The following is a 95,095-nucleotide window of genomic DNA, read 5'->3' as shown; positions in this document are numbered from 1 at the left end:
GGAGCGGTCTCAGTCGGGGCGGTCTCAGTCGAGGCGGTCTCAGTCGGGGCGGTGGGTCTGTTCGCGGGTCGGCTGGGAAGGGATGCCCGTGGTGAGGGGCGCCATGAGGCGGGGCGTGGTTCGGGAGGCGCCTTCGTAGCGGCTGGGGAAGGGGTACTTGCGGTCCAGGAACGCGTGGATCGCGGCCCGGGCCGCCGGTCTGCTCTCCGGAGGCGTGTCGACGTCGTTGAGGCAGAAGAAGTCGACGTCCTCCCCCGCCGCGAGGCGGGCCAGGCGGCGGCGCATGTCCGGGGTGCCCAGCTGGACGTAGCGGAACCGGTAGTCCGCGGGAACGGCCCGGCCGGTCGCCAGCGCCCAGTGGTGGTGCAGCGTGGAGGCGGGGGCCACGTCGGAGGTGGCGCGGAAGCGCGAGTAGGCGGTGCGTTCCAGTTCCTCGATGCCGCTGCTCTCCATCTCCCGCATGACCGACAGCAGTTGGGGGTGCGGGGTGTGCAGCGACTTGTGCGTGGCGTACCGGCCGTGGAAGCGCCGGATCACCTCGCGGGCGTTCTTGCCCGCGGAGTTGGGGGCCGGCTCCAGCGGGTGCGGGGCGCCGACGCCGAGCTTCAGCGGGGAGAGCGGGATGCGGGCGATGCCGTTGCCGTGGAAGAAGTGCTCGGGCCCCACCGGGCGGTTGATGAAGACGTCGTCGTTGAAGTAGAGGTAGTGCTCCGACAGGCCCGGGATGTGGTGCAGGCGGCTCTCTATGGCGTGCGAGTTGAAGACGGGCAGCGCGGCCGCCGGGAGGATGTCCCGGTGGTCGACCACCGTCAGGCCCTCGGCGTGCGGGTCCAGCCAGGACGGGAGCTGGGAGTCGGTCACCAGGTAGACGTGCCGGACGAAGCCCGCGTACATCTCCAGGGAGCGCAGGGCGTACTTCAGTTCGTCGTGGCTGGTGTAGCGGGAGGCACCGGTCTCGCGGGCGGCTATGCGGTTCCCGGAGCAGTGCCGCTGGTGCGCACGGCGCTTCGCGGCCATCGCCGGGTCGTCCCCGTCCACCCAGGTGTACACGGCGTCGACGGGGAAGAGGACCTCGTCGATGCCCGGCTCGGCGAACGGTGCGAACGTCGGGAAGGTGCGGTGCCGTCCCGTCACCGCGGCCGGTTGCCGCGCCGCCGCCGGGAGCACCTCCGTCACGGGGTTGGGGCGCGGGGCGACGAGCGCCGGTCCGAAGACGTCCGCGAGACGGCTGCCGGGCACGGTGAGCCAGGCGGGATCGCAGCCCCCGGCCACCGTGCCGTCGGCCGCGACCCGCACGGCCGCCGGGTCAGGCGCCGGACCCTGCCGCGGCGCCGAGGCCGCGCCCAGGTCACGGCCGGGCCGCCAGAACTCGATGTCGCAGCCCGTTTCGAGGCCGCTGAGCACCTGTCCCCGGGGGCCGAGCCGCACCACGCCGGTGCGGAGTACCGGGGCCCGCCGCAGCGCCCGCGGCAGCCTGCCGTCGGCCCACAGCACCGTGTTCGTCACGGCACCGTCCGGGGCGACGGCGCCCACGTACCCGGCGGTGCCGGCGAAGCGCCGGGCGGCCCGGGCGAGCACCGCGTCACGGTGCGCCTCCTCGACGCCGACCACCTGGCGCGGGACGCCGTGCCCGTGCTCGACGGGGACCAGGAAATACGGGACGCGAAGCCCTTCCAGCAGGGTGCAGACCCGTTCCAGGTCGGCTTCGGCGGCGTCCGCGGCGGTGTAGGCGGTGACCGTACGGCCGTACAGCCGTGCCGGGCCGAAGGCGATGCGCCGGGTGCCCGGTACGACGGCACGCAGCCGGTGCCGGGGCCGGGCCGCGCGCAGCGCCCAGAGGCCGGCCGACAGCCGGAGCCACAGACGCCGCAGCAGGTTCCGGGCGGCACGCAGACCCGACGGTGCCGTGAGACGGTGACGGATGTCCATGCCCCCCGGCCCCGTCACTTCAGCTTCTCGCCGGACGCCTCGCCGGACACCTCACTGAACCCCTCGCCGGACTTCTCGCCGGACTTCTCGAAGGGGCTCGGGAAGGGGAAGTAGTCCTCCAGGAACTCGTGCATCCGGGCGCCCACCCGCTCCCGCTCCTCGGGCGGCACGTCGACGTCGTTGAGGCAGAAGAAGTCGAAGCGGCGGTTGCGGCGCAGGTCGGCCAGGCGCGCCTCGGCGTCGGGCCGGCTGATGTTGACGTACCGGAAGCCGAACCGGCCCGGCACGCCGTGGCCGGTCATCAGCGCGTACTGGTAGAGCAGCGGGGCCGTCACGGCGATGTCCTGCGGCGAGCGGAACCGGGACGCCGTGGTGCGGGCGATGTCCTCCGGGAAGAGTTCCTCCAGCGTGCGCAGGGTCTCGCGCCGCTGGGGCAGCGGGGTGTGCATGAAGTTGTTCGTAGTCATGCGCCCGAACTTCGCCAGCAACAGCTCGCGGACGTTCTTGCTCGCGGAGTTGGTGGCGGTCTCCTCGGCGTGCGGCTTGCCGACGCCGATCTTGAGCGGGGAGACCGGGATCTTCATCAGGCCGCTGCCGTGGAAGAAGTGCTCCGGGGTGACCCGGCGGCCGACGAACACGTCGTCGTTGAAGTAGAGGTAGTGCTCGGACAGGCCCGGGATGTGGTGCAGCCGGGTCTCGATGGCGTGCGAGTTGAAGACCGGGAGGACGCCCTCCGGGAAGATGTCACGGTGGTCGACGACGGTGATCCCGGGCACCGAGTCGTCCAGCCAGTGCGGCTTCTGGCCGTCGGTCACCAGGTAGACGTGGCGGACGAAACCGGCGTACATGGCGAGCGAGCGCAGCGAGTACTTCAGTTCGTCGTGGCTGGTGTAGCGGGAGGCGTTGGTCTCCTTGTCCAGGATCTCGGCGGTGCCGCGCTCCTGGTACCGGGCGCGCTTGGCGCGCATCGCCGGCTCCTCGCCGTCCACCCAGGTGTACACGACGTCGACGGGAAAGGTGACGTCGTCGACCCTCGGCAGGGTGAGCGCGGCGAAGCTCGGCAGTTCGCGGTCGCCGACGCGCACCACGGCCGGCTTCTGCTCGGACGCCGGCAGCACGTCCGTGACGCCGTTGTTCCGCGGGGCGACGAGGGATTCGGTGAAGACGTCCTCGGAGGCCTGCGGCTGTACGGAGGCCAGTCGCCGGGGGCCGCTGTCGGAGGCGAGCAGCGCCGCCCCGTCCTCCCAGAACTCGATGTCGCAGGCCAGTTCGGGACCGGCGAGCAGCTGGCCCGTGGGACCCAGGTGGTTCTCGCCGATCCGCAGGACCGGGGCCGTACGCAGCGCGGCCGGCAGCACGCCGTCCATGAACAGCGCGGGGTGCTTGAGCTTGCCGCCGGGCAGCGGCCGGCCGATGAACACGGCCTTCCCCGCGTTCAGCGTCTCCAGGGCGGTGAGCAGGCGCTCCCGGTCGACGGCGTTCACCCCGACCGTGTGGCGGATCCGGGAGGCCGGCACCAGGAAGTAGGGGATGCCCTCCTGTTCCAGCGCGGCGACGGCCAGGCCGAGGTTGGCGGCGGCCGCGTCGGCGGCGCTGAACCGGGTGACCACCCGTCCGTAGAGCTGCTGGCCGCGCACCGCCACCGGGCGGAGCACCGGGTCCGTGACCGCCGCACGGCGGCGCCGCCGCTGGGTGCGCAGCTGCCAGACGGTCTCGGCCGCCTTCCGCTCGACTCGCGGCCGCATACGCCGGGCAAAGGAACGGACCGTCACGTTCTCGGCTCCTCTACGTCAACCCTCACACTTCCTTGTGTTAACCAGACGGACATCTGCGGCGGATGGTTGTAGAAACTTTCGCCGAGAATTGAGGAAAAGGGAGCCGTTCACACAACTCCCTCATACGTACATGTGCTAGGCCGCGATCCTGATCTTCTTCGTCACCGTCACCTGGTCCAGGTCGGAGACCCGTACCGTCACGTTCATCGTCCACTCGCCCGCGATGGGGATGCTGACGGCGTTGGTCGCCCAGTAGCCGCCGCGGTCGGCCAGACCGGCGGGCAGCGGGCCGATCTTCTGGGAACCGAGGGTGAAGGAGAGGCGCAGCTCGGGGACGGAGGAGATACCGCCGTCCGGTCCGAAGACGACCGCCTCCACGGAGTTCTTGCCGACCCGGCCCGGGTCCAGGGTGATCTGCACCTTGCCGTGGCCGTTCGGGGTGCCGACGTCGAAGGGGACCAGGGCCACGGCGGCCGCGGGGATGCCGGTCGTGGCCGACGCCGCGCCCGACTCGGCCGCCTCGGCGGCCGCGCGGCCGGGCAGGGTGCCGGTGAGGATCGTGGTGAGGACCAGGACCACCACCCCGACGCCGACCTCGGCGAGGACCGAGCGGCGCAGCGCACGACGGGCGTCGTGCCCGGACGGAAGACCGCGCACTCCGGACGCCTCAGGCGCATCGGACACCTCAGGCGCATCGGACGCCTCAGGCGCATCGGATGCCTCAGCCGCATCAGAAGACGCATCTGGCATCCCCGATATCTCCGACCTCCCCGATATCCCGGATATCCCCGACGTCTCCGACGCCTCTGATGCCCCTGATGCCCCTGATGCCCCTGATGCCCCTGATGCCCCTGATGCCTCCAGGGGTACCGGTACCGGGGCGCCGACCGTCTCCCGGACGCGCGCCGTGACGACCGGGGCCGCCGCGAGCCTCGCCGTCCAGCGGCGGGACCGGGAGGCCGCCGCCAGCAGCAGGGTCACCGCGGCGAGCTTGAGCAGCAGCAGCCTGCCGTACGACGTGTCGGTGAGCGCCTGCCAGGATCCGAGGCCCCGCCAGGACTGGTAGACGCCGGTGACGACGAGGACCGCCACGGAGACGGCGGCCACCCGTGAGAAGCGGGCGACGACGACGGCCGGCAGCGGTGCGGTGCCGCGCTGGAGGGTGATGAGGAGGGCCGTGAGACCGCCCAGCCAGAGCGCCATCGCCAGCAGGTGCAGGACCGTCGACGTCATCGCCACGGGGACCTGGATACCGGCCGAGGCGTGCTCCGCCGCCGCCCAGGTCAGCGACAGGGCGACGGCGAGGGCGGTGGCCGCGGCCAGCAGGGGGCGGGACGGACGGAACGGGCGGGACCGGTCCGCGCTCCGGCGGACGAGCACCAGGTGCAGGACCGCGACGACCGCCAGGAGGGCGACCCTGGCCAGCAGGGCCAGACCCGGGCGGCCGGTCGCGGACCTGGTGAGGGCGGAGAGGTCGAGGGCGGTCACCGGGGAGGTGCCCTCCTCGTACGAGGAGCGCAGGACGAGGAGGAAGAGGGTGGCCGCCAGCAGCGCCCACCAGGCGGCCCGGACCGGCTTGCGCAGCGGGGCGGGGTCCGGGGGCCGGCACAGGGCGACGAAGGCCGCCGCGCCGATCAGCAGCGCAACGGCGAGGTAGGCGGTGTAGCGGCCGATGTTGTAGAGGCCCTCGGTGACCGGGTTCTCGACCGGGCCGGTGGGGACGGCGGCCACGGTCGCCGACGGTTTGCCCACGGAGAAGGTGAGGGCACCGGAGACGGGGTGGCTGTCCGCCGACACGATCCGCCACGCCACGGTGTACGTGCCGGTGCCGAGCCGCTTCGGGAAGGTGATCCGGGCGGTGTCCGAACCGGCGGGGCCGTGTTCGGCGTCGCCGGTGGTCACACGGTGGTTGGTGGGGTCGTACACCCGGAACGAGTCGTCGAGCAGGCCGACGGACTCGGTGAACGTCAGGGTGACCGAGCCGGGGGCCGACTTGAGCACCGCGCCGTCGGCGGGGTCGCTGCCGCGCAGGGCCGCGTGCGCGGAGGCGGGGGCGGCGGAGCCGAGGAGCAGGGCGGCCAGGAGGGTCCCCAGCAGGGCGGCGGCGCGCAGGGCGGCCCGGTAGGGGGCCGCGGTGCGCCGCCGGTCGTGTCCTTCGCTCACGTCACCGTCCTGAGTTCGGAAACACGTTCATGGGTCATACGGACGCGGGGCGCGACGTGCTCATTCTGTCCGCGGGCGGGTGGGGGCCGATCACCCGGCCCCCGGGTCGGGGAAGGCGGCCGGCCGGGCGAGGAAGGCCAGTTGGGCGTGTTTCTCGGGCAGGTACACCTCCGGCAGGTCGATCTCCGGGAGGACGACGACGGGGCCCAGCTCGAAACCCTGGCTGCGGAAGCGGGCGATCGCCTTCGTGTTGCGGACGTCCGGGTCCACGACGACGCGACGGCGGCCGAGGGCGCGGAAGACGTACGCCGTGAACGCGGAGAGCAGGGCCGCCGTCCAGCCGGGGCGGCGGCCCTCGGGGCCGGCCGGGGCGAGCAGGACGTGCACGCCGATGTCACCGGGGCGGGCCTCGTAGCACTCGCTCACCCGGTCCGCCGCCGGCTCGTACGTCTGGAGGAGGGCGACGGGGACGCCGTCCTTCTCCGCGAGGTGGGCGTGGTGGGTGTCGAGGCCGGCCATGTGGGCGTAGATCTCGGCGACCTGGGCGCGGGTCAGGCCGGTCATGCCCCAGAAGGCGGCGCGTTCGGCGTCGACCCAGGAGTGCACGGTGTCCGCGTCGCGCTCCGGGTCGAGCGGGCGCAGGCGCACGGTGCCGAAGCCGGGCACGGTGTGGTCGAACTCGAAGGCGGGGCGCTGCTCAGACATCGGTGTCGGTCTCCTCCACGAGTTCCAGGCGCTCCCAGTCGGTGTCGACCGGGATCAGTTCTCCCTTGGTCCACAAGGGCAGTTGGTCGGTGTGATGGGCCGCGCCGGGTACGCCGTCCGCGCCGAGCGGGACCACCCAGAGGCTGTCCTCGCGGCGGGCCAGGTCCCAGACGTAGCGGGCGGCCGGGCCGCGGGCGGAGAGGTCGGTGAGACCGGGGACCGCTGTGGTGCACAGCACGCAGTCGTGGTCGCCGGAGAGGGCGGGCCCGTCGTACGGCCGTTCGGGCAGTGCCTGCCAGGGGGCGAGCCGGTGGGTGTCGCCCCAGGTGCCGGCCGGCCCGTCCGCGGCGGTCTCCTCGAGCGCGGCGCGTACCAGGGCGGGGCGGTCGACGCCGTACAACTCCTCGGCGCGGAGCAGGTGTTCGAGGGCGAAGGCGATCCGGGGGATGAGGGCCAGCCAGGGGAGCAGGGGCTCCGGACAGGCGGGGAGCTCGGCGGACGACCCGACGGGAGACTTGGTGGGGGTTTCGGTGGGGGCTTCGGTTGACGTTTCGGTGGCGGTTTCAGTTGGGGCTTCGGTGGGGGTTTCAGCTGCGGTTGCGGTTTCGGTTGGGGCTTCGGTTGACGTTTCGGTGAGGGGGGCGAAGGCGGGGTGGGCGGCGAGGTGCCGTACGACCGCGGAGCGTACGGCCGCGTAGTCGGCGGCGGCCGTGCTGTCGGCGTCCATCCGGCGGTCCCAGACGAGCAGGCGGTCGCGGAGGGCGGCGGCCTCGGGGGTGAGGCCGTCCAGGGCGGCGAGGCGGTCCAGGAGGGGGGCCGCGGAGGCGAGGTGGGTGTCCATGTGGATCGCGGACAGATCGGCGGCGGACCAGGTGCGGCGCTCGTCGAGGAGGGCGCGGATGCGGTCGGCGCGGTGGGGCGGGGCGAACTCGACGCCGAGGGGCGCGGCGAGGCCACGCTGGTTGGCCATCACGGCCGCGCCGTCGGTGAGTTCGCCGTACGGCGTCTCGTGCCAGCCCTGCCATTCGTGGCCGGGGAGCCAGGCGGGGGCGAGACGGGTGCGGTTGACCTGGGAGCGGAGCGGGACACGGCCGGCGACGCGGTGCAGGGTGCCGCCGGCCGTGTCGGCCGCGTGCACGACGTTGACGGGCTCGGCCCAGGAGTCGAGGGCCCGGTCGACGTCGGCGACCCGGCGGGCCCGGAGCAGCGGAAGGAGGGCCGTGAAGCCGAGGTCGTGGGTGACCCGGGGCGGATAGCGCAGGGCCAGCGCCTCGGCCTCGCCTTCGGTGCCCGCCTCGGGCACTTCGGTGATCACCGGTCCCCGCGGGGTTTCCAGGATGTCGATCCGCAGGGGCGGCTGCCCGGCCGTCTCCACCGTCTCCGTGTGGCGTTCGGCCTCGGTCCACACGCCGTCCGGGCCGAGCGCCAGCACCGCGCCGGTCTCCGTGCGGCGCAGGCGTTCCCGGTAGAGGTCCTGGTAGTCGGCCATCGCGTTGGTGATGGACCAGGCGACCGTGCCCGCGTGGGCGAAGTGGGCGATACCGGGGACGCCGGGGACCGCGAGGCCCACGACGTCGAACTCCGGGCAGGCCAGCCGGATCTGCTGGTAGACGCCGGGGGCCTCGAGGTAACGGTGGGGGTCGCCGGCGAGCAGGGCGTGGCCGGTGGTGGTGCGGGAGCCCGCCAGCAGCCAGCCGTTGCTGCCCGCGGTGGCAGGCCCGTCCGCGGCGAAGAGCGGGACCGACGCCGGACCCAGGTGCCGTGTCGCCCGCTCGCGCCAGAGCTTGGCGGGAAAGCCGGCGAACAGGATGTGGGTGGTGAGCCATACCGCGAGCGGGTGCCAGGGCTCCCAGGTGCCGGGGGCCAGGCCGGCGCGGGCGAACTCCGGGGTGCGGGCGGCACCGGCCGGCAGTCCCTCGTTCACACCGGCGGTGTACGACCGTACCCACTGGGCCGTCTCCGGGTCCCGTCTCTCCAGCGCCTCGAAGCAGCGTCTCGCGGTGTCCGCGAGCCGGGCCCGGCGGGCGAGGACGTCCCAGGCGACGGCGGAGGCGCCGAGGAAGGACGCGGACGTGCCCTGGGCCCGGTGCCGTTCCACCTCCAGCTGCCAGGCCCGGTCGTGGGCGGTGACCCGGCCCTGGGCGCGGGCGAGCTCACGGGCGCTCCCCGCGCGCAGATGCGGGATGCCCCAGGCGTCGCGGTACGTCTCGATGGTCACCCTGTGACACCCCTTGCCTGAGGTTAGCCTTGCCTAAGTTGAATCGTGGGGAATCGTACGGGAGGGGTGAGGGGGTCGCGGAGAGCGGGGCTTCACGGGCGCGCGGGGCGGGGCCGCGGGATCATCTAGCCATGGACGCCGACACCAATGACTCCGCCGGGCTGCGCCTCGCGCAGGACCCCGAGGCCGACGAACTCCTCAGCCGCAGCAAGCTGGCCGCGCTCACCGGGATGCTGCTAGACCAGCAGGTGCCGATGGAGTGGGCGTTCAAGGGGCCGGCGACGATCGCGCGCCGCATGGGCACGGACGACCTGGACGCGCACGAGATCGCCGCGCAGGACCCGGAGGCGTTCGCCGCGCTGCTCTCCGAGAAGCCCGCGGTGCATCGCTACCCCGGATCCATGGCGAAGCGGATCCAGCAGTTGTGCCAGTACCTCGTCGAGCACTACGACGGGGACGCCGAGGGCATCTGGCGTGACGTCGACAGCGGGACGGAGCTGCTGAGGCGGCTACAGGAACTGCCCGGGTTCGGGAAGCAGAAGGCGCAGATCTTCCTCGCGCTGCTGGGCAAGCAGCTGGGGGTGCGGCCGACGGGGTGGCGGGCGGCGGCGGGGGCGTACGGGGAGGCGGCGGCGTTCCGGTCGGTGGCCGACATCACCGGGCCGGAGTCGTTGGCGAAGGTCCGGGCGCACAAGCAGGAGATGAAGGCGGCGGCGAAGGCGGCGAAGGCTGCGCGGGCCGACGGCGGGTGACGTGCATCGGCGCGTCTTTGGCTGGGGGTGCCGGCGGTGGGTGACGCGGGTCGGTGCGTCTTTGGCTGGGGGTGCCGACGGTGGGTGACGTGGGTCGGCGCGTCTTTGGCTGGGGGTGCCGGCGGCGGGTGACTTGGGTCGGTGCGTCTTTGGCCGCGGGTGGTTCGTGGCTGGGCACGCAGTTCCCCGCGCCCCTTTGGTAGGGACGGTCGCCGGAGTTGTGTCGCGCCCCGATCCGGGGGGACGGGCGCCGGAGTTGTGGCGCGCCCCGATCCGGGGGGACGGGCGTCGGAGTTGTGGCGCGCCCGGGGGGAAAGACGAGTCACCCGGTTGGGTGGTCATCGTTGGCGTCGGCGGGTGTCTCGGGCTCCTCTGGAGACATGACCGAACCTCCCAGCACCGGCCCCGCCGACGACGACCGGAAGGCTCATGCCGCCGGTGCCGGGCGGCATGAGGCCGAACCGCCGTTCGAAGGACCGCTGCACTCACTCGCCAAGGCCGCCTGGCAGACCGTCCTGCTCACCGGGATCGCCTCACTGATCCTCGGCATCCTGGTCCTGGTCTGGCCCGGCGCCTCGCTGCTCGCCGCCGGTGTGCTCTTCGGCATCTACCTGCTGATCAGCGGCATCTTCCAGCTGGTCGCCGCCTTCGGCACGCACAAGACGACCTCGCTGCGCGTGCTGGCCTTCATCAGCGGCGCGCTGTCGATCCTGCTGGGCCTGTTCTGCTTCCGCGGCCCGCTGGAGTCGATCCTGCTGCTCGCCCTGTGGATCGGGATCGGCTGGCTGATCCGCGGCATCACCCAGACCATCGCCGCCGTGCACGACCCGGCGATGCCCGCCCGCGGCTGGATGATCTTCCTCGGGATCGTCACCTTCATCGCCGGCATCGTGCTGATCGTCTCGCCGTTCCAGTCCGTCGCCGTACTGACCCTGGTCGCCGGCATCTGGCTGGTCGTGGTCGGCATCGTCGAGATCGTCTCCTCGTTCGGCCTCCGCGGTCGCGCCCAGCACATTCCGCGGACCGTGTGAAAAGCGTCAACCTCGCGCCCCGCAGGTACGCCGAGCGAGCGGTTCTGCCGCCCAGCACGATGAACACCCCCCACCACGCGGGGAGATGACCGCCATGAGCAGCGGACCCGCGTACGGCCGCCCGCGGCCCGGCTCCGTCCGGCTGCGGGCCCTCGTGCCGCTGCTGCTCGCCCTGCTGCTGACCGGCGCCCCCACGGCGGCCCTCGCGGCCGCCGCCCCGACCGCCGCCTCCTCGGCCGGGACCGCCGAGCACGACGTCCTCGACACCCCGCTGCGGCCGGCCGGCCGCGCCGTCCACCGCGCCGACGTCCCCCAGCGCCCCGCGCCGCTCCCGGCCACGGGGCCCACCGACCCGGCGGACCGCGACCGGCGGCCCTCCTGCCCTGCCGCCGCGCACCCGCCGTACGCCACACCACTGCCGCGCACCGTGGTCCTGCGCTGCTGACCGGTCCGACGCCCCGCACCCCCAGTCAGGCAGTCAGCTCTACGCAAGGAACACACCGTCATGTCCTCAGACCCGTACGCGGTCCTGCGCGCCCTGCTGCGCGCCGAGGCCGTTCGCAGTACCCCCAAGCCGGCGGAGAAGGCGGCCGAGCCGCCGCGGACCGGACTCCAGGAGCCCAAGCGCGGTTGAGCCCACCGGGGCTGAGCCGGGCGGCCCGCACGGGGCGCCCGGCTCAGCGGCGCCCGGCTCAGCGGCGCCCGGCTCAGCGGCGCCCGGGGCTCAGTGGCGCCCGCGGGTCACCGGCGTCTGCGGGCCGTGCCGAACAGGGAGCGGGTGATCTCCCGGCCGAGCTGGGTGCCCACGGAACGGGCGAGGGACTTGAACATCCCGCTGCTCACGACCTGTTCGACGAGCGAGGGCTCCTCCTCATGGGCCGCGCGTTCCGACCCCGCGGCAGGTCTCGGTGCCGGAGCGGGAGCCGGAGTCGGCGCCGGAGCCGGGGCCGGGGCCGCCCGCAGTTTCTCGTACGCCGACTCGCGGTCCACAGCCTGTGCATAACGCCCGTGGAGGGCGGACGCCCGGACCGCCGCGTCCAGCTCCGCCGGGTCGACCGGGCCCATCAGGGACCCCGGGGCCCGCAGCCGGGTCGCCGCGACCGGCGTCGGGGCGCCGCTCTCACTGAGCACGGTGACCACGGCCTCGCCGGTGCCGAGCCCGGTGAGCAGCTCCGCGAGGTCGTACGGCGACTTCGGGAAGGTCCGCACGGTCGCCTTCAGCGCCTTCTCGTCCTCGGGTGTGAACGCCCTGAGCGCGTGCTGGACACGGCTGCCGAGCTGCGCGAGGACGTCGGACGGTACGTCCTTCGGGGTCTGCGTGACGAAGAAGACGCCGACCCCTTTCGAGCGAATCAGGCGCACGGTCTGGGTGATCGAGTCGAGGAACGCCTTCGAGGCGTCGTCGAAGAGCAGGTGCGCCTCGTCGAAGAAGAAGACCAGTTTCGGCTTGTCGGCGTCGCCGATCTCCGGGAGGTCGTGGAAGAGGTCGGCCAGCAGCCACATCAGGAAGGTGGAGAAGAGCAGGGGCTTCTCCTGGACGGCGGGGAGTTCCAGGACCGAGACGACACCGCGGCCGTCCGGTGCCGTACGCAGGAGGTCGGCCGTGTCGAACTCCGGTTCGCCGAAGAAGTCCGCCATGCCCTGCGCCTCGAAGGCGGTCAGGGAGCGGAGGATCACACCCGCCGTGGCCGTCGACAGGCCGCCGATGTCGCGCAGTTCGGACCTGCCCTGGTCAGAGGTGAGGAAGGCGACCACCGCGCGCAGGTCCTTGAGGTCGACCAGTTCCAGGCCCTTGGTGTCGGCGTAGTGGAAGATCAGGCCGAGGGACTGCTCCTGGGTCTGGTTGAGCCGGAGCACCTTGGCGAGGAGCACCGGCCCGAAGCTGGTGACCGTGGCGCGGACGGGGACTCCGTGGCCGAGGCCGCCGAGCGCGAGGAACTCCGCCGGGGAACCGGCCGCCGTCCATCGCTGGCCCACCTGCTCCGCCCTGGCCAGGACCTGCCCACCGCCCGGTGCGGGGCGGGCGATGCCGGACAGGTCCCCCTTGACGTCCGCCAGGAACACCGGGACGCCCTGGGCCGACAGCTGCTCGGCGAGCAGCTGGAGCGTCTTGGTCTTGCCGGTACCGGTGGCGCCGGCGACCAGGCCGTGCCGGTTGAGCACGGACAGGGGGACGCGGACCGGGACGTCGGGGCGGCACCGGCCGTCCCAGAGGAGGGCGCCGAGGTCCAGCGCCGGGCCGGTGAAGGCGTACCCCGAAGCGATCGCGGCGACCGGGGGCGGCACCGGGGCGCCGGCCCCCTCCGCTCCGGCGGCCTCGCCGGCACTCGTCATCGGACCACCCGTTTCCCGGTTTGTGTTTTTGATGGCCTTTACGGCGTCTTTTCCAGCGTCGCACTCGGTCGCCATGGCTGCGCCCGGAACGTCAGGACCGGTAGGCTTTCCGTGTGATCTTCAAGCGCATCGGAAACGGCCGGCCGTACCCCGACCACGGCCGGGAGAGCACCCGGCAGTGGGCGGACGTCGCACCGCGCCCGGTCCGCCTCGATCAGCTCGTGACGACCAAGGGGCAGCTCGACCTGGAGACCCTCCTCGCCGAGGACTCGACGTTCTACGGCGACCTCTTCGCGCACGTCGTGAAGTGGCAGGGCGACCTCTACCTGGAGGACGGGCTGCACCGCGCGGTCCGCGCCGCCCTCCAGCAGCGCCAGGTGCTGCACGCGCGCGTGCTCGAACTCGACTGACGCCGGTCGGACACCCGCTCGTCACCCGCCGGTTGCCCCTTTCGGGTTGGACCGCACACCGTCGGATGATCATCTATTAGTCAACGCACCCGCGGCGCACTACGCTGCGCTCATGAGCATGCTGACTCCCCCCGGCATGGGTGGCCAGTACCGGATCACAGGGGACAAATACCCTCGCATGCGCCCGCGCCGGCGGCGTGCCCGGCTGACCCTCTCCGTGGTCGCCACCGTCACCGCGCTCGGCCTGGTCGGCTGGGGCACGCTACAGCTCATCGACGTCTTCACGGGCGGCGGCGGGACGGCCTCGGCGGCCGGTTCCGCGGGTGACTGTGTCAAGGAGGCGGCCGCGAGCCCGAGTCCGGCGGCGGGGGCGTCCGCCGCGGCGCTGCCGAAGCCCGCGCAGATCACGGTCAACGTGTACAACGCGACCACCCGTACGGGCCTGGCCAAGGACACCGCGGACGCGCTCAAGAAGCGCGGCTTCAAGATCGGCGACGTCGGGAACGCACCGGCGAGGTTCGACTCGAAGGTCAAGGGCACGGCGGTGCTGCTCGGGCCGGCGTCCGCCCTGAAGACCTCCCTGCCGGTCCTGGCCACCCAGCTGACGGCGGCCGACCAGCGCACGGAGGCGGGCCGCAAGGGCACCGCGGTGGACCTGATCATCGGCGACGCCTTCAAGGCCCTCACCCCCCAGACGACAGCCGCCAAGGCGATCACGGCCCTGTCCCACCCCGAGCCGAAGGCAGCATCGAAGAAGTCCTGCTGAGCGCCCCGCGAGGGGCGCGGGGTACTGCGCGAGCGGCCACGACAGCGGCCACGACGTACCCGCGGCCGCCGACGCGCGCCCATGCCCTCCACGGCGCTACGGCGCTACGGCGCGAAGGCACCGACACGCCGACACGCCGACACGCCAGGTGGCCTACTCGGCCGCGCCGTAGAGGCGGTCCCCCGCGTCGCCCAGCCCCGGCACGATGTACCCGTGTTCGTTGAGGTGGTCGTCGACCGCCGCCGTCACCACCGTGACCGGGGTGCCCGCCAGCTCGCGCTCCATGACCTCGACGCCCTCGGGGGCGGCCAGCAGGACCACCGCCGTGACGTCGTCGGCGCCACGCCTGATGAGCTCACGGATCGCCGCCACCAGCGTGCCGCCCGTCGCCAGCATCGGGTCCAGGACGTACACCTGGCGCCCGGAGAGGTCCTCCGGCATCCGCGAGGCGTACGTGGACGCCTGGAGCGTCTCCTCGTTGCGGATCATGCCCAGGAAGCCCACCTCGGCGGTCGGCAGCAGCCGGACCATGCCGTCCAGCATGCCGAGCCCGGCCCGCAGGATCGGCACCACCAGCGGGCGCGGCCGGGCGAGCTTGACGCCGGTCGTGGCGGCCACCGGGGTCCGGATGTCGACGGCCTCGGTCCGCACGTCCCGCGTCGCCTCGTAGGCGAGCAGGGTGACCAGTTCGTCGGCGAGCCGCCGGAACGTCGCGGAGTCGGTGCGCTGGTCGCGCAGCGTGGTGAGTTTGTGAGCGACCAGGGGGTGGTCGACGACGTGGAGACGCATGCCGACAACAGTAACCGCGCCCGACCGCCGGCCGACCGCCGCCCGCGCAGGTCCGGGCTGTCCCACCCTGGCATCAAACCGTCCGTCCGGGGGAAAGCGGGAGTGTCGGAGTGGGGTGATCTGACTGTGTCCGAACTTCCTGAACCGCTTGAACCACCCGACCGCGCCTACGGCGCCCCCGAGGGCGAGACCGAGGCGGAGCGGCGCCGTCGCCGGGCCCGCTTCCTGCGCGATCTCGCCGAGGCGCGGGCGCTGCGCGACCGGGTCCAGCCGCGCCGGGCGAAGGTGGCCCGGCTGCGACACGCGATGCGCATGCGGACGTTCCGCTGGTAACGCCGACCGGAGTCGCGAGAGTCGTGAAGGCGATCCCTCGGCAGAGATCCACTACAGGTGGCGCGTTGCGGTCCGGCACGGGGAAGGCCGTGCGTGGGCCGCGGGAAAACCCGCGTACGATCCGCAGGTGGCGGCAACGAGTGCGCTGGTGACTGCGGTCACGGACGTATGGATGCCTCTTTGCATACGTGCGATCAAAACTGCCAGACACAGGGAGCCGAAGACGTCCCCTGAGCGCCATGTTTCTGCCACGATTCCGAGTGGGCGGGGCTCGGAGCACAGCTCTCTCCGCCCAGAACCTCCGCCGGGGGGACCCCCAACCGGCACGCCTAAGACCAGTGGGAGAGTCACGGTGTACTTCGCCGCACTGCTCGCGCGCACCGAAGACGGGTGGGAAGCGAGCGACACAGAGCTCGACGATGTGGAGACCCTGTCGGACCTGGCCGACCTGGCCCGGGAATCGGCGCCGGACGCCGACGACACGGTGCTCGTCTTCATCGAGCAGGAGGACGCGTGGTTCGGTGTCGTGCGCGTCGACGGTGAGGAGGACCCCCGGGTCTTCGTCTCCAACGCCGCCGCAGCCGCCCGCAGCTCGTACGGCGAGCTCCTGCTCACCGACGAAATGCTCGGAAGGGAGCCCAAGGACGACGCCGACGACCTGGACGCCCTCGACCTCGACGGCACCGAGGACGGTGAGCCGGAAACGGAGGACGACGACGACACGGACGGTTCCGCCGTGCCCTCGGGCCCGGTCGGCGACGCCGGGATCCTGGACGACCTGGGCGTGAGCGCCAAGGAGCTGCTGACGCTCGAGGAGGACGCGCTCGGCGACATCGCCGAGGCCCTGGGCGCCTCCGACGTCCTGGAGACCGTCCGCTGACGCTCCACCACGAGGCGTCCGGGCCCCCGGACCCGGTACGCGACCGCTGGCGGGCCGCGATGCGGCTCGCCCTGGACGAGGCCGGGCAGGCCGTCCGGGGCGGGGACGTCCCCGTCGGCGCCGTCGTGCTGTCCCCGGACGGTACGACGGTCCTCGCGGCCGGTCACAACGAACGCGAGGCCACCGGCGACCCCACCGCGCACGCCGAGGTCCTGGCACTGCGCCGGGCGGCCGCGAGCCTCGGGGAGTGGCGGCTCACCGGCTGCACCCTGGTCGTCACGCTGGAGCCCTGCACGATGTGCGCCGGCGCCCTGGTGCAGGCCCGGGTGGACCGGGTCGTCTACGGCGCCCGCGACGAGAAGGCGGGCGCCGCGGGGTCGCTGTGGGACGTCGTACGGGACCGGCGGCTGAACCACCGTCCCGAGGTCGTCGAGGGCGTCCTCGCCGTGGAATCCGCCCGGCTGCTCACGGAGTTCTTCCGCGCCCGCTGAGCCGCCGGTCCGGGAGCCCGCCCGGGGCCCCTGATACCGATTTCAGAGCACGGCCCCCGGTGCTGTAGGGTCTCCCTCGGTAGCGTGTCCGAGCGGCCGAAGGAGCTCGCCTCGAAAGCGAGTGTGGCGCAAGTCACCGAGGGTTCAAATCCCTCCGCTACCGCTCTGAGAAGGGCTCGGTCCGGCGGACCGGGCCCTTCGGCATGTCACCCGGCCGACTCGGGGCGCTTGCCCGCGTAGTTCCAGACGAGGGCGCCGAACACCGGGGTGTGCAGCATGAACAGCAGCCAGAGCCACCTCGGGACGTACCGGACCCGTTCCGCCGGGGTGCGGGCGCAGTCGAGCAGCGCCGCCACCACGAACACGATCAGCAGGGTGACGAGTCCGTAGGCCATCGCCGTCATCATCATCAGCGCTCTCCCTCTCCCGCTTCCTCTTCCGCTTCCGCTTCGTCACCCCCTCATCGGACCGGCCACCGCGATCGGTTCACGCTTCGGAGCAGAAAAAAATCCGGCGTCCACCGTGCCGTTGGTCATACAAAACGATCGGAGCGTTACACTCGCGCCCGGCAACAGGGGGCAATCAGGGGAGAGGCCAGGTGGCGGTGAACGCCAAGAAGATCGCCGTCTACGCACTCGTGGTCTTCGCGCTGTACGTGATCATCACCGACCCGCCCAGGGCGGCGGACTGGGTCCAGATAGTCTTCCAGGGCATATCGGACGCCGCGAAGGCCGTCGGCGACTTCTTCACCTGGCTGGCCAACGGGGCGAAGTAGACCCACCGGGAGTAGCCCATGATCCGCCATCTGGTCCTCTTCAAGCTCGACGAGGGCGTCGAGCGGGACGATCCGCGTGCCGTCGCGGGCGCCGCGGCGTTCTCCGCGCTCGGTGGCGTGATCGAGGACCTGCGCTTCTGGGAGTGCGGCTGGAACATCACCGACCGGCCCATCGCCTACGACTTCGCGATCAACTCCGCCGTCGAGGACGCGGACGCGCTGAAGCGGTACCTGGAGCACCCGGACCACCAGGCGGCCGCCGCGCGATGGCGGGAGTTCGCCACGTGGGTGATCGCCGACTACGAGTTCTGAACGCCCCGCCCTTTTCGGATCATGGCCCTCCGCCGGGACAGGCGGGGGGCTTTCGTGCGCTCCATGCCCCAACTTGCCATCACTTGAACTCAACACGGCGTAATGGGGTGCTTGCACACAGTGCACATGTCTTGTGATGCTATGACCGCTTTTGACGGATGATTGACCGATGAAGAGGTGGCGTTGACCGTGTCGGCCAGTTCTGCGCCGCCCCAGGAAGAGGCGCCCGCCCCCGCCCAGCCCGCCGACCAGAACCCGGCCCAACCGCCCGCCCAACCTCCCGCCCAGGCGCCCGCCCCGGCCCCGGAGAAGCGCCGCGGCGCCGACACCCGGGCCCTGACCCAGGTGCTCTTCGGTCAGCTCAAGGACCTCAAGCCGGGCACGCCGGAGCACAACCGGGTGCGCGCGGCGCTCATCGAGGCCAATCTCCCTCTCGTACGCTACGCGGCCGCCCGTTTCCGCTCCCGCAACGAGCCCATGGAGGACGTGGTCCAGGTCGGCACCATCGGCCTGATCAACGCCATCGACCGCTTCGACCCGGACCGGGGCGTGCAGTTCCCGACGTTCGCGATGCCGACCGTCGTCGGCGAGATCAAGCGCTACTTCCGCGACAACGTCCGCACCGTGCACGTCCCGCGGCGCCTGCACGAGCTGTGGGTCCAGGTCAACAGCGCGACCGAGGACCTGACCACCGCCTTCGGCCGCTCCCCCTCCACCGCCGAGATCGCCGAGCGGCTGCGGATCAGCGAGGACGAGGTGCTCTCCTGCATCGAGGCCGGCCGGTCGTACCACGCGACCTCCCTGGAGGCCGCCCAGGAGGGCGACGGACTGCCGGGCCTGCTGGACCGCATCGGGTACGAGGACCCGGCCCTGGACGGCGTGGAACACCGCGACCTGGTCCGCCACCTCCTGGTCCAACTCCCCGAGCGGGAACAGCGGATCCTGCTGCTGCGCTACTACAGCAACCTCACCCAGTCCCAGATCAGCGCGGAGCTGGGCGTCTCCCAGATGCACGTCTCCCGCCTCCTCGCCCGCAGCTTCCAGCGCCTGCGCTCGGCGAACCGCATCGAGGCCTGACCCGCGCCCGACGGGTCCGTTACCGGGCCGAGACCCGCCCCGGACGGCCCGGTGAGGCCGTAACCGCAAACAGGATCGAGCCATCACCGCCGCGAGCGAATCGCTCACCAGCGCACTTCCCGACAATTGAGGGACGAAAAACCGTCAGACCCCTTGTATCCAGGGCTGATTCACATTTCACATGTCGACATGTCACTACAGCGTGTTGCCGACATGTGACATTCTGCGGGAAGCGCGTTTGCCGGGGCTCCGGCTCCGGTATTCAGGTGAAGGCATCGTTCCTCGCGAGGGAACACCGCCGCGACCGTCCCGCGACCCAAAGGGGGTGGCATGTCCGCAGAACAGGGCAGCTCGAAGGTGCTCACGCCCACGAAGAGCGAGGCAGCGCCCAAGGAGCTCGACGCCATCGACGTGCTCGACAGCATCGATGGCGCCATCGAAGGCGCTCCGGCGCTGGAGGCCCCGCCGGCCCAGGAGCTTCCGGCCGTCTCAGAGAGCCTCGACACCCGCACCCTGTCCCGCTCCCTGTTCCTGCGCCTCGCCGCACTCGAAGAGGACAGCCCCGAGCGTGCCTACGTCCGGGACACCCTGATCGAACTCAACCTCCCGCTCGTGCGCTACGCGGCGGCCCGCTTCCGCAGCCGCAACGAGCCGATGGAGGACATCGTCCAGGTCGGCACCATCGGCCTGATCAAGGCGATCGACCGCTTCGACTGCGAACGCGGCGTCGAGTTCCCGACGTTCGCGATGCCGACCGTGGTCGGCGAGATCAAGCGGTTCTTCCGGGACACCTCGTGGTCGGTCCGCGTCCCGCGCCGCCTCCAGGAGCTGCGGCTGGCCCTCACCAAGGCCAGCGACGAGCTCTCCCAGAAGCTGGACCGTTCCCCCACGGTGACGGAACTGGCGGCGGTCCTGGGCGTCTCCGAGGAGGACGTGGTCGACGGCCTCGCGGTCGGCAACGCGTACACCGCCTCCTCCCTCGACTCCCCGGCCCCCGAGGACGACGGCGGCGAGGGCTCCCTGGCGGACCGCCTCGGCTACGAGGACACGGCTCTGGAGGGCGTCGAGTACCGCGAGTCCCTCAAGCCGCTGCTCGCCAAGCTGCCGCCCCGCGAGCGCCGGATCATCATGCTCCGCTTCTTCGCGAACATGACCCAGTCCCAGATCGGCGAGGAGGTCGGCATCTCCCAGATGCACGTCTCCCGCCTGCTGACCCGGACGCTGGCACAGCTGCGCGAGGGCCTGATCTCGGACTGAGGGTTCCGAACTGACGAGGCGTCAGCCACACTGGCGCGATGCCTCCTCGCCGGACACCCAGAACCCGGAGCGGCCGACACTCCGCCAGGAGGAAGGCGCCGCCGGCCCTCCCAGCGAGGCCGGCGGCCCCGCCGACGGTCGCGGCCCCGGTCACGGCCGTCCCGATGACGACCGTGGCCCCGGTCACAGCCGTGGCACCGGTGATGGCCGTGGCCGTGGCACCGGTGACGCCCGTGGCAGCGGCCTCGGCCGCCGGGGCCGCGCGCCCGTGCAGGGCGCCGCGGAGACGGTGGGTCGCGGTGGGGTCGCTGGTCGGGCTGTGCCTGGCCGGCTCCCTCACGGCCTGCGGGGGCGGCAGCGGCGGCGGCTACACGGCGGTGGGTGCGGCCGGCGGCCCGCAGGAGACCTCGGCGAGACCCACGGGGTCGGTGACGCTGGTCCCGCTGGACGGGCCGAAAGGCACGGCGGGCGGACCGACAGCCTCCACGCACGGACCGGCGGGTACGACGACGGGCGGGGCGGCTTCCGCGGCGGACGGTACCGGCGACTCCGCGAACAGCACGGACGGCACAGGCGGCTCGGCGGACGGTACGGGCAACTCGGCTTCCGGCACGGCGCCTTCGGCTCCGTCGCGCTCCGGCACCGGCACCGGCCGACCCCAGCCGTCCGGCCCCGCGGCGTCGAACTCGGCCCGGCCCAGCGCCCCTTCGGCCGCCGCCCTCACCTGGAGCGCCCCCACCCGTGAGGCCACGGACCGGCGCTGGTGCGAGAAGGTGACGGTGTCCTTCCGCAACTCCGGTGGCACGGCGGTGCGTTCCGGGACGGTCACGCTCGGCACGCACATCATCGACCTGCTCGGCATCGACTGGTCGACGATCACCGCCACCCGGCCGCTCCCCACCCCGATCGGCCCCGACTCCCGTACGGACAAGACCTGGACGGTCTGTGTCGACGACTGGCGGGTGCCGCTCGGCATGCACATCGAGACCCGGGTCGAGACGGTCGACTGGAGCTGAGGAAGCGCGGCCGCCCCGAACACGAGCCGCCCGGGGCACGGTCAAAGCCCGAGGCACGGCCAAGGGCCGAGGCACGGCCAAAGCCCGAGGCACGGCCAAGGGCCGGGGCACAACGAAAGCCCGGGGTGCGGAACCCCGGGTTCTTCGTTTCCGCGCCGCTGCCGCGACCGCCGTACCGGCGACCCCGGCCCCGGCCTCGGCCTCGGCGTCGGCGTCGGCGTCGGCGTCGGCCTCGGCCCGTCTTACATGAGCGCGAGCCAGGCGACCGCCGCCACCACGACCACCACGGCGACGACGCCGAGGATCAGGCCGAGGCGGGGGCCGGAGGAGGAGTAGGTGGTCGCCGTCTGCTGGGAGGTCTGGGGGGCCTCGTCGACGAACGCACGGAACATCTGGGTGCTGCCGGCGGGGTCGTGGTTGCCCTGGGGGCCCTGGGTGTTAGCCATGGCCCGAGACACTAGCGAATCCGGGGGAGTCGCCCAAGTGGGGGGCTCTCAGGGGTCGTTTCTGCCCCCACCTGCGTGTTTACGTTCGCAATACTTGCCTTTGCCAAGTTTTTAGCCCGAGCCCCGCCGTTTTATTTGCCTGTGGCAACCAAGCAGTTCTATGGTTGCCCCAAGCAACGAATACGGGAGGTGTGATGGCGGAGCAGGCGCAGTTCGAGGAGCTGGCGCGTCAGCTCAGCGCCGTCGGGGCCGTGAAACGGGACCTCGCGCGGATCCTGCCGCACGAGTGCCCGGCCGGTTCCGCCGCGGTGCTGACGCTGCTCGGCCGCCACGGTTCCATGCGCATGAGCAAGCTCGCCGAGCTGCTCGCCGTGGACATGTCCGTGACCAGCCGGCACGTGGCGCACGTCGCCGAGCGCGGCTGGATCGAGCGGTCCCCCGACCCGGCGGACAAGCGTTCCCGCATCCTGCACCTCACCCCCACGGGCGAGGCGACCCTCCAGGACCTGTCCCGGCGCAGCACCGAACTGCTCACCGAGCGGCTGAGCGACTGGAGCGACGAGGAGGTCGAGCAGCTGATCCGGCTGATGACCCGGCTCCGCGCCAGCTTCGGCGACTGCCGGGCCACGGCCCCGCATCCCCGGTCCGCCGCCGGCACGGCGCCGGACCGGGGAAGCCCGAAGGCCACGACCGGGCCCACGCTCACCTCCGCCGCCCGCGCCCCCACCCCCGTACTCGACGCTCTCGAACCGACCACCCGTACACCCGCATAAGACGTAAGAAAAGGAAGCCCATGGCAACGACCACACCAGCCGGTGTGCGGGCTCACGCAAAGCCGCACGGGGGAGGCTCCGCCGAGCAGACCCCGATGACGCACCGGCAGATCATGGAGGCCATCTCCGGCCTCCTGCTCGGCATGTTCGTGGCGATCCTGTCGTCCACGATCGTCACCAACGCCCTGCCGCACATCATCACCGACCTGGGCGGCGGCCAGTCCGCGTACACCTGGGTCGTCACCGCCTCGCTGCTGGCCATGACCGCGACCACCCCGCTGTGGGGCAAGCTCGCCGACCTGTACAGCAAGAAGGCGCTCGTCCAGATAGCCCTGGTCATCTACGTCCTGGGGTCGGCCGCCGCCGGTCTGTCGCAGAACGCGGGCATGCTGATCGCCTGCCGTGTCATCCAGGGCGTCGGCGTCGGCGGTCTGTCGGCGCTCGCCCAGATCGTCATGGCCGCGATGATCTCGCCGCGGGAGCGCGGCCGTTACTCCGGCTACCTCGGCGCGACCTTCGCCGTCGCCACCGTCGGCGGCCCGCTGCTCGGCGGTGTCATCACCGACACCTCGTGGCTGGGCTGGCGCTGGTGCTTCTACGTCGGCGTGCCCTTCGCCGTCATCGCGCTGATCGTGCTCCAGAAGACCCTGCACCTGCCGGTCCTGAAGCGGGACGTCAAGGTCGACTGGGCCGGCGCGTTCTTCGTCGCCGCCGCCGTCTCGCTGCTGCTGGTCTGGGTCACCTTCGCCGGTGACAAGTACGACTGGATCTCCTGGCAGACGTACACGATGATCGGCGGTTCGATCGTCCTCGGCCTGATCTTCGTGCTCGTCGAGTCGAAGGCCAGGGAACCGATCATCCCGCTGCGGCTGTTCAAGAACCGCACCATCACCCTGGCCTCGCTGGCCTCCCTGTTCGTCGGTGTCGCCATGTTCACCGGCACGGTGTTCTTCAGCCAGTACTTCCAGCTGGCCCGTGACAAGTCCCCGACGATGTCCGGTGTGATGACGATCCCGATGATCGGCGGTCTGTTCGTCTCCTCCACCGTCTCCGGCCAGTTCATCACCCGCACGGGACGCTGGAAGGCCTGGCTGGTCAGCGGTGGCGTCCTGGTGACGGCGGGCCTCGGCCTGCTCGGGACCATCCGCTACGACACGGCGTACTGGAAGATGTCGATCTTCATGGCGCTGCTGGGTCTCGGCATCGGCATGATGATGCAGAACCTGGTCCTCTGCACGCAGAACCAGGTCGCCCCCGCCGACCTCGGCTCGGCCAGCTCCACGGTCACCTTCTTCCGGTCCCTCGGCGGTGCGGTCGGCGTCTCGGCGCTCGGCGCGGTGATGGCCCACCGGATCACGCACTACGTGACCGAGGGCGCCGCCGCCCTCTCCCCCAAGTACCAGGCCGCCCTGGCCGGTTCCAGCTCCTCCAGCGACAGCCTGCCGGACCTGGGCAAGCTGCCCGCGCCGCTGCGCACCCTCATGGAGAGCGCCTACGGCCACGCCATCGCCGACGTCTTCCTGATCGCCGCCGGCCTCGCCGCCCTCGCGTTCGTGATCAGCCTGTTCATCAAGGAGGTCCCGCTGCGGACCAAGGGCGGGCTCGCCCAGGCCGCCGAGCAGGAGCAGTCGGCCGAGGCGCCCGCGGAGACGGCCGTCGCCGCGGCCCCTGTCGCGGCCCCCGTCGCGGCCCCCGTCGCGAACCAGCAGGTCCCCAGCTGGGCCGCCCCGGTCGTGAACGGCGGCACCGAGAACGCCGTCGAGGCCACCCGGCAGTTCGCCGCCGTGGCCACCCTCGACGCCCCCGGGCAGCCCACGGGCTCCGGCGGCACCCCGGTGCACGGATTCGTGCGGGGCGCCGAGACCGCCCCGGTCCCCCAGGCCGCGGTCACCCTCATCTCGCTCGCCGGCCGCCAGCTCGGCCGCGCGGTCGCCGGCCACGACGGCTCCTACCGGCTGGACGCGCCCGGCGCGGGCTCGTACGTGCTGATCGCCTCCGCCGACGGCTACCAGCCGCAGGCCTCCACCGTGGTGGTGGGCGAGGACGCGCTGTCGTACGACATCCTGCTCAGCGGCACCAGCGGGCTGAGCGGTGTGGTGCGGGGCGCGGGCAGCGCGCTGCCGGTCAAGGACGCCATGGTCATCGTCACCGACGTGCGCGGCGACCTGCTGGCCACCGCGGCCACCGGTGAGCAGGGCGACTTCCGCTTCGGCGACCTGGTGCCGGGTGTCGTCACGATCGCGGTGAACGCGGCCGGGTACCGCCCGCGCGCCCTGCCGGTCGAGATCGGCACCACCGGGGTCACCCGGATCGAGGTCGACCTGGACGCCGGCGCCCAGCTCCAGGGTGTCGTAAGGGCCCCGCACGGGCCGCTGGCCGACGCCCGCGTCACCCTCGTGGACGCGGCGGGCAACGTGGTCGGCACCGCCACCACCGGCGTGGACGGCGCGTACGCCTTCGCCGACCTGGACGGCGGCGACTACACCGTGATCGCGACGGGCTACCCGCCGGTCGCGACGGCCCTGAACGTCACCGGCGCCGGTGTCGACGGCCACGACATCGAACTCTCCCACCCGGGCGAGTAGTTCCCACTCCGGCCCGTGGCGGGTGCGCCCACAAGGAGGCGCCCGCCGCGGGCCGGTTCCATAAGGCCGATTTGTACTGAGTTTTCTGAGTATTCGCAGGGAGAAACGGGATGGGACTGACCGCGAGGATCCGCACCCGGGACGGATGGGCCGTGTCGCACGCGGTCGTCACGGTGACCGACATGACCGGCAGCCAGGTGCTGCGCGCCGAGGCCGACATCGAGGGCGCGGTACGCGACCCGAACCCGCTGGTGCCCGGGGCGTACACCGTCATCGTCACCGCCGTGGGCTACGCGCCCGCCGCCGCCAGCGCCATCGTCACCGCGAGCGGCCGCGCCGAGATCGGCACGGTCACGCTGGCCCGGCAGGGCGGCACCGAGCTGCCGCCGCCCGGTCCGTGGACGGTGGACCCGGCGCACTCCACGGTCGGCGCGGTCGCCCAGCACCTGGGCATCTCCAGCGTGCGCGGCCGTTTCACGGACTTCTCCGCGTCGATCGAGATCGCACCGGACGACGTCACCAAGTCCCGCGTCCAGGCGGTCATCCGGGCCGCCTCCATCGACACCGGCAACGGCATGCGCGACACCCACCTGCGCTCCGCCGACTTCCTGGACGTCGAACGCCACCCGGAGATCACCTACGTCTCCACGGGCGTGACGGCCGCGGGCTCGGACCGCTGGACGGTGCACGGCGAGCTGTCCCTGCACGGTGTGGTGCGCCCCGTCGATCTCGACCTCGCCTACCTGGGCACCGGCGCCGACCCCTGGGGCGGCACCCGCGCCGCGTTCCGCGCGACGACCGAGCTGCACCGCGAGGACTTCGCCATGAACTACAACCAGGTCGTCCAGGCGGGCATCGCCGCGATCGGCACGACCCTGAAGGTGGAGCTGGAGATCCAGGCGGTACAGGGGGAGTCACTGCCGCAGGCGTGAGGGTGGTGACGCCAGGGACAGGCTGAGCGGGCGCCCCGGCCCTAGGCTGGCCGCATGGCACCGAACATCGCGACGAACACGTCCGTCTCCCTCGACGACCTGCTGGACTTCGTACGACCCCGCCACCGCGCGATCCTGCTCACCCGGCGCGCCGACGGGAGCCCGCAGGGGTCGCCGCTGACCTGCGGGGTCGACGACTCCGGGCGGATCGTGGCCTCCACCTACCCCGAGCGGGCGAAGACGCGGAACGCGAAACGGGACCAGCGGGTGAGCGTGATCGTCCTGAGCGACGACTGGAACGGGCCGTGGGTCCAGGTGGACGGGCGGGCCGAGGTGATCGACTCGCCGGAGTCGGTGGAGCCGCTGGTGGAGTACTTCCGCAACATCTCCGGGGAGCACCCGGACTGGGACGAGTACCGGGCGGCCATGGTGCGGCAGGGGAAGTCGATCATCCGGGTGACCCCGGAGCGGTGGGGGCCGGTGGCCACCGGGGGGTTCCCGGCACGGCTGGCTCAGCCGGACGCCTGAGAGCCCGTGGGTGCGTCCTCGTCGCCGGGTGCGGGTGCGCTGTGGTCTCGCCGCCGGGTGCGGGTGTGCTGTGGCCGGCCGCGCAGTTCCTTCCCCAGCCTTCGGCCGGGGTTGCCCCCGGCGCCCCTAGGCAGGACGACTCACCTTCGCCTCGATTCCCGCGATGAGGAGGTCCAGGGCGAAGGTGAAGTCCCGGTCCAGCATCTCGGCGACGGTGTCGCCGCCGCGCGCCGCCATGAGGTCCCTCGACTCCTCGATGATCCTCGCCGTGTCCGGTGCCTCGGTCACGGCGTCCATCGTGGAGTCGAAGTACTCGTCGGCCGTCATGCCGGCCGCGGCCACCCGTGCGGCGAAGTGGCTCTCGATGGTGCCGTAGCCGTAGACGAACTGGAAGACGGCCGAGATCGCCCCCGTCACCCCGTGCGCGGGCAGGCCGGCGCGGCGGACGACCCGCTGGACCGCCCGGGAGAAGGCGAGCGAGTGCGGGCCGATGTTGAGGTAGCGGCCGGCCAGCGGGGAGAGCCAGGGGTGGCGGACCAGCAGCGCGCGGTACTCCGTGGCCAGCGCCCGCAGCTGCGTGCGCCAGTCGCCGTCGTCGGCGTCCGGCAGGCGCAGCTCGCCGAAGGCCTCGTCGAGGGCGAGTTCGAGCAGGTCGTCCTTGGTGTCGACGTACCAGTACACGGACATGGCGGTCACGTTGAGCTCGGCCGCCAGCCGCCGCATGGAGAACTTGTCGAGCCCGTCGGCGTCGAGGAGCCGGACCGTGGCGGACGTGATGCGGTCCCGGTCAAGACCGGAGGGCTGCCCGGTACGCCCGCCCTTGCGGGCCTTCCCCTCCAGCCACACACTGGCCCGCGCCATCGAGACCCCTCCTCACCCAACGATCACTTCTGACGATGCTAAGACCGAAGCGCCCTTCGGGGGCGCGGGGAACTGCGCGACCAGCCACATTCCACCCGCACCCGCCGAGGAACATGTACCCCCTCCCCACTAGGCGACATTCTTCTCCGCCCTCCTGAGCAGTCCCGCCGCCACGAACCCCCCGGCCACCACGGCGGCGGCCCCCACCAGCTGTCCCGCCCCCAGCCCCGCCGACACGGACTTCCCCGAGGCCACCCAGGAACTGAGCACCGCGCCCAGCACGGCCACCCCCAGCCCGTTCCCGAACTCGGCCAGCGTGCCGTTGATCCCGGCCCCCACCCCGGCCTTCTCCGCGGGAATCGCGCTCATGATGGCGTGCGCCATGGCCGGGTTGGCGACCGCGCAGCCCGCGCCGATCAGCAACAGCCCGAGCAGCGTGCCGCCGTAACCACCCGCGTCCAGTACGGCGATGGAGACCAGCCCCAGCGCCATCAGCAGCATGCCCAGGGCGATCGACACCGGCGTCCCCAGTCGCGTCGCCCACTTCGCCGACAGGCCCGAGAAGTTGAGGGCGACGACGGTCAGTGCCAGCGGCGCGGTCCGTAGGCCCGCTTCCAACGGGCCGTATCCGAGGACGAGTTGCAGGTGCTGGGTGAGGAGGAACAGCGCTCCGCCCATGCCGAAGGTGATCAGGACGGCACCGGCGACGGCACCCGTGAAGCGGCGGTCCCGGAAGAAGTGCGGGTCGAGCATGGGGTAGGGGACGCGGAGCTCCCAGTACCCGAACAGGGCCAGGGCCACGACCGCGACGACCGCCGTGGGCAGCACCCGCGCCGACGTCCAGCCGTGCCCGGGGCCGGAGATGATCGCGAAGACCAGGGCGGCCATGCCGATCGTGGAGAGCAGGGCGCCGAGCAGGTCGGGCCGGTCGCCCCGGGGGTTCTTCGACTCGGGCACCAGGGCGACGACCGCCACCAGGGCCAGCGCCGCCACCGGGAGGTTGAGCAGGAAGATCGCGCCCCACCAGAAGTGGTTGAGCATGAACCCGCCGATCAGCGGTCCGGCGGCGAAGCCCAGCGCGTTGACGGCGCTCCAGATCCCGATCGCCCTGGGGTGCTCGTCGGGGGTGAAGATCTGCATCGCCACGGCCAGGGTGGTGGTGAGCAGGAGCGCGCCGCCCACCCCCATGCCGGCCCGTGCCGCGATCAGCTGACCGGTGGATCCGGCCAGGCCCGCGGCCAGCGAACCCGCGCCGAACAGGGCCAGCCCCGCGATCAGCATCTTCTTGCGGCCGTAGCGGTCGGCCGCGCTGCCCGCGGTCAGGAGCAGGCCGGACTGGACCAGTGAGTAGGCGTTGATCATCCACTGGATGTCGGCGGTGGCCGCGTGCAGCTCCCGGGTGAGGGAGGGGATGGCCACGTTGAGAACGGTGTTGTCGAGCAGCACGGTGAGCTGCGCGAGGCAGATGACACCGAGGATCAGCCAGCGCTGGGGATGGCCCTGAGAAGTCATGCCATACACCGTAGAATGACTCCCGTACGGTGTACAACGCGATTTCGGCGCGCGGTCGGCGCGCGGTCGGCGTACGGCGAAGGGCGGTGGCCGAAGCCACCGCCCTCGCGCCGGTCAGGGGACCGTCAGCTGCCGCTCGCCTTCTGCGTCAGGTCGTAGAAGGTGGCCGAACCCACCGTCACCTTCTTGAAGTTCTTCTCGACCCACGAGGTGATCTGCGAGGACGTGCCGCTGCTGCTGCCGCCCATGCCACCGCCCGTGCCGGACGAGATGAAGTAGTGGATCCTGCCGTCCGCCACGTACTTCTTGAACTGGGCCAGCGTCGGGGACGGGTCGGTGCCGTTGAAGCCGCCGATCGCCATCACCGCGTCGCCGGTGGAGAGCTGGTAGCTCGCCGCGTTCTGGGCTCCGATGGCGGCCGCCGCCCAGGTGTACTTGGACGCGTCCTTCTCCAGCAGCTGCTTCGCCCGGGAGCTGACGGTCGCGCCGTTCAGCAGGCCGCCGACGCCACCGCCGCCGCCCATGCCACCACCGTCGCCCATCCCGCCGCCGGGGAAGCCGTTGCCGTTCTGGGTGGTGCCGTTGCCCTGCTGGTTCTGGGTGCCGCCGGTGCCGTTCTGGCCCGGCATGCCGCCGCCGAAGCCACCGGTACCGCCGGTGCCGTTGCCGCCGGTGCCGCCGCCGGGGAAGCCCTGCCCGCCGTTCTGGGTGCCACCGTTGCCGTTCTGCTGGCCCTGCTGGTTCTGCTGGCCCTGCTGGTTCTGGCCGAAGCCACCACCGCCGCCCATGCCGCCGCCGCGCATACCGCCGCCGCCACCCGGGCCGCCGCCCATCATGCTCGCGCCCGCCGGACCCGCCGTGACGATGGAACCGGTGTGACCCGTCTGGAGGGTGCTCAGGGTGTACGCGGTCGGGCCCGCCAGCGCGGCCACCAGGCCCACCGCCGCCGCCCCGAGGGCCAGCTGACGGCTGATCCGGCCCGCGAAGACCAGGCCGAGCGCGGCGGCCAGACCGCCGACCAGGACCAGGAACTTGAGCCAGGGCAGGTAGTCGGAGGTGCGGTTGAGCAGGACGTATCCCCAGACCGCGGCCGCGACCACGGAGCCGGCGAGGGTGATCGACGCCCACATCTCGGCGCGCCGCTTCCACAGCACATCGGCGCCCATACCGATCACGGCGGCCAGGTAGGGGGCCAGGGCGACCGTGTAGTACTGGTGGAAGATGCCCGCCATGTAGCTGAAGACGACCATGGTGATCAGCAGCGAGCCGCCCCAGACCAGGAACGCGGCACGGGTGACCGAGGTCCGCCGCAGCTTCCGGGTGGCCACCAGACCGGCGACCAGGAGGATCAGCGCGGCGGGCAGCAGCCAGGAGATCTGGCCGCCGATCTCGGAGTTGAACATCCGGTCCCAGCCGGTCTCGCCCCACTGGCCGGTGCTGCCGTTGCCGCCGCCACCGCCGCCGACACTGCCGGTCTCGTCACCGCTGAGGCGGCCGAAGCCGTTGTAGCCGAAGGTGAGTTCGAGGAAGCTGTTGTTCTGCGAGCCGCCGATGTACGGGCGCGAGGAGGCCGGCCACAGCTCGACGATCGCGACCCACCAGCCGCCGGAGACGATCAGGGCGCCGGTGGCGACCGCCAGCTGACCGAACCGCTTCTTCACCGACACCGGCGCGCAGACCGCGTAGACGATCGCGAGCGGCGGCAGGATCAGGAAGGCCTGGAGGGTCTTGGCGAGGAACGCGAAGCCGATCGCGGCCCCGGCCCACACCAGCCACTTCGTCCGGCCGTCCTCGACCGCGCGGACCACCGCGTAGCAGGCGACCGCCATCAGCAGCGCCAGCATCGCGTCCGGGTTGTTGAACCGGAACATCAGCGCCGCGACCGGAGTGAGCGCGAGCACGGCGCCCGCGATCAGACCGGCGGCGGGGCTGAACCGGCGACGCACCCCCGCGTACACGACGGCGACCGTCGCGACGCCCATCAGGACCTCGGGGACGAGGATCGCCCACGAGTTGAGACCGAAGATCCGGACCGACAGCTCCATCGGCCACAGCGAGGCCGGGGGCTTGTCGACGGTGATCGCGTTGCCGGCGTCCAGCGAACCGAAGAAGAACGCCTTCCAGGACTTGCTGCCCGCCTGCACGGCCGCCGAGTAGAAGGAGTTGGCGTAGCCGGAGGCGCTCAGGTTGTACAGGTAGAGCAGGAGGGTGGCGGCCAGCAGGCCGAGGAAGGCCGGGCGTACCCAGCGGGGGTCCTCGGGACGGCCGCGCCAGAGTCTGTGGACGAAGGGCTGCCGGGGGTCGCCCGACTCCGGCGCCGGGACCTCGGGGGCGTACCGCGGCGGCGGGGGAGACGCGGGGGCCGGGCCCCACTCGGTCGGTCGGTCGGTGTGGGTGGTCATCGGGGTTCCCCCGGCTCGGTGTCATGGGGACGCACCGGCTGCAACTGCATGGTGCTGTCCCTCCAGGTGCCGTCCGCGGCTTCACCGGCGCGGAATTGGGTGGTCGTCGTGGTGCCGCCCTGGGCGTACGGCTGGTGCCCCGGACGCTGCGGGAACGGGCCCTGCGGCTGGTACTGCGGCTGGTACGGCTGGTGTCCGCCGGTCGTGTAAGTCGGCGACGACGGGGTGTGCGTGGCCACCACCGTGGACTGGGACGCCTCCGGCCGGGCGGAGCCGTCGCGGTCCGGGAAGACCCAGGCGCGGAAGAGCAGGAAGCGCAGCACGGTGGCCGCGAGGTTGGCGGCGATCAGCACCGCCAGCTCGGTGGAGTGCGCGGGGTCGCTGCTCGCCGCGTTCAGGGCGGCGAGGGAGCCACTGGTCAGCGCGAGGCCGATGCCGAAGACGACCAGGCCCTGCGCCTGGTGCCGGACCGCTCCGCCCCGGCCGCGCACCCCGAAGGTGAGCCGCCGGTTGGCGGCGGTGTTCGCCACCGCCGACACCAGCAGCGCCAGCGCGTTGGCGATCTGCGAACCGGAGAACTCCCGGAAGAGGCTGTAGAGCACCAGGTAGAAGAGGGTCGACAGGCCGCCGACCACGCAGAACCCGACGAGCTGGCGGGCCAGGCCCTTCGGCACGTCCTGGACGTCACGGTCGCGCGGGTCGTCACCGAACGGGCGGGTGAGCCGGTCCAGCGGCAGCGCACCGGTGGTCAGGGCCTTGCCGACCCGCCACACGCCCTTGAGGTCGTCGGTGGCCGTCTTCACGATGTGCACGGTCGAGTTCGGGTCGTCGACCCAGTCGACCGGCACCTCGTGGATGCGCAGCCCCGCGCGCTCGGCCAGCACCAGCATCTCGGTGTCGAAGAACCAGCCGGTGTCCTCGACGAGCGGCAGCAGCACCTGCGCGACATCACGCCGGATCGCCTTGAAGCCGCACTGCGCGTCGGAGAAACGGGCCTGTAGCGAGCCGCGCAGGATCAGGTTGTACGTACGGCTGATGAACTCCCGCTTGGCGCCGCGCACCACGCGCGACGAGCGGGCCAGCCGGGAACCGATCGCCAGGTCGGAGTGGCCGGAGATGAGCGGCGCCACCAGCGGCAGCAACGCGTTCAGGTCGGTCGACAGGTCCACGTCCATGTACGCGAGGATCGGCGCGTCCGAGGCGGACCAGACGGTCCGCAGCGCCCGGCCGCGGCCCTTCTGCTCCAGCCGGAACGACTTGACCTCGGCCAGTTCCGCCTCCAGCCGCTGCGCCACCTGGGGGGTGGTGTCCGTGGACGCGTTGTCCGCGACGGTGATGCGGAACGCGTACGGGAAGGTGCGCTTGAGGTGGTCATGCAGTCTGACGACGCATGGGCCGAGGTCCTTCTCCTCGTTGTAGACGGGGATCACTACGTCCAGGACAGGCGTACCGGCGTTTCCGGCCGGGAGGTGCTCCCGCGCCGGCAGGGTGCCGGGAGAAGAGTCGGTTCGCATGGGAACGACTCTGGTCAAGCGCCCTGTTCTACCCATGTGGTGGCACTGTGCTGTGCCTGTGAGTGCGATTGCCAGTTGGTTTCGGGGGCCGGCTGGGGGACCGCCGGGGCGAGCGCGGGCAGATACAGGGTGAACACCGTGCGGCCGGGAACACTGTCCACGGTGACCGCGCCGCCGTGCGCGGACGCGACCGCCTGCACGATGGCGAGGCCCAGACCGGTGGACCCGGTGGACCGCGAACGTGCGGAGTCGCCGCGCGCGAACCGTTCGAAGACGTGCGGCAGCAGATCCGGCGGGATGCCCTGCCCGTTGTCCTCGACGTCCACGCACATCCACGGACCGCGCCGCTGGATACGGGCGGTGACGGTGGTCCCGGCCGGGGTGTGCTTGCGCGCGTTGCCGAGCAGGTTGACCAGCACCTGCTGGATGCGGGCCGCGTCCGCCGACACCAGGGCCGGCTCGTCGGGCAGGTCGAGCCGCCAGTTGTGGTCCATGCCGGCCGCGCGCGAGTCGCTGATGGTGTCGACGACCAGCGGGATGAGGTCGGTGTGCTCGAACTGGAGCGGCCGGCCGGCGTCGAGCCTGGCCAGCAGCAGCAGGTCCTCCACCAGGAGGGTCATCCGGCCGGCCTCGGACTCGATACGGCCCAGCGCGTGCCGGGTGTCGGGCCCGACCTGCTCCCGTCCCCGCCGGGTCAGCTCGGCGTAGCCGCGGATGGAGGCGAGCGGGGTGCGCAGCTCGTGGCTGGCGTCGGCGACGAACTGCCGTACCCGCATCTCGCTCTGCTGGCGCGCGTGCAGCGCCCCGTGGACGTGGTTGAGCATGCGGTTGAGCGCGGAGCCCACCTGGCCGACCTCGGTGTGCGGATCGCACTCCGACTCCGGTACCCGCTCGCTGAGGTTCACCTCGCCGGTGTGCAGCGGAAGTTCGGAGACCCGGGTGGCGGTGGCGGCGACCTTGCGCAGGGGCCGCGTGGCGACCCCGACGATGACGGTGCCGGCGAGGGTGGCGGCGATCAGGCCGGCCGCGGTGACGCTGATCTCCACGAGGATCAGGGTGTTGATGGTGTTGTCGGCGTCCGCGGTCGGGATGGCGACGTAGTAGGTGCCCTTGTTCCCGTCGACGTAGGCGACCCGGTAGCTGCCCATGCCGGGGATGTCCACGGTCTGTAGCTTCATGGTGACCTGATCGACCGAGCCGAGCACCTTGAGCGCCGCGGGCGACAGGTCCCGTGCGCTCATCTGTGGGACGTTCTGGTCGTCGTTCGTCTTCTCACCGACCTTGGCGTCGGTGATCGAGCCGTTCACGACCTTGGCCACGATGGTGCCCTGGGGCTGCGGACCGGTGACGAACTTCGTCAGGTCGGTCTGGGCCTTGCTGTCGCCCGAACCCTTGCCCGAGGTGCCTGTGCCCTGCGTACCGGGCGGCTTCGTGCCGTTCTTGATGGCTTCCGGCGGCTCGCCGAACCCGCCGGCCGCCCGCGCGGACACCTCACCGAGCTGGCCGTTGAGCTGGTCGTACAGGTGGGAGCGGAGCGCCAGCGTGGTCACCGTGCCGATCACCGCGCAGACCACCGCGATCAGCGCCACGGACGCGACGACGAGCCGGGTCCGCAGCGTGCGCGGCTTTCCCGCTCGCCACTTCTGCGCACGCGGCCGTCGTCGCCCGCTCATGACGCGGCGGGCTTGATCAGGTAACCGGCACCGCGCCGGGTGTGGATCATGGGCTCGCGGCCCGCGTCTATCTTCCGGCGCAGGTACGAGATGTACAGCTCGACCACGTTGGCCTGGCCGCCGAAGTCGTACGACCACACCCGGTCCAGGATCTGGGCCTTGCTGAGGACGCGCCGTGGGTTGCGCATGAGGAAGCGGAGCAGTTCGAACTCGGTGGCCGTGAGGTGGATGCCCTCCCCGGCCCGCGAGACCTCGTGGCTGTCCTCGTCCAGGGTGAGGTCGCCGACCACGAGCACGGAGTCGGAACGCCGGTCGGCGGCGCCGGAACGCCGGATCAGCCCGCGCAGCCGGGCCACGACCTCTTCGAGGCTGAAGGGCTTGGTGACGTAGTCGTCGCCGCCGGCGGTGAGACCGGCGATCCGGTCCTCGACCGCGTCCTTGGCGGTGAGGAACAGGACCGGCACGTCGGGCAGTTCACGCCGCAGGCGTCCGAGGACCGTGAGGCCGTCCATGTCGGGCAGCATCATGTCGAGGACGACGGCGTCGGGCCGGAACTCCCGGGCGGTCTGGATGGCGCCCTGGCCGTCGCCCGCACTCCTGATCTGCCAGCCCTCGTAACGGAGGGCCATGGAAAGGAGTTCGGTGATCGACAGCTCGTCGTCCACCACAAGCACTCGGACGGGGCTCCCGTCCGGCCTCAGCAGTTCGGTGCGCCCCTGGGGCGAGGTCGTGGTCATGGTGGACACCTTGTCGGGGTCCTCTGAGAACACGCTTTCACTAATCTGTGATTTCCCTAAGAAACACACAGGCACCTCTCAGGGAACGCCTGGGAATCACATCACGTGCGCACGAAGTCATGAGCATGATCGCCGCGGGCTGTGCGGATCGTGTACGTCCGCCGTGCACCGCGGGCCTCGGATGAAGCGCCGATGAACCCCTGATGAGAGGGTACCGGGCGGGGCGTTGCGCGGCACCTCAGAAAAGCCCGTCCTGGGGCACCGCGAACTCCCGCACGGACAAGGCCGGTCCGGGGCCGTCCGCGTCCCCGGCGGCGGTCAGCTCCCAGCCGGGCAGCAAGCGCGTGTCGAGGACGAGCACCCCGCTCGGGGTGGCGAGATGCAGATCCGGCCCGGCGGCCGCGACGAGTTCACCGCCGACCCGGGCGCCGGGCACGAGACCGGCCACCTCGCCGACGGCGGCGGGGACCCCGGCCAGCCCGAACACCCGGACGTGATCGACGACTTGGCACGGCTCGGGGACGAGCGCCTCCGGCCAGCCGCCCAGCGCGAGGGCACGGGCGTGCAGCGACTCGATCTCCGCTGCCCGCTCCGCGTCGCCGCCCGGCAACGCGGACCGTACGACGCGCTTGTCGCGGTACGGGATCCGGTCGGGCACCTTCAGGGCCGCGCGGAGCAGTTCCTCGGCCCGCCGCGCGGCCATCAACGGCCCGGCACCCAGCCAGCTGAAGCAGACCGCCCCCTGCTCCAGCAGCCGCGCCGGTCCGCGCTCGACCGCCGTGATCCCGACCTTGGTCATCCCGGGCCCGAACCAGGCGAGGTACACGTGGTACGGCCGGGGGTCGTCGGCGACGGTGTCGGCGGCGACGGAGTGCGCCCGGTCCAGCCGCGCACACTCCTCGCACCGCGCGCCGGTGCTCCGCGCCGACACGGCCGCCCGGACCGGACAGGGGTTCCCGCGCGCGCCCACGCACTCCCGGGCACCCCCCTCGACGGCCTTGAAGGCCACGTGTCTCCCCCGGCCGAGCGGACTGCGCCGCCCACCGCTCCACACCAGCACGGGCCCACCCCCCGACCACCGCAGCCCCGAGCACTTCCAGACCTGTCCCATCACTCGCGAGCGTAGAGGCCCCCACTGACAACGAGGAGCCGCCGCTCGCCGACCGGGAGGCCGCCCGCGTCGATCGAAGGGCCGCTTTGGGCGACCGGGGGTGGCTGGTTGGCGACTTCTCCCCGGCCTGCCCGACCAGTCGCCGGCATACCTGAACCACTGCCGGGCTTCCCGGTGAGCTGTCGGCCTGCTCGGTCAGCCGCCGGTTTCCACGGTCGGCAGCCGGCTTCTCCGGTCAGCCGCCGGTTTCCGCGGTCAACCGACGGTTTCCGCGGTCGGCAGCCGGTTTCCGCGGTCAGCCGCCGGCTTCCGCGGTCGGCCGACGGTTTCCGCGGTCGGCCGACGGTTTCCGCGGTCGGCCGACGGCTTCTCCGGTCAGTCGACGGCTTCTCGGGTCAGCCGCCGGTTTCCGCGATCGCCGGTCGCGGGTCTCCCGTGAGGGGCGTGTCGGTGGTGGGGCGGGGGGCCGGGCGGCGGGCGCGCCCGGCCAGGCGGCAGGACACGCAGGCGGGGTGGCCGTCGCGGGCGCCGGCGTCCCGTACCCCGAGGGGCCACTGCGACCGGGGCCGCGGCCCCGGCGGCTTGCCCCAGCCGGCGAGATGCAGATACCAGGTGACCAGGACGCTCACGGCACACACCGCGAGCCCCGCGACCAGCGCGGGGACCGAGACGGCGCACACACCCCACCCCAGCAGACCGCTGCCGGCGGTCGCGATCGCGGTGCCGGTCCACCCCGCGACCGTATGGCCTTCGTCGTGCAGACTCACGGACCCGACTCCCTCTCGTAGGCAGCCTCATCGGCGACGGAGACGTACCGACCGCCGGACGCGAGGGAGACTAGAATCGGATCCCTCACGACATAAGAAATTTACTCCCTGCATCTCTCACGCGCTAAGGGAATTCGGAAAGTCTTCGACGAGGAGTCGGGAACCACCATGCACGGCAGACCTCGACCGCACGCCGACCCGGCCCGGGCGCTGTCCGCCATGGACCACCTCATCGCGGCCCATGTGATCGGCCAGCAGGAACTGGCCCGGCGGCTGGGACTGAACGTCACGGACCTCACCTGCTTCGGCTTCGTCCTGGAGGCGGGCGACGAACTGCTGACGGCGGGCGACCTGGCGGCCCGCGCCCACGTGACCACGGGCGCGGTGACGGGCATCCTCAACCGCTTGGAGCGCGCGGGCTACGTCACCCGCCGTCCCGACCCGAAGGACCGCCGCCGGGTCCGTGTCGCCGCGCTCCCGGACGCCGTCACGCGCGTCGCCGCGGTGTACGCCGGCCACTACGAACGCCTCACGGAACTGTTCGCCGACTACACCCCCGACGAACTGGCCGTCCTCACCGACTGGTTCACCCGCGCGACGGCACTGGCCCACGACTACCTGGAGAAGCTGAACCGGAACGACTCGGCGGACCCCTGCTGACGAGCCGTCCCGGGAATAGGGCGCCCCGGACGCGGGTTCCGGCCGTCGTAGCGACCAACGGCGACCAGGGGGACACATGCGGGCTGTGGCGTTCAAGGAGATCGGCGGACCGGACGTACTGCGCCCCGTGGAGCTGCCCGACCCGGAACCCGGTCCCGGCGAGGTGTTGATCCAGGTGTCGTACGCGGGCGTCAACTACGGCGAAGTGCAGCACCGCCTGGGCGACTTCGGCGCTCCCGAGGGTGAGACGGTCACGGGTCTGGAGGTGTCCGGCACCGTGGCCGCGGCGGGTGCGGACGTGACCGGCCTGCGGCCCGGCGACGAGGTCGCCGCGTATCTCCCGGACGGCGGCGGCTACGCGGAGTACGCGGTGGCGCCCGCGCCGTTCGTCTTCCCGCTGGCCGGGCTGGGCCTCGACCTCCGCACCGCCGGTGCCGCGACCCTCGTACTGACCACGGCGTACGGGGTCCTGGCGGGCGCGGGCCGGATCGCCTCCGGCGACACCGTGCTGATCCACGCGGCGGCGGGCGGGGTCGGCTCGGCGGCGGCACAGCTCGCCCGGACGCTGGGGGCGGCGACGGTCTACGGGACCGTCAGCACACGGGAGAAGGCGGAGTACGCGAGGCGCTTCGGATACGACGACGTCCTGCTGCGGGACGGCTTCCCGGAGGCGGTGCGCGAGGCGACGTCCGGCCGGGGCGTCGACCTCGTCCTGGACCCGGTCGGCGGCCCCACCCGGTCGGCGAGCCTGGACATCCTGGCCCCGTTCGGCCGGGTCGCGGTCTACGGCGAGGCGGCCCGGCACCCCGACCTCGCCCTCCCGGTCCTCTCCCTGTGGAAGAACAACCGCACCCTGACCGGCTACAACATCGGCGACCTCGGCCGCCGGGACCCCGAGGCACTCCGCCGGCACGCCCTCGCCGCACTGGGCGAGGCCGCGTCGGGGGCCGTACGGATCGACATCACCGCCGAGTACGACCTGACCGACGCGGCACAGGCCCAGCGCCTGCTGGAATCGGGCGCCAACAAGGGGAAGGCCGTGCTGCGGGTCCGCCGCTGACTCGATCGCCGGCCAGGGACACGAACCGCTCGTACCGCCGGCTCCGGCTCGACTGGCCCCAAAAATCGAACACGTGATTGAATCCGGTCATGCGGACGTTCCCCGACGACCTCACCCGGGCACAGCGGGAGTGGAGTGCCGTCTACCGTCGGCTGGCCGCGCGCCCCGGCCGTACCGAGCTGCGCCGACGCCTGCACCGGCTGTCGGTCGAGGTCTTCTTCCACCCCTACTGGCAGCAGCGCCGCCCGGCCCCCGCGGCCTGGCGGGAACTGCGCGACCTGTCCCCCGCGCACGGGGACACCTGCGAGCGGCCGCGCCCATGACGCACTGGAATGCGGGACCGTACACCCCGGACGATCCTGAAGACATGTCCGGACCGATTCGCGTGATCATCCACCCGCCGTCCCCCACCGGTGGCCGCCGCGTCCGCGTGGACGGCGAGATCCTCGGCCTGGCCCACAACACGACCGACGTGGCGGAGTTTCTGCGCCGCGCCGGCCTGGAGATCGACCCCGCGGAGGTGGCTCAGGCCCCGTGGATCGACTGGCGCGGCACGGGCCCCGACGAGTGGGGTCCGCAACCGACGACCTGACCCACCCCCTGACGACGCGAACGACAACGCGAAGACAACGACGACAACGACGACAACGCGAAAGGCCCCGGATCTCTCCGGGGCCTTCCATCTGTGTGCACTCGGCAGGATTCGAACCTGCAACCTTCTGATCCGTAGTCAGATGCTCTATCCGTTAAGCTACGAGTGCTTGTTCTGCTGTTTTCCTGTCTTGGCTCCCGGCCCTTCCGGCCCGCTCGCGGCGACAGGAAGAACATTACATGACTGCCGCCGCCATGTGAAATCCGTTAGGCGTACCCCTTGTGGCCTGCGGAAACATGGTCAACGAGGGTTTCGGGCCCAGACGCATCGAAGCCCCGGTCCGCGGGACCGGGGCTTCGATGATCAGATGGCGGAGGCGGAGGGATTTGAACCCTCGATGGGCTTTAAGGCCCAAACCGCATTAGCAGTGCGGCGCCATAGACCGGACTAGGCGACGCCTCCAGCACAGCCGCCCGCGTGAGCGCGAGTGGTGCGTGCAGATGATGACACAGTCGAGCGTGCTGTCACCAATCGGCTCCCACGGTACTAGGCAGCGGGTGCGCAGGGCAAAGCCCTTCCGTCGGCGGGGCGCCGCGCAACGTCCGGGCGGGCGGCGCGTTGGGCAGGGCATGGCTCATCTCATCGTGCGCGGCACCTTCGGGACCGCCGTCGCCGCCGTCGCCGCCGTCGCCGTCCTCCCCCTCCTGACCGCCTCCGCCGCCTCGGCCTCCTCCTCCGCCTCCGCCTCGGCCTTCGCGGGCGGGACGGGCGGGACGGGGGACCGTCTCACCGTCACCGTGGCGCACGCCGGGGACGGGCGGGACGGGACCTACGAGCTGTCCTGTCACCCCGGCGCCGGCAGTCACCCGGACGTGAGCGGGGCATGCCGGGCGCTGGACCGGAACACGCGGTGGGGGCGGGACGCCTTCGCCCCGGTCGCGCCCGGCACCGCCTGCACCATGCTCCACGGCGGCCCGGCCACCGCCCGTGTCACCGGCACCTGGGCCGGCCGCCCGGTCGACGCGACGTACGACCGCAGCAACGGCTGCGAGACCGGGCGCTGGGACCGGATGGTGCCGCTGCTGCCCGACCTGGGGCCCTGACCCGCCCGCACAGCCGGCCCACGGCGGACACCCCGCTCGCGTAAAGGTCTCGCGAAGGTACGGCGGAGGCGAGGCGCGTCGGTCACACGTTCGCCGTCACTTCGTCGTGCGACCTCCCTCTCATCCGGCGCCGTGACCGGAACCGGTGCCTTTAGACTCCCTCGCGTGACACGTCGCGGGCCGGTTGGCAAGATGGCCCGAGCGGTCGGCAAGGTGCGGTAACAGGGAGGAAGCGTCTCGTGAGCAGCAGGCCATCCCGAGGCGCTGCTCGCCTCGCAGCCATACTGGACGCGCTGCCGGACGCGTTGGTGCTGGTCAACGCCAACGGAACCGTCGTCAACGCGAACACCATCGCCCTGGAGGCCTTCGAGGCACCGGGGACGGCGCTGGTGGGGCGCGGGCTGCTCGACCTGCTTCCGGAGTTCGACTCCCGGCTCATCCCGGGGTCGATGCGGCGCCCCGACCACATGGACCCGCGCGGCCGGACCAAGCCGACCCGGATGGTGGCCCGGCGGACCGACGGCACGGAGTTCCCGGTCGAGGTCACCAGCGCCAACCTGGAGAACGGGCAGCAGGCGTACGACGGTTACGGCTACAGCGGCGACGAGCTGCTGATGATCGTCGTACGCGACCTGACCGGCACCGTCGACACCGAGGCCGAGCTGGCCCGTTCGCAGCGGCAGACCGAGATGATCCTGCGCGCCGCCAGCGAGGGCGTCGTGGGGACGGACACGGACGGGCGGATCGTCCTCGTGAACCCGGCCGCCGCCCAGATACTGGGGTACCGGGCCGGTGAGCTCGGCGGCAAGGAACTGCACAACCTCGTCCTGCACTCGCGCGCCGACGGCTCGCCGTTCCCGTACGCCGAGTCGCCGCTCGCCGACACCCTGCGCTCCGGACGCAAGCACCGGGTGCGCGGACAGGTGCTGTGGGCCAAGGGCGACAAGAAGGTGCCGGTCGACCTGACGACCGCGCCGGTGCGCGACGGCGACCAGCTCGTCGGCGCCGTGATGACCTTCACCGACCGGCGGCCGTACGACACCGTCGTCGACGAGAAGACGGCGCTGGAGCAGGCGCACGCCGAGGAGCTGGAGAAGCTCTCCGAGGAACACGCCTCCGACCTGACCGCGCTGCGCCAGAAGCACGTCACCGAGGTGGAGGAACTGCGCGAGCGGCACGCCGAGGAACTGGCGGCGGGCGAGGACCGGTACGCGGCTCTCGGCGAGCGCGAGAAGGACCGCTACGAGGCCCTCCACGGGCGTCACGAGCAGCTGCTGACCCTGCTCGCGCAGTCGCTGCGCGGGCCGCTCGACGAACTGCGCCGGGAACTGGCCGCGCTCGCCGCCGACGACGCCGGGCAGCTGTGGCCCGAGGCCAACCAGGTACTTCACCATCTTTCGGCCGGGTACTCGCGGATCACCCAGCTCATCGACAACGTGCTCGGCTACCAGCGGCTGGACGCGGGCACCGAGGACATCACCCGTACGAAGGTCATGCTGGACGCCGTCGTCGCCGCCGGCGTCGACGGCGCGGTGGAGCTGATCGGGCCCGGACGGGTGCAGTTCGCCGTGCACGCGCCGCCCATCGAGGCCGAGGTGGACCCGCTGCGGCTGGCCGTCGCGCTGTCGCACCTGATCGCGGACGTGGCCGGCGTCGACGCGACCGGCAACGCGCCCGTCTCGGCCGGCGGCTACATGGACAACACCGTGGTGGTCGCGGCCGCCCAGCGCGGCGAGGTCGTACGGATCGAGGTGCGCGGGCCGTACGCCGGGGGAGACCCGGTGCACGAGCCGATCGTGCGCGGGATCGTGCGGGCGCACGGCGGGGTGCTCCAGACCCACGAGGTGCCCGGCATGAGCGGCAGCGCGTTCGTCCTGGAGGTGCCGATCGGCGGTGGCGCCGGGGCCGTTCCCCCGCCGCCGGGCACGGAGATGGCCGTACTCGCTCCCGCCCCCGTCCCCGCCCCGGCCGACGAGGCGGGTGCCGGTGGGCGACGGCGGGGACGGCGGTCCTCCGTGGACGCCTTCCTGGAGAGCGACGCCCCCGGCGAGGCCGGGGAGGGCGAGACCCCGGGCATGCCGACCGGACGGCGGCGCAGGCGTGCCGCCGAGGCGGCGGAGCAGGAGAGCGGTCCGGCCGCGATCGAGAGCGCGGAGGCGGAGTCCGGCGGCACCGGCCGGCGGCGCGGACGCCCCGCCGACGGTGACGCCGGTGACGCCGGGGTGGCGGCCGAGGGTGCCGTGGTGACGGCGGCCGAGCAGGGTGCCGGTACGGCGGCCGCCGGCACGGGACTCGGCGGCACCGTTCCGCCGCAGGGCGTGCCCGCGCCGGCGTCGGGGCGGCGGGCACGGCAGGAGTCCGACGAGCGGCAGGCGCTGCCGCCGGCGCTGCCCTCCGCGGCCGCCGGACAGGCGGCCGGACAGGCGGCCGGACAGGTCCCCGGACAGACCGTCGGACAGACCGTCGGACAGGCCGATGAGGAGCAGCCGAGCGGACGTCGGCGCCGTGCGCTGGCCGCGGCCGCCGAGCGGGCTGCCGAACAGCAGGCACAGCAGCAGGCGGGCCCCCGGCCGGTCTTCGCGCTGCCGCCCGCCGAGGCCGACCGCACCCCCGAAGCCGCCGAGGCGGCGGGCGACGAGGGCCGGCACGACGCCGTGGCGCACGACCAGGGCGAGGACCACACCCCGCCGCAGCCCCACCCCACCAGCGCACCGACCGGCCGCCGGCGCCGCGCCGTGGGCCAGCCGCCGGAGGCCGCGGCACCGGGTGCGGCGGGCGTACCGGGTGCGGCGGGTGTACCGGGTGTACCGGGTGTACCGGGTGTACCGGGTGTACCGAGCGGTCCGGGGGCGGCTGGGACGCCGGGTGCCGGACCGGGGATGCCGGGTGCCGGGCCGGGCATGCCGGGTGCCGGGCCCGGGATGATGCCGGTCGCGCCGGGCGTGCCGGGCGTGCCGGGTGCGCCGGGTGTGCCGGGCATGCCGGGTGCGCCGGGTGTGCCGGGCATGCCGACGGTGCCCGCGCAGGCGGTCGCGCCCGGACAGCCGGTGCCGCCGGGACAGCAGGTTCCGCCCGGACAGCAGGTTCTCGCCGGGCCGGGTATCCCGGTTCAGGCCGGGCCCGCCGCGCAGGTCGTCGCGCCGACCGGGCTGCCCGGCGTGCAAGCGGTTCCCGGACAGCAGGTGGGCCGGCCGGTGCAGGCGGCTCAGCCCGGCCAGCCGGTGCCGCCCGCGCTGCCCGGTGCCGCCGCCGTACCGGCACAGGGGCAGGGCGTCGCTCCGGTGGCCCCGGGGCAGCCGATCCCGGCCCAGCCGGCGCCCGCGCAGCCCGCGCAGCCGGTGGCGCCCGCGCAGCCCGTGCCGCCCGCGCCGGTCGGCGAGGACAGCCCGGCCGCCGCCCAGCCGCTTCCGGCGGAGGCCGCCGGGCCCGTGGCTCCCGTACCGCAGCAGTGGCCCGGCGCCGACGACGCGCCCGGTGCCGCCCCGCAACCGGCGCGCGCCGCCCAGCCGTTGCCCGCCGAGGCAGCGGCGACGGCCGCGCCGGTGGACCCGGACTCCACGCAGGGCCGGGCGTTCAGTGTGCGGACGCTGGGACAGGGCGTGCCGTTCTCCCGGCAGGCCGCGCAGGTGCAGCAGCCGACCGCGACCCCGCCCCCGCACCAGCCGGGCGGCAACGGACGGCGCCGCAAGCTGGGCACCCGCCCGGACCCGGCCGGTGCCGAACAGGCACAGCCGGAGCAGTCGGCCCGTCCGCACCCGTCGGCCGAGCAGCCGGTGACCGCCCAGCCGCTGCCGCAGCCGTCCCTTGCCGGGCAGACCCGGCTGGTGGGTGCCACCGACGGCGCCGGACGGTCGTACGCCATAGGCGCACCGGACGTGAACGCCGCCGAGGGCCCCGAACCGCTGGACGGACCCGGTGGAGCGGTCGAGGTCGCGGACCCGCCGCGCCCGCAGCCGATGGACGACGAACTGCCCCCGGAGCCGCTGGACAACCCGCGCCGGCTGCTGGTCTGGCCCGCGCCGGACGTCACCACCCAGCAGGCGCTGAGCGACCGCGGCTACCGCCCGGTGATCGTGAACTCCCGCGACGAGGTCGACGCGCAGATCGCCGCGTTCCCGGCGGCGCTGTTCGTGGACCCGCTGACCGGACCGATCACGCGCACCGCGCTTCAGTCGCTGCGGCAGGCGGCGGTGGCGGCCGAGGTGCCGGTGATGGTCACGGCGGGGCTGGGCCAGGCGACGCGCGAGGCGGCGTACGGCGCCGATCCCGCCGTACTGCTGAAGGCGCTCGCGCCCCGGGACAGCGAGCAGCATCCGCCGCGGGTGCTGCTGATCGAGGAGCACGCGGAGATCGCGCTCGCGCTGACGTCCACGCTGGAGCGGCGCGGGATGCAGGTGGCGCGGGCGGCGAGCGACGCGGACGCGGTGACGCTGGCGGGGCAGTTGCGGCCGAACCTGGTGGTGATGGACCTGATGCAGGTGCACCGCCGGCAGGCCGGGATCATCGACTGGCTGCGGGCGAACGGGCAGCTCAACCGGACGCCGCTGGTCGTCTACACGGCGGCCGTCGACCAGGCGGACCTGCCGCGGCTGGCGTCCGGCGAGACGGTGCTGTTCCTGGCGGAGCGGTCGACGAGCACGGAGGTACAGAGCCGGATCGTGGACCTGCTGGCCCGCATCGGCACGAACTAGGGCTCACTGAAGCGCCCCGGCCGGGGCGCTGGAAGTACCCCCAGCGCCCCTGCCGGGGCGCTGGGGGTACCCCCGGCCGAAGGCTGGGGGAGGAACCGCGCGACCGGCCACGACGAACCAGCAGCCGGCCGACGGCAGTTCCCCGCCCTGAGGCGAACCTCGTTCAGAGATTCGTGACGTCCAGCTGACCGTCGGCGTACCGCCTCCGCAGCACCTTCTTGTCGAACTTGCCCACGCTCGTCTTCGGCACCGACTCGATGACCGTCCAGCGCTCGGGGAGTTGCCACTTGGCGATCTTCCCCTCCTCGGCGAGGAAGGTGCGCAACGTCTCGAAGGTCGCGGCGGAGCCCTCCCGCAGGACGACCGTGGCCAGCGGGCGCTCCCCCCACTTGTCGTCGGGGACGGCGACGACCGCCGCCTCGGCGACGTCCGGATGGGACATCAGCGCGTTCTCCAGCTCCACCGAGGAGATCCACTCGCCGCCGGACTTGATGACGTCCTTGGCGCGGTCGGTGAGGGTGAGGAAGCCGTCGGCGGAGATGATGCCGACGTCCCCGGTCTTCAGCCAGCCGTCCTCGCTGAACTTGTCGGCGGGGCGCAGCGGTTCGGCGTCGGGGCCGTTGTAGTAGGCGCCCGCGATCCAGGGGCCGCGCACCTCCAGTTCGCCCGCCGACTCGCCGTCCCAGGGAAGGCGTTCGCCGCCGGGGCCGGTGAGCCGGGCCTCGACGCCGGCCGGGAAACGGCCCTGCGTGAGGCGGTAGGCGAACTCCTGCTCGGTGCCCACCACATGGGCCGGCGGACGGGAGACCGTGCCCAGCGGGGAGGTCTCCGTCATGCCCCAGGCGTGACAGACCCGCATGCCCAGCTTGTCGAAGGCGGCCATGAGCGACGGCGGACAGGCCGAACCGCCGATGGTGACCTGGGTGAGCGAGGAGACGTCACGGGGACGGGCGGTGAGCTCGCCGAGCAGGCCCTGCCAGATGGTGGGGACGGCGGCCGCGTGCGACGGACGCTCCTTCTCGATCATCTCGGCGAGCGGGGCCGGCTGGAGGAAGCGGTCCGGCATGAGCAGGTTGACGCCCGTCATGAAGGTGGCGTGCGGCAGGCCCCAGGCGTTGACGTGGAACTGCGGTACGACGACCAGCGAGGTGTCCTGGTCGGTCAGGCCCATCGACTGGGCCATGTTGACCTGCATGGAGTGCAGGTAGATCGAACGGTGGCTGTACACCACGCCCTTGGGGTCGCCCGTGGTCCCGGAGGTGTAGCACATGGCGGCGGCCCGGCGTTCGTCCAGCTCCGGCCAGTCGTACGTGGTCGGCTTCCCGGCGATCAGGTCCTCGTACTCGTGCACGGCCGCGGTCGCGCCCTCCAGCGGCGCACGGTCACCGGGGCCGGAGACCACGATGTGCCGGACGGTCGGCAGCTTGCCCAGCAGCGGGGCGATCATCGGGATCAGCGAGCCGTTGACGATGACGACCCCGTCGGCGGCGTGGTTGACGATCCACACCAGCTGTTCGGCGGGCAGCCGCAGGTTGAGGGTGTGCAGGACCGCGCCCATGGAGGGGATCGCGAAGTACGCCTCGGTGTGTTCCGCGTTGTTCCACATGAGGGTGGCGACCCGGTCGTCGTCGCGGACGCCCAGGTCGTCGCGCAGGGCGTGGGCCAGCTGGGCGGCACGGTCACCGACCTCGGCGAAGCTGCGGCGGTGCGGCTCGGCCTCGCCCGTCCAGGTGGTCACCTGTGACTCGCCGTGGACCCGCGACCCGTGGGTCAGGATCCTGGAGATCAGCAGCGGTACGTCCTGCATGGTGCTCAGCACGGCGTCCTCCCGGGGGCGTCATCGCCTACTCGGTGGTAAAGGGGCTGCGCTGATTCTGCTCACATACCAGGCGGTATGTCACTAGGAGATGGGCAACAAAGCCCGCCCGGTGACCGCCCCGCGACCGCCCCGCGACCGCCGGCCGGCTACCGGGCGAGGACCAGCTCCGGGTCCTCGCGCAGCTTGCCGAGCGCACGCGACACCGCCGACTTGACGGTACCCACCGACACCCCGAGCACCTCGGCCGTCTGCACCTCGCTCAGGTCCTCGTAGTACCGCAGCACGACCATCGCGCGCTGCCGCGCGGGCAGCTTCATGATCGCCCGCCACATGGCGTCGTGCAGGGCCTGCCGCTCGGCCGGGTCGTCCTCCCCGGGCACCAGCTCCGGCTCGGGCAGTTCGTCGCACACGAACTCGTCGACCCGGCGCTTGCGCCACTGCGAGGTCCGGGTGTTCAGCAGGGCCCTGCGCACATAGCCGTCGAGCGCCCGGTGGTCCTCGATCCGCTCCCAGGCCACGTACGTCTTGGCGAGCGCGGTCTGGAGAAGGTCCTCGGCATCGCTCGGATTCGCGGTCAGCGACCGGGCGGTGCGCAACAGGACCGGCTGACGGGCCCTGACGTACGACGCGAACGACGGATACGGCCGCTGGTACGCGCCGGTCTGCCTCGCCGAGACGGCGACGTCCGAAGCGCTGGTGCAGACGGGTGTGGTCATGGCTCCACGCTATGAGTGAGCGGCGTTCCGGCGGATCGGCCGCAGGTCCCGAAGGAGACTCCCCCTCAGGTTGTAGGGGTGGGGCTGCCTACACCTCCTGAAGGTGGAGTACGGGTGCGGTACTCCTGCGGGTTTACCCCTGAGGGGGCACCATCGCCGGAGCGGGCCCGCTCACCCGTCCGAGGTCAGCACCAGCCCGGACGTCGGCACCCCCGTCCCAGCCGTGACCAGCACCCGGTCCGCTCCCGGCACCGGGTTCGCGGCCGTGCCGCGCAGCTGACGCACCCCCTCCGCCACCCCGTTCATCCCGTGCAGGTACGCCTCCCCGAGCTGGCCCCCGTGCGTGTTCAGCGGCAGCCGCTCCCCGGCCACGAAGTCCGCTCCCTCCCCGGGCCCGCAGAACCCGAACTCCTCCAGCTGCATCAGCACGAACGGGGTGAAGTGGTCGTACAGGATGCCCACGTCGATGTCGGCCGGGGCGAGCCCCGAGGTCCGCCACAGCTGCCGGGCCACCACGCCCATCTCCGGCAGCCCGGTCAGGTCGTCCCGGTAGAAGCTGGTCATCTGCTCCTGGGCCCGGCCCGCCCCCTGCGCGGCCGCCGCGATCACGGCCGGCCGCTGCGGCAGGTCCCGCGCCCGCTCCACCGAGGTGACCACGAGGGCCTGGCCGCCGTCCGTCTCCTGGCAGCAGTCCAGCAGCCGCAGCGGCTCGACGATCCAGCGGGAGGCCGCGTGGTCGGCGAGGGTGATGGGGCGGCCGTGGAAGTAGGCGGCCGGGTTGGTCGCCGCATACCTGCGGTCCAGCACCGCCACGTGCCCGAACGCCTCCGGGGTCAGCCCGTACGTGTGCAGATAGCGCTGCGCCGCCATCGCCACCCAGGACGCCGGGGTGAGCAGTCCGAAAGGCAGCGCCCAGCCGAGCGCCGCCCCCTCCGCCGACGGCTCCCGGTGCTGTACGCCCGAGCCGAAGCGGCGGCCCGACCTCTCGTTGAAGGCGCGGTAGCAGACCACCACCTCGGCGACCCCGGCCGCGATCGCCAGCGCCGCCTGCTGGACCGTGGCGCAGGCCGCACCGCCGCCGTAGTGGACCCGGGAGAAGAAGGACAGCTCGCCGATCCCGCAGGCCTGGGCCACGGTGATCTCCGGGCTGGTGTCCATCGTGAACGTCACCATCCCGTCCACGTCCGCCGGTGTCAGCCCGGCGTCGGCGAGCGCGGCGCGCACCGCCTCCGCCGCCAGCCGCAGCTCGCTGCGCCCCGAGTCCTTGGAGAACTCGGTGGCCCCGATCCCCACGACCGCCGCCCGCCCACCGAGCGAGTCCCGCCCCCGCACACTCATGAGCCCGCCTCGTCGCCTTCGTGGGCCCTATGGGCCACATCCATTCCACCGGCCTCACCGGCCTCACCAGTCCCGCCGGTCCCGCTGACCTCGCCGGCCCCGCTGGCCCCGCTGGCCCCACCGGCCTCGCTGCTCCCACCGGCCTCGCTGCTCCCACCGGCCCCGCCCGTCTCGCCAGCCCCGCCGGTCCCGCCGGCCCCGCCCGTCTCGCCAGCCCCGCCAGCCCCGCCGGTCCCGCCGCTGAAGGTGACGGTCACCGTGCCGGTCACGTGCTTGCCGATGGCGTTGGCGCCGACCACCCGAACCGTCGCCGTCCCCCGCTCGCCGTCCAGCTCCTCGATCCGGCCGGTCAGCACCATCGTGTCCCCCGGGTAGTTGGGCGCCCCCAGCCGGATGGCCACCTTGCGGAGCACCGCTCCCGGGCCGAAGCAGTCCGTGATGTACCGGCCGACCAGGCCGTTCGTCGTCAGGATGTTCATGAAGATGTCCGGCGAGCCCTTGTGCCGGGCCAGCTCGGCGTCGTGGTGCACGTCCTGGTAGTCCCGGGACGCGATCGCCCCCGCCACGATCAGTGTCCGCGTGATCGGGATCTCCAGGGCCGGCAGCTCGGTGCCCACGGCCACCCGTGTCGTCTCAGTCCGCACTCGCGATCAACTCCCCCAGTTCCTGGAGCACTTCGCCCCCGCTGCCCAGATAGGCGTCCAACTGGCGCCCCCACAGGAAGTGCCGGTGCACCGGATGCTCGACGTCGGCGCCCGCACCGCCGTGCAGATGCTGGCCCGTGTGCACCACCCGCTGCCCCGCCTCGGACGCCCACCAGGCGGCGGTCAGCGCATGCGTCGTGTACGGCAGCCCCGCGTCCCGCCGCCAGGCCGCCTCGTACGCCGTCACCCGTATCGCCTCGGTGTCCATGTGGGCGTCCGCGGCCCGCAGCTGCACGGCCTGGCGGGTGGCGAGCGGGCGCCCGAACTGCTCGCGGGTGTTGGTGTGCGCGACGGCCCGGGCGAGGGAACCCGCGCAGACCCCGGCCTGAAGCCCGGCGAAGGCGGTACGCGCGGTGGCCAGGACGTCAACGTAGGAGCCGAGGCCGGAGCCGGAGGGGGTACCGGAGCCGAGGGCCTCGGCGGGTGTGTCGTCCAGCGTGAGCCGGCCCGCCGACCAGGGCGCGGTCAGCTCGGTCTCCTCGATGCCGGCGCCCTCTCCGAGCGCCACCAGCCACAGCTCCCGCTCGGCGTCCGCGACCAGGACGTGCGTGGCGTCACGCAGCCACGGGACGACGGGCACGGTACCCCTCAGCCGCCCCCGCCCGGACGGCCGTACCGTCGGCTGTGCCGGGAACGCACCCGTCACCACCAGGGAGCCCTCGCCGATCCCCGGCAGCAGCCGCTCCCGCTGTTCGGCCGTGCCGTGTGCGGTGATCGCCAGCTGTCCGTACACACAGCTCGCCGCGTACGGCACCTGTGCCGTGGTGCGGCCCTGCTCCTCCAGGAGCAACACCAGTCCCAGCAGGCCGAGTTCCGGCACCGCGGCCACCAGCCCGGCCGCGGTGAGGGCCTTCCACAGCTCCGGGTCGCTGCCGGTGCCTGCGGCCCGCAGCCGCTCGTGGGTGGCGAGGTCGGCGAAGATCCGGACGGCCAGCCCGCGGGCCTCGGCCTGCGGCTCGGTGGGCGTGAAGTCCATGTCAGACCCGCCCTTCGGGACCCTCGGCGCCCTGCACGCCCTCGACGCCCTCGACGACCCGGAAGACCGGCAGGGTCAGCACGTCGGCCGCGGCCGAGTCCCCCGCCCCCTCGTCGTAGCGGTCGTAGCGGCGGAACTCCACCCGTACCGGCAGCCCGATCCGCACCTTGTCGTACGGCACCCCCACCACGTTGCTCACCATCCGCACTCCCTCGGCCAGTTCGATCAGGCCCACCGCGTAGGGAGGGTCGAAGGCCGGGAAGGGCGGGTGGTGCATGACGACGTACGAGTACACCGTGCCCTCGCCGGACGACTCGACGGTGTCCCAGTCGAGGGAACCGCAGGAGTTGCACCCCGGCAGCCAGGGGTGGCGCAGGGTTCCGCAGCCGGTGCAGCGCTGGACGAGCAGGCGCCCCTCGGCCACCCCCTCCCAGAAACCGGCGTTGTCCCGGTTGACCACCGGGCGGGGCCGCCGGGGGTGGTCGGCCGGCGGCCTGCGGCGCGGGGCGTACTTGAGGATCCGGAAGCGGTGGGTGCCGACGAGGTCGCCCCCGACCCGGACGTCCGTGCGGGTCGTGACGAAGTGGCCCGTGCCCAGCTTGGTCGTCTTCCGCTCCGAGACCGACTCGATCACCGTGTCGAAGACGACCTCGTCGCCCGGCCGCAGGGGCCTCAGGTACTCCTGCTCGCAGTCGGTGGCGACCACCGAGGTGCAGCCGGCCTCGTCGAGCAGCGCCATCAGCTCGTCGTACGCGCCCGTGCGCCCCAGGTGTCCCGACAGGCCGCCCATCGTCCACGCCTGGAGCATGGTGGGCGGGGCGACCGCGTCCGGCCCCCGGTAGGCCGGGTCGGTGTCGCCCATCGCCTCGCACCAGTGCCGGATCATGGGCAGGTTGACCGGGTCCCGGCCCACGCCCGAGACGGCCGCCGGCTGCCCCTCGTACACCCTCAGCCGTGCCGTCCGCTCATCACTCCCCTCGGTCACGGCCACCCCTCCTCATTCCGAGCCGCATCGTCGCGACGATCTCCCGCTGCACCTCGCTCACCCCGCCCCCGAACGTGTTGATCTGCGCCGCCCTGTTGAGCCGCTCGAGTTCGCCGCCCTCGAACGCCCCCGGCGATCCGGACCGGACCAATGCCGTCTCACCGACGATCTCCTGACACATGCGATACGTCGCGACTGCCGATTCCGTTCCCGCGAACTTCACTCCGCTGGCCTCCGCGGGAGCCACCCGGCCCGCCCCCGCGTCCCCCACCAGACGCCAGCTGAGCAGGCGGTTCGCCGCCAGCCGGGCATGCGCTTCGGCCAGCCGGAAACGAATCCAGGGCTCGTCAACACGGCGCCGTCCCGTCACTGGATCAGGGGTGCGGGCGGCGGTGAGCGCGGCCGCGTAGAAGTCCTCGGCCTGCATGCCGGTCGCGGCGAGGGCGACCCGCTCGTGGTTGAGCTGGTTGGTGATCAGCGACCAGCCGTCGTGCTCGGTTCCGACCAGGTTCCCGGCGGGGACGCGGACGCCGTCGTAGTACGTGGCCGTGGTGATCTGGCCGCCCACCGTCTCGATCGGCGTCCAGGAGAACCCGGGGGCGTCGGTCGGGACCAGGAGGATCGAGATGCCGCGGTGCCTGGGCGCCTCTGGGTCGGTGCGGCAGGCCAGCCAGATCCAGTCGGCGTACTGGGCGCCCGAGGTGAAGATCTTCTGCCCGTCGATCCGCCAGCCGTCGCCGTCCCGCACCGCCCGGGTGCGCAGCGAGGCGAGGTCGGTGCCTGCGGAGGGTTCGCTGTAGCCGATGGCGAAGACCAGGTCGCCGCGGAGGATGCCGGGCAGGAAACGGGCCTTCTGCTCCGCGCTGCCGTACTTCATCAGCGTGGGCCCGACGGTGTTCAGGGTGACCATGGAGACGGGGGCGCCCGCCCGGTACGCCTCGTCGAAGAACACGAACTGCTCGTCGGCGCCCCGGCCTTGACCGCCGTACTCGACGGGCCAGCCGAGGCCGAGGAGGCCGTCCGCACCGATGCGGCGCAGCAGGGCACGGCGTTCGTCGGGCGCTTCCGGTGCGGGAGACGGGATCAAGGAGCGGAAGTAGGCGCGAAGTTCCGCGCGCAGCCGCTGCTGGCGTTCGGTGGGGGCCAGATGCATGATTTCTGACTGTCCGTCAGATACGGTCCACTGTCAAGGCGGTCGGGCCCTCGCGGAGGGAGTGCCGGGAAACGCCCGCGCGGCGGTGCCGAAGCACCGCCGCGCGGACCCGCTGCCATCCCCACAGACACCCCCCACCAGGGCTCAGGCGCGGCCTACCACAGCCGGGTGAAGTGGACGGCGACGTTGTCGTTGCCCTGCTGGAGGGCCGTCCAGGCGGAGCCGTTGACCTGAGCGGTGTTGCTCTGGTTCGACGCGCCGTTGCCCACGGCGTTCTGCTGGGTGGTGGAGGAGTTGCCGTTGTTGTCGTGGCCGACCCCGCTGCCGACGATGCCGGCCACGCCGGCGTTGGCGCTCGATCCGTTGTCCGCGATCGCGCCGTTGTCCGCTGCCGCGACCCCGGCGAAGAGAGCCGCGGCGAGCGGAAGGGCGGAGACGGCGGCGAGGACGCGGGCGGTACGGATGCTTGCCATGTTGTTTCCTCTCAGTGCCCGGCTGTGCCGGAGGTACGTCAAGTAAGGCTTTTTCCGGGGCAGTTGGCCGACCGCCTCGGTGGTTGTCATCGACGTCGCGAGATCAGAATTGCCCACCGAATCCCCGGCGAACCAGCCCGGAAGCCCCTATTCGCCCTCAAGCGTGATGACAAGTCGATAAACCCCTTTCACCATCTTTGGCCACCTCTCGACACACTCGTGACCACGCCGGACATCCGCCCCCTCAAGCACCACAAGGGGAGAACCGTTCCGGCGGCCATCCAGGACGAAATCGCCGGCCGCGGCGTGTCACAGCGAATCCCTCTTTCTTTTTTCGAACGTGCGTACGAACATGGAGGCATGGCCACCACCGACCGGCAGGCCACGACGCTGGCCCTCGCACACGCCCTGTCAGCCGCCGAGCGCGGTCTGTCCGTCATCCCGCTGTCCCGGACCAAGCTCCCGGCGCTGCGCTCCCCGCACCGCCCCGCGCCCGGACCCGCACACGCGGACTCCCGCCACTCCGGCCCGGAACCCGTGCCACCGCCCTGCCACGGCGAGTGCGGCCGTCCCGGACACGGGGTGTACGACGCCACCACCGACCCGGCCCGCATCCGTGAGCTGTTCGCCGCGGCCCCCTGGGCGACCGGCTACGGCATCGCCTGCGGACTGCCCCCGCACCGCCTGATCGGCGTCGACCTCGACGTGAAGTCCGGTACGGACGCCACCGGGTCCCTGCGCGAACTGGCGCTGCGCCACCTGTTCACCATCCCGCCGACGGTCGTCGTGCTCACCCCGAGCGGCGGCCGGCACGTCTGGTTGACCGGACCGCCGGACGCCGTCATCCCCAACTCGGCGGGCCGGCTCGCCCCCGGCATCGACATCCGGGGCGCCGGCGGCTACCTGGTCGGCCCCGGCTCCCGCACCGACCACGGCGTCTACGCCACCGCCCCCGGCACCGCCCACCTGGTCCCGGCGCCCTGCCCGCCGTCCCTCCTCCGCCTGCTGCTGCCGCCCCCGCGAGCACCCCACCCCGCGACCCACCCCTCGGTCGGCGACCGGGGCCAGGGCCTGGTCCAGTTCGTCCTCGCCGCCCACGAGGGCCAGCGCAACACCCGCCTCTTCTGGGCGGCCTGCCGCGCCTACGAGAACGGCATCGGCCGCGCCCTGCGGGCCCCGCTGATCGACGCGGCGGTCCACACGGGCCTGACGGAACGCGAGGCCCGAGCGACGATCGCATCAGCCGCACGAATGACGGGCCACCACCCCTGAACGCCCCCTGACACGGCCCCCTCCGCTGCCGGGAAGCCCCCGGCAGCACGGAACCCCTGCGAAAGATATTTGAACGTGTTCAAATAAGGGGGTGCACCCCAGCGGCCGCATCCGGGCTCTCGCCGCTCCGACAACCGACACCAGGGGGAGAGACCGTGGGTTCAGGTGCAGGTCCGATCGCCTTGGCCGCGTTCTTCTTCTACGCGCTCCTCATGGCCCCGTTCTGCGCGCTCGTCGGTTCGAGAACGTCCTGGCGCATGGGCTGGCTGATGTCGGCCCCTCTCCTCGGCCGCCCCCGCTCCAGCCCTGGGACGGTCGGCTCCACGGCTTTACGGAGCCACTTTGGCGCGAGCCTCGAAGATCATGGCCCCAACGTCGTGCTTTACCGGGCAGGTCCACAGCCTGCCCGACGCACCGAAAGCTTACGGGGCCATGATCACTCGCGCCAAAGCAGCGCCACCCCATAGCCGCTACACCGACCTATTTGGCAGGTGCCCGCTGTCAGCTGAATGCCTTCACTAGCGCTGCAACTTTTCTGAAATCGGTGATTTCTTCCGTAGAGGAACCTTGCCGGACAAAGACTCGTTCCCCACAGTAAGAAAGGTCATTCTGGCCGGGAATCAAGAATCTGATGATCGAGAGCCCCTTGTACTCGATCGTATCCACGCCACTCATGATTTGGGTAGCCAAAGGTTCACTGATCGGCTGCTGAGCAAGCTTCGCCATGAAGCGCTGCACGTAAGCTTCTAGCGAAATTTTTAGGAGCTTCGCTTCCCTGTCTACGCCCACGACGTGATGCTGGCCAACTTCCAATGGAGTAACGGAATCAAGCGTTTCGATTCTCTTTGCGTCAGCCTCTTTATCGGCAACCCCAACAAACAGATATCCCTCATGGCCACGTTGCACGTTAGCGATTCCGCAAATAGTCTCGGCTAGCCGCTCAAAAAGGGCGTCGTCCCATTTCCTGCGACTATCCAGCCTGAGAACCCCCTGCTTGAACTCGTATCGACTGGTCTCGATCCGGGACCTTCGCAGTGAGTTCTCGAAATCCAGAGCCAAGCCTGGACCGTGACCAAACACGGGCGGCACCCTATCTACGAAGTACCTCTGGATAAGCCCCGTGATTGTGTCAATGTTGGAAGTGCGCTCCTCTGCCGAAGTGTAGTGTCGCGCACTGTTAAGGCGAGGTCCTACATTCTTGAGGGCGGCCACGATAGCCGCATTTTCGGATGGTGACTTCTGTTGGCGCACGACGAGTTCAAAGAAGGCCATGAAAATCGCATAGAACGGCGTACGGATGGGGTTTCCGCCCCCCGGACGAACCAAATTTCGAAGACCATTCGGACCAGGCAGTTCCGCGTCGATTACCTCAGTCAGCACGGAGAATGTCGATTGAATCTCCTCTTGCAGTCGCCGACTCCCATAAGCTGCAAGATTTCTTTCGATGCGCTTGTGCTTGTCACTCTGCGAGTCGTAAATTTCATCAAACTCTTCTTTGCTGGCAGGGAAAGGACTTCCGAGCAAGATGGAAGCCGCGACATCTGCCACCATTTGTTCATCGTCACCTTCCCGCAACTGCTTCACATTGAGAATTCCATGCCGAATCCACACTGTGTCTTCCGCGCGAACCCCGTACTTCTGCTTCTCGCGAGATGATTCGATGGAGATGCTGGGCATGTCGTGCAAGAGAAGCACGTCATCGGAAACATCGCCTCGTAGTGAGCTTGCAACGGTTCGCACCAGCTCCGAAAACGGGTTGAGCATACCGGCTTGCCGTTTTTCTTGAGCGCTCAACTGGCGACCATTTGAGTTAATTCGACTGAATACGTCTGTGATTTGCCCTTCAGTCTGAGTCGGAAAGATCGTAACAGCCAGCTGGTAATCGAGTAGGTTCGCGCATTTGTCGGCAGGGAGCAGAGAATTGGCTTCGGCTGGCGTGAAGGCTTTTGCATCAGCTGCCTGGCGCGCCCGAGCGCTTTGCCCTAGATCAAAATGCATGCCTTTGTACTCGAACTTCTGCTCAATGAAGGAGAAGATGGCGTCTAGCCGCTGCATGCCATCGATGATCTCATACTTGCCGCTTCCGTGAATCTCTGGCCTTTCAGCAAGGAGAATCAAAGGAATTGGATAGCCGTCCAGGATGCTGTCAATTAGAAGCTGCTTTTCAGCTACGGACCAGACTAGCTTTCGCTGGTACCGCCGATTCACCAGGAGTGAATCGTCCCTGAAAAGCCGATACGCTTCCTGAACACTCATGCCGCGGGGGGTAATGGAAACGTGGACTTCAGTTGACAAGATTCGCTCCCTTGTATGTGCGTGTGCAGCCCACACAGCTTGGCACGTCCGGGCGTACTGTGTCTGGGTTTGTGCAGCGAGTGGGCTGCCAGGCCCCGCTCGCTCGCGAGGCTGCGTCCCCCAGCGTCGCGGCTTGTCGGACGCCAGTGACCGTAGGGGGGAATCACGGGGAGTGCCGAGGACTCCCAAGCTCAGTGCACAGGTCTGATCATGGGGGCACTCTCGACACGGTGCTCGACCCGGCAGAGGATCAGCGCTGTGACTGATGACGAACTCATCACGGCTGTCCGCGCACATGTAGTCGGCCGGACGCTGCCGCCCCCGGCGTTGGAGGCGGACGTCAGTAAGGCGGAAGAGACCGTGGGGCATCCGATGCCCCAACTCCTGAGAAGGCTCTACCTCGAAATCGTCAACGGCGGCTTCGGACCTCGGGGCGTGGTGTCCCTGACCGACACGGGCGACTGGTTCAGCGAACGCGTCGACATCGCGATGGCCTACCACGACTTCGCCAACCCTGATGAGTCCCTTCCACGAGGGATCGTCCCTCTGATGGACAGGGGCTGCGCGATGTGGGCCCTGATCGACTTCCGCGCGGAGGACGGGCAGATGTGGGACTGGGACCCCAACCTGTGCTGCATGCAGCATGCCCTCGCCCCGCTTGAACAGTCCCTGGCCCAGTGGCTTGCCGACTGGCTGCACGGCACTGTGCCTCAAGGTCCCTACCCACAACGCGAGTCGGTCAGCAAGAACTGTTCCTCAGCGTGACTCCAGGGGAGCCCATGGCAGAGGAAGACGGGGCAATCCGCGCCCTGGCACAGCTCGCTGACCACGTGCACTGGGTTCGGAAGTGGCCCGACTAGCCGACTTGGCGTGACCGGCTCCACCGATGGGTGTCCCCCGAGGCCTACCAGTACAACCGGGGTGGCACCCCACCCAGACCCTGGGTCGACCGGCCCGCCGGCCACTACGAGCGGACAGGCTGGCGTATTCGTGCCGCCTACATCAAATCCAGCCTTGCTTTCGAGGTCGAGTACGTAGTCTGCGATCTGTGCAAGATCGGCTGGGTCGAATCGCCCCACTCCTACGAGGGCTACCAGCGCTACGGCCTCGCCTCAGCCGCTCTCCAGTCATTACGCCGTGCCTACCCTGGGCTCCGGTGGCACACAGCGGGCGGGCACTTCCGCCAGGCCAAACCCTTCTGGGACTCCGTCGGCACGGACGTACCCGGCGGCTACACCCAGCAGAAGAGGTGCTCCCACGTCCCGTAGAGGGATCTCTCATGACGCCGTGCAGGGAACGCGGGCCGCAACCACAAGCGCACCAGATCACGCGGGGAACAGCGGAGAACCACGGTGAAAGCGGCTCCGCGCGGTGAACTCTCCGCGTCACCATTCGCTCAGGTCAGCGCTCCAATGAGTCCCAAGTGCTCGCAGCTTCCCAAGCTGAGGGCATGTACTTGTGCTGATGTTCCCTGTCAGCAGTGCGATCGGTGGCGATCGAATATGCCTACTTGATCCCGCGACCGCTCAAATGCCTGATCGAATGCGGTCAGATCGCTATGACGTACCAGCAGTCCCTCTACTCTCTGGCCAACACTCACGTAGGGGGGAACAAGGGTTGGCACCGACCTACCTGGCTGACCATGAACGTTTGGACTGTCACGTCCGGGATCGTCGGGTTGGCGCTTAGCGGCCTAGGCACCTACCTCATGGTTCCTGCGTCCTCCACACAGGCGTCCACCGGGTACGCGATCACAACGCCCAGCGAAGCGGACCGAATCGGGCTCTGTCTCCACTCCGTCAAGGGGGCCGGCCAGGTGCCCAAGGAGGGGGCACTGTGGCTCGTGGTCCATGGAGTTGGCAACCGCGGCTATTACCTGTCCCGGCAGGTTCAGCCAGACACCAGCGGCAACGGCTGGGGCGTAGGCTCCCTCCAGGTCGGCAACGCCGCCAGTCCGGAGGGCCAGCAATACGATCTCATCCTGTGGCGCCTTGACCCGAGGCTGACGGACGTAGTGGATCACGTGTTCACAGCGGAAGGCATGCCGGTATTCGTTGGGCCGCCGGAGGAGGCCACCACGGTGGCGCACACGACAGTCGTTCGCACAGCAGACAGGCACCCCTGCTGACAGGCACACATAAGGACCCGGGGCGCCGTCCAGGCATGGCCCGACGGCGTGATGGACGGGCAGAGCAGCCGTCTCAGTTTCCGTCTCATTCAGCGCAGTACATGGCCGTTCAGCCCGGACCGCACGTGGCAGCCAACTCACGGACCGGCCAGCGGTGAACGCAGGTGAACGGCCCTGTACGAGCCCCGTGCCCCCACCACCACAGTTGGAAAGCGTGTTGGCGGTGCGCGATTCAGCAGATGGCTGGTCGTGCCGGGCCTGGTTGGGATTGGCGGACGCCTGTGCACGTCACCAGCGTGCTGCCGTCCTCGGCGAGGAACAGCATGAAGACCCATGATCCGTCGGCTGTCCTGATCTGACCCAGCCGAATCGGCCCGCCGTGTAGGTCGAGGCGTTGCACGGCCCGCGCCAACCCGGAGGTCTCGATGCCTCTCCGAAGGGTGTGACGGAGCCGGCGCCCGTAGATAGTCGCGAGTGACTTAGCTGACGTCGTACTGTCCCAGACGACGTAAGAAGCGCCGGCGCGGAGGGCAGCCAGAGCGGCCGACGACGTGTCGTCGCCACCGCACAGCAGCCGTTCGAGCTGTTCCCGCTCCATGACCACACCCCCGTCGGGATCCTGCTGTACAGCAACGAGGTACAGCAACCCCAGCAACCGGCAGCGACCACCACCGGCCGCCGAGCCCTTCCCCGCAGCCTCTATGACCTCCAATGACCGATCTCTACAGAGCTACGGATTAAAAGATCGCAGGGTGAGACATCCTGGCCTCTTGCCAGTTCGCCTCACCCTGCCTTCAGCTCTGTCTACCGCCTGTTGGACTTCTAGCGGCGTTTATATCCCCGGCTCCGTCGCAGCGTCACGACGGCCGCGGCTGGTGGCGACACGCAGAACATCCCGTAATGCGTCTACCAACTGAGCGGCGTAGAAGCTCAGTTCCGCCTCGGTCGTGGTCTCACCATCAAGCACCTGAGGCGCCTGCTCCAGCAGTTCCCCCGCCATGCCGAGTTGTATCGACTCGACGTGGTCCGCGAGGCGGGACATGAAGCCTTCCGGGTCGTCGGTGCTCAGGTAGCAGGGCTTGCCTTCCGGTCCCACCCACGGGAGAAGCCTCAACTCGCTCCGTGCCGTCATGCCTGCTCCTGCCTCTCGATGGTTGTGGATCCAGTGGACGAGTGGCACGTGCAGTCGCACGCCTCGTAGATCACCGGGACATCAACCGGCGACAATGCCGGAGAGGACTCCGCGCAGGCGTGGTGCGTGCCGATGTGGCAGGCCGTTGAGCGGTACGGGGTGACTGCGGTCTCCGTGCTGCGTGGTTGCCGTTGGGCGGGCATCAGCCGACCCCCAGGAATGGCGTCCACGTGCTGGCCGGCGAGTGGTGCGAGGCTTCGGCGGTCAGAGCGTGCCGTCGTGCACGCTTCTCCCAGGCCAGGATGTATGGGCGGACCAGTGCGACGTCCTCACCTCTGAGCAGGTAGCGATGGCCCGTCCATTCGCGGACCAGCCCCAGGGTGACCGTGGTTTGCTCCACGGGCCTGGCGGAAGCGGGGGCGGCTGGCGGGCAGGACGGCGGTAAGCCGCGACGGTGTCTGCCCCTGGGGACGTTGCGCGCCCTGGTGGAGGAGAGGGCGCGGCGGATACGGTTGAGCACGCTGAATCAGCTCCTATCGCTGATGGCTCGGTCCCCCGGCATCGCCCGCCGTGGGGACCGCTTTGCGTACGGCCGCCCAGAGCGTGCGGCCGTTCAAGCTGGTGGCGTGGAGCCCGAACCTGTCGGCCTCGGCCACCACCTCCAGGACCTCCCTCCACGCCTCGGTGGAGAGCGATTCCGGTAACTCCGCTTCGACCCATGTGAAGCCGGCGCGTTCCTCCACGCGCGTGGGGAGTCCGACGGCGGACAGCCGGGCGGCGATGGCCGCCGCGCTAACTCCCGAAGCGGGCACAGGGCAGCCTCCGTCACCAGCGATCACTTTCGGTGAAGCTAGTTAACTAGATTAGAGCTAGTGGACTAGATTTTCCACATGTCTGAGCAGCCGCCTTACCTGCGCATCGCCGACGAACTCCGGCGGCGGATCGCGGAGCATGTGTGGGAGCCGGGGGACCGCCTTCCTTCCCGCGCGCAGATCGGCCAGGAGTGCGGCGTGGGCGAGAACGTCGTCCGTCGCGCGCAGGAACTGCTGATCTCGCAGGGCGTGCTGGAGGGGCGAGCCGGGTCGGGCACCTACGTCGCCGAGCCACGGCAGCGCGTTCGGGTCGTTCGGTCCTCAGCGCGTGAGCAGCCCCAGGGGTCGCCGTTCCGCGCGGACATGAAGGCCCTCGGCAAGCAGGGGGACTGGGAGAGCCGGACCGACGCCAAGGTCCCCGCTCCCGCCGACATCGCCGCGCGGTTGGGCATCGCCGAAGGCGACCTGTGCGTGCGGACCGCGTACGAGTTCCTGGCCGACGGCAGGCCCGCGCAGCTCTCCACGAGCTGGGAGCCCTACGACCTCACGGCCGGCACCCTCGTCGTCCTCCCCGAGGGAGGCCCGCACGCCGGGACGGGTGTCGTGAACCGCATGGCCGCCATCGGGATCACCGTCAGCCACGCCGTGGAACAGCCGGAGCCCCGGCATGCGACCGCCGAGGAGGCATCGCTCCTTGGTATCCAGAAGGCCGCGCTGGTCACCCACATCCGGCGGACCTACTACAGCGACCAGGGACGGCCCGTCGAGACCGCGGACATCATCGTGCCCGCCGCCCACTGCGAGATCGTCTACGAGATTCCCATCAACCGGTAGGCGACAGCCCCCTCAGGCCATGGTCCGAGGCCCGCAAGTCGTGCCCCAGCCGTGCCCCTTCCGTGCCCGATAGAGCGGGAAACAAGGGGGAACAGCGGTATCCGGCGGGGAGCGGACACGACAACGGCCCCTGACCGTCTTGCCTGGTCAGGGGCCGTTCGCGTCATGCGGTGGGTGTGGGATTTGAACCCACGGTGACTCTCGCCACGACGGTTTTCAAGACCGTTCCCTTAGGCCGCTCGGGCAACCCACCCCGCGCTGATCGAGATCGGCGCGGGGAACAGGGTAACCGGTTCGTGCGGGCGGGTGGGAGTCAGTTGTCGCCCACTCGGGAGCCGAGGGTGAGGGTGACCGTGTGTTCCGAGCCGCCCCGCTTGTAGGTGACCTCCACCTTGTCACCGGGCTTGTGGGTCCAGATCTCACCGATCAGGGTCGGCCCGCTGTCGATCACCGAGTCGTCCAGCTTGGTGATGACGTCGCCGGGCTTGAGGCCGGCCTTGTCGGCGGGCCCGCCCGACTCGACCGCGGCCGAGCCGCCCGAACCGGAGTCGGTGATCTGGGCGCCGTTCGACGAGTCCTCCAGGGACACCGAGGCGCCGATCTTCGCGTACACCGGCTTGCCGGTCTTGATCAGCTGCTGGGCCACGTACTTGGCCTGGTTGATCGGGATGGCGAAGCCGAGGCCGATCGAGCCCGACTGCCCGGTGCTGCCCAAACCGCCGCTGGAGGCGGACTGGATCGCCGAGTTGATGCCGATCACCGCGCCCGTGGCGTCCAGCAGCGGACCGCCGGAGTTGCCCGGGTTGATGGAGGCGTCGGTCTGCAAGGCGCTCATGTAGGACGCCTTGCTGGAGGCGCTGCCGTCGCTGGAGGCGACCGGGCGGTTCTTGGCGCTGATGATGCCGGTGGTGACGGTGTTGGACAGGCCGAAGGGGGCGCCGATCGCGATCGTCTCGTCGCCGACGGCCACCTTGTCGGAGTCGCCCAGGGGAAGCGGCTTGAGGTCCGACGGCGGGTTCTTGAGCTTGATCACCGCAACGTCGTAGCCCTGCGCGTGGCCGACGACCTCGGCGTCGTACTTCTTGCCGTTCGGGAAGGTCGCGGTCAGCTTGCCGCCGTCGAGGGCGTCGGCGACCACGTGGTTGTTGGTGACGATGTGGCCCTGGGTGTCGAAGACGAACCCGGTGCCGGTGCCGCCGTCGCCGCTGGTGGACTCGGCCTCGATGGTGACCGTGCTGGGCAGCGACTTGTTGGCGACCGCCGCGATGGTGCCGGCGGCGCGCTTGACCTGGGTGACACCGCTGTCGGTGGACGCGGAGACGGTCGTGGAGCCGCTGTCGTCGTTGTTCTTGGCCAGCGTGTAGCCGAGACCGCCGCCGGCGCCGCCCGCGACCAGCGCGGCCACCAGGACGGCGGCGATCAGGCCGCCGCGTCCACTGCCCTTCTTCGGCGCGTGCTGCGGCTGCTGGTACGGGTGGTGCTGCTGCTGGTCGTACGGCGAGCCCCAGCCGGCTCCGGCGGCCGCTCCGGCACCCGCTCCGGCGTCCGCGTAGGAAGGGGTCGCGGGCGGCGGGGGCGGCCAGGCACCCTCGGGGGCCTGCGGTGCGGCCGCGTACGGGTCGCCCGCGGCCGGGGCGGGGGCGCCCTGGGGGGCCGGCGGGATCGGTGCGGTCGGCGCGTCCCCCTCGGAAGCGGCGGGCTGCGGGGAGGCAGCGGGAGTCGCCGGCGGCACTGGAGGTGTGGACGGGGCCGGGGGTACCGGGTTGCCCTCGTTCTCGGTGCTCACAGCTTCTCTCCTCGGTCCACGGCTGCTTTTGTCGGTCGCACTCGGTCACGCTCGTTCACGCTTGTATGTCGGTCCGGCGCGATTCAGCTGTGCATGTGCTTTTGTATGCCGTCAGCTTTTCCCACAGGCCGTCAGAGCACCATAAGCGGTGGCTGTGGGTACACGGACAACCTTTATATAGGGCCTGTCCGACAAAAGTTCCCTTTGCTGGCATCGGGGATGCCCCCGGGTACCCCTTGACGGTGGCACCATGTCGCGGTGACCCACGCACCACAGCATCGCATCCAGGTCGTCGCCCACCGCGGGGCCTCCGAGGACGCCCCCGAGCACACGCTGGCCGCCTACAAGAAGGCCATCGAGGACGGCGCCGACGCCCTGGAGTGCGACGTTCGCCTGACCGCCGACGGGCACCTGGTGTGCGTGCACGACCGACGGGTCAACCGTACGTCCAACGGGCGGGGCGCGGTCTCGGCCCTGGAGCTCGCCGACCTGGCCGCCCTGGACTTCGGCGCGTGGAAGAAGAGCCCGGCCTGGCGGGGGCGGGACGAGGAGCCCGACTGGGAGTTCCGGCCGGAGGACCGCGGGGACACCTCCGTACTGACGCTGGAACGGCTGCTGGAGCTGGTCGCGGACGCCGGACGGCGGGTGGAGCTGGCGATCGAGACCAAGCACCCCACCAGGTGGGCGGGCCAGGTGGAGGACCGGCTGCTGACGCTGCTGAAGCGGTTCGGGCTGGACGCCCCGGCCACGACGGCCGACTCGCCGGTGCGCGTCATGAGCTTCTCCGCGCGGTCGCTGCACCGGGTACGGGCGGCCTCGCCGACCCTGCCGACGGTCTACCTGTTGCAGTTCCTCTCGCCCCGGCTGCGCGACGGACGGCTGCCTGCCGGCGTGCGGATCGCGGGCCCCTCCGTCCGGATCGTGCGCAACCATCCCTCGTACATCGAGCGGTTGAAACGCAACGGCCACCAGGTGCACGTGTGGACGGTGAACGAGCCGGAGGACGTGGACCTGTGCGTGGAGCTCGGCATCGACGCGATCATCACCAACCGGCCCGCGGCGGTGCTGCGCCGGCTGGGGCGGTGAGCTGAATAAGTCTCAGATAAAGAGACACGTAAAGGACGTCTCGCGCCTCTTGACCCAGGCGCCCCACTCACATCATTCTCACTTTCGGCCACACCGTCGAAATCAAGCCATACGAAGCCGTGTCTGGGGGACGCGGCGACGACCCGTCACAGGGAGTGCTCCGGCGCGTTCGGTGTGTATTCGCCCGTTGCGAATGCGTCACCGGACATTCATTGGCCGGTTTCCGGTTCAGGCCGATGGGGCATCCACACCGTGGCGTGGGGCAAAGGAGGTCTCGGGGGTGGCGTTGGTGGTGGCACAGGAGGTGCCCACGTCGTCGAGCATGGCCGTTCCCCATGGCCCTGCGGGCGTGGGGAAGGCGCGACACCGTATGCGCGATCAGTTGCGCACGGGCGGCCTGTCGGAAGCGGTCATCGATGATGCCGTACTGATCCTTTCCGAGCTTTTGAGCAATGCCTGCAAGCACGGGCGCCCGTTGGGGGACGCCCTGGCCGGAGACGGTGACGTGCGGGCCGCCTGGCGGGTGGACTCGCGCGGACGGCTGGTCGTCGAGGTCACGGACGGCGGCGGACCGACCCGGCCGGCCCCCATGACGCCCTCGGTCACGGCACACGGCGGCCGCGGGCTGAACATCATCACCGCGCTCGCCGACGACTGGGGTGTCCGGGACGACGCCCGAGGCGAGGTGACCGTGTGGGTCGTGGTGCACGAGGACGCGCGCGTCCCCCGCGCCCGGGACCGCCGCGACACCCTCGCCGCGCGCGTCGCGACACCCACGGGCCCGGAACTCACCGACCTGGACTTCACGGACGCGTTCGACGACCTGGACTGACCCGGACACGCTCGCCACACCGGGCGCCACCGACCCGGGACGCGTTCGACGCACCGGGCGCCACCGACCCCGGACACGCTTCGACCCACCGGGCGCCACCGACCCCGGACACGCTCGCCGCACCGGGCTTCACCGGCCCCGGACGCGTTCGACGCATCGGCGCGCTCGGCGCCCCGGACACGATCGGCCGGCCGGGCGGGCCCGCCTCGCCCGGCGCGCCGTCCACGATCCGCCCTTCCCGGACCGCTTCCCGCCGCCGCTCTGTCCACAGGTTCCCGTGGTCCGGGGCGTGAACGGCTAGGCTCCCGCCAGTACGAGACGAGCCGTAACCGGGAGACACCCAGATGGCCAAGAAGCGACCCCAGACGAAGGCCACGCGGCCGCAGCTCAGCGACGCTGAGATCCCGGTTGTCGGCGCCCGCGAACCCTGCCCGTGCGGCAGCGGCCGGCGCTACAAGGCGTGCCACGGCCGGGCGGCCGCGCACGCGGCGACCGAGCTGGTGCACCGCCCGTTCGAGGGGCTGGCGGGCGAGGGCGACTGGGTCGCGCTGCGCGAGCTGGTGCCCGCCGCCACCGTCGAGCTCACCCTGAAGGACGGCCTCCCCGAGGGCGTCCCGTCGGTCACGCTCGCGACGGTGCTGCCGATGGCCTGGCCGGCCCTGCGCCGCGACGACGGCTCGGTCCTGCTCGGCCTTCAGAACGACACGGCGTCCGGTGACATCAGCCGCGACCTCGCCGACATCCTCCAGCGCGCGCTGACCGCCGAGCCGGGCACTCCGGTGCAGGGCCGCCGGGCACCCGCCGACGGCCCCCGGCTCCAGGACCTGCTCGACCCCGAGGGCGCGTTCGAGCCAGTTGTGCACGAGGGCTTCGAGTTCTGGGTGCCGGACGCGGAGAACGCCACCCCGGACGTGACCGCCTCCCTGGAGCGGGCCAACGCGGCGGCCATCCCGACGGTGAAGCTGACCGGCGTGGACTCCGCCTACTGGTGCGAGACGCCGGAGAAGAACCACCTGCGCTGGGTCATGCCGTATGCCGAGGAGCAGCTTCTGGACGCTCTCGCGCGGCTGCACGCGGCGGGCAGCTCGAGCCTCGGTGAGGGCACCCGGCTGGTCGGTTCCTTCCGTGCCCACGGGCTCACCGTGCCGGTCTGGGACCTGCCGAGCGGCGTCGGCGCGGAGGACGTGGAGAAGCCGGCCGCGGAGTTCGCCGAGCGGCTCACGACCGCCCTGGCCTCGGACGCACCGCTCACGGCGGACGAGCGGCGGGCCCGCGGCGGGCTCACCAACCGGCAGGTCACGCTCAGCTGACGATCAGCGCGGACGCGGGGCGCGGCTGACCGGTCGGTCAGCCGCGCCAGGCCCGTCGGGTCAGGTGACTCCTGTCACAACTTCCCTACGTGGCAAGCAAATACGTGTCCGAATAGCCGAGATCGAATTTGCGAACCGCCGATCTCTTGTTACCGTCTCAGTAGCCCGGTTGCTGGTGCATCCCCCGTCGCCAGCAACCGGGCCTTTTCATGCCCGCGTCCGGTGTACGGACCGCAGCGAAGCGTCAACTCCCGTCAACAGCCTTCGAGTTGCCGCCGGACGACACCGCGGAGCCGGCCCCGGGAACTTCCGCGGAACCGCTGCCGGCGCCACCCCCGGAATCGCCGTCGGCGCCACTCTGCCGGCCCGCCTCGGAACCGCTTGCCGACGCGTCCCCGGGCTTGTCGCTCCCGGCATCGCTCGCGGGTCCGGTCCCGGAGTCGCTCCCGGCATCGCTCGCGGATCCGGTCCCGGAGTCGCTTGCGGAGTTGCTCGCCGAGCGCAGCAGCAGTGGCCCGTCGTCGTCCCGCGCCGCGAACTCCGAGACGGCCGTGTAGGCGTCCAGCGCGCCCCGCGTGTGTTCCCGGGGCGTCTCACAGGTGGCGGGCTCGTCGTCGGCGTCGGTGTCGCAGTGCGTCTGCACGGTGTGGCCGTGCGGGCCCATCAGACTCAGCACGGAGTCCAGGCCGGCCCCGGTGGCGTTGCGGTAGTAGGTGCGCGCCCAGGTGTCCGCGCCCTGGGTCATCACACAGGTCTGCGCCTCGACGCCGTCGGGCGAGGTGAGTTCGGGACCACAGCGGGCGGCCGTGGCCAGGCCCAGCCCGAGCACCAGAGGAGAGCGGGCGGGCACCGGCAGCTTCGCGTCGTCGCGCCGCCCGGACGGACCGGAGGGGCGCGCGGCGGCATCGCCCACCTGCCCTGCGGAAGCCACGGTCAGCGGCAGCGCGACCGCGCACACCACGACGCCCGCGAGGGCGAGCAGACGTACGTTCATGTAGCGGAAGATAACGACCACGACGGGGCAAGCCACGCGCGCGCGCCCGAGATCCTCACAACTCGGGTGCGCTCACACCCGTACGAGTGAGGGCGTCGACCACGGCGTCCACCACGGCCTCCACATCGGGCACCCAGGGCTTGGCCGAGCCGGGCAGCGGAGCCCGCTCCCAGCGGATGGCGCCCTGACCGGTCTCCGAGGGCGGCAGGGCGAGATAGCCGCCCTCGCCGTGGAAGCGCAGCGAGCCGGGGACGAAGTCCTTGGCGTACAGCAACTCGCCCAACTGCTCCATGGAGTAGGGCTTGACGAGCAGCGCCCAGCGATTGGGCGCCGCCACCACCGGGCCGAGGCGCATGCCGCGGCGGTCGAGGAGGGTGAGCGCGCGGGAGGCGGCGAGAGCGGGCAGGCTGACCGCGCAGGGCGCCTTGCCGCCGGCCGCTCCGGTGGCGAGCACGATCGGGGCCGTCGGCCGGTTGCCCCACCACCAGCGGACCATGCGCTCGTCGGTGGTGGCGGCGAGCAGACCGGGGTCGAAGGGGTGCGCGCCGGGCACCGTGCACTCCGGGTCGGGGCAGGCGCACCGGGCCCGGCCCTGCGGATCCGGGGCCACTCCCGGGAGTACGGGCCACTGCCATTCCGTCGCGAAGGTCAGGGCCGCGCCGAGGAACTCAGGCCCCTTGTCGTTGCGCTTGGACAGGAGCCTGCGTCGCCTTTTGAGGATCTCGCGCATGAGCGCTCGTTCCTTTCCGTTGCACCGCTGGCAACACCGAGGACCACATCACACCATGTGTCGATCACTTCACTGTGCGTACCTGTTGGCGCATCACACCCTTGCGCCGGGCAAGGGGAACCCCAGGGGGTCGAGCGGGGGCCGCACCCGCGTCCCGTACTGCCTCTATCAAAACCACGGACACGGCGTGGGGGTGGCGAAGTCTGGCGTTTTGCCGTTCCGAGTGTTTCTCTCCGCCTCCGCCACGGGAGGATGGGGCACGGTCGTCGGTGGTTAAGACGCCCGGGTCCGTCGCCAGGTTCCGGGTGCTCCCCAACCACCCCTGGCCTTCACCGAGTACGTACCCATCACGACCGTTGTGACGCTCCGTGGAGCAAGGCCAGTCGACCGCAATGAACCGTTACCCGAGTCAGTTTTAAGCCAACTTTGCTTTTGTGCAAGCCGTCCGGGAGACACCTCCGCAAGGTCCCACGGACACCAGGAATCCCGGCAGGACAATGCTGGACATCTCCTTACGAGTGCGTGTACATGTGGAGACACTGCCGGCGGCGCAGAAAGACATGGGGGTTTGCGATGCTTTTGAGCAGTACGCACAGGTCTGAAAGCCGGACGCGATGAACGCCCCGCACCCTCCGAAAGTGGCTGGAATCGATTCAACGGTTCCCACGCCCGCCCACACTGTCGCGCCGATTCCCCCCGCCCCGGGCGCACCTCCCGTCCCGAAGGCCCCCGCCGTCCCGGCCCCCGGCACCCTCCTCCAGGACCGGCTGGCCGGCTGGGTCTCCGACCTCACCACCCTCCATGAACTGACCGAACGGTTCGCCCGGACCGACGGACCGGAGCCCGCTCTCCAGGAGCTGCTGCGCGCCGGTGCCGCCCTCGTGGGCGCCCGGCGCGGCCTCGTGGCGCTGGAACCCGGTGACGGCCTCGGGCCGCGGACCACGATCGGCCTCGGACTGGGCCCCGCGGACCTCGGCCACCTGGAGACCGTCCCGCGCGGCGCGCTGCCGTACGACAGCGGTACCGCCGGTGAGATCGCGCACCCGGACCTGTTCGCCGAGGACGGCCTCGACCCACGCCACCGGGAGGTCGCCGCCCGCCTCGGCTACGCCGCCAGCTACGCGCTCCCCCTCGCCACCGACGCGGGTGCCCGTCTCGGCGCCGTCGTCTGGCTCTACGACGAACCGGCCGAACCGAACGAGCGGCGGCGCCACCTCATCGGCCTGTACGTCCGGCACGCCGCCGAGCACCTGGTGCGGCTCCTCGAGGTGCAGCGCACGCGCGCGTGCATGGCGACCATCGCCGAGGAACTGCTGCCGTCCCGGCTGCCCCGGGTGGCCGGCGTCCAGCTCGCCGCCCGGCACCGCACCGGCCCGCGCGGCGGCGGCGACTGGTACGACGCGCTGCCGCTGCCGGACGCCGCCCTCGGTCTCGCGGTCGGCTCGGTGACCGGCTCAGGACCGAGCGCGGTCGCCGCGATGGGCCGGCTGCGGGCCTCCCTGCGGGCGTACGCGGTGATGGAGGGCGAGGACCCGGTCGCGGTCCTCTCCGACCTCGAACTGCTGCTCAGGCTGACCGAACCGGCCCGCTCCGCCACTGCCCTGTTCGCGTACTGCGAACCCGCGCTGCGCAAGGTCACCCTGGCCGGGGCCGGCCACAGCCCGCCGCTGCTGATCGGTCCGCACCGCACCGAGTTCGCGGAGACCTCGGTGTCCGCGCCGCTCGGGATGCTGGCCTGCTGGGAGGCGCCGAGCGTGGAGATCCAGGCCGCGGCGGGAGAGACGGTTCTGCTGTACACCGACGGGCTGCTGCACCGCACCGGCGACCCCATGGACCGCGCCTTCGCCCGCCTGCACACGGCCGCCGCGAGCATCCCGCGGGCGCTGCGCCACGACCCTGGGGCGGTCGCCGACCACGTGCTGCGCACGGTGCTGCCGGACGGCCTGGACACGGCGGAGAGCGAGGAGGACGTCGTCCTGCTGGCCGCCCGGTTCGACTGACCGGCCAGTCAGGAAGCGGAGGCCGACGCACCTCATACGGCCATGGGTCCCCGTCCGGTCCCCGTCCCTGGGACGCCGTTCGGTACGAACGTACGATGGACGGGATCCACAGCAGTGTCGAGGAGGATGAACGTGGCCGACGAGCTCCCGGAGACCCCGGAAACTGTGCTCGACAATGCCGCTGACGCGGCGGACGAAGAGCCGATCAAGCAGCGCAAGAACGGCCTGTACCCGGGCGTGTCCGACGAGCTCGCCGACAGCATGAAGTCCGGCTGGGCCGACACCGAGCTGCGCGGCCTCGAACCCGTCGAGCAGGCCGGGCACACCGCCCGCCGCCGCGCGGAGCTGTCCGCCCGCTTCCCGGGCGAGCGCCTGGTGATCCCGGCAGGCAACCTGAAGACCCGCTCGAACGACACGGAATACCCGTTCCGTGCGTCGGTCGAGTACGTCTACCTCACCGGCAACCAGACCGAGGACGGCGTACTGGTCCTGGAGCCGAAGGACGACGGCCATGTGGCCACCGTCTACCTGCTGCCCCGCTCCGACCGTGAGAACGGCGAGTTCTGGCTCTCCGGGCAGGGCGAGCTGTGGGTGGGCCGCCGCCACTCGCTGACCGAGTCCGAGACGCTCTACGGCATCCCCGCCGCCGACGTCCGCGAGCTGGCCGACAAGCTGCGCGAGGCGACCGGCCCGGTCCGCGTCGTGCGCGGGTACGACGCCGGCATCGAGGCCGCGCTGACCGACAAGGTCACCGCCGAGCGCGACGAGGAACTGCGCGTCTTCCTCTCCGAGGCCCGCCTGGTCAAGGACGAGTGGGAGGTCGGCGAGCTCCAGAAGGCCGTCGACTCGACCGTGCGCGGCTTCGAGGACGTCGTTAAGGTCCTCGACAAGGCCGAGGCCACCAGCGAGCGGTACATCGAGGGCACGTTCTTCCTCCGCGCGCGCGTGGAGGGCAACGACATCGGCTACGGCTCCATCTGCGCGGCCGGCCCGCACGCCTGCACGCTGCACTGGGTCCGCAACGACGGGCCGGTGCGCTCCGGCGAGCTGCTGCTCCTGGACGCGGGCGTCGAGACGCACAGCCTGTACACCGCCGACGTCACGCGCACGCTGCCGGTCAACGGCACGTACAGCGAGCTCCAGAAGAAGATCTACGACGCCGTGTACGACGCCCAGGAGGCCGGCATCGCGGCGGTGAAGCCGGGTGCCAAGTACCGCGACTTCCACGATGCCGCGCAGCGGGTGCTGGCCGAGCGGCTCGTCGAGTGGGGGCTCGTGGAGGGGCCGGTGGAGCGGGTGCTGGAGCTGGGCCTGCAACGCCGGTGGACGCTGCACGGGACCGGGCACATGCTCGGGCTCGACGTCCACGACTGTGCCGCCGCGCGGACCGAGACGTACGTGGAGGGCGTCCTGGAGCCGGGGATGGTGCTCACCGTCGAGCCGGGGCTGTACTTCCAGGCCGACGACCTCACCGTGCCGGAGGAGTACCGGGGGATCGGCGTGCGGATCGAGGACGACATCCTCGTGACGGAGGACGGGAACCGGAACCTGTCCGCGGGGCTGCCCCGGCGGTCGGACGAGGTCGAGGCCTGGATGGCCGCGCTGAAGAGCTGACGTGCGGTGACGTGAGGTGAGGTGAGGTGAATGGCCGGGTACCAGGTGGGTGCCCGGCCATTCGTCGGTCCGCGGGTCGTGGGTGGTTGCTCGCGCGGTTCCTCGCGCCCCTGAAGGGGCGCTCAGTCACGGTGTTACACAGTGGGCAGTGCGTCCAGGAAGAGGGCGCCGGCCAGGAGGCCTGCGCTGCCTCTCGGGCTCCAGCCTCGTTCGTGCAGGTCTGCGTCCATGGCCGCCAGGGCTTCAGCGCCCGCGGTCGTCGACGTGCCGCCCGCCTCCAGCACTCCCCGCGCGCCCGCCTGTACGTGGCGCAGGCCCAACGGGCCCGTGTCGTAGAGGAGTTCGGTGTCCTGGAGGGTGGACATCACGGTGAGGAGGGCGTCCAGACGGGCCTCGTCCTCGGTGGCGCCCGCCTTGCGGGCCGTCGCCAGTGCCTCCAACGCCCTGCGCACGTGCGGGAATCCGGCCCTGGCCTCGCCGCGGGCACCGGCGGCGCCGTACTTCGCGGAGATCGTCGAACCACGCGAGGGGCGTCTGGGGGCGCCCTTGTCGTTGAAGGCGGCGATCCTGCGGGCCGTCGCGGCGATCTCGCGGGCCCTCGCCCGGGGGTCCAGGGCGGCCGCGGCGACCAGTAGGCCGAGGGCCCACAGCGCGCCCTTGTGGCCGCCGCCGGCCAGGCCGACCGAGTGCTCGGTACACCGGCCGATCGCGCCCAGCTCCGCCCGCAGCGCCGGCGAGGGTTCGCCGGTACGGCGGGCGGAGGCGGCCATCGCCGCGAGGCCGGGCGCGAGCGCCCTGGCCGACCAGCGCAGACTGTCGTGCTCCCGGCGCGTGCTGTGCGCGTCCAGGTCACGCGGGTCGGGCAGCCCCGGCTTCGGGGCCAGGGCCAGCTGCCCGGTGAGCGCGGCCACCGCGGCCAGCGCCAGCGCGTCGTCCTCGCGGTTTGTCATGTCCCTTACCTTATGAGGAGGCGGAGGCCGAGGGGGAGGCGCTGCCGGTCGGAGCGTCGCTCGGCGGGGTGCCCGTCGGCGCGTCGCTCGGGGCACCGCTCGGCGGCGTACCGCCACCACCGCTGCCGGCGCCCGTGTTCTCGGTGTCCGGGTCGATGCCCAGGGTCAGCGAGCCCTTGTAGCCCTTCGAGGGGTCCTTCTTGTGCACCGCCTTCAGGGTCAGCAGCCCGCTGGAAGCGCCGCCGCCGTCGTACACCATGTCGTCGGCGAGGACGGTGTAGCTGCCGGTGTGCTTCGAGTAGGGCTCCAGCGCGAAGATCTCCTCGGCGATGCCGTCGTCGAAGAACAGCTGGCCGGTGTAGTTGACGATGCCGCCCTCGTAGGTGCCGTCCTCCTTCTCGCCGCCCGTGTGCACCTTCACGTGGATGTGGCAGGTACGCGGGGTGTACCAGCCGGGGAAGATCGTCTCGAACTTGACGACCCCGTTGGCGTTGGCGATCTGGTAACCGCGCAGGTATGTCTGGTCGTTGGCGGAGTCGCCCTCCTCGCTCTCCGCGGGGGCGGAGCCACCGGGGTTGGCGGTGGTGTAACCGGAGTAGTAGCCCCAGGCGTCGCAGTGCCAGATCTCGACCGCCGCGCCCTTGACCGGGGTGCAGCCGTCGGTGGCGTCGACGACGGTCAGGCGGAGGGTCAGCGGAACGCCGGCCTTGCCCTCGGTGATGTCCTTGCGCACCAAGGCACCATCGAGGTAGTACGGGCCTTCCGTGACGCTGGTCATCAGCGTCATGCACTCACTGCTGGTGGAGCCGGCGGAGGCCGTGGCGTCCGCGTCGGTGCCGTCGGTCGTGTCGGCGAAGGCCGACTGGAAGCCGGCGACCGCGAGGCCGCCGGCCGCCACCGTGCCGCCGGACACCACGAGGGCGCGGCGGCGGGTGATCGACGTGTCTTTGTGGTTTCCCGTCATGGGCGACGAAGCTAGAAACGCCGTTTGTCAGGGGCATGGGCACGAGCTGGGAACGACCTGTGAACGCCCAGGAAGCTGAAACCGGCTGGAAGCCGCTGGTCACAGGGCCGGATCGCGGTCGTGCAGGATCCGCTGGAAGAGCCGGCTGTCCCGCCATTCTCCGTTGATGTGCAGATACTGCGGGGCATCACCGATCGTCTCGAATCCGCATTTCTTCAGCACGCGTTGGGACGTCGTGTTGTCGATGAGGGTGGATGCCTCGATCCGGTGCAGTCCGACAACCTCTCTCGCGATCCCGCAGACCCGTTCGAGCGCGGCCGTGGCCAGCCCGCGGCCCTGCTGATCGCCGGCCACCCAATAGCCGACGTAGGAACTACAGAAAGGCCCCAGTGAAATTCCGGTAAGAGTGATCGCACCGACGATCCGGCCGGTACCCGCCGACTCCATGAGCAGTGGGAGCAGGACCCCGTCCGCGGCCTGTTTCAGCAGGTCGTGGATGCGTTCGGTCTGCCCCTCGACGGTGAAGAAGGACTCGGGTCTGACCGGCTCCCAGGGTTCGAGATGGCTTCGGTTGACGGTGTATGCGATGCTCAGCGCTCGCGCGTCGCCGACGGCAAGCGGACGCAATATCACGTCGGGCAGGACGGGGATTTCTTTAATCTTTCTGAGAAACATGCGCGCACCCTAGCGCGCGGGTTATGCGGGGGCGAGAGTCATGCCGAAAGCAGGGAAGGATCTTTCTTCCACTTGAGGATCTTGTCGAAGCTGACCACCGTGCCACCGCGGCCCGGTTTGCTGCCGATGTGGACGTGGTCGGCGAGTTCCCTGATGAGACAGAGCCCTCTGCCGTGTTCGGCGTCGAGGCGGGCAGGTCTGATGTCCTGGGTGCGGGCGAACCCCGGACCGATGCCCGGACCCGAATCGGCCACCTCGATACGGCACTTCTCGCCGTCCAGGTAGGCGGTGACCCGGTACGCCTCCGAGGGACGGCCGGCCCCGCCGTGCTCGACGGCGTTCGCGCAGGCCTCGCTGAGGGCGACGGAGAGGTCGTAGGAGATGTCGGGGTCGACGCCCGCGGTCTCCATGGTGCCGATCAGCAGCCTGCGGGCGAGCGGCACGCTGGCGGCCTCACGCCGCAGATGGAGTGACCACCAGATGCTCATGCTCCAGCCTCCTGGCCGCGGCTCGACATACCGATACCTATTGCCAGCCGTGCGCGGGTGTAAGCACTCCGTTCATGTGAGAACGCCCATCCGGGGGATGCGCCCGGGGAGGTTTCGGTGTATGAGCGGCCGGTTCGGCACAAAATCGATCTTCCGCTTCGCTTTCTTGTTCTCCTGCCGTCCCCCTCTCGTTTCCCGTCCCGAAAGCCCTCCGCCGCCCCGCCCGGCACCTTCCGCTTCGGCGGCGACCGGCCGGCTCCAGGCCGCCGCCGGACCCCGTTCGGCCCCGGCGCCCCGGCGTCCCGGCCGTCCTCCGCGAGGCCTTCCAGCGTTTCCGGTCGTAACGGAATCTTCCGGACCTGCCGTCAGGGAGGCCCGGGTCCAGTGCGATGATGAGCCCGCCATGACTGCCCCCCGCCCGCGCACCGCGCGTCCCGGAAGCGGACTGCGGCTCCCGCGGGCCGCGGTGTTCGCCGCGTTCTGCGTCGTGCTGGCCGCGGCGGGGCACGCCCTGGCGTCCTGCGCGACCGTTCCGCTGTGGACGCTCGGCGCGGGTTTCCTCGGCACCCTGGCACTCGTCGCCCCGCTGACCGGGCAGGCCCGCTCGCTGCCGGGGACCGTCGCCCTGCTCGCGGTCCTACAGACCCTGCTGCACACGCTGTTCGGGCTCGGCCAGCACGGCGCTGCGGCGATGGCCGCCGGTTCCGCGATGACCGGATCCGGGACGTCGTCGGCCTCCGCGACGGCGGCGGGGGACGCGGCGCTGGTCCAGCGGGCCGCCGAGCTGGTGTGCGGGGCCGGGGTGGGGCAGATCAGCCCCGCTCACGCGTACAAGATCCTCACCGCCGCGCACCTCGCCACCTCGGGCTCGGCCACCGGCACCTCCGGCTCGGCCATGGACATGAGCGGAATGGCGTCGGACGCCGGATCGTCCGCCTTCATGCTGCCCTCCGTGCCCATGCTGCTCGGTCACCTGCTGGCGGCCGTCGTGGCCGGCTGGCTGCTGCGCCGGGGCGATCTGGCAGTGCTCCGGCTGGTCGACCTGTCGGCGCACGGAGTCGCCGAGGGGGCGCTCGTCCGTTCCCTGCGCGGCGCGCTCGCGCTGGCGTGCGCACTGTGCGCCGGGCTCGTCGCGGTGCCCGAGGCGCCCGCGCGAGGCGGTCGCGGCGCCTGGGACGAACCGCCCGCACCGCACACCGTCACACTCCGGCACTCCCTGCTCCGGCGCGGCCCGCCGGCGGCCGCCGCACTCGTTCTCGCCGCCTGACACGACGCGACCAGAGCACTCCCCCGGAGCTCGTCCGGAGGGGCCTGCCGCCGTCGTGCGGCACGCGCGCGTGCGTGCGCATCCGCCCGCACGCCCCCTCGACGACAGAACTCACTCGGAGTGGAGTGCTCCTGCCATGAAGGCTTCTCGTTTCGCCGCCGTCACCGCCGTCGCGGGTACGGCCGTACTCGCCGTCTCCTCGCCCGCGTTCGCGCACGTCAGTGTGCAGCCCGAGGGCACCGCCGCGAAGGGCGGTTACGCGGTCATCGACTTCAAGGTCCCCAACGAGCGCGACAACGCCTCGACCACCAAGGTCGAGGTCACCTTCCCCGCCGACCACCCGATCGCGTCCGTGATGCCGCAGCCGATGGCCGGCTGGAAGATCGACGTCACCAAGTCCAAGCTGGCCAAGCCGCTGGAGATGCACGGCGAGAAGATCGGCGAGGCGGTCACCAAGGTCACCTGGACCGCCTCCGACGGCAAGGGCATCGAGCCGGGCTACTTCCAGAAGTTCCCGCTCTCCGTGGGCGCGCTCCCGGAGAACACCGACGAACTGGTCTTCAAGGCGCTCCAGACGTACTCCGACAAGGAGGTCGTCCGCTGGATCGAGGTCCAGCAGAAGGGCCAGGAGGAGCCGGAGAACCCGGCGCCGGTCCTCACCCTGTCCGCCGCCGCCGACGACCACCACGGCTCCACGACCGCCGAGGACACCGCCGCGGAGACCGCCGCCAAGACCGAGACCACGGCCTCCGACGACGCCGGTTCGTCCGGCGGCAGCGACACCACCGCCCGCGTCCTCGGCGTGGTCGGCATCGCCGTCGGCGCGGCCGGGGTCGCCTACGGCGTACTCGCCGGCCGCCGCCGGTCCACGGGCTCCGAGGCCTGAGTGCCACGTCCGTAACGCGCACCGGGGGTCGTGCGAGGCTGTCGGGGCTCCGCGGCCCCGTACGACCCCGGTGCGCGCCGGATCTCTCACATCTGGGACATTTCTCTATGCGCAAGAAGACGTTCGCCGCGGCCGCCCTGCTCGCCGCCGCCACCCTCACCCTCTCCGCCTGCGGCAGCGGCGACGACGCCAAATCGCCCGTCGCCGTCGTCGCCGGGGACAACTCGAACAAGGCCGCGACCATCCTGGACCAGCCGTTCGAGAAGCCGGACCTGGTGCTCACCGACACCCAGGGCAAGAAGTACGACCTGCGCGCCGAGACCAAGGGCCGGCCCACGCTGGTCTACTTCGGCTACACGCACTGCCCCGACGTCTGCCCGCTGACCATGAACAACCTCGCGGTCGCCAAGAAGGCGCTGTCCAAGGCCGACCAGGCGAAGCTGCGGGTCGTGTTCGTCACCACCGACCCGGCCCGTGACACCCCGTCCGAACTGGGCAAGTGGCTCAAGGGCATCGACTCCAGCTTCGTCGGCCTGACCGGCGACTTCGCCACCATCCAGGCCGGCGCCCGGACCCTCGGCATCTCCATCGAGCCGACCCACAAGGACAAGAAGACCGGCAAGGTCGTCTCGGTGCACGGCACCCAGGTCGTCGCGTTCTCGCCGAAGACCGACGGCGGTTACGTCCTGTACGGCGAGGACGCCACCGTCGACGACTACACCAAGGACCTCCCCAAGCTGATCAAGGGGGAGAACCCGTGAGGCGTCCGGCCCTGACCGTCCGCCGTCCGGCCCTGACCGTCCGCCGTCCGGCCCTGACCGGAAGGCGGCTCGCGCTGACCGGCGTGGCCGCCACCGGCACCGCCCTGGCGGGCGCGCTGGTCCTGGTGGGCTGCGGCGGCTCGGCCGCCTCGGGAGCCGAGTTGTCGGTGGGCGCCTCCTACATGCCCCAGCCGGTCTCCGCCGACATGGCCGCCGGGTTCCTGACGATCACCAACAAGGGCGGCACGAAGGACGAACTGACCTCCGTCACCAGCGACTCCGCCGGCGATATCACCATGCACGAGACCAACGGCGGTGCCATGGAGGAGGTCCGCTCCTTCGAGGTGCCCGCACACGGTCAACTCGTGTTCAAAAGCGGTGGCAACCATCTGATGTTCGAGAAGCTGAAGCACCGCCCGGAGCAGGGCGACACGATCACGCTGAAACTCAAGTTCGCCGAATCCGGTCCGCTCACGGTCGAGATGCCGGTGAAGTCCGCCACGTACAACCCGTCGACCGGACACTGAGGGAGGGACCGACCTTGACGCGGACCATCACCCCCCGCCTGCGCACCCTGGTGCTGCTGATCCTCGCCGTCGCCGGCGCGCTGCTGGCCGGGGCCGGGCCGGCCTCCGCGCACGCCGCGCTGACCGGCAGCGACCCCGCCCAGGGGGTGGTGGTCCCGAAGGCGCCCGACCAGGTCTCCCTCACGTTCTCCGAGAACGTGTCGCTGAACAGCAACTCGATCCGGGTCCTCGACCCCAAGGGCAAGCGGGTCGACACCGCCAAGCCGGACAACCTGTCCGGGACGACCTACGGGGTCCAGCTCAGGACCGGCCTGGGCAAGGGCACGTACACCGTCGCCTGGCAGGTCGTCTCGGCGGACAGCCATCCCGTCGCCGGCGCCTACACCTTCTCCGTCGGGGCGCCGTCCACGACCGTCGCCTCGGTCGGGGACCAGGAGGCCGGCGGCGGGTTCGTCGGCTGGCTCTACGGCTTCGGGCGCTACATGTCGTACGCCGGGTACATCGTGCTCGTCGGCGGCGCCGCGTTCGTGCTGGCCTGCTGGCAGCGCGGCTCGGGTGTGCGGGCCCTGCAACGGCTCGTCGTCGGCGGCTGGCTGACGCTCACCGCGGCCACGCTGTGGCTGCTGCTCCTGCGCGGCTCCTACACCACCTCCGGCAGTGTCGGCGACATCTTCGACCTGAACCTGCTCGGCCAGGTCCTCCAGACCAAGACCGGCGCGGCGCTGGTCTCCCGGCTGCTGCTGCTCGCCGCCGCCGCGCTGTTCATCGCGGTGCTCTTCGGCGCCTACGACAAGCGCGAGGAGGGCGCGGAGAAGCGCGACCTGACCTTCGGGCTCGCCATCGGCGGGACCGTCGTGGCCGCCGGGCTCGCGGCGAGCTGGGCCATGGCCGAGCACGCCTCCACCGGACTCCAGCCGGGCATCGCGATGCCGGTCGACATCGTCCACCTGCTCGCCGTCGCCACCTGGCTCGGCGGCCTCACCGCCCTGCTGGTCGCCCTGTACCGGGCGCCCGCCGACACCCCGGTCGGGTCCGCGGCGGTACGACGCTTCTCCCAGGTCGCCTTCGGGAGCGTGCTGGCGCTGGTCGGCACCGGCGTCTACCAGTCCTGGCGCCAGCTCGGCTCCTGGTCGGCGTTCACCGACACCGCGTACGGACAGCTGCTGATGGTCAAGATCGCGCTGGTGGCGCTGCTCGTCGGCATCGCGTCCATCTCGCGGCGCTGGACGGGCCGGCTCGCGGACACGGCACTGACCGAGACCGGGGAGGAGACCGCGAAGGCGGCGGCCCGGGAGGAGACCGGAAAGGCGGCCGGGGAGGAGACGGTCACGACGTCCGCCGCGACGAAGCAGGCCGGGAAGGAGACGGTCAAGGCGTCCGCCGCGGCCAGGGAGACGTCCGGTACGGCCGGTGCCCGGGTCGCCGGTCCCGGCGAGGAGGCGTCCGCGGGGAAGGCCGCTTCCGACAGCGACGAAACCGACCCGGAGCGCGCCGCGCAGCTGGCCCGGCAGCAGACCGCCAAGGACCTCGCCCGGCAGAAGCGCGTCCGGGACGCCGACCCCGACCGCTTCGGCCTGCGCCGCTCGGTGCTCGCGGAGGCCGGGGTCGCCGTCGCCCTGCTCGCGGTCACGACCGTGCTGACCCAGACCGAGCCGGGCCGGACCGAACTGGACGCCAAGGCCGCCGCCTCGTCGTCCTCGTCATCGTCTTCGTCGTCCTCCTCCTCGGACTCGTCCTCCGGCGCGCTGACCCTCGACATGTCCTTCGACACCGGCGGCAAGGACGGCAAGGGCGTCGTCCGCGTCGACCTCGACCCCGCGGCCGTGGGCAGCAACGAGATGCACGTCTACGTCCAGCGGCCCAACGGACGCGCCTTCGACATCCCCGAGGTGAAGGTCGCCTTCACCCTCGACGCCAAGAAGATCGGGCCGCTTCCCGTGGCACCGGACCACATCACCACCGGGCACTGGGCCGCGAACGGCGTGCAGATCCCCATGGCCGGCGACTGGACGGTCTCCGTGACCGTGCGGACCTCCGACATCGACCAGGTGACCGTCTCCAAGCACGCGCAGATCGGCTGAACCGCACCATGGCTGAACAGTCCCAGTCCCTTCGTACCCCGGTCACCGGGGAAGCCCCCTCGGCCGCCCCCTCGGCCGCCGCCGCGGGCGGCGTCAGCCGGCGCGCGCTGCTCGGCACGGCCGGGGCCACCGGGCTCGTACTCGGTGCCGCGGGCGCGGGTGCCGGCTACACGGCCGCGCCCGCCCAGGCCACCCCGCTCAGCTCGGTGGGCTCCGGCGAGGCGATGTTTCACGGGAAACATCAGCCGGGCATCACCGAGGGCCTTCAGGCGCGCGGCCATCTGGTCGCCTTCGACCTGGCGGCGGGCGCGGGCCGCGCGCAGGCCGCGGCGCTGCTGCGCCGCTGGTCGACGACGGCCGGGCGGCTGATGGCGGGCGAGCCGATGACGCAGGACGACACCGAGGTGGCCCGGGACGCGGGTCCCTCTTCGCTGACGATCACCTTCGGCTTCGGCAACAGCTTCTTCGCCCGCACCGGGCTGGAGAAGCAGCGGCCGTCCGCCCTGGACCCGCTGCCCGACTTCTCCTCCGACCACCTGGACAGGTCGCGCAGCAACGGCGATCTGTGGGTGCAGATCGGCGCCGACGACGCGCTGGTCGCCTTCCACGCCCTGCGCGCCCTCCAGAAGGACGCGGGCAGCGCGGCCCGGGTGCGCTGGCAGATGAACGGCTTCAACCGCACCCCGGGCGCCACCGCCCACCCCATGACGGCCCGCAACCTCATGGGCCAGCTGGACGGCACCCGCAATCCGAAGCCGGCCGACCCCGACTTCGACGAACGGATCTTCGTGCCCTCGTCCGGCGAGCCCGCCTGGATGGCGAACGGCTCCTATGCCGTCGTACGTCGGATCCGCATGCTCCTCGACGACTGGGAGAAACTGTCGCTGACGGCCCAGGAGAACGTGATCGGGCGGAAGAAGTCGAACGGGGCACCGCTGTCCGGAGGCACCGAGACGACCCCGATGGACCTGGAGAAGGCGCGGTCCGACGGCGAGTACGTGGTGCCGGTCAACGCCCATGCCCGGATCACCCGGCCCGACCAGAACGGGGGCGCGGCCATCCTGCGGCGCCCGTTCTCGTACCACGACGGGATCGACGCGGACGGGACGCCGGACGCGGGGCTGCTCTTCGTCTGCTGGCAGGCGGATCCGCTGCGCGGGTTCGTGCCGTTGCAGCGGAAGCTGGACCGCGGGGACGCGCTGTCGCAGTACATCCGGCACGAGGCGAGCGGGCTGTTCGCGGTGCCGGGTGGCGCGGCCGAAGGGGAGTACGTGGGGCAGCGGCTGCTGGAAGGCTGATCCATCGGTGCGCTTCCGGGTTTCAAACCACCCGGTCGAGTGGTTCCGGTGAGACAGGTCGGCTTGGCGTTCCTGGGCCCATTAGGGTGAGGGACATGCCAGCGAGCTATGCGTATCTCGGTCCTGAAGGCACCTTCACCGAAGTCGCTCTGCGCACGCTTCCGGAGTCCGCCACCCGGCAGCTCGTCCCGTACGTCTCCGTGCAGTCGGCACTGGACGCCGTGCGGAACGGCGAGGCCGAGGCCGCGTTCGTGCCGATCGAGAACTCCGTCGAGGGCGGGGTCACCACGACCCTCGACGAGCTGGTCGCCGGCGAGCCGCTGATGATCTACCGCGAGGTGCTGCTGTCGATCACCTTCGCGCTGCTGGTCCGGCCGGGCACCAAGCTCTCCGGGATCAAGACGGTGACCGCGCACCCGGTCGCCCAGCCGCAGGTCCGCAACTGGCTGCGGGCCCACCTCCCCGAAGCCGTCTGGGAGTCCGCCGCTTCGAACGCGGACGGCGCCCGGCTGGTCCAGGAGGGCCGTTACGACGCCGCGTTCGCCGGTGAGTTCGCGGCCGAACGGTACGGTCTGGAGGTACTGGAGGCCGGGATCCACGACGCGGAGAACGCGCAGACCCGGTTCGTGCTCGTCGGCCGCCCGGCCCGGCCCGCGGCCCCGACCGGCGCGGACAAGACCTCGATCGTGCTCTGGCAGAACGAGGACCACCCCGGCGGCCTGCGTGACCTGCTCGGCGAGTTCGCCACCCGGGGCATCAACCTGATGCTGCTCCAGTCCCGGCCGACCGGTGCCGGCATCGGCAACTACTGCTTCTGCATCGACGCCGAGGGGCACATCTCCGACCGGCGGGTGGCGGAGGCCCTGATGGGACTGAAGCGGATCTGCCGCCAGGTGCGGTTCCTGGGTTCCTATCCGCGGGCGGACGTCCGACCCGGCGAGACCGTGGGCCCGACGCTGCCCGGGACGTCCGACGAGGAGTTCGTGGCCGCCTCGGACTGGGTGGCGCGCTGCCAGGACGGCCGCTTCTAGCCAGCCCTACCTTCATATCTTCGTTATCCACAGGAGTTATCCACAGGCGCTCTTCTCGACCTGGGGACAAGTCGACAGTGCCGCGTGAGTCTGTCGACAAATCGCCCTACGAGCCATCGGTGCGACCCCGGTCGCCCACATCACCCTTCGTCCACTCGTTTCCCATGGTTCGTCTTTTGGAGCGATGCCTTTCCACTCGAAAGTGGGTGTTGTCCTGGTTTGAACCGGGAATTCCTCCCTTCACAAGGCCGTTACGGAGTGATCAATTCCGAAGTCCACACCTCATCCACACACCCTGTGGATAACTCTCGCGAGGGCGTGGATCCCTGTGGACAACCGCGCCCCCAAGTTCCGCTCTCCACAAGGAAATCGAGTCAACCGAGGACCGCCGACTTGCCCCGTCCCAGGGAGTGAGACACTTTTTATTGACACGCTCGGCAATTCCGTCATAACGGAACGTATGTAGCGAATCGGAACACGTAGGAATAGTGATTCGTGAGGGGCAACCCCACACCGGTAGCCTTGGCTCCGTGATTGACCTTCGCCTGCTCCGTGAGGACCCCGACCGTGTGCGCGCGTCCCAGCGCGCCCGTGGAGAGGACGTCGCGCTCGTCGACTCCCTCCTCTCTGCCGACGAGCGGCGCAGGTCCTCCGGCGTCCGCTTCGACGAGCTGCGCAACGAACAGAAGTCACTCGGCAAGCTCATTCCCAGGGCCTCGGGCGACGAGAAGGCCGAGCTGCTGGCGCGGGCGAGCCAGCTCTCCGCCGACGTCAAGGCCGCGGACGCCGAGCAGCACGAGGCCGACGAGGAGACCAAGCGCCTCGCGCTGCAACTGGGCAACCTCGTCCACCCCGACGTCCCGGTCGGCGGCGAGGAGGACTTCGTCGTCCTGGAGACGCACGGCACCATCCGCGACTTCGGCGCCGAGGGCTTCGAGCCCAAGGACCACCTGGAGCTCGGCGAGGCGCTGGGCGCCATCGACGTGGAACGCGGCGCCAAGGTGTCCGGCTCGCGCTTCTACTACCTCACCGGTGTCGGCGCCCTTCTCGAGCTGGCGCTGGTCAACGCGGCGATCGCACAGGCCACCGAGGCCGGCTTCGTCCCGATGCTGACCCCCGCGCTGGTCCGCCCGCGCGCCATGGAGGGCACCGGCTTCCTCGGCCAGGCCGCCGAGAACGTGTACCACCTGGAGAAGGACGACTACTACCTGGTCGGCACCTCCGAGGTCCCCCTCGCCGCGTACCACATGGACGAGATCCTCGACGCCGACCAGCTGCCGCTGCGCTACGCGGGCTTCTCGCCCTGCTTCCGCCGTGAGGCGGGCACCTACGGCAAGGACACCCGGGGCATCTTCCGGGTGCACCAGTTCGACAAGGTCGAGATGTTCTCCTACGTCGCCCCCGAGGACGCGGAGAACGAGCACAAGCGGCTCCTGGACTGGGAGAAGCAGTGGCTGACCGGCCTCGAGCTGCCCTTCCAGGTCATCGACGTGGCCTCCGGCGACCTCGGCGCGTCGGCGTCGCGCAAGTACGACTGCGAGGCGTGGATCCCCACCCAGGGCAAGTACCGCGAGCTGACCTCGGCCTCCAACTGCGACAGCTTCCAGGCCCGCCGGCTGTCCGTCCGGATGCGGGACGGCAAGAAGGTGCAGCCGCTCGCGACGCTCAACGGCACGCTGTGCGCCGTACCGCGCACGATCGTGGCGATCCTGGAGAACCACCAGCTGGCCGACGGCTCGGTGCGCGTGCCCGAGGTGCTGCGCCCGTACCTGGGCGGCCGGGAGGTCCTGGAGCCGGTGTCCCGGTGACCTTCCCCTACGGGCTCATCGCCACCGACCTCGACGGGACGCTGCTGCGCTCCGACGAGTCGATCTCCGGGCGCACCCGTGACGCGCTCGCCGCGGCCACCGCGGCGGGCGCCGCGCACATCGTCGTCACCGGCCGCGCGGTCCCCTGGACCCGGCACATCCTCGACGACCTCGGCTACGACGGCCTCGCCGTCTGTGGTCAGGGGGCGCAGGTGTACGACGCCGGGTCGCACCGCCTGCTGACCTCCGTGACGCTGGACCGTCAGCTGGCCGGGGTCGCCCTGGCGAAGATCGAGGCCGAGGTCGGCCCGCTGTACCTGGCGGCGAGCCGGGACGGACTCGACGGCGACGTGCTGGTGGGCCCGGGGTACGCGGTGACGGGTCACCTTCCGTCCACCCCGTTCACGGACGCCGCGGACCTCTGGTCGGCGCCGCTGAACAAGATCTACATACAGCACCCCGAGCTGTCCGACGACGAGCTGGCCGAGGCGGCACGGCAGGCCGCCGGTGGTTTCGTCACCGTCGCCATGGCGGGCCAGGGCATCGTGGAACTGCTCCCGCTCGGCCTGTCGAAGGCGACGGGCCTGTCGCTGGCCGCACGCCGGCTGGGCCTGAAGGCGGCCGACACGATCGCCTTCGGCGACATGCCGAACGACATCCCGATGTTCGCGTGGGCGGCGCGCGGGGTGGCTATGGCCAACGCTCACGAGGAGCTGCGCGCGGTGGCCGACGAGGTGACCTCTTCCAACGAGGAGGACGGGATCGCGGTGGTCGTGGAGCGTCTGCTCGGGTGAGGCACGCCTTTGCCTGCGGGTGCGTGGGGGCTGGTCGCGCAGTTACTCCCCAGCCTTCGGCCGGGGTACGCCCGGCGCCTCTGAAGGGGCGCTGCGGCCGAGGCCTCTTTCATGTCTTGCGGAGGATGCACGGATCGAACGTGCGCGGGCTTTTCGGGCCCGACCGCGGCTTAGCAAGCCGGTGCCTTACCACTCGGCCAATCCTCCGGGTGGGCGGCCCACGCGAGAGCGACCATCGCGTGCTCGAAGCGGCCGCCCCGGGCAGCTACACGGCGATCCGCCGAAGGCTGCCCTGACGGGAGCGGGACGTACTGTCGTGCATGGACATCGTCCGGCTCCTCTCCCAGATGGTGGGCTGACACAACTACTGTGCCTTTGAGCCGAGTTGCACGCCAGTGATTATTCGAGAGGCGCCGGCTGCACGCGCCCCTTCAGGGGCGCTGGGGGTACCCCCAGCCGAAGGCTGGCGGAGGAACTGCGCGACCGCCCCCACCGGCGCGCAGCCGAAGAACCGCCTACCGGCGCCACCACTTGCGCCGCGCCTTGCTGAAGAACCACCCCGCGGGCGCCTCGTCCGACCGCCACGGCTGCGGCTCCGGTTCCTCCGCCTTCCACCGCGCCGCCAGCATCCGCGCCCGCGCGGACGGCTCAGAGGTCTCGGCCGACCGTATGAAGTCCTCGTTCAGAACGACGCCGTCCCAGTCCTCTGCCATCCCCGTTCCTCTCCACAGAACGTCCCCTTCGCCCAGTCTGCCCGGGCACGGGTGAAGTCCCCGTCAATAAGCCGGCCGTCTACTCCTCGCCCGCCAGCGTCAGCGAGCGCAGCTTCTGTCCGGCGTACCAGGTCGCCAGGACGGTCACCACGACCAGCAGCACCGTGGCCGTCGTCAGGGAGACGTCCGACGTGACCAGGTCGCCGCCTGTCACCTTGTGGGCGACCGCCAGCGACCACTGCTGGACGCTCAGCGTCCGCGCACCGGGGACCAGGGAGCCGAACAGCGCCTCCCAGACCAGGGCGTAGACCAGCCCGAAGACCACCGCGTGCCGGGACACCGTGCCGAGCAGCAGGAAGAGCGCCGCATAGGTGATCGACGCGACGAGCGCGGCCACCGTGTAGGCGACGGCGATCTGCTGGCCGTTGCCGTTCAGGACGAAGCCCGCGATCAGGGTCGGCAGGGCGGAGAACACCATGGTCACGGCGATCGCCACGATCAGCTTGGTGAAGATGATCGTCGGCCGTTTGATCGGCTTGGACAGCAGGTACACCACCGAGCCGTCGTCGATCTCGGGACCGATCGCTCCGGTGCCGGCGATGACGCCGATGAGCGGCACCATGGTGGCGAGGGCGAGCCCGCCGAGCAGGTCGGCGGCCGTCTGGTCGTCGGCTCCGGCGAGGGCGCGGACGACCACGGAGATCACGATCAGCAGCAGGGGCAGCGCCCCCAGGATGAGGGCCCGGCGACGGCCGAGCAGGGCCCGGTAGGTGAGCCGGGCGACTGTGGGGTCGTACATCTTCGGCCTCCTACGCCGCGACCAGGTACGAGAACACGGATTCGAGGGACTCGTCGGACGGCGAGACCGTGAGCAGCCGGATGCCGTGGTCGCGGGCGACCTTGGGCAGCAGGGCGGTGAAGCGGCCGAAGTCGACGGCCTGGATGCGCAACGCGCCCTCGGTCACGTCCACTTCGATGCCCGAGGTGGAGGGGTCGGCGATGAGCGCCGCCGCGAGCGCCCGGTCGTCGCTTGAGCGGACCAGGTAGCGGTGCGGGCGGTCGGTCATCAGACGGCGGATCTTGCGGAAGTCGCCGCTGGCCGCGTGCCGTCCGGCGACCACGACCTCGATGTGCCAGGCCAGTTGCTCGACCTCTTCGAGGATGTGCGAGGAGAACAGGACCGTGCGGCCCTCGTCGCCCATCCTGCGCAGCAGGTCCATCAGCTGCATGCGCTGACGTGGGTCCATGCCGTTGAAGGGTTCGTCGAGCAGGAGCAGGGACGGGTCGTGGACCAGGGCGGACGCCATCTTCACGCGCTGACGCATGCCCTTGGAGTACGTCTGGATCTTGCGGTCCTGGGCGTACTCCATCTCGACGGTCGCGAGCGCCCTCTGGGCTGCCTTGGCGCCCAGTCCGTGCAACTCGGCGTTGGCGACGACGAACTCGCGGCCGGTGAGGAAGTCGTACATCGCCTCGCGCTCGGGGACGATGCCGATGTGCTTGTAGATCGCTTCGTTGCGCCAGACCTGTTGGCCGTCGAGGGTGACCGTGCCGGTGGAGGGGGCGAGGAAGCCGCCCATCATGTTGATGAGGGTGGACTTCCCGGCGCCGTTGGGGCCGAGGAGGCCGGTGACGCCGGGGCCGATGGTCATGGTGATGTCGTTGACGGCCACCACGTTGCCGAACCAGCGGGAGACGTGGTCGATGGAGAGCGTGGTCACAGTCCCACCTTCTTGTAGCGGCGCAGCAGCAGGCCGTAGGTCGCGGCGACGAGACCGAGGATGACGAGCAGGTACACCGCGCCCTGGCCGTGCGTGGGTCCGTCGCTGCCCGGGAAGGTGTTGGTGCCGCCGAGCAGTCCGCTGCTCAGGCCGCCGATCAGGGTGACCGGCGAGAACAGGCCGATCCACGGGACGGCGCCGGAGCTGCCCTGGGCGTCGGCGATGGCCTGGAGGGTGGAGACAGCGCCGTAGGAGATGGTCAGTACGGCGATCACGGCGGCGATGCCGAAGCCGCGGCGCGGCGTGACCGACGCGATGACCAGGCCGATGCCGGCGAACAGCAGGGACAGCAGGGCCACCGAGACCAGTCCCTGGCCGAACCCCTTGCTCTGGTGGGCGAAGTCCATCTTGCTGAGCAGTGCGCCCAGGTACAGCACGAGCAGCGGGGCCCCGGTGAGGATGAACATGGCGGAGGCCAGGGCCGCGAACTTGGCCCGGACGTAGTCGGCGGTCTCGATGGGCCGCGAGAAGTACAGCGGGATGGTCTTGAAGCGCAGGTCGCGGGAGACGGCCTGCGGTGCCTGCGAGGCGACGTACAGGCTGATGACGGCCTGCATGATGATCGCGTACCGGGTGTAGGACACCGGCAGGTCGTGCGCCTTGGTGGCGACGGCGACGGCGACCATGATGGCCGCCGGCACGCACATCACCGCGAACAGGAGCATCGGCAGCACCTTGGACTTCACCGAGCGGCCGAGGCCGTAGGAGCCGCGCAGGGTCTGCGAGTACAGGGAGAGCCGGGCGTAGCCGCGGCCGAGGCGCGGGCCGTCGTAGCCGCGGTAGCCGATGTCGTGGATGCGGGACTGGTCCCCCGCGGGGGTGGCCAGGGGCTGCTCAACCGCCATGGACGGCCGCCTCCTTCCGCTGCTCGTCGCTGCTGGTGAACACTTCGGAGATGTGGTGCCGGCGCTGCTCCATGCGCACCAGGCCCAGGCCGAGGTCGGCGACGACGTCCCGGACCAGGTCGTACGTCTCCTCGCCCTGGGCGGTGAGCAGCAGGATGTGGCCGGCGCCGGGCAGACCGGCGCCCTCGTTGTCGGTCGCCACCCCGCGCGCGGTGAGCGCCTCGCGGACCGCGCGGGTGCCGTCCGGGTGTTCGTCGCTGTCGGTGACCTCGATGGCGAGGGTGGTCGTGGTCTGGGTGAAGTCCGTGGTGGAGCTGGAGCGCAGCAGCTTGCCGCCGTCGACGACGACCACGTGGTCGCAGGTGCGCTCCAGTTCGCCGAGCAGGTGCGAGGTGACCAGGACCGAGATGCCGAAGTCCGTGTGGATACGGCGGATCAGGCCGAGCATCTCGTCACGGCCGACCGGGTCGAGGCCGTTGGTCGGCTCGTCCAGGAAGACCAGCTGCGGGTCGTGCACCAGGGCCTGGGCGAGCTTCACGCGCTGCTTCATGCCGGTCGAGTAGCCGCCGATGGGGCGGTACCGCTCCTCGTAGAGGCCGACGTGGCGCAGGGTGTCCGCGGTGCGCTCGCGGGCGGCGGTGGGCGGCAGGCCGGACATCCGGGCCATGTGCACGACGAACTCGGTGGCCGAGACGTCGGGCGGCAGGCAGTCGTGCTCCGGCATGTAGCCCACCCGCTCGCGGATGGCCGCGCCCTTGGTCGCGACGTCGAGGCCGAGCACCTCGGCGCGGCCCTCGGTCGCGGGGGACAGACCCAGCAGGATCTTGATCAGGGTGGACTTGCCGGCGCCGTTGGCTCCGACGAGTCCGGTCACACCGGGTCCGATGTCCACGGACAGCCGGTCGAGCGCGGTCACCCGGGGGAACCGCTTGCTCAGGCTTTCGGTCGCGATCACAGTCACAACGTCGAAGGTAGTGACCTGGACCACGCCCGGTCGTCAGACCCGAGAGCCGTCTTCGCATCACCCTCGAGTATTACGGGGCCCTAGGGGATCCCCTTCCTGAGAGCTACGCAGAGTTATCCACAGGCCTTGGCAGACCTATTGACGCTGCCTCTAACAACTGTCACATTCACCAGTGTCACGTTACGGACGCGTACCGCAGTCGACGAGGACGGGGCGGATGACGACGGCACTGAGGGATGAACGCGCCATGGAGCCCGAGGGTTTCCGGCGGGTGCGGCGCGAGTGGCTGCGCGGGCGGGGAGTGCGGGACACGGCGTTCACGGGCTTGTGGACACCGCGTGGGGGAGTGCGGCATTGGGCGGAGGACAGGTGACGGCACTGGAGGGCGCGCGCGAGCGCCGGGTGCACACGGGCGGCATCGACCTGTGCGTGCTGGAGCTGGGAGACCCGTCGGCCCCGACGGTCGTCCTCGTGCACGGCTACCCGGACAGCAAGGAGGTGTGGTCCGAGGTCGCGACCCGGCTGGCCGGCCGCTTCCACGTGGTGCTGTACGACGTCCGCGGCCACGGCCGCTCCACCGCCCCGAAACCGCTGCGCGGCGGCTTCACCCTCGCCAAGCTGACCGACGACTTCCTGGCGGTGGTGGACGCGGTCAGCCCGGACCGGCCGGTGCACCTGGTCGGCCACGACTGGGGCTCGGTGCAGTCCTGGGAGTTCGTCACGGTGGGCCGCACCGAGGGCCGTGTCGCCTCCTTCACCTCGATGTCCGGGCCGTCCCTGGACCACTTCGGGCACTGGATCGACGCGCGCGTGAAACGCCCGACGCCCCGCCGGGTGGGCCAGCTCCTGGGCCAGGGCGCCAAGTCCTGGTACGTGTACCTGCTGCACACCCCGGTCGTCCCCGAGCTGGCCTGGCGCGGCCCGCTCGGCAGGAGCTGGCCCGGGATCCTCCGCCGGGCCGAGGGGCTGCCCACGGACGACTACCCGACCGCCTCCCTGCGCTCCGACGCGGCGCACGGGGCATGGCTGTACCGCGACAACGTCCGGCCCCGGCTGCGCCGCCCGCGCGAGGACGCGTACGCGCACGCGCCCGTGCAGCTCATCACGCCCCTCGGCGACGCCTTCCTCTCCGAGCGCCTCTACGACGATCTGGAGCACTGGGTCCCCCGGCTCACCCTGCGCACCCTGCCCGACAAGCACTGGATCCCGCGCACCCGCCCGGACCAGGTGTCCGCCTGGATCGAGGAGTTCGTGCTGGCGGTCGAGAGCGGACAGGACGCCCAGCCTCCGCGCGCGGACCGTCACGCGCAGCGTTTCGGCGGCCAGCTGGTGCTGGTCACGGGGGCGGGCAGCGGCATCGGGCGGGCGACCGCGTTCGCCTTCGCGGAGGCGGGCGCGCGGGTGGTGGCCGTGGACCGGGACGGGGAGGCCGCCGCCCGCACCGCCGAGCTGGCCCGGCTGACCGGCGCGGCGGACGCCTGGGCCGAGACCGCCGACGTCTCCGACGAGCAGGCCATGGAGAAGCTCGCGGAGAAGGTCCACGGCGCGTACGGCGTGGTGGACGTGCTGGTCAACAACGCGGGCATCGGCCTGTCGGGCTCCTTCTTCACGACGACACCGGAGGACTGGCGGCGGGTCCTGGACGTGAACCTGTGGGGCGTGATCCACGGTTGCCGGCTCTTCGGGGCCCGGATGGCCGAACGCGGGCAGGGCGGGCACATCGTGAACGTCGCGTCGGCGGCCGCGTACCAGCCCTCCCGCGCGCTCCCGGCCTACAGCACGTCCAAGGCGGCGGTCCTGATGCTGTCGGAGTGCCTGCGCGCGGAACTCGCGGACCGGCGCATCGGCGTGAGCGCGGTCTGCCCCGGCTTCGTCAACACCAACATCACCTCGACCGCCCGCTTCACCGGAGTCGACGAGCAGGAGCAACGGCGTCGGCGGCAGCGGTCCGCTCGGCTGTACGGGATGCGGAACTACCCACCGGAGAAGGTGGCTTCGGCGATCCTGGACGCGGTGGAGCGGAACCGTGCGGTGGTGCCGGTGACGCCGGAGGCGCGGGGGATGCGGGCGCTCTCGCGCCTGGTGCCCGGGATGTCGCGGCGGCTCGCGAAGGTGGAGCCGAAGGTGTGAGGAGCCCTGTATGACCGACCTCACCGGCCCCCCGTCCCAGGTCGCCTACCGCATCGAGGACCTGGCGCGCCTCTCGCGGACCTCCGTGCGCACCGTCCGCGCGTACCAGGACAAGGGGCTCCTCCCCCGCCCGGAACGGCGGGGCCGCGCCAACCTGTACTCCGACGCCCATCTGGCCCGGCTCCACCAGATCGCCGACCTCCTCGCCCGCGGCTACACCCTCGCCTCCATCAGGGAACTCCTCGACGCCTGGGACACCGGCCGCGGCCTGGCCGGTGTGCTCGGTCTCGTCACCGAGGCGGAGGGCCCCTGGACCGACGAGGAACCGGACCGGCTGTCCCGCGCCGAGCTGGCCGCCCGCTTCGGCGGCACCTCCGACGACGCGGCCGTGGCGGAGGCCGTGGCCCTCGGCGTCCTGGAGCCGGTGGCCGACGACCCGGACGCCTTCCTCGTTCCGAGCCCCCAAGAGCTGGCGGTCGCCGCGGAGTTGCACAGAGCGGGGGTACCGCTGTCCGTGATCGCCGACCACCTGCGGGAGTTGAGGGTCCAGGTCGAGCACATAGCCGCCCGGTTCCTGGAGTTCACCACCGAACACGTCTTCGCCCGCTACCTCGACGACCCGGACCTGCGCACCGATGCGAAAGCGGCCGAGGCGGCCGACCTGGTCCGGCGCCTGCGGCCGCTGGCCCGGCAGACCGTGGACGCCGAACTCGCGCGCGCCATGCGCCTGTTCGCTCCCCGCGAGGTACGCAGGCAGCTCGGCGCGGAGGTGCGGTCGACCGCGCCTGACGAGACGCGTTCCGTGGCGCTGCCCGCCGAGACGGTTCAGGCCGTACGTGGCCTCGTTGGTCCCGAACACACTCCGGAGTTCATCGCCCTCGCCGCCGAACGAGAGGTGCGCGCACGGCACTTGGATGCCCTCACCGCACATCACAGGCCTGTTAACGATCTTGACGAATCGTCTTGAAACGCCCGGCCGTTGTCCACAGTGCCGCCAATTCCCCTGTGGATAACCCTACTTGGTTGTGGATCAAACCTGCGACGAAAAATATCTGCGTGATCCGCGTCTCTCCCGGCACGCTGGTGGCATGAACGACAAGAAGACCGTCAGACAGAACGAGGATCGGCGCACCGTGAAGGTGTCGAAATACCTCTCCAAGCACCTGCGCCACCAGCCCGAACGCATCGGACTGACGCTGGACGAGGCCGGCTGGGTGGAGATCGACGCCCTGCTCGCGGCCACGGCGGCCCACGGGTTCCCGGTCAGCCGCGAGGAACTGGACCACGTCGTCGCCGCCAACGACAAGCAGCGCTTCGCGATCGACGGCACGCGGATCCGCGCCAGCCAGGGCCACAGCGTCGACGTGGACCTGGGACTGCCGCCGGCGACCCCGCCGCCGTACCTCTACCACGGCACCGTCGCACGGAACCTGGACGCGATCCGGACGGCCGGCCTGAAGCCCATGAACCGGCACGACGTGCACCTGTCGGCCGACCGCGAGACGGCGACCCGGGTGGGCGCCCGGCGCGGGCGACCCGTCGTGCTGTCGGTCGACGCGGGCGCGATGCACCGGGACGGCCACGTCTTCCACCTCAGCGCGAACGGGGTATGGCTGACGCGGACCGTACCGCCCGCCTACCTGCGCTTCCCCGAAGCGCACTGAGCCCGGCATCATGAGTGGTATGGACCATTCGGGGCACTACCGGGAACACCTGCCGACGACCGAGGCGGCCGTCGGCGCTCTCCACACCATCGCGGCCCAGTACGGGCGGGAGCTCGAGGTCACACACGACATCGGCGCCGACCGGACCTCCCGGCGCGGCGCGGCGGGCTTCGGCGTCACCACGGACCCGGACGGTTCGCTGCCGCACGAGGCGTACGCCGACTTCAGCGGGGTGCCCCGGGTGAGCGTGCGGCTCTTCCCGGAGGCCGACGCGCTGATCACGGTCGAGGGGGTCGCGTTCCACGACGTCCCGCGCGACGACGTCCCCGGCTTCCTGCACTCCGTCTTCGGCGGCCTGAGCCACGTCCGGGCCCGCCGCTTCCCGCCCTCGGCCTCCCTCGTGGTGCCACTGCCCGGGGACCGCACCTACCGGGAGCACCTCGCCGCGCACCTGCTCACCCCCTGGCTGAGCAGCCGCGTACGGTGACCGCTCCCGCGCCGCCGGTGACCGTTTCGTCCCCCGCCGACGCGTCCCCTTAGTCTCGGACCCATGAGTCTGCGTCTGAGCACCGTGATCCTCCCGTACCGCCGCTGGAACGAGGGCGGCTCCGCCGCCTGGACGCGCGCCGAGGAACTGGGCTTCCACACCGCGTACACCTACGACCACCTGTCCTGGCGCAGCTTCCGGGACGGTCCGTGGTTCGGCGCGATACCGACGCTGACCGCCGCCGCGGCCCGCACCGAGCGGTTGCGGCTGGGCACGCTCGTCACCTCCCCGAACTTCCGGCACCCGGTGACGCTGGCGAAGGAGCTGATCTCCCTCGACGACATCTCCGGCGGCCGGATCACGCTCGGCATCGGCGCGGGCGGCACCGGTTTCGACGCCACCGCACTGGGCCAGGAGCCGTGGACCCCGCGTGAGCGGGCCGACCGGTTCGCCGAGTTCGTGGCGCTGCTCGACCGGCTGCTCACCGAGGACACGGTGACCTACGAGGGCCAGTTCTACTCGGCGGGCGAGGCGCGCGACATCCCGGGCTGTGTACAGCGTCCCCGGCTGCCCTTCGCGGTGGCCGCCACCGGCCCGCGCGGGCTGCGGCTCGCCGCGCGGTACGGCCAGGCCTGGGTGACCACCGGCGACCCCAAGCTGTACGAGACGGGCACGCCCGAGCAGTCCCACGAGGCGCTGCGCGGACAGCTCGGCCGGCTCACCGAGGCCTGCGCGGCTGCCGGACGGGACGTCTCGGAGCTGAACCGGGTCCTGCTCACCGGGTTCACCCCGGACCGCGGCGGTCCGCTGGAGTCGCTGGACGCCTTCGTGGACTTCGCCGGCCGCCACCAGGAGCTGGGCTTCACCGAGCTGGTGATCCACTGGCCGATCCCCGACTCGATGTTCGCCGCCGAGGAGAAGGTCTTCGAGCGGATCGCCATGGAGGCCCCGGCCCAGCTGGGCTGACCATGGTCCGGCCGGTTCCTGGCTGGGTTCCTGGCCGGGGGGTCTTGGTCGGGGGGGCTTGGTCGG

General features: G+C 71.3%; 86 protein-coding genes, 5 tRNA genes and 2 pseudogenes. 48 read left to right on the top strand and 45 right to left on the bottom strand.

All coding sequences use genetic code 11. The annotated features are described in order from the left end of the window. Nucleotides 1-39: 39 nt before the first annotated feature. The 5 genes from AAW13_RS00470 to AAW13_RS00450 all read right to left on the bottom strand — a co-directional run bounded on the left by AAW13_RS00470 (nucleotide 40) and on the right by AAW13_RS00450 (nucleotide 8,790). Nucleotides 40-1,929, bottom strand: a complete 1,890-nt coding sequence (locus AAW13_RS00470; RefSeq protein WP_079178652.1) for a stealth family protein — start codon at nucleotides 1,927-1,929, stop codon at nucleotides 40-42. 14 nt (nucleotides 1,930-1,943) lie between these two features. After that, nucleotides 1,944-3,701 carry a stealth family protein gene (locus AAW13_RS00465; RefSeq protein WP_079178651.1) on the bottom strand — a complete coding sequence of 586 codons (1,758 nt, stop codon included), beginning with the start codon at nucleotides 3,699-3,701 and terminating at the stop codon, nucleotides 1,944-1,946. 138 nt (nucleotides 3,702-3,839) lie between these two features. Beyond that, nucleotides 3,840-5,816, bottom strand: coding sequence for a copper resistance CopC/CopD family protein (locus AAW13_RS00460; protein WP_206306114.1), 1,977 nt, complete (start codon nucleotides 5,814-5,816; stop codon nucleotides 3,840-3,842). 141 nt (nucleotides 5,817-5,957) lie between these two features. Beyond that, entirely contained in the window at nucleotides 5,958-6,572 is a 615-nt protein-coding gene (locus AAW13_RS00455; RefSeq protein WP_046726375.1) for a GNAT family N-acetyltransferase, read from the bottom strand. Then, entirely contained in the window at nucleotides 6,565-8,790 is a 2,226-nt protein-coding gene (locus AAW13_RS00450) for a penicillin acylase family protein (protein WP_046726376.1), read from the bottom strand. The genes AAW13_RS00455 and AAW13_RS00450 overlap by 8 nt, the downstream gene beginning before the upstream one ends. A gap of 131 nt (nucleotides 8,791-8,921) precedes the next feature. Between AAW13_RS00450 and AAW13_RS00445 the strand changes: the two genes are divergently transcribed. The 4 genes from AAW13_RS00445 to AAW13_RS47355 all read left to right on the top strand — a co-directional run bounded on the left by AAW13_RS00445 (nucleotide 8,922) and on the right by AAW13_RS47355 (nucleotide 11,207). Then, entirely contained in the window at nucleotides 8,922-9,542 is a 621-nt protein-coding gene (locus tag AAW13_RS00445) for an HhH-GPD-type base excision DNA repair protein (RefSeq protein ID WP_046726377.1), read from the top strand. 380 nt (nucleotides 9,543-9,922) lie between these two features. Beyond that, entirely contained in the window at nucleotides 9,923-10,573 is a 651-nt protein-coding gene (locus AAW13_RS00440) for an HdeD family acid-resistance protein (protein WP_046726378.1), read from the top strand. Between the two features lie 94 nt (nucleotides 10,574-10,667). After that, nucleotides 10,668-11,018, top strand: a complete 351-nt coding sequence (locus AAW13_RS00435) for a hypothetical protein (RefSeq protein ID WP_052768407.1) — start codon at nucleotides 10,668-10,670, stop codon at nucleotides 11,016-11,018. Nucleotides 11,019-11,078: 60 nt separating this feature from the next. Beyond that, nucleotides 11,079-11,207: a hypothetical protein gene (locus tag AAW13_RS47355; RefSeq protein ID WP_276207578.1), complete on the top strand. Its 129-nt coding sequence runs from the start codon at nucleotides 11,079-11,081 to the stop codon at nucleotides 11,205-11,207. 107 nt (nucleotides 11,208-11,314) lie between these two features. Here the strand turns inward: AAW13_RS47355 and AAW13_RS00430 are convergent, their stop codons facing one another. Beyond that, nucleotides 11,315-12,907, bottom strand: a complete 1,593-nt coding sequence (locus AAW13_RS00430; protein ID WP_046726379.1) for a helicase HerA-like domain-containing protein — start codon at nucleotides 12,905-12,907, stop codon at nucleotides 11,315-11,317. 113 nt (nucleotides 12,908-13,020) lie between these two features. Here AAW13_RS00430 and AAW13_RS00425 point away from each other — a divergent pair, with 113 nt between their 5' ends. After that, complete coding sequence (locus tag AAW13_RS00425; protein ID WP_003999914.1) at nucleotides 13,021-13,317, top strand: type II toxin-antitoxin system VapB family antitoxin; 297 nt, start codon at nucleotides 13,021-13,023, stop codon at nucleotides 13,315-13,317. A gap of 112 nt (nucleotides 13,318-13,429) precedes the next feature. Beyond that, nucleotides 13,430-14,083, top strand: coding sequence for a LytR C-terminal domain-containing protein (locus tag AAW13_RS00420; RefSeq protein ID WP_240528486.1), 654 nt, complete (start codon nucleotides 13,430-13,432; stop codon nucleotides 14,081-14,083). A gap of 153 nt (nucleotides 14,084-14,236) precedes the next feature. On the opposite strand, the gene upp is transcribed toward AAW13_RS00420, so the two are convergent. Then, nucleotides 14,237-14,872 (bottom strand): uracil phosphoribosyltransferase, encoded by a 636-nt coding sequence (upp, locus tag AAW13_RS00415; protein ID WP_046726381.1) that lies wholly within the window; start codon nucleotides 14,870-14,872, stop codon nucleotides 14,237-14,239. A 126-nt stretch (nucleotides 14,873-14,998) separates the two neighbouring features. Between upp and AAW13_RS00410 the strand changes: the two genes are divergently transcribed. The 4 genes from AAW13_RS00410 to AAW13_RS00395 all read left to right on the top strand — a co-directional run bounded on the left by AAW13_RS00410 (nucleotide 14,999) and on the right by AAW13_RS00395 (nucleotide 16,739). Next, complete coding sequence (locus tag AAW13_RS00410) at nucleotides 14,999-15,205, top strand: hypothetical protein (protein ID WP_046726395.1); 207 nt, start codon at nucleotides 14,999-15,001, stop codon at nucleotides 15,203-15,205. A 352-nt stretch (nucleotides 15,206-15,557) separates the two neighbouring features. Beyond that, a complete protein-coding gene (locus AAW13_RS00405; protein WP_046726382.1) occupies nucleotides 15,558-16,085 on the top strand; it encodes a tRNA adenosine deaminase-associated protein in 528 nt (175 codons plus the stop codon). A gap of 59 nt (nucleotides 16,086-16,144) precedes the next feature. Further along, nucleotides 16,145-16,576, top strand: coding sequence for a tRNA adenosine(34) deaminase TadA (gene tadA, locus AAW13_RS00400; protein WP_046726383.1), 432 nt, complete (start codon nucleotides 16,145-16,147; stop codon nucleotides 16,574-16,576). Nucleotides 16,577-16,654: 78 nt separating this feature from the next. Continuing rightward, nucleotides 16,655-16,739, top strand: a tRNA-Ser gene (locus tag AAW13_RS00395). Nucleotides 16,740-16,782: 43 nt separating this feature from the next. Here the strand turns inward: AAW13_RS00395 and AAW13_RS00390 are convergent. After that, nucleotides 16,783-16,986 (bottom strand): PLDc N-terminal domain-containing protein, encoded by a 204-nt coding sequence (locus tag AAW13_RS00390; RefSeq protein WP_052768406.1) that lies wholly within the window; start codon nucleotides 16,984-16,986, stop codon nucleotides 16,783-16,785. A gap of 188 nt (nucleotides 16,987-17,174) precedes the next feature. Between AAW13_RS00390 and AAW13_RS45710 the strand changes: the two genes are divergently transcribed. The 5 genes from AAW13_RS45710 (at nucleotide 17,175) to AAW13_RS00370 (ending at nucleotide 21,013) form a co-directional block, all read left to right on the top strand. After that, the gene (locus AAW13_RS45710) at nucleotides 17,175-17,351 is read left to right on the top strand and encodes a hypothetical protein (RefSeq protein ID WP_046726384.1); all 177 of its coding nucleotides are present in this window, start codon (nucleotides 17,175-17,177) and stop codon (nucleotides 17,349-17,351) included. A gap of 18 nt (nucleotides 17,352-17,369) precedes the next feature. Further along, the gene (locus tag AAW13_RS00385) at nucleotides 17,370-17,663 is read left to right on the top strand and encodes a Dabb family protein (protein WP_046726385.1); all 294 of its coding nucleotides are present in this window, start codon (nucleotides 17,370-17,372) and stop codon (nucleotides 17,661-17,663) included. Between the two features lie 183 nt (nucleotides 17,664-17,846). Then, on the top strand, nucleotides 17,847-18,740 hold the full coding sequence (locus tag AAW13_RS00380; RefSeq protein ID WP_046726386.1) for an RNA polymerase sigma factor SigF: 894 nt from the start codon (nucleotides 17,847-17,849) through the stop codon (nucleotides 18,738-18,740). Between the two features lie 330 nt (nucleotides 18,741-19,070). Then, entirely contained in the window at nucleotides 19,071-19,997 is a 927-nt protein-coding gene (locus AAW13_RS00375; protein ID WP_046726387.1) for an RNA polymerase sigma factor SigF, read from the top strand. Between the two features lie 299 nt (nucleotides 19,998-20,296). Further along, a complete protein-coding gene (locus AAW13_RS00370) occupies nucleotides 20,297-21,013 on the top strand; it encodes a hypothetical protein (RefSeq protein WP_046726397.1) in 717 nt (238 codons plus the stop codon). 242 nt (nucleotides 21,014-21,255) lie between these two features. Here AAW13_RS00370 and AAW13_RS00365 read toward each other — a convergent pair whose 3' ends face one another. Further along, nucleotides 21,256-21,459, bottom strand: coding sequence for a hypothetical protein (locus tag AAW13_RS00365; protein WP_046726388.1), 204 nt, complete (start codon nucleotides 21,457-21,459; stop codon nucleotides 21,256-21,258). Nucleotides 21,460-21,653: 194 nt separating this feature from the next. Here AAW13_RS00365 and AAW13_RS00360 point away from each other — a divergent pair, with 194 nt between their 5' ends. The 4 genes from AAW13_RS00360 to AAW13_RS00345 all read left to right on the top strand — a co-directional run bounded on the left by AAW13_RS00360 (nucleotide 21,654) and on the right by AAW13_RS00345 (nucleotide 26,277). After that, a complete protein-coding gene (locus tag AAW13_RS00360; protein WP_079178649.1) occupies nucleotides 21,654-22,232 on the top strand; it encodes a MarR family winged helix-turn-helix transcriptional regulator in 579 nt (192 codons plus the stop codon). A gap of 95 nt (nucleotides 22,233-22,327) precedes the next feature. Beyond that, the gene (locus AAW13_RS00355; protein WP_046726389.1) at nucleotides 22,328-24,817 is read left to right on the top strand and encodes an MFS transporter; all 2,490 of its coding nucleotides are present in this window, start codon (nucleotides 22,328-22,330) and stop codon (nucleotides 24,815-24,817) included. A 110-nt stretch (nucleotides 24,818-24,927) separates the two neighbouring features. Next, nucleotides 24,928-25,749, top strand: coding sequence for a YceI family protein (locus AAW13_RS00350; RefSeq protein WP_046726390.1), 822 nt, complete (start codon nucleotides 24,928-24,930; stop codon nucleotides 25,747-25,749). Between the two features lie 54 nt (nucleotides 25,750-25,803). Then, nucleotides 25,804-26,277, top strand: a complete 474-nt coding sequence (locus tag AAW13_RS00345; protein WP_046726391.1) for a PPOX class F420-dependent oxidoreductase — start codon at nucleotides 25,804-25,806, stop codon at nucleotides 26,275-26,277. Nucleotides 26,278-26,403: 126 nt separating this feature from the next. Here AAW13_RS00345 and AAW13_RS00340 read toward each other — a convergent pair whose 3' ends face one another. The 8 genes from AAW13_RS00340 to AAW13_RS00305 all read right to left on the bottom strand — a co-directional run bounded on the left by AAW13_RS00340 (nucleotide 26,404) and on the right by AAW13_RS00305 (nucleotide 36,854). Further along, nucleotides 26,404-27,138 (bottom strand): TetR/AcrR family transcriptional regulator, encoded by a 735-nt coding sequence (locus AAW13_RS00340; protein WP_206306113.1) that lies wholly within the window; start codon nucleotides 27,136-27,138, stop codon nucleotides 26,404-26,406. Nucleotides 27,139-27,267: 129 nt separating this feature from the next. Beyond that, a complete protein-coding gene (locus AAW13_RS00335) occupies nucleotides 27,268-28,650 on the bottom strand; it encodes an MFS transporter (protein WP_206306112.1) in 1,383 nt (460 codons plus the stop codon). 125 nt (nucleotides 28,651-28,775) lie between these two features. Further along, nucleotides 28,776-31,052 carry a glycosyltransferase family 39 protein gene (locus tag AAW13_RS00330; RefSeq protein ID WP_046727512.1) on the bottom strand — a complete coding sequence of 759 codons (2,277 nt, stop codon included), beginning with the start codon at nucleotides 31,050-31,052 and terminating at the stop codon, nucleotides 28,776-28,778. Further along, a complete protein-coding gene (locus AAW13_RS00325; RefSeq protein ID WP_046727513.1) occupies nucleotides 31,049-32,566 on the bottom strand; it encodes a bifunctional glycosyltransferase family 2/GtrA family protein in 1,518 nt (505 codons plus the stop codon). The genes AAW13_RS00330 and AAW13_RS00325 overlap by 4 nt, the downstream gene beginning before the upstream one ends. A 14-nt stretch (nucleotides 32,567-32,580) precedes the next feature. Then, nucleotides 32,581-34,239, bottom strand: a complete 1,659-nt coding sequence (locus AAW13_RS00320; RefSeq protein WP_046727514.1) for a sensor histidine kinase — start codon at nucleotides 34,237-34,239, stop codon at nucleotides 32,581-32,583. Continuing rightward, nucleotides 34,236-34,976, bottom strand: a complete 741-nt coding sequence (locus AAW13_RS00315; protein WP_046727718.1) for a response regulator transcription factor — start codon at nucleotides 34,974-34,976, stop codon at nucleotides 34,236-34,238. The genes AAW13_RS00320 and AAW13_RS00315 overlap by 4 nt, the downstream gene beginning before the upstream one ends. A 238-nt stretch (nucleotides 34,977-35,214) precedes the next feature. Continuing rightward, nucleotides 35,215-36,087 (bottom strand): DUF2797 domain-containing protein, encoded by an 873-nt coding sequence (locus AAW13_RS00310; RefSeq protein ID WP_046727515.1) that lies wholly within the window; start codon nucleotides 36,085-36,087, stop codon nucleotides 35,215-35,217. 395 nt (nucleotides 36,088-36,482) lie between these two features. Continuing rightward, nucleotides 36,483-36,854 carry an HGxxPAAW family protein gene (locus AAW13_RS00305; RefSeq protein ID WP_046727516.1) on the bottom strand — a complete coding sequence of 124 codons (372 nt, stop codon included), beginning with the start codon at nucleotides 36,852-36,854 and terminating at the stop codon, nucleotides 36,483-36,485. Between the two features lie 168 nt (nucleotides 36,855-37,022). Here AAW13_RS00305 and AAW13_RS00300 point away from each other — a divergent pair, with 168 nt between their 5' ends. The 4 genes from AAW13_RS00300 (at nucleotide 37,023) to AAW13_RS00285 (ending at nucleotide 39,166) form a co-directional block, all read left to right on the top strand. Further along, nucleotides 37,023-37,514: a MarR family winged helix-turn-helix transcriptional regulator gene (locus AAW13_RS00300; RefSeq protein ID WP_046727517.1), complete on the top strand. Its 492-nt coding sequence runs from the start codon at nucleotides 37,023-37,025 to the stop codon at nucleotides 37,512-37,514. A gap of 76 nt (nucleotides 37,515-37,590) precedes the next feature. Next, complete coding sequence (locus AAW13_RS00295) at nucleotides 37,591-38,574, top strand: quinone oxidoreductase family protein (protein ID WP_046727518.1); 984 nt, start codon at nucleotides 37,591-37,593, stop codon at nucleotides 38,572-38,574. A gap of 89 nt (nucleotides 38,575-38,663) precedes the next feature. Then, entirely contained in the window at nucleotides 38,664-38,897 is a 234-nt protein-coding gene (locus AAW13_RS00290) for a hypothetical protein (RefSeq protein ID WP_046727519.1), read from the top strand. A gap of 44 nt (nucleotides 38,898-38,941) precedes the next feature. Then, the gene (locus AAW13_RS00285; protein ID WP_206306111.1) at nucleotides 38,942-39,166 is read left to right on the top strand and encodes a hypothetical protein; all 225 of its coding nucleotides are present in this window, start codon (nucleotides 38,942-38,944) and stop codon (nucleotides 39,164-39,166) included. A 96-nt stretch (nucleotides 39,167-39,262) separates the two neighbouring features. Here AAW13_RS00285 and AAW13_RS00280 read toward each other — a convergent pair. Beyond that, a tRNA-Arg gene (locus tag AAW13_RS00280) sits at nucleotides 39,263-39,335 on the bottom strand. Nucleotides 39,336-39,534: 199 nt separating this feature from the next. Next, nucleotides 39,535-39,628: transfer RNA gene (locus tag AAW13_RS00275), tRNA-Ser, on the bottom strand. A 167-nt stretch (nucleotides 39,629-39,795) separates the two neighbouring features. On the opposite strand from AAW13_RS00275, the gene AAW13_RS00270 reads away from it, so the two are divergent. Next, a complete protein-coding gene (locus tag AAW13_RS00270) occupies nucleotides 39,796-40,269 on the top strand; it encodes an SSI family serine proteinase inhibitor (protein ID WP_046727520.1) in 474 nt (157 codons plus the stop codon). 239 nt (nucleotides 40,270-40,508) lie between these two features. Continuing rightward, nucleotides 40,509-44,960, top strand: a complete 4,452-nt coding sequence (locus AAW13_RS00265; protein ID WP_079178648.1) for a PAS domain-containing protein — start codon at nucleotides 40,509-40,511, stop codon at nucleotides 44,958-44,960. Nucleotides 44,961-45,123: 163 nt separating this feature from the next. On the opposite strand, the gene AAW13_RS00260 is transcribed toward AAW13_RS00265, so the two are convergent. The 8 genes and pseudogenes from AAW13_RS00260 to AAW13_RS00225 all read right to left on the bottom strand — a co-directional run bounded on the left by AAW13_RS00260 (nucleotide 45,124) and on the right by AAW13_RS00225 (nucleotide 53,124). After that, on the bottom strand, nucleotides 45,124-46,767 hold the full coding sequence (locus AAW13_RS00260) for a long-chain fatty acid--CoA ligase (protein ID WP_071659372.1): 1,644 nt from the start codon (nucleotides 46,765-46,767) through the stop codon (nucleotides 45,124-45,126). A gap of 158 nt (nucleotides 46,768-46,925) precedes the next feature. After that, a complete protein-coding gene (locus tag AAW13_RS00255; protein WP_046727523.1) occupies nucleotides 46,926-47,495 on the bottom strand; it encodes a SigE family RNA polymerase sigma factor in 570 nt (189 codons plus the stop codon). A gap of 171 nt (nucleotides 47,496-47,666) precedes the next feature. Beyond that, nucleotides 47,667-48,833 carry a lipid-transfer protein gene (locus tag AAW13_RS00250; RefSeq protein ID WP_046727524.1) on the bottom strand — a complete coding sequence of 389 codons (1,167 nt, stop codon included), beginning with the start codon at nucleotides 48,831-48,833 and terminating at the stop codon, nucleotides 47,667-47,669. Nucleotides 48,834-49,060: 227 nt separating this feature from the next. Then, nucleotides 49,061-49,456, bottom strand: a pseudogene (locus tag AAW13_RS44585) (MaoC family dehydratase); the annotation flags it as partial. A gap of 10 nt (nucleotides 49,457-49,466) precedes the next feature. Beyond that, nucleotides 49,467-50,513: an acyl-CoA dehydrogenase family protein gene (locus tag AAW13_RS00240; RefSeq protein ID WP_046727525.1), complete on the bottom strand. Its 1,047-nt coding sequence runs from the start codon at nucleotides 50,511-50,513 to the stop codon at nucleotides 49,467-49,469. 1 nt (nucleotide 50,514) lies between these two features. Then, nucleotides 50,515-51,498, bottom strand: a complete 984-nt coding sequence (locus AAW13_RS00235; protein ID WP_046727721.1) for a bifunctional MaoC family dehydratase N-terminal/OB-fold nucleic acid binding domain-containing protein — start codon at nucleotides 51,496-51,498, stop codon at nucleotides 50,515-50,517. Then, nucleotides 51,482-52,651: an acyl-CoA dehydrogenase family protein gene (locus AAW13_RS00230; RefSeq protein ID WP_046727526.1), complete on the bottom strand. Its 1,170-nt coding sequence runs from the start codon at nucleotides 52,649-52,651 to the stop codon at nucleotides 51,482-51,484. Before AAW13_RS00230 ends, AAW13_RS00235 begins: the two co-directional genes overlap by 17 nt. A 155-nt stretch (nucleotides 52,652-52,806) precedes the next feature. Beyond that, nucleotides 52,807-53,124: a hypothetical protein gene (locus tag AAW13_RS00225; RefSeq protein ID WP_046727527.1), complete on the bottom strand. Its 318-nt coding sequence runs from the start codon at nucleotides 53,122-53,124 to the stop codon at nucleotides 52,807-52,809. Nucleotides 53,125-53,484: 360 nt separating this feature from the next. Between AAW13_RS00225 and AAW13_RS00220 the strand changes: the two genes are divergently transcribed. Continuing rightward, entirely contained in the window at nucleotides 53,485-54,396 is a 912-nt protein-coding gene (locus tag AAW13_RS00220; RefSeq protein WP_046727528.1) for a bifunctional DNA primase/polymerase, read from the top strand. 501 nt (nucleotides 54,397-54,897) lie between these two features. Here AAW13_RS00220 and AAW13_RS00215 read toward each other — a convergent pair. Next, a complete protein-coding gene (locus tag AAW13_RS00215) occupies nucleotides 54,898-56,652 on the bottom strand; it encodes a GmrSD restriction endonuclease domain-containing protein (protein ID WP_046727529.1) in 1,755 nt (584 codons plus the stop codon). 297 nt (nucleotides 56,653-56,949) lie between these two features. Here AAW13_RS00215 and AAW13_RS00210 point away from each other — a divergent pair, with 297 nt between their 5' ends. Further along, nucleotides 56,950-57,456, top strand: coding sequence for an SMI1/KNR4 family protein (locus tag AAW13_RS00210; RefSeq protein ID WP_046727530.1), 507 nt, complete (start codon nucleotides 56,950-56,952; stop codon nucleotides 57,454-57,456). Nucleotides 57,457-58,180: 724 nt separating this feature from the next. Beyond that, nucleotides 58,181-58,819 carry a hypothetical protein gene (locus tag AAW13_RS00200; RefSeq protein ID WP_071659370.1) on the top strand — a complete coding sequence of 213 codons (639 nt, stop codon included), beginning with the start codon at nucleotides 58,181-58,183 and terminating at the stop codon, nucleotides 58,817-58,819. 832 nt (nucleotides 58,820-59,651) lie between these two features. Here the strand turns inward: AAW13_RS00200 and AAW13_RS00190 are convergent. From AAW13_RS00190 to AAW13_RS46525, 3 genes are all read right to left on the bottom strand, one after another. Beyond that, complete coding sequence (locus tag AAW13_RS00190; RefSeq protein WP_046727532.1) at nucleotides 59,652-59,951, bottom strand: hypothetical protein; 300 nt, start codon at nucleotides 59,949-59,951, stop codon at nucleotides 59,652-59,654. A gap of 202 nt (nucleotides 59,952-60,153) precedes the next feature. Further along, nucleotides 60,154-60,351, bottom strand: a complete 198-nt coding sequence (locus AAW13_RS45455) for a hypothetical protein (RefSeq protein WP_143144968.1) — start codon at nucleotides 60,349-60,351, stop codon at nucleotides 60,154-60,156. Between the two features lie 133 nt (nucleotides 60,352-60,484). Then, nucleotides 60,485-60,763 carry a hypothetical protein gene (locus AAW13_RS46525; RefSeq protein WP_046727533.1) on the bottom strand — a complete coding sequence of 93 codons (279 nt, stop codon included), beginning with the start codon at nucleotides 60,761-60,763 and terminating at the stop codon, nucleotides 60,485-60,487. 78 nt (nucleotides 60,764-60,841) lie between these two features. Between AAW13_RS46525 and AAW13_RS00170 the strand changes: the two genes are divergently transcribed. Further along, nucleotides 60,842-61,597, top strand: a complete 756-nt coding sequence (locus AAW13_RS00170; protein ID WP_046727534.1) for a GntR family transcriptional regulator — start codon at nucleotides 60,842-60,844, stop codon at nucleotides 61,595-61,597. Nucleotides 61,598-61,765: 168 nt separating this feature from the next. Here the strand turns inward: AAW13_RS00170 and AAW13_RS00165 are convergent. After that, nucleotides 61,766-61,850, bottom strand: a tRNA-Ser gene (locus AAW13_RS00165). 60 nt (nucleotides 61,851-61,910) lie between these two features. Beyond that, nucleotides 61,911-63,383: a S1C family serine protease gene (locus tag AAW13_RS00160; RefSeq protein WP_046727535.1), complete on the bottom strand. Its 1,473-nt coding sequence runs from the start codon at nucleotides 63,381-63,383 to the stop codon at nucleotides 61,911-61,913. A 258-nt stretch (nucleotides 63,384-63,641) separates the two neighbouring features. On the opposite strand from AAW13_RS00160, the gene AAW13_RS00155 reads away from it, so the two are divergent. The 3 genes from AAW13_RS00155 to AAW13_RS00145 all read left to right on the top strand — a co-directional run bounded on the left by AAW13_RS00155 (nucleotide 63,642) and on the right by AAW13_RS00145 (nucleotide 66,611). Further along, nucleotides 63,642-64,469, top strand: a complete 828-nt coding sequence (locus tag AAW13_RS00155) for a glycerophosphodiester phosphodiesterase (protein ID WP_046727536.1) — start codon at nucleotides 63,642-63,644, stop codon at nucleotides 64,467-64,469. 193 nt (nucleotides 64,470-64,662) lie between these two features. Beyond that, nucleotides 64,663-65,301 (top strand): ATP-binding protein, encoded by a 639-nt coding sequence (locus AAW13_RS00150; RefSeq protein WP_046727537.1) that lies wholly within the window; start codon nucleotides 64,663-64,665, stop codon nucleotides 65,299-65,301. A gap of 344 nt (nucleotides 65,302-65,645) precedes the next feature. Then, a complete protein-coding gene (locus AAW13_RS00145) occupies nucleotides 65,646-66,611 on the top strand; it encodes a DUF5926 family protein (protein WP_046727538.1) in 966 nt (321 codons plus the stop codon). A gap of 466 nt (nucleotides 66,612-67,077) precedes the next feature. Here AAW13_RS00145 and AAW13_RS00140 read toward each other — a convergent pair. Both AAW13_RS00140 and AAW13_RS00135 read right to left on the bottom strand, forming a co-directional pair. Next, nucleotides 67,078-67,605, bottom strand: a pseudogene (locus AAW13_RS00140) (hypothetical protein); the annotation flags it as partial. A 55-nt stretch (nucleotides 67,606-67,660) separates the two neighbouring features. Next, a complete protein-coding gene (locus AAW13_RS00135) occupies nucleotides 67,661-68,335 on the bottom strand; it encodes a bifunctional DNA primase/polymerase (RefSeq protein WP_046727539.1) in 675 nt (224 codons plus the stop codon). A gap of 614 nt (nucleotides 68,336-68,949) precedes the next feature. Between AAW13_RS00135 and AAW13_RS00130 the strand changes: the two genes are divergently transcribed. Further along, entirely contained in the window at nucleotides 68,950-70,335 is a 1,386-nt protein-coding gene (locus AAW13_RS00130; protein ID WP_046727540.1) for a PP2C family protein-serine/threonine phosphatase, read from the top strand. A 126-nt stretch (nucleotides 70,336-70,461) separates the two neighbouring features. Further along, complete coding sequence (locus AAW13_RS00125; protein WP_046727541.1) at nucleotides 70,462-71,949, top strand: aminopeptidase P family protein; 1,488 nt, start codon at nucleotides 70,462-70,464, stop codon at nucleotides 71,947-71,949. Nucleotides 71,950-72,083: 134 nt separating this feature from the next. Here AAW13_RS00125 and AAW13_RS00120 read toward each other — a convergent pair whose 3' ends face one another. From AAW13_RS00120 to AAW13_RS00105, 4 genes are all read right to left on the bottom strand, one after another. Beyond that, nucleotides 72,084-72,899, bottom strand: coding sequence for a triphosphoribosyl-dephospho-CoA synthase (locus AAW13_RS00120; RefSeq protein WP_046727542.1), 816 nt, complete (start codon nucleotides 72,897-72,899; stop codon nucleotides 72,084-72,086). A 10-nt stretch (nucleotides 72,900-72,909) separates the two neighbouring features. Next, complete coding sequence (locus AAW13_RS00115; RefSeq protein ID WP_046727543.1) at nucleotides 72,910-73,863, bottom strand: intradiol ring-cleavage dioxygenase; 954 nt, start codon at nucleotides 73,861-73,863, stop codon at nucleotides 72,910-72,912. A gap of 99 nt (nucleotides 73,864-73,962) precedes the next feature. Then, nucleotides 73,963-74,538, bottom strand: a complete 576-nt coding sequence (locus AAW13_RS00110; protein WP_046727544.1) for a GNAT family N-acetyltransferase — start codon at nucleotides 74,536-74,538, stop codon at nucleotides 73,963-73,965. A gap of 38 nt (nucleotides 74,539-74,576) precedes the next feature. Beyond that, nucleotides 74,577-75,026 carry an ATP-binding protein gene (locus AAW13_RS00105; RefSeq protein WP_046727545.1) on the bottom strand — a complete coding sequence of 150 codons (450 nt, stop codon included), beginning with the start codon at nucleotides 75,024-75,026 and terminating at the stop codon, nucleotides 74,577-74,579. 403 nt (nucleotides 75,027-75,429) lie between these two features. Between AAW13_RS00105 and AAW13_RS00100 the strand changes: the two genes are divergently transcribed. From AAW13_RS00100 to AAW13_RS00060, 9 genes are all read left to right on the top strand, one after another. After that, nucleotides 75,430-76,293, top strand: coding sequence for a hypothetical protein (locus AAW13_RS00100; protein WP_046727546.1), 864 nt, complete (start codon nucleotides 75,430-75,432; stop codon nucleotides 76,291-76,293). Between the two features lie 136 nt (nucleotides 76,294-76,429). Then, nucleotides 76,430-77,179 (top strand): YcnI family copper-binding membrane protein, encoded by a 750-nt coding sequence (locus AAW13_RS00095; protein WP_046727547.1) that lies wholly within the window; start codon nucleotides 76,430-76,432, stop codon nucleotides 77,177-77,179. A gap of 107 nt (nucleotides 77,180-77,286) precedes the next feature. Continuing rightward, the gene (locus tag AAW13_RS00090; RefSeq protein ID WP_046727548.1) at nucleotides 77,287-77,940 is read left to right on the top strand and encodes an SCO family protein; all 654 of its coding nucleotides are present in this window, start codon (nucleotides 77,287-77,289) and stop codon (nucleotides 77,938-77,940) included. 74 nt (nucleotides 77,941-78,014) lie between these two features. Beyond that, nucleotides 78,015-78,467, top strand: a complete 453-nt coding sequence (locus AAW13_RS00085) for a copper chaperone PCu(A)C (RefSeq protein ID WP_046727725.1) — start codon at nucleotides 78,015-78,017, stop codon at nucleotides 78,465-78,467. 14 nt (nucleotides 78,468-78,481) lie between these two features. After that, a complete protein-coding gene (locus tag AAW13_RS00080; RefSeq protein WP_046727549.1) occupies nucleotides 78,482-80,548 on the top strand; it encodes a copper resistance protein CopC in 2,067 nt (688 codons plus the stop codon). A gap of 8 nt (nucleotides 80,549-80,556) precedes the next feature. Further along, entirely contained in the window at nucleotides 80,557-81,846 is a 1,290-nt protein-coding gene (efeB, locus tag AAW13_RS00075; protein WP_046727550.1) for an iron uptake transporter deferrochelatase/peroxidase subunit, read from the top strand. Nucleotides 81,847-81,941: 95 nt separating this feature from the next. Beyond that, nucleotides 81,942-82,877, top strand: coding sequence for a prephenate dehydratase (gene pheA, locus AAW13_RS00070; RefSeq protein ID WP_046727551.1), 936 nt, complete (start codon nucleotides 81,942-81,944; stop codon nucleotides 82,875-82,877). A 530-nt stretch (nucleotides 82,878-83,407) separates the two neighbouring features. Continuing rightward, nucleotides 83,408-84,685: a serine--tRNA ligase gene (gene serS, locus AAW13_RS00065; protein ID WP_046727552.1), complete on the top strand. Its 1,278-nt coding sequence runs from the start codon at nucleotides 83,408-83,410 to the stop codon at nucleotides 84,683-84,685. Continuing rightward, on the top strand, nucleotides 84,682-85,479 hold the full coding sequence (locus tag AAW13_RS00060; RefSeq protein ID WP_046727553.1) for an HAD family hydrolase: 798 nt from the start codon (nucleotides 84,682-84,684) through the stop codon (nucleotides 85,477-85,479). The genes serS and AAW13_RS00060 overlap by 4 nt, the downstream gene beginning before the upstream one ends. A gap of 119 nt (nucleotides 85,480-85,598) precedes the next feature. Here the strand turns inward: AAW13_RS00060 and AAW13_RS00055 are convergent. The 6 genes from AAW13_RS00055 to AAW13_RS00030 all read right to left on the bottom strand — a co-directional run bounded on the left by AAW13_RS00055 (nucleotide 85,599) and on the right by AAW13_RS00030 (nucleotide 89,773). Then, a tRNA-Ser gene (locus tag AAW13_RS00055) sits at nucleotides 85,599-85,686 on the bottom strand. Nucleotides 85,687-85,994: 308 nt separating this feature from the next. Next, complete coding sequence (locus tag AAW13_RS00050) at nucleotides 85,995-86,192, bottom strand: SGM_3592 family protein (RefSeq protein WP_046727554.1); 198 nt, start codon at nucleotides 86,190-86,192, stop codon at nucleotides 85,995-85,997. A 79-nt stretch (nucleotides 86,193-86,271) separates the two neighbouring features. Further along, on the bottom strand, nucleotides 86,272-86,991 hold the full coding sequence (locus tag AAW13_RS00045; protein WP_046727555.1) for an ABC transporter permease subunit: 720 nt from the start codon (nucleotides 86,989-86,991) through the stop codon (nucleotides 86,272-86,274). Between the two features lie 10 nt (nucleotides 86,992-87,001). Then, on the bottom strand, nucleotides 87,002-87,913 hold the full coding sequence (locus AAW13_RS00040; protein WP_046727556.1) for an ABC transporter ATP-binding protein: 912 nt from the start codon (nucleotides 87,911-87,913) through the stop codon (nucleotides 87,002-87,004). Further along, the gene (locus AAW13_RS00035) at nucleotides 87,910-88,818 is read right to left on the bottom strand and encodes an ABC transporter permease subunit (protein ID WP_046727557.1); all 909 of its coding nucleotides are present in this window, start codon (nucleotides 88,816-88,818) and stop codon (nucleotides 87,910-87,912) included. Before AAW13_RS00035 ends, AAW13_RS00040 begins: the two co-directional genes overlap by 4 nt. Continuing rightward, nucleotides 88,808-89,773: an ABC transporter ATP-binding protein gene (locus tag AAW13_RS00030; RefSeq protein WP_046727558.1), complete on the bottom strand. Its 966-nt coding sequence runs from the start codon at nucleotides 89,771-89,773 to the stop codon at nucleotides 88,808-88,810. Before AAW13_RS00030 ends, AAW13_RS00035 begins: the two co-directional genes overlap by 11 nt. A gap of 378 nt (nucleotides 89,774-90,151) precedes the next feature. On the opposite strand from AAW13_RS00030, the gene AAW13_RS00025 reads away from it, so the two are divergent. The 5 genes from AAW13_RS00025 to AAW13_RS00005 all read left to right on the top strand — a co-directional run bounded on the left by AAW13_RS00025 (nucleotide 90,152) and on the right by AAW13_RS00005 (nucleotide 95,029). Then, on the top strand, nucleotides 90,152-91,912 hold the full coding sequence (locus AAW13_RS00025; RefSeq protein ID WP_107483203.1) for an SDR family oxidoreductase: 1,761 nt from the start codon (nucleotides 90,152-90,154) through the stop codon (nucleotides 91,910-91,912). Between the two features lie 10 nt (nucleotides 91,913-91,922). Next, the gene (locus AAW13_RS00020) at nucleotides 91,923-92,879 is read left to right on the top strand and encodes a MerR family transcriptional regulator (protein WP_046727559.1); all 957 of its coding nucleotides are present in this window, start codon (nucleotides 91,923-91,925) and stop codon (nucleotides 92,877-92,879) included. 121 nt (nucleotides 92,880-93,000) lie between these two features. Further along, nucleotides 93,001-93,576, top strand: a complete 576-nt coding sequence (locus tag AAW13_RS00015; protein WP_046727560.1) for an RNA 2'-phosphotransferase — start codon at nucleotides 93,001-93,003, stop codon at nucleotides 93,574-93,576. A gap of 19 nt (nucleotides 93,577-93,595) precedes the next feature. Beyond that, the gene (locus AAW13_RS00010) at nucleotides 93,596-94,063 is read left to right on the top strand and encodes a hypothetical protein (protein WP_046727561.1); all 468 of its coding nucleotides are present in this window, start codon (nucleotides 93,596-93,598) and stop codon (nucleotides 94,061-94,063) included. A gap of 63 nt (nucleotides 94,064-94,126) precedes the next feature. Beyond that, entirely contained in the window at nucleotides 94,127-95,029 is a 903-nt protein-coding gene (locus tag AAW13_RS00005) for an LLM class flavin-dependent oxidoreductase (protein ID WP_046727562.1), read from the top strand. Nucleotides 95,030-95,095 lie beyond the last annotated feature (66 nt).

The organism is Streptomyces humi (genome assembly GCF_001005085.2).
Taxonomy (GTDB): domain Bacteria; phylum Actinomycetota; class Actinomycetes; order Streptomycetales; family Streptomycetaceae; genus Streptomyces; species Streptomyces humi.
This window is presented reverse-complemented; position numbering and strand designations above follow the sequence as displayed.

What these genes read in the sequence shown, in the direction of transcription:
- AAW13_RS00470 (WP_079178652.1), bottom strand. Translation starts at nt 1,929, where the DNA reads ATGGACATCCGTCACCGTCTCACGGCACCGTCGGGTCTGCGTGCCGCC.
- AAW13_RS00455 (WP_046726375.1), bottom strand. Translation starts at nt 6,572, where the DNA reads ATGTCTGAGCAGCGCCCCGCCTTCGAGTTCGACCACACCGTGCCCGGC.
- AAW13_RS00445 (WP_046726377.1), top strand. Translation starts at nt 8,922, where the DNA reads ATGGACGCCGACACCAATGACTCCGCCGGGCTGCGCCTCGCGCAGGAC.
- AAW13_RS00440 (WP_046726378.1), top strand. Translation starts at nt 9,923, where the DNA reads ATGACCGAACCTCCCAGCACCGGCCCCGCCGACGACGACCGGAAGGCT.
- AAW13_RS00435 (WP_052768407.1), top strand. Translation starts at nt 10,668, where the DNA reads ATGAGCAGCGGACCCGCGTACGGCCGCCCGCGGCCCGGCTCCGTCCGG.
- AAW13_RS47355 (WP_276207578.1), top strand. Translation starts at nt 11,079, where the DNA reads ATGTCCTCAGACCCGTACGCGGTCCTGCGCGCCCTGCTGCGCGCCGAG.
- AAW13_RS00430 (WP_046726379.1), bottom strand. Translation starts at nt 12,907, where the DNA reads ATGACGAGTGCCGGCGAGGCCGCCGGAGCGGAGGGGGCCGGCGCCCCG.
- AAW13_RS00420 (WP_240528486.1), top strand. Translation starts at nt 13,430, where the DNA reads ATGAGCATGCTGACTCCCCCCGGCATGGGTGGCCAGTACCGGATCACA.
- upp (WP_046726381.1), bottom strand. Translation starts at nt 14,872, where the DNA reads ATGCGTCTCCACGTCGTCGACCACCCCCTGGTCGCTCACAAACTCACC.
- tadA (WP_046726383.1), top strand. Translation starts at nt 16,145, where the DNA reads ATGCGGCTCGCCCTGGACGAGGCCGGGCAGGCCGTCCGGGGCGGGGAC.
- AAW13_RS00390 (WP_052768406.1), bottom strand. Translation starts at nt 16,986, where the DNA reads ATGATGATGACGGCGATGGCCTACGGACTCGTCACCCTGCTGATCGTG.
- AAW13_RS00385 (WP_046726385.1), top strand. Translation starts at nt 17,370, where the DNA reads ATGATCCGCCATCTGGTCCTCTTCAAGCTCGACGAGGGCGTCGAGCGG.
- AAW13_RS00375 (WP_046726387.1), top strand. Translation starts at nt 19,071, where the DNA reads ATGTCCGCAGAACAGGGCAGCTCGAAGGTGCTCACGCCCACGAAGAGC.
- AAW13_RS00365 (WP_046726388.1), bottom strand. Translation starts at nt 21,459, where the DNA reads ATGGCTAACACCCAGGGCCCCCAGGGCAACCACGACCCCGCCGGCAGC.
- AAW13_RS00360 (WP_079178649.1), top strand. Translation starts at nt 21,654, where the DNA reads ATGGCGGAGCAGGCGCAGTTCGAGGAGCTGGCGCGTCAGCTCAGCGCC.
- AAW13_RS00355 (WP_046726389.1), top strand. Translation starts at nt 22,328, where the DNA reads ATGACGCACCGGCAGATCATGGAGGCCATCTCCGGCCTCCTGCTCGGC.
- AAW13_RS00350 (WP_046726390.1), top strand. Translation starts at nt 24,928, where the DNA reads ATGGGACTGACCGCGAGGATCCGCACCCGGGACGGATGGGCCGTGTCG.
- AAW13_RS00345 (WP_046726391.1), top strand. Translation starts at nt 25,804, where the DNA reads ATGGCACCGAACATCGCGACGAACACGTCCGTCTCCCTCGACGACCTG.
- AAW13_RS00340 (WP_206306113.1), bottom strand. Translation starts at nt 27,138, where the DNA reads ATGGCGCGGGCCAGTGTGTGGCTGGAGGGGAAGGCCCGCAAGGGCGGG.
- AAW13_RS00335 (WP_206306112.1), bottom strand. Translation starts at nt 28,650, where the DNA reads ATGACTTCTCAGGGCCATCCCCAGCGCTGGCTGATCCTCGGTGTCATC.
- AAW13_RS00330 (WP_046727512.1), bottom strand. Translation starts at nt 31,052, where the DNA reads ATGACCACCCACACCGACCGACCGACCGAGTGGGGCCCGGCCCCCGCG.
- AAW13_RS00325 (WP_046727513.1), bottom strand. Translation starts at nt 32,566, where the DNA reads ATGCGAACCGACTCTTCTCCCGGCACCCTGCCGGCGCGGGAGCACCTC.
- AAW13_RS00320 (WP_046727514.1), bottom strand. Translation starts at nt 34,239, where the DNA reads ATGAGCGGGCGACGACGGCCGCGTGCGCAGAAGTGGCGAGCGGGAAAG.
- AAW13_RS00315 (WP_046727718.1), bottom strand. Translation starts at nt 34,976, where the DNA reads ATGACCACGACCTCGCCCCAGGGGCGCACCGAACTGCTGAGGCCGGAC.
- AAW13_RS00310 (WP_046727515.1), bottom strand. Translation starts at nt 36,087, where the DNA reads ATGGGACAGGTCTGGAAGTGCTCGGGGCTGCGGTGGTCGGGGGGTGGG.
- AAW13_RS00300 (WP_046727517.1), top strand. Translation starts at nt 37,023, where the DNA reads ATGCACGGCAGACCTCGACCGCACGCCGACCCGGCCCGGGCGCTGTCC.
- AAW13_RS00295 (WP_046727518.1), top strand. Translation starts at nt 37,591, where the DNA reads ATGCGGGCTGTGGCGTTCAAGGAGATCGGCGGACCGGACGTACTGCGC.
- AAW13_RS00290 (WP_046727519.1), top strand. Translation starts at nt 38,664, where the DNA reads ATGCGGACGTTCCCCGACGACCTCACCCGGGCACAGCGGGAGTGGAGT.
- AAW13_RS00285 (WP_206306111.1), top strand. Translation starts at nt 38,942, where the DNA reads ATGTCCGGACCGATTCGCGTGATCATCCACCCGCCGTCCCCCACCGGT.
- AAW13_RS00270 (WP_046727520.1), top strand. Translation starts at nt 39,796, where the DNA reads ATGGCTCATCTCATCGTGCGCGGCACCTTCGGGACCGCCGTCGCCGCC.
- AAW13_RS00260 (WP_071659372.1), bottom strand. Translation starts at nt 46,767, where the DNA reads ATGCAGGACGTACCGCTGCTGATCTCCAGGATCCTGACCCACGGGTCG.
- AAW13_RS00255 (WP_046727523.1), bottom strand. Translation starts at nt 47,495, where the DNA reads ATGACCACACCCGTCTGCACCAGCGCTTCGGACGTCGCCGTCTCGGCG.
- AAW13_RS00250 (WP_046727524.1), bottom strand. Translation starts at nt 48,833, where the DNA reads ATGAGTGTGCGGGGGCGGGACTCGCTCGGTGGGCGGGCGGCGGTCGTG.
- AAW13_RS00240 (WP_046727525.1), bottom strand. Translation starts at nt 50,513, where the DNA reads ATGGACTTCACGCCCACCGAGCCGCAGGCCGAGGCCCGCGGGCTGGCC.
- AAW13_RS00230 (WP_046727526.1), bottom strand. Translation starts at nt 52,651, where the DNA reads ATGCATCTGGCCCCCACCGAACGCCAGCAGCGGCTGCGCGCGGAACTT.
- AAW13_RS00225 (WP_046727527.1), bottom strand. Translation starts at nt 53,124, where the DNA reads ATGGCAAGCATCCGTACCGCCCGCGTCCTCGCCGCCGTCTCCGCCCTT.
- AAW13_RS00220 (WP_046727528.1), top strand. Translation starts at nt 53,485, where the DNA reads ATGGCCACCACCGACCGGCAGGCCACGACGCTGGCCCTCGCACACGCC.
- AAW13_RS00215 (WP_046727529.1), bottom strand. Translation starts at nt 56,652, where the DNA reads ATGAGTGTTCAGGAAGCGTATCGGCTTTTCAGGGACGATTCACTCCTG.
- AAW13_RS00190 (WP_046727532.1), bottom strand. Translation starts at nt 59,951, where the DNA reads ATGACGGCACGGAGCGAGTTGAGGCTTCTCCCGTGGGTGGGACCGGAA.
- AAW13_RS00170 (WP_046727534.1), top strand. Translation starts at nt 60,842, where the DNA reads ATGTCTGAGCAGCCGCCTTACCTGCGCATCGCCGACGAACTCCGGCGG.
- AAW13_RS00150 (WP_046727537.1), top strand. Translation starts at nt 64,663, where the DNA reads ATGCGTCACCGGACATTCATTGGCCGGTTTCCGGTTCAGGCCGATGGG.
- AAW13_RS00145 (WP_046727538.1), top strand. Translation starts at nt 65,646, where the DNA reads ATGGCCAAGAAGCGACCCCAGACGAAGGCCACGCGGCCGCAGCTCAGC.
- AAW13_RS00135 (WP_046727539.1), bottom strand. Translation starts at nt 68,335, where the DNA reads ATGCGCGAGATCCTCAAAAGGCGACGCAGGCTCCTGTCCAAGCGCAAC.
- AAW13_RS00130 (WP_046727540.1), top strand. Translation starts at nt 68,950, where the DNA reads ATGAACGCCCCGCACCCTCCGAAAGTGGCTGGAATCGATTCAACGGTT.
- AAW13_RS00125 (WP_046727541.1), top strand. Translation starts at nt 70,462, where the DNA reads ATGAACGTGGCCGACGAGCTCCCGGAGACCCCGGAAACTGTGCTCGAC.
- AAW13_RS00120 (WP_046727542.1), bottom strand. Translation starts at nt 72,899, where the DNA reads ATGACAAACCGCGAGGACGACGCGCTGGCGCTGGCCGCGGTGGCCGCG.
- AAW13_RS00115 (WP_046727543.1), bottom strand. Translation starts at nt 73,863, where the DNA reads ATGACGGGAAACCACAAAGACACGTCGATCACCCGCCGCCGCGCCCTC.
- AAW13_RS00110 (WP_046727544.1), bottom strand. Translation starts at nt 74,538, where the DNA reads ATGTTTCTCAGAAAGATTAAAGAAATCCCCGTCCTGCCCGACGTGATA.
- AAW13_RS00105 (WP_046727545.1), bottom strand. Translation starts at nt 75,026, where the DNA reads ATGAGCATCTGGTGGTCACTCCATCTGCGGCGTGAGGCCGCCAGCGTG.
- AAW13_RS00100 (WP_046727546.1), top strand. Translation starts at nt 75,430, where the DNA reads ATGACTGCCCCCCGCCCGCGCACCGCGCGTCCCGGAAGCGGACTGCGG.
- AAW13_RS00095 (WP_046727547.1), top strand. Translation starts at nt 76,430, where the DNA reads ATGAAGGCTTCTCGTTTCGCCGCCGTCACCGCCGTCGCGGGTACGGCC.
- AAW13_RS00090 (WP_046727548.1), top strand. Translation starts at nt 77,287, where the DNA reads ATGCGCAAGAAGACGTTCGCCGCGGCCGCCCTGCTCGCCGCCGCCACC.
- efeB (WP_046727550.1), top strand. Translation starts at nt 80,557, where the DNA reads ATGGCTGAACAGTCCCAGTCCCTTCGTACCCCGGTCACCGGGGAAGCC.
- pheA (WP_046727551.1), top strand. Translation starts at nt 81,942, where the DNA reads ATGCCAGCGAGCTATGCGTATCTCGGTCCTGAAGGCACCTTCACCGAA.
- AAW13_RS00050 (WP_046727554.1), bottom strand. Translation starts at nt 86,192, where the DNA reads ATGGCAGAGGACTGGGACGGCGTCGTTCTGAACGAGGACTTCATACGG.
- AAW13_RS00045 (WP_046727555.1), bottom strand. Translation starts at nt 86,991, where the DNA reads ATGTACGACCCCACAGTCGCCCGGCTCACCTACCGGGCCCTGCTCGGC.
- AAW13_RS00035 (WP_046727557.1), bottom strand. Translation starts at nt 88,818, where the DNA reads ATGGCGGTTGAGCAGCCCCTGGCCACCCCCGCGGGGGACCAGTCCCGC.
- AAW13_RS00020 (WP_046727559.1), top strand. Translation starts at nt 91,923, where the DNA reads ATGACCGACCTCACCGGCCCCCCGTCCCAGGTCGCCTACCGCATCGAG.
- AAW13_RS00015 (WP_046727560.1), top strand. Translation starts at nt 93,001, where the DNA reads ATGAACGACAAGAAGACCGTCAGACAGAACGAGGATCGGCGCACCGTG.
- AAW13_RS00010 (WP_046727561.1), top strand. Translation starts at nt 93,596, where the DNA reads ATGGACCATTCGGGGCACTACCGGGAACACCTGCCGACGACCGAGGCG.
- AAW13_RS00005 (WP_046727562.1), top strand. Translation starts at nt 94,127, where the DNA reads ATGAGTCTGCGTCTGAGCACCGTGATCCTCCCGTACCGCCGCTGGAAC.